Origin of the sequence: Paenibacillus pasadenensis (genome assembly GCF_002864175.1) — a bacterium.
Taxonomy (GTDB): Bacteria; Bacillota; Bacilli; order Paenibacillales; family Paenibacillaceae; genus Paenibacillus_O; species Paenibacillus_O pasadenensis.
The window spans coordinates 1629047-1744044 of sequence record NZ_NFEZ01000004.1 but is presented as its reverse complement, the minus strand read 5'-3'; the positions used below and the strand labels follow the sequence as shown (position 1 = coordinate 1744044).

The following is a 114998-nucleotide window of genomic DNA, read 5'->3' as shown; positions in this document are numbered from 1 at the left end:
CAGGTCGGCGATGTCGTCGGACACCGTCACCATGACGATCTTGACGGACGGCAGCGACGCCTTGATGCGGGACGTCGCCTCCAGCCCCCCGACGCCCGGCATGCGGATGTCCATCAGGATGAGGTCCGGCTGCAGCTCTTCGGCGCGCGCGACCGCCTCCTCCCCTCCCGACGCCTCTCCGGCGATCTCGAAGAAAGGGTCCTCCGAGACGATCATCCTCATTCCTTCGCGCCCATGCGGATGGTCGTCGACCAGCAACACCCGCACCGGGTCGTTCCGTTCGGCAGCATTCATCGTCCTTCCTCCTCGATGTTCATGGCTTCAGCTTCGCGCCAGACGGCTGGCGCATGATCTCAATCGACGTGCCTGTCCCCAGGTCGGGGCGGGGGCTCTGGAACCCGAAGCTCCAGCCCGCGCCCTCCGCTCGGTCGCGCATCATGCGGACGCCGTAATGGCCCTTGGCCGACTCGGCTCCCGGCGAAGCGCCGAGCCCGTCGTCGGCGACGACGCAGCGAAAGCCGTCCGCTCCGACCTGCCGGCAGGCGACGCTCACGAGCGAGGCGGAGGCATGCTTGCGCACATTCATGAGCGCCTCGCGCACGATCGCGAGCAGCTCGACCTTTTCGCGGCTCGTCAGCAACAGGTCGGGCAGCTGCCAGTCGATCTCCGTGCTCGTCCCCGACTCCTCCAGCTCGGCCGCGGCATCCTGCAGCGGCTGCAGCCAAGGCATGCCGCTTTCCGCCGCCGTATCCGCCGAGCGCAGGCTGGCGATCGCCTCCCGCACGTCCTCGTACACATGGCGCACCGTGCCGCGGATCTGCTCGCTCGCCTGCTTGACCTCCTCGGGCGACTCCGCCCGGTCGAGCCGATCGAGCTTGACCGACAGCAGGAACAGCGACTGCGAGATGCCGTCGTGCAGCTCGCGCGCCATCTGGTCCCGCTCCTGCACCGCCGCCTTCACCGCCTGCTCGCGCCGCAGCTGCTCCTGCACGTTCTCGAGCATGTCGAACAGCTTGGAGAGCAGCGTCACCGTGACGAGAAAGACGAGGATCGGACTGATGACGTTGCCCGTGTCCATCGACACGTACGGCAGCAGGAACGTATGGCGGGCATATTCCCATGCCGCCGTCAGGACGGTCGGCGTCCAGAGGATGAGCCTTTTGATCGTGCTTGCTTTCATCGTCCGCCTCCCTCTTCTCGGCCGGCCTGCCGGCTCCGCCCGCAGCGCCTGTCGCCGCTCGTCAATAATTGCGGAAGCTCAAGCGCTCGACCCGCTCGTCGTCGTTCGGGTCCATGACGCGGACCTCGGCCGTCCAGCGGCCCGCGAACGGAAGATACGTGCCCTTGGCCCGGTAGGCCGTCTTGGTGTAGCCTTCGAACGTGCTGATCTCGTCGTCCTCGAACTTCTCCAGCGGAATCTCGATCGCGCCGAGCTCCGGCTTGTCCTCGGACATCAGGCGCAGCTGGACCGACTTCGGATCGCCCAGGCTCTTGTGCATCCAGATGCGGACCGTGAACTCGTTGTCTCCCGGCACGTTCGGGGCGATCCGGATCGACACATGCATCTCGCTGCCCATCTTGTGCCAGCCGACCGGCTCGTTGGCCGGAAGCGGGCTGATGTAGGTGAAGACGCCGACGATGACGAGGATGAGCGCCATCAGCGCGCCGTCGGCCTTGAGCAGCGCGCCGCCCGGGAAGCCGGACCGCTTCATGCGGACGCGGATCAGGAACCCGGCTCCGGCCACGAGCACGACCAGCCCGGTCTTGACAAGCAGCAGGATGCCCCAAGGCGTCAGCAGCAAATACTCGGGCTTGGTCATGTACAGGAGCGTCAAGCCGATGCCCGACAGCGTCAGCGCCACGATGCTGATCCAGGCCATGCGCGAGAAGCTGGCGGCGAAGCGTCCGGCTTCCTTGCGCTCCGCCTGCCAGAGGACGAGCAGCAGCATGAGGCCGCCCGCCCACAGCGCCGCGAAGGCGAGATGGACGTAATCGAGCGAGAGCGCCGCCCAGCGCGGCGCGGCTGCGGCCGCATGGCCGCTCCACGCCTCCGTCGCGAGCAGCGGAAGCGCCCAGACGAAGCGCAGCGCGCTTCGGCCCGCCGGAAGCGCGAGGCCGGCAAAGGCGAGCAGCAGCAGCGCCAGGTAGCTCTGTCCGACGGCCGTAGCCGTGAACAGCCGGCTCCATTCGGACGCCGGCTGGCCGATCATGAGCTGCTGCGTCTCGACGAAGACGTAGAGCAGCGCGGCGAGCACGAGCGCCTGCTGCGGCAGCCGCTCGAGCCGTCCGCGCAGCGGCTCGGGGATGCGGGACCAGCCTTGCCGGTACAGCAGCGGCCAGAGCGCCGCTCCGGCGGCCAGCATGAGCGCGGCGTAGTACAGGAAGCGCACGGCGTACAGGATCAGGCTGGCCGTCGTCAGCCCGCCTTCTTCGTGGCCGGCGTGGCCGAGCTGGGCATGGACGTCGAACGTCGAGGCGTCCCGCGCGGCGGGCGGGTCTCCGACGACGAAGACGTAGGAGCCGCCGACCGGATGGCCGTCCTCGGAAATGATGCGGTAGCAACCGTCAACGCCCTCGCGAGCGTGGGACAGCGGCAAGGTTCAGTGTCAACCGTGGGCCTGCTATTCGCCCGCTCGGCGGTGACGGTGGAGCTGCGTCCATAGACGCCCTCCCGGTACGCTGACTGCTCCTGCGATCGTCCGAACAAGCGACTAGACCCGGGCGCGGCTTCCAGCCTACGCTCGCCATGGCTCGGTGTCCAGCACCGTAGCCGTGTCCCTGCCTGCTGCGCTGGCACCCCTGACCCAAGGCGAGCAGCCTCAGCACAGCACGATAAGCGCGTTGAGGCTACCGCAGCGTCAGGCGCGCGGCCGAGGAGGGCCTGATGGCCTAGTGTCGAATGAGCCTGGCCCCGGTCCGGCGCGGCTGCGCGGGTGGCTCCACCAGGGGCGGAGCCGAGGCGCCGATGGTATGCTCAGGGGCTAGAAGCCGAGGCGGCTGGTAGTAGGCTCATGAGGTGCGAAGCCGGAGGAGGGCCTTTACGGCTAGCTCGGGTAGGAAGCCGAGGCGCGTATGTACGGCCGCCAGGGGCTAGAGCCGAGGCGCTATGGCCTACGCCGGGGGGCGCTCAGCTCAAGAGGGACGATGCCGGGGGGCCGAGGCCCTCTCAGGGTAGGTAGAGGGGGGCGCGCAGCTACGGTAGCCTATATTACCTCGAGGGGGCTAGCCGAGGCTAGTAGGCCGAGGTGGGTAGCGGCTACGAGGCGCCATAGAGAGTAGAGGCCCAGTAGGAGCCTACTTGAGGCCGGGCCGGCTAGCGCTCAGGGCCTACGGCCGGCTTGGGGGCTGTACGAAAGGCTATAGGTGGCCGAGCAGAGGGCCCAGAGCCAGAGCTTGAGCCCTCACGCGAGAGCGGGCGCCGTAGAGGGTGGCCGATGGAGCGCCTCTGGCCGAGGCCGCTTTGCGGCGAGCTCGGTCTCGTGCGAGGTTTGAGACTGCTTCCGCGCCGTTGCCGCTCGTATGGCGTCCGGTGGGAATTCGTTGCGTGAGTTGGCGTTCATGCGCTCGGGGGCACTTCCTTTCGTTCCTTCCTCTCGCCCTCTAGTTTACTTGATGGGCTCCATCTCGACCAATCCGGTTTGTGAACATTTGGGGAAGGCCCGGCAATTCCGGGCGTTCTGCCATCCTCGCACCCGAGTTACTCGGTTTTTCCGCGCAACTCCCTCCGTTTCTCCTCCTGCACGCCCGAGTTACTCGGTTTTTCCGCGCAACTCCCTCCGTGTCTTCCCCTGCACGCCCGAGTTACTCGGTTTTTCCGCGCAACTCCCTCCGTGTCTTCCCCTGCACGCCCGAGTTACTCGGTTTTTCCGCGCAACTCCCTCCGTTTCTCCTCCTGCATGCTCGAGTTACTCGGTTTTTCCGCGCAACTCCCTACGCTTCGCCTTCTGCATGCCCGAGTTACTCGGTCTTTCCGCGCAACTCCCTCCGTTTCTCCTCCTGCACGCCCGAGTTACTCGGTTTTTCCGCGTAATTGCCTACGAACGCGCACCTCAAAGCCCTGCAACCCGAGTTTTTCGAGTTACAGGCTCGGATACGCTCTGCCCTGGTGACTGCAACCCGATTTTTTCGGGTTACAGGCTCGGATACACTCTGCCAGACGGCTGCAACCCGATTTTTTCGGGTTACAGCCTCGGATGCGCTCTGCCTGGCGCCTGCAACCCGATTTTTTCGGGTTAGAGGCTCGGATGCACTCTGCCCAGGAGCTGCAGCCCGACTTTTTCCGGTTACGGTCTCGGATGCGCGCCGCCGGGCAGCTGCAATCCGAGTTTTTCGAGCGATCCCGTGACGGACGATCGAGCGATGAGCGTCGATGTGATGGAGCGGACGCCTCTCAAAAGCGCCGCCCCCCTCTCCCTTTATCTGGATAAAGATGCTGTGGAGAGCGAACGCTATCCGCAAGGAGGTGAACGCAGATGAGCAAGTCCCAGCCCTTCGAGCCGTACCGATACGCCGAGCTTCCCCTCGTGGCAGTGGAAAGGATCCGGGAGCTGGAGCAATCGCTGTCGGACGGAGAAGGCCGCCCGGTGACGCTGATCGCTTTCGAACCCGAGCCGGAGAGCCAGGCTCCGAACGCCCGATAACCAAGCTAGAATGCAGTATTCCGATAGTTGGGAAAACCAAAAACCAAACCGCCTCGTCACCAGCGGTTTGGTTTCTATCCTTATTCATAGCCGTCAGCCGCTCAAGCTCCGCTTTTGTCTCAGGGTGTACGATGCTGGTGGTGGAGCCAAGCCCGCTTCCATCTCAACTCGAGGCTGCAAACGAGACTGCAACGTTACGGCCACACTCCGTTGTGCAAATCGGCGCAGCCGCGGTCGTCGGGCCAGACATAGACCCAGCCCTGACGGGCCGGATCGTCGAGATCCCGCGTCCAGATCCGCTCGTAGTCATTCGCCTCTTCCGGGCCGAAAAATTCCTCCAGCCGATCGCAGGCGGCCAAGCCGTCGCGCTCCAGCAGCAGCCACCAGCCCCGAACGGCCCGGTTCAAAGCGGAAAGCTCGCGGACAAGCGCGGGATAATGGCCGTCCGCCGCGTCGACGAGGCGCCCCCGCACCCGTCCCGGCCGCTGCGCAAGGACGAACGGAGCGACGACGCCGAAGTTGCTGCGTCCGGGCTGTAGCGTACCGTAGACAAACATCCAGATGCCAGAGGATGGGGACATCAACGAATGTGCTTGATCAGCCTGAGGCAGCGGAGCGGATGGAGCGGATGGGCCGCGAGCGGCTTGCGGATCGTTGCTCACAGGGCATGCGGGGCGATGTGCCTTCGAGCCGCCGGCCTCGGGGCATGCCCCGAGAGTGGCTTCCGAGCCGCCGGCCTCGGAGCAAGCGTCGAGAGGTGCTTTCGAGCCGCTGACCTCGGAGCATGTGCCGAGAGTGGCTTCCAAGCCGCTGGCCTCAGGGCATGCGTTGAAAAGGGCTTTCAAGCCGCCGGCTTCGGAGCATGCGCCGAGAGGTGCTTCCGAGCCGCTCGCCTCGGAGCATGCACCAAGAGGAGGTTCCAAGCCGCCGGCCTCGGAGCATGCGCCAAGAGGAGCTTCCGAGCCGCCGGCTTCGGGGCTTGCTCCGAGAAGGGCTTTCGAGCCCCTGGCCTCGGAGCTGGAGCGGCTGCGGCGAGCCTCCAGCACGCCGCTCATGGCTGCCAAGGCGCGCGCACGGCGACGCCGGCCGCCTCCAGGCCGGCGCGGATAAGCGCGGCCAGCTCGGCCGCGCCCGGTCCGTCGCCGTGCAGGCACAGCGTCCGAGCCGCCACCGGCGCGAAGCCTCCGCCCAAGGCGGGCGCCTCGCCGCGCAGCGCGATCGTCAGCGCCTGCTCCAGCGCTTGGGACGGCTCGCCGTGCACGGCGCCGGGCCGGTCCCTGCCGGCGAGCGAGCCGTCCGGCAAGTAGGCGCGGTCGGCGAAGCCTTCCGCCGCGAACGGCAGTCCGGCCGAGACGGCCGCGCGCTCCAGCAGTCCGCCGGGAGGGCCGAACAGCGCCAGCCCGCCCAGCTCGGCGGCAGCCCGGGCGACCGCATCCGCATGGGCCTGGCTGGCTCCGCAGCGATGATACATCGCGCCATGCGGCTTGATGTGGCGCAGCTCGCCGCCGGCGGCGCGCACGAACGCCTGCAGCGCGCCCGTCTGATAAAGGACGGCCTCGTACACCTCCTCGGCGTCCAGCGCCATCGCGCGGCGGCCGAAGCCTTGCCGGTCCGGGTAGCCCGGATGGGCGCCGACCGCCACGCCGGCTAGCAGGCAGCGCTCGACCGACGTCCGCATCGTGCGGGCGTCGCCGGCATGCCAGCCGCAGGCGATGCTGGCGCTCGTGATGGAGCCGAGCAGCGCGGCGTCATCTCCGAAGGCGTAGCTTCCATACCCTTCGCCGAAATCGGCGTTCAGGTCGATCGTCGGCTTTTGCATGCGGGATGGCCTCCTTTTCCCCTACATCGGGGGGATGATGCGGATCTCGTCGCCGAACGCGATGCGGCCGGGACGCTCCACCGAGCAGACGATGCCGCGCCGGCCGCGCGCGGCCTTCACGAACGCCTGCGGCAGCCGCTCCTTGGGAGCGACATGCCGCTCGACCTCCTTGCCGGCGTCGGTGCAGGGATGGTTCTCGCCTTCGCAGACGAGCCCGGCGCCGCTTGGGAAAAGCAGCCGCGAGCCTGCGGGCAGCTGCGTCAGCCCGGGATAGCCGGAGAGCAGCAGGTTGCCGCCGATCCACTCGGGATCGAGCGCCTCGATGCCCATCCGCTCCCGCGTCTCCTCCAGCTCCTCGCGCGAGAGGATGCTGATCTGCCGACGGTTGAGGATCTCGGTGCCGCGAGGATACATCGGCTGGCGGCTGTCCGCGCGGGACGTCACGCCGAAGTGGCGGTCGCCGCGGATTCCGCCGAACTCCAGCTCTGCCTCCGCAAGCTCGCGGGAGACGAAGCTGCCCGGCGCATCGGCCGTATACAGGCCGGCCACGAAGGCCGGCGACCCTTTCCTCTTGCCGGACTTGGCGCTGCTCGCAGCCTGCGGGTCGACGCCCGGCTGATCGTTGGTCATGTCGCTTTCCTCCTGTTCAAATGAAAAAATCAGCTGTCAGCGGCCGGCGCGCGGCGCTGCTCCTGCAAGAAGCGTTCGGTCCGAAGGCGCAGCGCGGCTTCGAGCCGGTCGAGCTCCCGCTGCTGCCGCAGCAGGAGGCGCTGCGCCTCCTCCAGCTCCACGCGGAGGAAGCGCGTCCCGTCGCCGGGCCGCAGCTGGCCGAGCCGCGGCAGGTCGGCGGCGATGACATGCAGGATGACGGGATAACCGCCCGTCGTCTGGCAGCCTGCCGCCAGCGCGACGGGATGGCCGCCGGGCGGGAGCTGCACCGCGCCCGGCAGCACGCCGTGCGAGCGCAGCTCCGCGCGGCTCGAGGCTGACCGATCGACTGGGCGTCCGAGCGTGACCCAGACTAGATGAGTCGCTGGCGGGAGAGGCGGCGAGCCCCCCGCCACAGCCGCTCCCGGGCAGCCTGCGTTAAGCTGCCGTTGGAGCTCCCGGCACCGCGCGCAGCACGGCGGTGCCGGAGCCGTCGGCTCCGCCGCGCGCCACGAGGCGCGGCGCGGAGCCACGGCGCGGCGGCGGGCAGCCTCCCGCCGCCGCCGGCCTGGGCGGCGGCGCTAGAGGCCGCCCAGCAGCGCCGCGCCGCGCGCCGAAGGCNCGCCGCGGCGGAGCGCCTCGCCGGCGGCAAGCCGGCGCGATGCCGGCGCGTTCATCGCCGCCGGCCGCGCCACAGGCCGCCGCCCCCGGCGCGGCGAGGCCGCCTGCGGCGGCCAAGTAGGCGCGGCAGCCGGAGCGCGCCGCGCCGAGCGAAAGCGTGCCGCCCGCCGGCAGCCAGACGGCTCGGCCCGCAGGAGCGCCAACGTTGTAAGTCGAAGCGGCATGTCGGCGCCGCAAATCGCCGCGAGCACGCCGTCCGGCGCGTCGACGCGCATGCGGACGCCGCCGAGCGCCAGCTCCAGCGCCGGCGCGCCGCGCGAATTGCCGCACAGCAGATTGGCTGTCTGCAGCGAGACCGCATCCATCGCGCCGCCGGCCGGCATGCCCTGGGCTCGCAGGCCGGGACGGCCCAGATGCTGCAGCTCGGCGCCGAAGCCGGGGCGGATGATCGTGAACGCCGCTTCCTTCGTCCTCATCCTCATCCCTTCCTTTCCGCGCTCATGACCTTCATTGTAGCTCATGCCGGCTCCAGCTTGCCATCCCGCGCCTCGACCTCATCGACTGGCCCCGCGACCAGCTGCTTGGCCGGCAGCCCGTTCCGCTGAAGCGCTTCGGCTGGCCTGTCCGCATGAAGCCACGACAGACTTCCATTCCCTCCGCTCGCGGCTCCGCCTGCCGCTCAGCCGCCCCGCTCCTCGTCCATCAGCCGCCTCATCTTCTGCCCAGCCGCCCGCTCCTCGTCCATCAGCCGCCTCATCTTCCGCTCAGCCGCCCTGCTCCTCGTCCATCAGTCGCCTCATCTTCCGCTCAGCCGCCCGCTCCTCGTCCATCAGCCGCCTCATCTTCCGCTCAGCCGCCCCGCTCCTCGTCCATCAGCCGTCTCATCTTGCGCTCCGTCGCCGTGCCTTGAGCGGGCGTGTAGATGCTGACGCGCAGATCCGGCTGTCCCTGGGCCTGCAGGCTCGTCAGCTGGAACTGCATCTTGCCCGCGCGGGCGTGGCGGAACTCCAGGATCACCTCCGGCGCGGCGCTGACGCGGCTCTCCTCCCAGAGCGGGGCGAAGCGGGCGTCGCGCCGCTCCATCGCCTCGATGAAGCGGGAATACCAGTCGTCGTCGGCATACCGGCCGTAGTAATAGCGGAACAGCGCCAGATAGCCCCGTACGAACTGCTCCCAGTTGACGGCGAGCCGCTGCAGCTCCGGCCGGGTGAACAGCAGCGTGATCATGTTGCGCTCCTCCGTGGGCACCGAGCCGAAGTCGAGAAAAACGCGGGCCGCCGCCTCGTTCCAGCCGGCGATCCGGCAGCGGCGATCCGAGACGATCGCGGGACAGCCGGCCAGCTCGTCCAAAATCCGCCCCAGCGGAGCGGGCAGCGCCGCCGGCTCGTCGGACGCGCTCCTCTCCGGCTCGCCGCCCTCTGCGGCGTCGCCCGCCAGCGCGGCCATGTACCGCTTTTCGTCCGCATTCAGCCGCAGCGCCTTCGCCACCGCGTCGAGCACCGAGGACGAGACGCGGATGTCCCGTCCTTGCTCGAGCCAGGTGTACCAGGTCGGGCTCACACCGGCCAGCTGCGCGACCTCCTCCCTCCGCAGCCCCGGCGTCCGCCGCCTCCCCCCTGCGGGAAAGCCGTGCTCCTCCGGCAGCAGCGCCATCCGGCGCGAGCGCAGAAATTCCGATAGAGCCTTCAGCCTCTCCTGTCGGTTCATGCCCTTCCTCCTCGATCCCATTACTTCTTATCCTAGTATAAACAACAACTTGTACCAGCATAAGAGCTGTGCGAAACTGCGCTTATCCGCAAGCTGCGAAGGAGATGGAGCATGATGGAGCTTTACACGAACGCCGCCCCGTCCAGCAAGGAGCATCGCGTCGTCATTACCGGCATGGGAGCCGTCAGTCCGTTCGGCGCCGGCGCCGAGACGTTATGGACCGCCCAGGCAGAAGGCCGCTCGGGCATCCGCCGCCTGCAAGAAGGCGGATGGCCGGAGGAGTGGCTGGAGCAGGCCGACGAGCGGGCGATTGCCGGCCTCGTGCCCGATTGGGACGGAGAAGCCCGGTTCGGCCGCAAAGAAGCCCGCAAGATGGACCGCTTCGTGCAGTTCGCGCTCGCGGCGGCCGAGGAAGCGCTCGGCCAGGCCGGACTCGGCGAGGGCCGGCTCGTGCCGGATCGGACGGCCGTTTATGTCGGCTCCGGCATCGGCGGGCTCGGCACGCTCATGGAGCAGGCGCGCGTGCTGGGCGCCCGCGGCCATAGCCGCGTCAGCCCGACGCTCGTGCCGATGATGATCGCCAACATGGCCGCCGCGGAAATCAGCATCCGCTACAGCCTGACCGGGCCGACGCTCTCGCCGGTGACCGCCTGCTCGATCGGCAACACGGCGATCGGGGAAGCGATGCGCCTGCTGCGCGCCGGCATCGCCGATGTCTCCGTCGCCGGCGGATCCGAAGCCGCCGTCGTCCCGATCGCCCTCGCCGGCTTCGGCAACGCGACCGCGCTCGCTTCGTCGGGCGGCGATCCGGCGGCGGCCAGCCGTCCTTTCAGCCGCAGCCGCTCCGGCTTCGTCATGGCCGAGGGCGCCGGCATCATCGTGCTCGAGACGCTCGCCCACGCGCTTGCGCGCGGCGCCGAGCCGCTGGCCGAGGTGCTCGGCTACGGCGCGACCTCCGACGCGTACCACCGGGTCGCGACCGAGCCGACCGGCCGCGGCGCGGCGGCCGCCATGCGGCTGGCGCTCGCCGACGCCGGCCTGGAGGCCGAGCGCGTGGACCTCGTCTGCGCCCATGCGACCGGCACGCCGGCCGGCGACCTGTCGGAGAGCCGGGCGATCCGCAGCGCGCTCGGCGAGCGAGGCGGGAGCGTGCCGGTATTCGCCGGCAAGTCGATGACCGGCCATATGCTCGGCGCATCAGGCGGCGCGCAGGCGATCACGCTCGTCCGCATGCTGCGCGAGGGGCTGATCGCGCCGACGCTCAACCAGGAGGAGCCCGACCCGGACTGCGCCTTGACCGTCCCGGCCGCCCCGCGGCGCGAGAGGCTAGCGGTCGGGCTGTCCAACTCGTTCGGCTTCGGCGGCCATAATGCCGTCATCGCGCTCGGCCGCTTTGAAGAAGGCTGAAGGAGGCTGCTAAGCGGCGGAAGCCGCTCATGCCGACGACAGTCATCCGCTGCTCGCTTTCCGTTGCCGCCTTCCCGCGGCCATCGGCCGCCGCCACGGGACGCCATCGCCGAGCGGCATGAAAAAAAGCGGCGCCGGGCGCCTCTCGGGCCCGATGCCGCTTTCCGAAGCGAGGCTGATTGAGCCTCGCTTTTTCGTTATTCCATATGGTCCTCGATCGCCTTCAGCAGGCGCTCCGATCCGTCCTCGACCCGCTCCGATTCATGAGAGAGCGAAGCCTCCATGACAGCTCCGTAAGCCCAGTTGCCCTGCGGCATGTCCGGGAACAGCGGCTGCACGCCGGCAAGCGGACCGCGCCGCAGCATGCCGTTGATGAGAGCGACCGCCTCGTCGCGCCGGATCGGCTGGTTCGGACGGAAGCTTCCGTCCGGGTAGCCGTTCAAATACTTGCCGACGCGCAGCGCCTCGATCTCCTTTTCGGCCCAGTGGCCGGCCGTGTCGAGGAAGCGGCTGCCTGCAGGCTCTCCCGGCTCGAGGCCGAGGAAGCGCGACAGGACGACGACGAGCTCCGCGCGGGTCACAGGCGCGTCCGGCCGGAAGCGGCCGTCCGTTCCTCCCTTGAAGTAGCCTTTGGCGGCAGACTCGCGGATGTAGCCTTCCGCCCAGTGGCCGCTGCGGATGTCGCGGAAGGAGCCCGCCTTCGCATCATCGGCCGGACCGTCGGACAAGCGCGCCGTGACAGCGGCAACCTCCGCCCGCGTCAGCGTCTGTCCGGGCTTGAACTCCCCGTCCGGATAGCCGCGGATGTAGCGCGAATGGAACAGCGGCTCGAAGCGGTCCGAATACAGCTTGAATTTGGCGACCGACTTCGCGGACGCATCTCCCGAGAAGAAGGCCGCGGTGATGTCGGCGTCCTTTTCCTTCGCATCCAGGCGCGGCCAGCGCACGGTCAGCTGCAGCTGGCCCGTCTGTCCGGCAGCGAGATCCTTGACGCTCCAGACCGCCTTCGCGCCCTCGATGGCCGCGCCGTCGGCGCGGACGAAGCTTGCGCCGTCAGGCAGGACGACCTCGACGGTTCCGCTTGCCATGCGGTCGGAACCGCTGTTTTTGTAGGTGACCGTCAGCAGCGACTCGCTCTCCTCGCGCACGACCATCTGCTCCGAGGCGATCTCCACCGCCAGTCCGGTCCGTGCCGGAGGCTGCGGAGCCGGCGCAGACAGCGGGCGCAGCTGGAGGTCATGCTTGACGATGTCCCATTCGACTGATATGACCGGACTGCGGTACGTCTCGTAGCCGGCCTTGGAGACGACGAGATAATAGTCCGTCTCCGGGTAGACCATGTACGCGTAGAACCCGTTCTTGTCGGTCATCTGCAACGGACTGGCGTTGTCGTTCGGCTCGAAGCCGACCAGCGCGGGCAGGACGACGCCCGACCCGGCAGCCTTGCCGGCGGCCTTGTTGCGGCCGGTGTCGGCGTAATGCAGCATGACCGTCGCGCCTTCGATGACGGCTCCGCTCGAGGCGTCGCTTACCGTTCCGTACGGATCGACCAGCTGCGTGAGCAGGTTGAGCTCTCCGTCCGCTTTGACATGAGCCTGGCCTACGCTCAGCACCGCCTGCACGCCGGGCTCGAACTCATACCGGATCTCGAAGGCGTACGAGCCGACCGGCAGGCCCTCTGTCGAGAAGACGCCTTGGGCGCTCAGCGGATGAGCCTTCGGCGTCCCGCTGCCGTCCGTGACGTATTTTCCTTGGCCGTCCTTGAAATAAACGCTGGAACGGCCGGCCGTCTCCGCATCCAGCTTCGCCGTGCCGCCGTCCGGCTGCTTGAGCAGAACGATGCCGCTGACCGTCTTTTCGGATTCGAAGGATTGCTCCCCCGTTCCGTCGGCATGGCCGACAACGGCTTTTTGCGTATAGGTGACCGGAGTCGGCACGCCGCCGATCTCGATGAGCTGCGTAACCGCCAGCTCGTAGACCGCGTCTCCCTTAGGTACCGCCAGCGAATAGCGTCCACGCTCGTCCGTCATCGTCGAGGCTTCAAAATCGACGCCAGGCTCGATGACGCCGTCGCCGTTCAGATCCAGCGCGGCCCGGACGATCGCTCCTGCGACCGGCGCATTGGAGCTGCCGGAGGTAAGGACGCCTTGAATGCGGGCAGGCAGGAACGTCAGCTCGATCCCTTTTTCTCCGGCCAGCCCTCGTACGAGATCCAGCACCTTGGCCGTAACCGGGATCCGCTGCTCCGCCGTGCCGCTCATCGCCGCCGAACGATAGACGACGCTGGCCTTGCCGTCCGCTCCGGTCACGGCAGTCGCGCCGTCCGGGAACGAACCGGCTCCGGCCGCGAACGAGACGGATACGCCGCTCACCGGACCGCCGCTCTCGTCCGTCACGGCTGCGGTCAGCACGGAAGTCGAGCTGCCGTCGCCGACGATCCGGTCGGGATCCGCGGTCAAGGCGATGCGGGTCGTCAGCACGGTGATCCAGTTGTCCGATCGGCGCGAGGCTTCTTCGTTCGAAATCAGCTGTCCAAGCGGACCGTAAGCGGTGAATGCCGCCTCATGCTCGCCTGCCGCGGCTTGCGGCAGCAGAAAGCCTTCCTTCTCCCACCGCTTGACCCCTTCCGCCTGGCTCGTCGACGGATTGATCCAGACCAGCTCGGTCTCCGCTCCTGCGAGCGATGCCGTTACTTTTTCCGTAGCCAGCGACGATACCGCAGACAGCCGGACCGGGTAGCCCGGCAGCGCCGTCATGCGGCTCGGATCGCCTTGCGGCTTGTCTCCCGCCCAGCCGTCGAGCGCCTTGTGGATGATGATCGTCGCCGTCGCAGGCTCGCTGACCTGTCCGCTCTCATCCTCGGCGACGTAACGGAAGCTGTCCGTGCCGCCGACGAAGCTTTCGTCCGGCGTGTAGATCCAGCCGCCTCGGTCCGAATCCACGTCCGGAACGAGCGTTCCGCGGGAAGGGCCAGAATCCGGAACAAGCCGGTAGACGAGGCCGGTCACCGTCTCCTGGTCGGTCCCGGACGGAATCAGGCGGAGCTCCTGGACCCCTTCATTGGCCAAGGCGAAAATCCATTCCGCCCTTGGAATGCCGTCGTAGGCGATCCGCAGCAGCGAAGGCTGCTCCGCCAGCTGCTTGCCGTCGAACGGACGCCACGGGATGTCGACCGCCGCGCCGTTGGCGAGGCCTGGCGCCGGCACGAAGCGAAGCGATTCCAGCGCCAGCGCAGGCACCAGCGTGCGGCGGCCGGGCTCGGCGTATACGGTTTCCGTCGTGGACGGGTCCGCATAGCTGAGCGTGCCTTTCGCCGCGAAGCCGGCAGGCAGGTCGAACGCCGCGCTATGGAAGGCGTCGCCGTCCTCGTCGCCGTACAGCGCCGCGAAGCTGCTCCCTCCGCCCGGAGCCGCGAAGCCGATCGGCGCTCCCATCGGCCCTGTCCGGCTCAGATCGGCGCCGACAGGCGGCGTGTTGATCCGGATGTGGACGGTTTTGTCCGCTGCGGCGTACAGCTCGCCGTCGCTTCCGTTCCAGCGGAATTCGGCCGTGCCCGTCGCGCCGGCCTCCGGCTGGAACACGAGGCGGTCCAGATCGGCTGCGGCGATCGGCATGCCTGCGACGATCGGCACAAGCGGCGCATCGGCACGCTTGAGGTACAGCTTGCCCTTGGCCGGATCCGGCAGCTGTGTCACCATGATGGCGGCCAGCGGCTGCTGCTCCGGATCCACATAAGCGGATGCCTGCGCGAAGTCGGTCCGGCTGAAGGAAAGCGTCTCGCCCTTCAGCGCCGGCTTGCTCAGCGACTCCACGATCGGAGCGCGGTTGACGCCGAAGCTCGCTTGGCCCGGCTTGGAGGCATATTTGCCCTCGGCAAAGCCGGTCCAGCCGAATTCGGCTTCCCCGTCGGTGGTGGAGGCCGGACGGAATCCGAGCTTGGAGACGTTCGCGATCGCGATCTCCTTGCCGATATCGGCGGCGCTCAGCGGAACGCCGTCGTACATCAGCTCGCCGTCCTGCGGATCGGGGAGCGACGCGATGCGGATCTTTTCCAGATTGGCTCCGTTGGCCAAGGCGTCAGCGCCCTCGACGCCGTTCGTCTTGAAGAAGCTGGAACGGAAGTCCTCCGCCGCGAAGACGGACGACGGCTTGCGGAAGTCCTCCGCCAGCATCCGGATTTCGGAGGTCGGGATATCGAGCAGATGCTGCACCTTGCCCGGATTCGGGTTCGATCCGTTGCCTCCGCGATCCTCGAACAGGATCAAGTTGATCCGATAGTCCTCGCCGAGACGGATGTCCGGGTTCTCGAGATCAAGGCTCCAGCGGCCCGGCTCGCCCGGATCCACGCTGGCGACCCGCTTGCTGTCGAGAGCGAGGTTGACCTCGCGCACCGTCCCGTCCGCATCCGTGACCTCTTGGATGACGTTGGCTTCGAGCGAGAACGGGCCCTGGTATCCGGCCTTGCCCAGAAAAGCCGAATCAATCGAGATTTTCCCGTTCTTGACCGTGATGCCGGCGCTCGAAAATTCCGCCTTGTCCCGGATGCCGCCGTCCACGACGAGCTGCGCCCAGTCGATCTCGGTCACCCAGCCGGCGTTCAGCCTGCTCGACTTGAAGTAGTGGTGGATGGATGCGCCGACATACTGGTCGCCCAGCTTGATCCTGTCCGGATCGACCGACAGCACCGTCGTATTCCACTTCTCGTTGGCTCCGGACAGAGCTCCGACATAAGCGGATTGCTTGAACTCTTTCTTGTAGGAGGCCGTCGCGCTGCTCCAGCCGCCGGTCGTCTTCCACGGCGTGTAGGGATTGCCAAGCACGATATCCTCCGGCTTGTCCGACAAGTAGATCCGATCCCATTCGCCTGTCGAAGTGCTGTCCGTCCCGTCATACTCGTCGACATCGTACGCCCGTATGAGCAGCCTGGCGCTCTCGGCCGGAAGCTTGTCGACGTTCTCGATCTTGAGCTCGATCGGGTACAGCGCGTGACCGTTGGAGATGCGGTTGGTCGCGTAGTCGAGATCGCCGTCCGGCGCGCTGCCGGCGGCGCCTCCTCCCCAGTTGTCCGTATCGGTGAAATAGGTTCCGCCGACCGAAGCTTGCGCTCGGACGCCTTGAGGCGCCGGAAAACCGGACCCGAGCAGCACGGCTGCTGCGGTCAGGGCCGCTATTCGCGGCCTTGTTTTGCTATGAATGAAAATAAGGTACTCCCCTTTTTTCTTTCTGACGCCGTTTTTTTATCGGCATCTAGATCGAAAATATGAAGAAATACCTATAATTTCTTAGACTTTTGTCCTAATTCGGTCCTAATTCCGTCCAAATGTCATCTCTCCACCGGAACGAACCGCACCCGGTCTCCGGGGGCGAGCAGCGCGGGGCGCTCGCGGCCGGGATCGAACAACAGGACGTCGGTCCGTCCGATCAGCTGCCAGCCGCCCGGCGACTCCGACGGATAGAGGCCGGTCTGCGCGCCGCCGATGCCGACCGAGCCGGCCGGAACGCGCGGCCGCGGCGCATCGAGCCGGGGCTGCGCCAGCTCCGGCGGCAGTCCGTCGAGATAGGGAAAGCCCGGCAGGAAGCCGAGCATGACGACCCGGTAAAGCGGCTTGGAATGCGCCGCGATGAACGCGCTCGGCGTCATGCCGCTGCGCCGCGCCGCCTGCTCCAGATCGGGCCCGTGCTCGCCGCCGTAGCGCACCGGGATCTCGATTGCGGCCCGCTCCGCCGCCTCGGGGAGCGGAGGCAGCGCGGCCAGCCGATCCTCGATCAGGCGCTGCGCCAGCCGCCACGGGACAGCGCCCTTCCGGCCGCGCTGCAGCCGCACCGGATCGTAGACGGCCAGCACGCTCTCATAGGCTGGCACCGCATCCTCCAGCCACTCCCAGCCTGCCGCCTCCAGCCAGGCCGCGGCATGGGCCAGCAGCCGCTGCAGCGGCTCGCCCTCCGGCGGCGCCGAGCCGTCCTCCGGCGGGAGCAGCAGCAGCGCCCGGTCTCCGGCCGGCTCGCAGCGCAGCGGCGGCTTGCGCAGCCCGGCAGCCGCGCCGCTCATGACCGCTTCGGACGGCCTCTCCCGCTCGCCTCCCGCCGGCTTCCGCTCCCGCTCGTCCCGCTCGCTGCCCGCCGCCATCCGCTCCCGCTCGTCGCGCCCGCTGCCCGTCGCCATCGGCTACCCCTCCGCTCGTTCTCCTGCGTTGTCGGCATGCGGCGGCAGCCTCCCGCCGCCTCGCCTGCCGGCCCGTCGATCACGTTCCTTCATTATCTTCGCCGCGCCGCGAAGCTGTCAACGAAGCCCGGCGGAGGACGCCTCGCCCCCGCGCGGCGTTCTCCGCCGGCGGCGCGCTCCGGCTCCGGATGGTATACTGCTTTCTATAGAGAAACTTTTTGCGCGAGGCAGTCGTTGATTGCACAGGAGGCTCACATCTACATGCTTACCGCCTGCAAGCTGGGAAAACAATACAAGACGGGCTGGGCGCTGTGCCCGCTTACGCTGGAGCTCGGCCCCGGCCTCCACGGCCTGCTCGGCCCGAACGGAGCCGGCAAGTCGACGCTACTGCGGCTGCTGGCCGGCATGCTGGCGCCGACGACCGGCGACGCGCTGCTGCGCGGCAGCTCGGTCCGCGACTTCCGCCGCAGCGGCAGCCGCATCGGCTACCTGCCGCAGAACATCCGCGTGCTACCGCAGTTCTCCGCCCGCCAGTGGCTGCTCCATGCCGCCTCGCTGCAAGGCGGCGGCTCGCTCGCGGAGCGCCGGCGCAAGGTCGACGAGGTGCTCGAGCAGGTCAATCTGCTCGGCGAGGCCGATCTGCCGGCCCGCCACTATTCGTACGGCATGACCAAAAGGCTCGGCGTCGCCCAGGCGCTGCTGTCGGCCGGCGATCTGCTGATCGTCGACGAGCCGACCGCCGGCCTCGATCCCGAAGAGCGCATCCGCCTGCGGCGGGTGCTCGCCGAGGCCGCGGCGACGCGGGTCGTGCTGCTGTCGACGCATGTGCTCGGCGACATCGGCGCGAGCTGCCGCGAGGTGATCGTGCTCGGCGAAGGACGGCTGCTGTACCACGGCAGCACCCAAGGGCTCGCCGGCTTCGCCGAGGACCGCACCTGGGCGTGGGAGACGTCGGAGAACGAATGGCGGCGCATGCCGCTGGGCGGGCTGCTGAGCGCACGGCGCACGGAGGAGGGCATCCTCTGCCGCGCGCTGAGCGACCGCCCGCCGTCACCGTTCGCGGAGCGCGTGGAGCCGACGCTGGAGGAAGGCTATCTGAGCCTCATGAACCGCCAGCCCTCCGGAGGTCCGGCATGATTCCGAACGTGCTTCGCCAGGCGGCGATGGAGCTGCGCTCCCTGCTGCTGCTGCGCTGGACGCTGCTGCTGCCGGCCGCGGCCTCCATCTGGATGCTGCTGCACACGTGGCGGCTGCGGCCGGAGTCGTCGCAGGACATCAATCTGTATGCGTCCGACACGCATCAGATGCTGCTCATGCTGACGACCGCCATCCCGCTGCTGCTCGGCGTGCTGCTCATGCGGCGCGACCTGCTCCATCCGTCCGCCGAGTGGCTGTTCCGGCTGCCGCTGCCCGCCGGCGGCTGGATGGCGGCCAAATGGCTCGCCGGCCTGGCCTACATGACGCTGTACACGGTCGCGGTCGGAGCGGCGTACGCCGCCTCGGCGCTGCGGCACGGCCTGCCCGCCGCCTCGATGTGGCGGCAGCTCGCCCTTTACGGACTGCTGTACGAGCATGCCTTCGCCGTCTCGCTGGCGCTTGGACTGTTCCTGGGCGTGCTGCTGCCGCTCCGCTTCTCGCTGCCGGCGGCGTTCTGCGCCTGGGTGTTCGGCTCGCTGTTCCTGCAGGCCTACATCCGGCCGGTCTACGAATGGAGCTGGCTCAAGGCGTTCTACCTGCAGCCGCTGTTCGAGAACAGCCTGCTCGGCAACGAGGTCTGGTCCTGGCCGCTCGCCCGCGGCGAGCTGCTGCGCATCATGGGCTTCGGCGCCGCGTTCTCGCTGTTCCTGCTCGTGGCCGGCGCGGCGCTGCTCGGCCGCAGCAAGCCGCCGCTGAACCGGCGCCGGCCGTGGCTGCTCGCGCTCGTCGCGATGCTCGCCGCTGCAGGAGCATTCGCGCCGTTCGCCTCGCTGGAGGCGGCCCGCGACGTCCATCGCGCGCAGCTCGAGCAGGCGGCGGCCAGCCCGGACGAACGGCTCGATCCCGCCGCCTACCGCTTCCGGCTGGAACGGATGGACCTGCGGCTCGAGCTGGCCGGCGACGGCAGTCTCGTCGCCGAGGCGACGCTCGAGCTGCCGACCGAAAAGGGCCGGCTGCTGCCGGCCGAGCGGGGGCGGACGCTGCGCTACAAGGAGCCCGGCATCGTGTCGCTGCTGCTCTATCCGTCGCTGCAGGTGCGGTCGGTCCAGCTGAACGGCGTGCCGATCGCCTGGGAGCGCAAAGGCGACAGCATCCGCTTTCCCGAGCTCATGCTCGATCGCGGCCGGCCTGTCCAGACGGTGGAGATCCGCTACGGCGGTCGGCTCGACGAATGGCTGAGCGGGCCGGGCGGCAGCGAGAGCTATCTCGCTTTCCTCCGCTCCGATGCGCTCTACCTGCCCGCCTCGCTCGGCTGGTACCCGCTGCCCGGCGGCGACACGCTGCTGGCGCTCGACGAAGACGGCAGGCTGCTCGACCGCCCGTCGTCCGCGCTGACGCCCGGCGCCGCCTACGAGGTGGAAGCGTCCGGCTTCCGCGCTCCGCTGTTCGGCACGCTGCCGGAGGAGCCGTCGGCGGACGGAGCCGTCCGCTTCCGCGGCGTCTCCGGCGCGGGACTCACGCTCGTCGGAGGCCGCTTCGAGACGGTCCGGCGGGAGGGCGAGGCGATTCGGATCGTGACGACGCCGGGCAACCGAGACGAGGCGGAAGCGTTCCTCGAGCGCTTCGAGCGGCGACGCGAAGGATTAGAGGAGCTGGCCGGAGCTCCGCTCGGCGCGGTCCGGCAGCTGTTCTTTTTCCCGATGCATCTGATCGGCGCGCCGGTCGAGGCTCCGAGCGTGAACCGCTCCTGGCATGCGGAGAACGACACGCTGTTCATCCCGCAGACGGAGCATCGCAATCTCGACGGCTACGCCGAGGACGCGCTGAGCGACCTGCTGCTGTTCGGCGACGTCGGTCGGGGAGAAGCGATGGCCCGGGAGAACGCGCTGGAGGATCCTTCCGGCAGCGAATCCGTTGCCTTGGCGATCCGCTCCGCTTATGCTTATCTGTACAACAAGCAGCGCGGCCCGGACGAGCCGTACCGCATCGAGGCGGAGGAGCTGCCGGCATGGAGGTCGATGCGCGCCTTGATCCAGGCCGCCTACGACCGAGGCCATGCCGCGCTGGCCCGCGAGGTGCTGGAGCAGTTCCGCAGCCGCGGGCTCGCGCTGCCGGAGCCGCCTCGCAGCGGAGCCGGCGAGCGCATGGCCGCCGCCGCGCCGCCGTACGTGACGGTGGACGAATTCATGAAGGAATGGCGCGCGCGCATGCCGGACGACCGCTGGCCGCCGATGACGGACGATGAAGGAGGATGACCGCGTGACGGTGACGGATGAAGAATTGGTCCAAGGAATGATGGACGGAGACCAGGCGAGCTTCGAGGCGCTGGTCCACCGCTACCATGCTCCGCTCTCGGGCTTCCTGCAGCGCCAGCTGAAGGATCCGGGGCGGGCGGAGGATATCGTGCAGGAGACGTTCCTCAAGCTGATCCGCCAGCTCAAGGACCGGCGCAGCCCCGACAACGTGCAGGCGTGGCTGTACCGGGTGGCGATGAACCAGTGCCGCGACTATTGGAAAAGCTCCGGCTACCAGACCGACCGCAACCGCTTCGGCGAGCCGCCGGAGCGCAAGGACGAGCGGCCCTCCGTCGTGGAGATGGCCGAGCGCTCGGAGACGCGCCGCGAGATCCGGCAGACGCTCGAGGAGCTGCCGCAGGTGCAGCGCGAGGTCGTGCTGCTCCGCTTTTATCAGGATCTCAAGCTGCAGGACATCGCCGACGCGCTCCAGCTCCCGCTGGGCTCGGTGAAGACGCATCTGTACAAGGCTCTGCGCCGGCTCAAGACGAAGCTCGGCAAGGAGCAGAAAGCCCCGATGCGGGCGGAAGGAGGGGAACCGGATGGAATTGCCGAACGATAAGGAACTGAAGCAGCTGGAAGAGGAGCTTCGCGGTCCCCTGTCCTCGCTGCACGCGCGGCCGGTGACGGCCTCGGATACGGCGCGCCTGCTGGCGTCGCTGCAGCCCGCCTTCGACGGGCTGCGTCCGGAGCTCTCCGGCCGAGGCGTGCCGGACTGGATGGGCGGCAGCGTGCCGGACGCCCGCCGGCCGACGCTGCTCAAGCTGCTGCGCACGCAGCTCGGCGCGTATTCGCGGGCGTACTGGCTCGCCAGCCTCGGGGTATTCCTCATGCTGATGTACATCCTGCCGTACGGCTCCGGCGAAGAAGGCTCGTCGATGCTGAGCGAGGTGGGCGCCAAGCTGTCGTTGTTCCTGCCGATGATGTTCCTCTCCGGCCTGCTGTACAGCTTCCGCAGCTGGAACCGCGAGATGCGCACGATCGAGAGCATCACGCCGTATCCGCCCGCGCTGCTGCTGATGGCCCGCGTCATGATCGTCGGCGGCCTGAACGTGCTGTTCGGCGTGGCGGCCTCGCTCTATCTGGCGACGCGCATGGAGCAGTTCCCGGTGCTGCCGTTTATCCTTCAGTGGATGTCGCTCATCCTGCTCATCGCCGGCGGCGCCGCCTACGTCATGCTGCGGGCCGGGGTCAAGAGCTCGTTCGTAATCGGCTCGCTGTTCTGGATGGCGTGGAACGTCATGGAATACGTGCTGCGCATGCCCGAAAGCGGCAGCTCCGCGCCGGAAACGATCCGCACCGCCATCTACTGGCTCTGCCTTGGAGCCGGCGCGCTCATGATCTCGATGGCGTACCGCCGCAGCCTCGTCATCAAGCGGGTCGTCTAAAGGAGGCCCGCCGATGATCGAGCTGAGCGGCGTGCGCTGGGAGCGCCGGGCCGGCGTATTCACGCTGGACGTCCCCCGGCTGCTGCTGCGCGAAGGCATCACCGTCATGGCCGGCGCCAACGGCTCCGGCAAGTCCTCCTTGCTGCAGCTGCTGGCGACCGCCGAGTTTCCCGACCAGGGCGGCATCCGCTACGGCCTCATGAGCGGCGACCGCGATCTGGCGGCGATCCGCTCGTCGATCGGCTATGTGCCGACCGGGCTGGAGCTGTACGAGGACATGCGGATGGAGCGGCTGCTGCGCTATCTGTCCGAGCTCAAAGGCGAGGCCGGCCGCGCGGAGACCGACCGGGTCATCGGGCTGTTCCAGCTGGAGCCTTACCGGCGGCGCGCGATCAAGACGCTGCCGCAGGGCATCCGCCAGCGGATCGCGCTCGCGCAGTCCGTCATCGGCTCGCCGGACTACCTGTTCCTGGACGAGCCGCTCAACGCGCTCGACTCGGTCGAGCGGCTGCGGCTGATCCGCTTTCTCGCCTCGTACGCCCGCGGCCGCGCCGTCGTCGTCTCCACGCATGAGCTCAACGAGTGGGAAGCCTGGGCGTCCCGCATCCTGTGGCTGGCGGACGGCAAGCCGCAGTTCCACGGCACGCCGCAGGAGTGGACGTCCGCCCTGCCCGGCTCGGTCTGGGGAGGATCGGTCTCGCCGGAGCGCTACCGCGAGCTGCCGCCTGGCGACCTGCTGCAGGTTCGGCCAGAGCTGGACCTCTGGAGCGTGCGCCTGCTCGCAGCGGACTGTCCCGGGCCGGAGTTCGCCGTCCAGGAGCCGACGCTCGAGGACGCGTACTTCCTGCGCTCGCGGGCGCGGCTTCGAGAGGAGCAGACCCGCATCAACACAACTCTACAGAACGATCATAACGACATGTAAGATCAGTTAATGGTAGAAAAAGGGCTGCTCTTGGTGAATTATGTTAAATATTCACTAAGAGCATCCCTTTATGCTACTTACGAAGTATTAAATTGCGATTGTTCGACTTAAAATATTCGTTTCGAATTTTCAAAGAACTATTTCGGCATAAATAATTTTTCTCCAAATCTAGTTCTTAGCTCGTTTTGAATACTTAATGCTTCCTCCTCACTTGATCCCGTAACAACAAAATAATTGCTACTCTCATCCTCATCATTAATCCAAACATTTATTTTATGAAATTTTTTGTCAAACCAAATGACATTCGAAGACACTATGCTAAACGGTTTTTTTGGACTTAAATACATTAATGAAGCCATTCGTACTCCATCTTTTTCTTTAGTTATTATTAATTCGGTTTGATTAGTCTTTGATTCATTATAAGAGTCAATAAGAATATTCCCTTTAAATGTTGACTTACCAAATAGAGAATATTTCAAATCTCCTTTGATGTGAATTTTTGTTTTACTAAAAAAAGATGAGTTTTCCGAATCCATAACTATTGCATCTCGTTTAACATCTATATTTTCCGAGAATTTAAAGAAAACAAAAAAAAGAACAATTACAACGGTAACGAAAAGGGATTTCTTATATTTCAAATTAATCATCCTTTTTTAAAAAAAATTTCGTTTAAATGAGATAATATAAAATTTTAAAAATATTCTTTTTATAAATAGTAAAATTGGATCTCGCTTGAAAGCATTGTAATGGGTATTCGACAAGAAAAGCCTTGATTAATTGGATAACGTACGTTATCACTATTCCAAGTATCAAAACTCCTTTACGAATGCAATTTTTAATTTAATCGTTTAAACAGAGTCCGAGAGTTCAATCCCAATGCTGTTAAGCGGTTTTGAGATAAATGAAGCATGGTGTCGTAAACAATGTCGTGCTTCACAAGTCTTATTAAATTCGTATAAAGGTTTCAAAATTTCATTGCCAGAGTCAACTTCTCTTCTCAAGAACTTTTTATTAATTATTCGGTAAAGCAGAAGAAACTCTGATTTAATTTATCCGCAACTTTTCCAGAAAAAATTCAATAGATAAAAACCCACTTAAAGGAAGTAGATTTGAGAGAATGTTCCTTATTCTAAGTGTAGCATAATTAACAACTGATTTTAAGCTTCACTTTTCTACAACGAAAAATTAGTCTTTATAATGCGTTAAAAGGCCCTCTCTTTAGAGGACCTTTAAGAACTAAGTAATCGAACCTGGGACACTTGGATTAGTTCCGTGAATTGTAGTGGCTAGCTTATTTTGAATGGTTCTCATTTCAAGGGAAAATAAATAAGCATTTTTTGGTGCATAAGGGCTTAAATAAGCAGCTATAGCAGCGGAACCATTTCTATGATTATCAGGCCTTAAATCATATGTTCTTGAACCCATACCGATTTGAGCACTTTCCACAGCACCGGTCGATTTCTTATAATTGAATGAGAGCGTATTCCATGATAGTGTCCCTGCCATTGAAGATGAAACAAAGCTCATTATTTGCTGGTTATCTGATTGTCCAACTTTTTTCACATACATAAAATCGACATTCTCATACCAAAGATAAGAGTAGTTTACCGAAATATTTTCAATAACTGTAGTTTTCGAAAAATTAGAATCAGTAACGAAATCTTTCACATAATCATAAACGGTTAATCCGATATTTATCGGTAGACTAATTGTTTTAGCAGCATCTTTAGCTACTGTTGCAGCTAAATTCGTCGCTCCAGCTTGAAAGGAATTATCTGACTGAATTATTTTTCCATTGGCTCCTTTAAGACTAGAGTTTTGACTGTTAGCTTCTGCTGTAAGATGCTGTACTTCATAAGTTATCCCATCTTTAACCCAATTTTCGCGATAACTAGTCCAAGCAATATTCGATTGAGATGGTATGACCACATACGGACTTATTCTGTCATAATTAGACAAATTATTAATTTTCATTTTCACTTCTTGATTGCTTAAGAATTCCACACCTAATTTCTGCATCTCATTTCCAAGACGGTTCCATTCCATTAAAAACCCTGGTTTCTCTTCAGCTAAAACTATCGCTCTCTCTGCCATTAAATCACTAATCATTTTGTTTCTAGCAGGTATTTCTTGCGAATATAAATTAACAGAATTCACTTGCTCCCTTGGTTCTAATGAAACTATGTCTTCGCTTGTCGCCGCATTACTAATACCACTAAAACTTGTAGTGATAGAAACTAGACTAGCTACTATTAAGAGCTTACCCTTCACCTTCATGGTATATCTCCTTTTATTTGGGATATTATTAATATTAACATTTTAAACCAAAAAAAACAGGGACAAAAGAACCAATCCAATAATAGGTAATAATAGCTGTTGATATATCCTTAAAATAAATTAACAAGACTTTGGTACCAAAGAATACTGGAATATGCATAATCGGCAGCTTGATTCTTCGAAAGCTCTTGGCTTGAGGTGCCTTGCATCAGTCTAGAAAGACTTAGTTACCTTTAGTGACTGTCGATTTAATGTGGACAGGTCCATTTCACATTAAAAAGTTGACTTCAGGAAAACGAAAAAAAGGCTGTCCCGTACGATCCGGCTTCATGACCGGCATCGAGGGGAACAGCCTTTTTGCTTTTGCTACTTGGAGCCGGCTTGGTCAATCAAGCCGGCGGCGATGAGCAGCCGCTGCACGAGCGCAGCCGTCTCGGCGCGGGTGATCGGCCGCTTCGGCTCCAGCCCCTTGCCCGAGCCTTGGACCAGTCCATGGCGCAAAGCGGCCGCGAACGCATCCTGCGCCCATAGGCTGACCTGGCCGCCATCCCGGTGCGCAGCCAGGGAATCGGCGCCTGCACCGCTGGCGTCCATGCCTGCGATCGCCATCGCTCGGGCCAGCATCGTCAGAGCCTCCTCGCGGGTCACGCTGCGGCTCGGGTTGAACGAGCCGTGCCCGTCGCCCTGGACGAGGCCGTACGCCTGCGCCGCCGCGATCGAGCCCGCATGCCAGACCGCTGCGTCGACATCGGCGAACGGCGAAGCGGCGGAGCTCGGAGCGAGGCCAAGCGCACGCACGAGGATCGAGGCGATCTCGGCGCGGGTGACGGCCGCATCCGGACGGTAATGCTCGGCGTCAACGCCGCTGACGACCATCCGCGAGGCCAGGTCGTTCACGGCCGGCTCCGCCCAATGCCCTGCGACATCGGCGAAGGCGGCGGGATGGTAGACGAGCGCGTAGGCGCTGTTCGTCAAGCTGTTGACAATCGCGTATTGCGCCCCGTCCCGCATCTCGATGAAGGTCGGCACATGCCGGACCGTACCGTCCTTGCCGATGACGACAGCGGTCGTGATCTTGGCCGGATCCGCGCCTTGCGGCAGCGGCAGCTCGCGCTTCACATAAGAGCTGAAGCGGTCGATCGCGACGCTTTTGCCGTCAAAGGCAGCCGCCGCCTCGAACGTCACCGGCGCCGCGGCGACGTGGAAGCCTTGACGAAGGCCGGCTTGCCGCGCCAGCTCGGCTGTCGCCGCATCGCTTTGGACGACGTCGATCCGCAGCAGGATCTCCGACAGGCGGTCCGCAGCGCCAAGCCGCGCCGCCAGGCTCGCGATGTCGATCTGTCCCGCCGGCAGCGCGTAGGTGCCGCTCGGCGCCTGCACCTGCAGCTGCGCCTTGCGGGCGGCCATCGCCTGGACGACATCGCCGGTCAGGCGGACGGATACGCCGTCGACCGGCTCGTTCGCGGCGGGGATCGCCATTACGGCCCCGTCAGCCGCAGCCGCCAGCTGCTCCAGCAGCTGCGCGCGGTTGACGGACGCGACGAGAATCGTCTGGCCGTTCGTCTGCTCCGTCGCCGCCTGCACGAGCTGCCCCTTCGGCTGGCCGTTCACCGTCATGCTCAGGCCGGGAGAGGCCGTCGGCGTCGCTGTCGGTGTCGGCGTCGCTGTCGGTGTCGGCGTCGGCGTTTCGACCGGAGTCGGGGTCGGAGTCGATGATTCCACCGGCGTTGGCGTCGGCGTCGGCTCCTCCGTCGGCTGTTCCGGCTGCGGCGTTTCCGTTGCTTGCGCTCTCTGCACGCTCACCGTATAGATGAGCATGCTGCCGTCCTGCGCGCTCACCCGGATCTCGATGACGTTGTCGCCTGCCGCCAGAGGCAGCGCGGGCGAGGCTCCCCCTCCGCTCAAGGCATGAGGTCCGCCCGTCAGCTTGCCCGTTCCATCATACACGCTGACGGCTACGGTGCCGTACACCGCATCCGCCACGCTCGGCGTGACCGTCAAGCTGGAGATCTCGCTGGCCACGCTGGCCGAGTACCGGGTCGTGCCGCTCGAGAAGGCCGGGCTCAAGTCTCCTGCCGACAGCGACAGGCTTTGCAGATCGGCATTGCTCGACTTCGGCGTCTCGATGACATACGAGAACGTCACGACGTCGCTGTCGAGCAGATTCGGCCCTGCCGCGAACGCCTTCACCGTCACGGTCTCGCCGGGAGCGCCGCTGACGGCGACTGCCGTGCCGGCGGCGCTGGCCGTCGTCGGCTCCGTGCCGTCGGTCGTATAGTAGATGGACGCGCCCGGCGTCGTCGTCGAAAGAGCGATGCCGCTGCCGTCCGCCACGACGGAGCCGCTGGCCGGATCGGCTGTCGGCGCGGCCGCCTTCCGGCTCACCGTGACGTTGATCGTGCGGGCAGCCGAGCCTCCCGCTCCGTCGCTGACCGTGACCGTGAACGGGTCCGTGCCGAAATAGCCTGCAGCCGGCTCGTATTCGATCGCATCGGCCGGCGTCAGCCCGGAGCCTCCGCTGGCAGCGACGCCTTGGCCGAGGCTGACGGCTCCATGAGTCGGCGCTGTCGTCAGCGTCCAGCTCAGCGTCTGCCCGCTGTCGCTGTCCGTGACCTTCAGCAAGGATCTGACATCCGTCGGCGAAGAGTCCTGCGCGACCGCAAGCGCCGTCTGGCTGCCCTCGAATACCGGAACGGTGTTCTGGCCGAGCGTCTTCACGAACTGCCCCTGCGCGTCGAACATCAGGATCGACCTATGGTTGTCGCTGACATAGATGGTGCCGTTTCGGTCTGTCGCCACATGGTAAGGGGAGGTCAGACTCGGGGCTGTCAACGTCATGTGATAACTGCCGTCGCTGTTATACACCTGCACCCGCTTGTTGCCGCCGTCGGCGATATAAAGGCGATCGTCGCGGTCGACATGCGCGCCCCAAGGCTGATTGAAATGCATGTTGTCCGTGCCCGGTTTGTCCTTCTCACCGATCGTCTTCTGATACGTGTACTTGTCCTGACTTTTATTGTATGTGTATACCACTATCGTGTTTCTCAATACTTGGGAGATGTATAACGTTCCCTTGGAATCCGCCGCGATTCCTAGCGGCCTGTAGTCTACATCGGGATAGCCGAAGAGCTGCTTATAGCCGCTTCCGTCCGTATTAAAGCGGTAGATCATGTTGTTGTGGTCCGTCACGAAGACATGTCCTAGGCCGTCCAGCGCGACAGACTCCGACACTGCGCTGGCTGGAAGAGCAAGGCTGCGGAGATAGCTTCCTTGGCTGCTGTACACCTGGATGCGCTTGTTGGAAGTATCCGTTACATAGATTTCTCCCGTCGCAGCATCGACTGCTACCGTCGTCGGCGTATCCAGATGGGCGTTGTCCGCCCCTCTGATCCCCGTTTCGCCCAGCGTCATCGACAAGCTCTCGTTTTCGTTGAAGACCTGAATTCGATGATTGCCTATATCCGCGACATAGATGCGTCCGCTGCTGTCCGTCGCGATGCCGCGAGGACTTTTCAGGTCCCAGCCCGTGCGGACGGCACCGAATGCCGTCGGCACGGCGGTGAAGAGCATCGCGATGACGAGGAGAAGCGATCCCCATTTTTTCATTCGTATTCCCACCTTGTCCTTGAGTGATTGCGTTCCGCCTCGTCCAGTGTAGCAGGGCGATTCTCAACACTTTCACAACAATCTCGCCAAAAAACGACAAAAACGGCTGTCGAATGATGCTTCGACAGCCGTTTCCTGCTGCAGCCGGCCTTTGCTCGTCCCGGCCGGCCAGCCTTACTCCCGTCCCATCCGTTCCTTGAGCGCCAGCGCCTGGCGCGCGCCGCTCCAATGTCCCATCTGCTCCTGCGACTCGGCCAGCAGGTCGTAATACGGGCCATGCTCCGGCTCCAGCTCGATCAGCTTGCCGAGCAGCGCCAGCCGCTGCGCGGAGCCGGCTTGGACCAGGCCGGCTCTCAGCGCCGCCGTGAACGAGGAGCGCAGCTCGATCCGGTACGCGTCCGCCCACGGGTAATGCTCCGTCTCCAGGTAGTCGCCCCGGTAGAGCCCCGCCGCGTCCTGTCCGGCCTCCCCTTCCAAGCCGGTCTTCGACCGCTCCAGCAGCTCCTCCAGATCGCTGCGGATGCCGCCCGCGTCCAGCCAATACCGCTCGTCTCCATAATGGACGATCTCCCCGCAGCCCTCCGCCTTCAGCAGGCTCCGCAAATAATAGAGCGACGTATGCAGCAGCTTCTGCGCCCGCTCCGCGGAATCGTCCGGCCACAGATGCTCCAGGATGGCATATTTGTAGACCGGTCGGCCGCGATGATGCCAGAGGTAGGCGAACAGCTCCTTGGTCTTGCGGGTGCGCCAGGTGAGCAGGCGGCCGCCTCCGCCGTACAGCTCCATGCTGCCCAGCACCTTCAGCGACAGCGTCGGCGAATCCGGCGGCGGGACGAGGTCGAGCGGACTGGCTTGCCCGGTCCCGGTCCTCCCTGTCGTCGCGCCGCTCGGCTCCTGACCGGCGCCGCTGCGATCGCGCAGCCGGTCCCGCAGGCTCTCGTAGCGCGACAGCGCCTGAAGCAGCTTGTCTTTGGCGACGGGCTTGAGCAGATAGCCGATCGCCTCCGTGCCGAACGCATCCACCGCATAATGGTGGTAGGCCGTCACATAGATCACCTCGGCGTCCGGGCAGACGGCGCGCAGCGCCGCGGCGGCTTCAAGCCCGTTCATGCCGGGCATCTCGATATCCAGGAAGAGAAGCTCGGGCTGCAGCGCGCCGCACTGCGAGATCGCGTCCGCCACGCGCTGGAACTTGCCGACGACATCCACTCCGCCCGCCTCGTTCAGCTTGATTTCCAGGACATCGAGCGCTATTTCTTCATCGTCGATCAAAATCGCCCTCATGCGCGCTCCTCCTTCGTCACGATCATCGTCATTCGAGTCCCCGCCCCCGGGCGGCTGGCGATGTCCAGCTTGCGCCCATACCTCATCTGCAGCCGGCGGTTGACATTGCCGATGCCGATGCCGCCGGCCTGCCCGGCCTCCAGCCTGGCCAGCATCGCCTCGTCCATGCCGACTCCGTCATCCTCGACCCGGATCTCGACCCCAACCGGGATGCTGCGGATCGAGACCGTCACCGTGCCGCCCTCGGGCTTGGGCCCGATGCCGTGGCGGACGGCATTCTCCACGATCGGCTGCAAGGTCAGCGGCGGCAGGAGCGCGCGCGCTCCTTCGTCGACGACGCATTCCACCTGCAGCCGCGGGCCGAAGCGCAGCTGCTCGATCGCCAGATAAGCCCGCGCCAGCTCCAGCTCCCGCTCCAGCGGGACCGCTTCGGCCAGGACAAACGTAAACTTGGCGCGCAAATAGGTCGTCAGATGCTCGATCGTCTCGCGCAGCTTGTCCACGTCCTTGTAGCTCAGCCCGATCAGGGCATTCAACGTGTTGTACAGGAAATGAGGGGTGATCTGGGCCTGCAGGAAGTCCATCTCCCGGCGCACCGCCTGCTCCGAGGAGCTTTTCATCGCCAGCAGCGACTGGACGCGGGCCTTCAGCTCCGCCAGCTCGAACGGCTTGTGCAGAATGTCGTTGGCGCCGGCGGCAAAGGCGGCCACAATGTCTGCGGTCTGGCCGGACGCGGTGAGCATGAGCACAGGAAGCTCGGACAGCCCGTGCAGCGACCGGATCTCCCGGCAGACGTCCAGTCCGGACACGCCGGGCATCATCAGGTCGAGCAGCACGAGATCCGGCTGCCGGCGCCGCAGCGCCTCAAGCGCTTCCGCTCCGCTGCTGACCGCCGTGAAGCGATGTCCGAGCGAGGCGACCGCGTCCAGCGCCACTTTCAGATTGGACGGCTCGTCGTCGACGATCAGAATGTGCAGGGCTGCTGTGGAGCCGCCGCCCTCGCCCAAGCGCATCGGATGCAGCGCCGAAGCGCCGTGCCGCGCTTCGCTCCCTTCCGCCCGCATAGCGGAGGAGGGCGCTGCGGCAGCCGCGGCGGGCCGCTCCCCGGCATCGGCCACCGGCAGCGTGAACGTGAACCTGGATCCTCGTCCGACCTCGGACTCCAGCGACATGGCGCCGCCCTGCAGCTCCACCAGCTGCCGGGCGATGCTCAACCCCAGTCCGATGCCCTCGCGCGAGCCCGCCCCCGATTCGCGGCCATGGACGAACGGCTGGAACAGCTCCTCCCGCAGCTCCGGGGGAATTCCACGGCCCGTGTCGCTGACCGTCACCGCCAGCATGTCTCCCTGCCGTGCGGCCGAGAGCGACACCGTGCCGCGCTCCGTGTATTTCAGCCCGTTTTCGAGCAGATTGTGCAAAATCTGGCGCAGCCGATTCTCGTCCGCCAGGACGAGAGGCAGCTCCGCCGGCAGCTCGTTGCGCAGCCGAATGCCCGGATTGACCGATGCGATCGCCAGCGTCTCCCAGACGAATTCGGCGGAGACCCGCATGTCGACCGGCCTCAGCTGCACCCGCAGCTCCCCGTAGCGGATCCGATTCAGATCGAGGATGTCGCCCACCAGGCCGGCGAGCCTCCTCCCGAGCCGATTCAGCAGCAGGATGTTGTCGCGATGCTCCGCTTGGAGCGGAGTCTCGGCCTGGTCCAGCAGCGACTGGGACAGGTTCACGATGCCGTGCAGAGGCGTCCTCAGCTCATGCGACGTCTTGGCAAGGAACTCATCCTTTTGCCGATCCTGGATCAGCAGCCTCCGAGAGAGCCGCTCGCTCTGCACAAAGGCGGAGCGCAGCCGGTCCGACATCAGGAACGATTGGGACAGCACGACGAGCAGCAGCGTGACGACCATGTAGTAGGGACTGTCCAGCGCCAGCTGATAGCGCGTCTGCGCGAACACCCAGCTGATGATGAGGAAAAAGGTCCCGAGCAGGATGGAATAGACCCTTGCGCCGAGATGGCGCTTGCGAAAGATCGACGTGAAGATGAAGACGAACGAGAGCGTCTGCATGAGGATGCCGGGCCACAGGAGCGGAACGAGCCCCTCGTTGGGAATGAAGATGAGCACGGCCAGAAAGCCGTAGCTCGCTCCCAGGAACGCCTTGAGCCCCCTGCCGGGCTTGTCGTCCAAATACAGCCGGACGTAATGGATGAAGAACAGGATCGACAGCGACGGCACGATGAAGAGCAGCTTCTGCAGCGCCGGGAACGAGATCGACGGAAGCAGCGACGCGAGCACGATCTCGTTGTCGATGCTGAAGAACAGGCCGAGCGAGAGGCAGAACAGGCTGAAGTAGAGCAGGTAAGGCTCGCGCCTCCATTGCCTGAACATGCCGGCGAAATAAAGGCCGAAGACGAGCAGGGCCGTGACGAGAATCATGTCGCCCATGCGCGAGACGTCTCGCCTGGCCGCCACCTCCTCCGCCCGCCCGAACTCCGGCGGCTGCACGAGTCCGCCCGGCAAATACCGGTAGCTGGCCACCTGGATGACGATGTCGATCGTGCGGCTCTCCGCCTTGACCGTCCCCAGGACGGGCAGATTGCTCGGCACGAAGCGGCTCGGGTCCGCAGCGGGCGTTCCGCTGCCTCCAAGCTCGTCCCCCGCCGCGTAAATGCGGCTGGACAGGCGGATCTTTTTTGCTCTCACGCTGTAATATCCCGGCTCGCTCACCTCGATTCGGAGCCGGTACGTTCCCGCGCCGAAGCCGTCCGCCGAGTTCCAGTTGCCGGGCACGTTCAGCAGGCTTCGTTCGCTTTGCAGCTCCTTTTCGCTCTGAGCGAAATCGGCCGGCGTTAGAAGCCTGTCTTCATAAAATTCCCATTCTCCCTGCAGCGGGATGACGCCTTGCTCCGTAAAATCCCAATCGCGGGCGTCGAGGACGCCTGCTCGCGCTTGCGGATAGTTTTCGACGGGATGGAGCCAGTAGTAGACGACGATGGTAGCGGCGGCCGCGAAAATCAGGACCAAGCCGACGAGCAGGAGCAGTTGGTTCTTCATGTCGATTCCTTCCTGATGGCTGATCGGACGGCGTGAATCGTTCCCTCACGAGGAGGATAGCCGCTAGTTCATTATCGGAATAATCGATGGAAATGCTGAACAGCCCGGCTCCGGCGGATGCCGGAAGCGGGCTGTTGCTGTTGCTGTTGCGGGAAGGGAGGATCGGGCGGATGCAGGCGGGCTCAGCCCTCCGCGTGCCGGCTGATCAGATCGACGAGCAGATCGTTCAGCGGCATGATCTGCGGCTCGACGCCCTCCGGCTGCTTATGGCCGTTGCCGATGCCGCTGTCGTCGGTCAGGAACACGTAGCTGCCGCCGGTCGAGACGGCGAGCGTGCGCAGAAGCAGCTCCGTCTCCAGGTCGGTGCCGCTCGCGGCGACCGGCACGATGCGGATGCCCTGCTTCGCCGCCTCGGCGGCCGCATGCTGGATGCTTTCGCGCTCCCGAAGTCCTTGGTGGGGCGGAGCGTCGAGCACGAGCAGCATCAGCCTCGCCCTCGCGCTGCGGCTCCAGTCATGCTCCAGCACGGCATCGGTCAGCGCCTCGGCGACCGCCTCCGGGTAGTCCTGTCCGCCGTCGGCCTCCTGCCGGGCGATATGCGCCTGCGCCTTGACGGCGTCCTCGAGGAACGGGAACGACCGCACGACATACTCGTCGTTGTGGTCGCGGTAGAAGTTCGGGCTGATCCGGACGGTCAGGTTCTGCCCGATGTTTTTCTTGACGCGGGAGACGACGTTCGTCAGCTCGGTCGATAGATAGCTCAGCTCGTCGGCCATCGACCCGGTCGTATCGATCATGAGCAGCAGGTCGAGCACGGCGTCCGGCTGCGCCGCTTCCCGGTCGGTCTCAAGCTTCATGACCCGCCCCGCCCAATCCTTCGCTTCCGCTTCTCGTACGAGAAGTCCGTTCCCCCCGTCGATTTGGACCGAGCAGTCCTGAGGCGCGGCGGCCTGATCTTTTGAGCCTCCCTGCTGCTCGCTCGAAGCAGCCGGCTCGTTTTGCAGCTCCACGTCCTGCCGGCTTCGCGACTCGAGCAGTCCCGCGAACAGCGTCGCCTGTCCCTTGCCGTCGGTGCGAGCCGTCCATTCCCGCTTGCCGCCGCATTGCAGGATGACCTCGACGTCCCGTGCCGGCTTGCCTTTGGCCGTCGCCTGCACCGTCAGGCGGCGATAGGGGGCGAAGCCCCAGGCAGCCGGATAAGGACTGTCCTGAATCAGCTCCGTCCAGCGGCTCCACGCGCCGAGATCGTCCCATTCTCCTGCCGTCAGCATGCCGGCTTGCGGTTCGGGCATTTGCCGCGGCTCTGCCTTTGGAGGCATGGCGTCCGAATGCTGGAGCTCAGCGCTTTCTGCGGCGGATGCTGCGGCGGATGCGTCAGCCGCAGAGGGCTCCTCGCTCCCTTGCGCCGCGGCAGCGCCGGACGAAGCCTCTTCCGCCGCGCTCTTCTGCGGCGCGCCGGCGACGGACTCCCGGCTGGCCGCGTCTACGGCGGCGGCTCCGCCTGCAGAAGCTTCCCCGCTCCCCGGGACCGCCCCTTCATCCGCCGCGCCGCAGCCGGTCAGCAGCGCCGCGATCAGCAGGCTGGCCGTGGCCAGCTTCAGCCGCGGACCGATCTTGGTCCATCGGAGTCCTCGGCCGCTCTCTGGCGCAGGCTGCCGGTTCGTTTCCGTGCCCGACGGCTCGTCGTTTCTCTTTTTCATGCTCATCGCCCCCGGTTGCTTTCCTGTGGGATCAAGACCCAATTCTGGATCTTGCTGTGATGGACGGACGCCCGCTCCGAAAGGTTGCATCGCGGCAGTGCCGCAGGTACAATCAGGAGCAGACGGGAGAGAAATCGACATGGAAACGTATCCGCTGCTGCTGTTGACGCTGACTCATGGCGGCTGGACGAAAGAGCTGGAGATGGAATCGGCCGAGCTGGCGCTCGTCACGGACGCCGGCTCGAGGCTGTGGTATATCGACGTGAACGGAGTGGCCGACAGCGAGCTGCTGGACTATTTCTATACGGCATCGGACATCGGCGTCGAGGTGTCCGCGCTGACGAAGGACGGCCGCAGGCTGGAAGGAACGGCTTACTTCCATGCGAACAAGCTCCATCGGGCCGCCGCGCTGCGCGGCGACGGCGAGCTGATCGGCGTTTAGGCCGGAGGCCGGCGCGGCTCCGGGCCGACCGCGATTCCAAGCAAGAGGCAGCCGGCACGTCGCTCGCGGCGCGCCGGCTGCCTCTTGCATGTTGAAAAAGCAGGGGCGGTTCCGAAGGTCAATGAAAACGACCTTTGGAACCGCCCCTTTTCAAAAATGCGGCCGCTCCCGGGCAGGCAAGGCCTGACATGCATCAGCTCTCCTTGTCTCCCCCGTCGAGCACGCGCAGGTTGTTCCGTCTCCGGCTCGGAGAGCGGACCTCCGCCTCGAGCTCCCGCACTTTGTCCTCCAGCTCGCGGATGCGCCGGGTCAGACGGTAGACCGGCTGGGCCATGAGCGCGACGGCGATCAGCAGCCACACGACCGGCAGCATTCCTTCGCTCATGACCGGTCTTCGCCGACTTCAGCCAGCGCCTCCAGCAGCAGCTCCAGCTCCAGCTCCTGAACCCGCTCCAGCAGCGGCGTATCCGCTCCGGCATGGCCGGTCAGCGCGGAGGCGGCCGCCAGGTCCGTCAGCAGCGCCGGGTCCACGCCCGGCTCGCGGCGCAGCCGGCGGGCGAGAGCCGGCTCCGCATCCGGCGTGCCGTCGAGCAGCTGCTCGGTCCGGCGGCGCCAGGTCTCGGCGCGGGGATGCGGGCCGGCGAGCCGGAACCAATACTTCGCGTTGGAAAAGTCCCCTTCCATCCGGTGCATCATCCCGTGCAGATAGCTGCCGTCGGGACCGTCCAGCTCCTGCGACAGCTCATGCGAGCGGTTCAAGCTGCCGTTGCGCAAATGCAGGCCCGATACGAGCGCCAGCAGCCGCAGCCTCGACTCCTCCTCCCCGATCCGGCGCTCACGCAGCTCCAGCAGCCGCGCCGCCTCCCGGTCGAGACGCCGCTCGCGCTCCTCGACGATCGGATTCCCGTCCGGAGCCAGCGGCAGCCTGCGCTCCTGCAGCGCGGCAGCCAGCTCTGCGGCCAGCCTGACCTGAATTTCCTGAAGTTCCCTTTCCATCCGGACTCCACTCCCTCCTGATTATCCGTCGCCCAGCGGCTCCAGTCCGCCGGCGGCAAGCGCACAGCGGAACCGATGCAGCGAGCCTTCTTCATCCTCGACCGCTACCATGACGCCGCCGTCCGCAGCGACGATGTGATGGATCTCGCCGCCGGGCACGAGCTCCGCCGCCTGTGCCGTAAGCTGCGGCAGCAGGGCGTTCTCGAGCGCGATCCGCTCGCGATGCCAGCGAGGCGGATCGGCGCGCGGCGGGTAACCGCCGGACGGCGCGCCGAGCGCGGCGGCCAAAGCCGCCGGCTCATCCGGCAGGCGTTGCCCTCTGCAGGCGCCGTCCACGAACCGCAGGCAGAGCTCGACGACGCGCCTGACCTCGGCCGCCTCGAGCGTTCCGTTCGCGTAGCGGATCTCGACGGTGCCGATCTCGCTCCACGGCCTCAGATTGATGCCGCAGCGATGGGACTGCGGCCGTCCGCTGCGCCTCAGCGCCGCCAGATCGCCGCTGGCGCGGAAAGCCTCCGCCATCTCCGCCGTGATCGGCGGCGCATAAAAGCGGCGATGCGGGCTCGTGCCGAGCAGAGAGCTAAGCGCTTCCTGCGAGCTCAGCGCCGCCTCCAGCAGCGCGGGGAGCGCGGCTTCGCCGAACGGCTCCAGCCCTACATGCACATGCAGGCCGCAGCTCCAATTGGCTTGCGCCCCTTGCCGCCTCAGCCGCTCCAGCATCGCCTCCGCTTGATCGAGCTGCTCCCAGCGGAGGGGCGGCGACTGCAGCTCGCTGCCCGACGCCTCTCCGTCTCCGTCGATCTGCTTCTCGTCCAGCGCCATCGTCCAGCCCGGCAGCAGCTCCAGCCGCTCCGGCTCGCCGCCGACGAACTCGATCTCCAGCCCGAAGCGCAGCTCCCGCCAGCGCTCCTCCATTCCGTCAGCAACGTTCCACTCGTTCCGTTCTCTCATTCTCGCCATCCTCCCTTTTACGTTTCCTCCGTTCCGACCGGACAGGAAAGCGCAGGGAGGAGCGCGGGCACGCTCGGCTCCGCGAGCGACGGCATCGACGTTTGCGCGAATTCCGGCATTGCAGCCGGATCTGACGCCTGTGCGGACGCCGACATTGCAGCCGGCTCTATCGCCTGTGCGGACGCCGACATTGCAGCTAGCTCTGACGACTGTACGGGCGCCGACATTGCAGCCGGATCTGGCGCGTACGCGGACGTCGGCCCCAGTTTTTGCTCCGGTCTTCTTACGGGATTAACGGGGCACCTTGTCTCTCGTCATCGTCCTTCCTCCCTCGCCGTTCGTTTGGGAATAGTTTACCATAACCTCCAGACCGCACCTAGCACCTTATCCAGCAGGATTATTTGTCATGAACGGCCGCTGCGAAAAGAGCCTGAAAGCAGCTCCCACTTGCTGGAGCTTACCCAGGCTGCAACGACTTGGGCCCGTATCGAAATCGCTCGCGCGATCCAAAGGACGTCGGCCTCTCTCGTCTCGGGCTAGCGGAGGCCGAACCCATCGGAGTTACGCGGAAAAACCGAGTAACTCGAGCGAGCGGAGGCCGAAACGGTTGGAGTTGCTCGGAAAAACCGCGTAACTCGGGCTAGCGGGGGCCGAATCGGGCGGAGTTGCTCGGAAAAACCGAGTAACTCGGGCTAGCGGAGGCTGCACCAGTCGGAGTTACGCGGAAGAACCGAGTAACTCGAGCAAGTGAGTGCCGCACCCGTCGGAGTTGCTCGGAAAAACCGAGTAACTTGGGTTAGCGGGGGCTGCACCAGTCGGAGTTACGTGGAAGAACCGAGTAACTCGAGCAAGTGAGTGCCGCACCCGTCGGAGTTGCTCGGAAAAACCGAGTAACTTGGGTTAGCGGAGGCTGCACCAGTCGGAGTTACGCGGAAGAACCGAGTAACTCGAGCAAGTGAGTGCCGAACCCGTCGGAGTTAAGCGGAAAAACCGAGTAACCCGGGCTAGCGGGGGTCGAAACGGTCGGAGTTGTGAGGCTAATCAAGTAACTCCGGTAGGCAGGCGTGTCGGTTAGAGTCGAAAAGACGGGCTGGCGAGACGCTGTAACCCGATTTTTTCGGGTTACAGCCTGAAAGACAGGCTGGTGAACCGCTGTAACCCGATTTTTTCGGGTTACAGCCTGAAAGACGGGCTGGCGAGACGCTGTAACCCGATTTTTTCGGGTTGCAGCTTGAAAGACGGGCCGGTTAACCGCTGTAACCCGATTTTTTCGGGTTACAGCCTGAAAGACAGGCTGGTGAACCGCTGTAACCCGATTTTTTCGGGTTACAGCTTGAAGACGGGCTGGCGAGACGCTGTAACTCGCAAAAAGGCAAGGCGAGGAGCGGGCAGCTGCCCGTTCCTCGCCTTGCGATCATTTGCCTCACCTTGCGTTGCAAAGACTTGCACAACCTTGCATTGTCTTGCCCAACCTAGCCTTGTCTTGCCCAACCTAGCCTTGACCTGCCCAACCTTGCATGGCCGCGCCCAGTCTACTAGCCTTGCTTTGCGCTTCCCCGCGCTTGCACAACCCGGCTTTGCCGCGCCCAGCTTTGCCGCGCTGCCTTGCGCCGGGCATCTGGCCCCACGCCCGCGCGGCCTACCGCTTCGCGACGTATTTGCGGATGTCGAACGAGACCGCCGCCACGATGATGAGCCCTTTGATGATGAGCTGCCAGTACGGGCTGACGCCGATGAACGTGAGGCCGTAGTTGATGACGCCGAAGATGAGCACGCCGGCCATGATGCCCGGCACGGTGCCGATGCCGCCGGCCGTCGACACGCCGCCGACGACGCAGGCCGCGATCGCGTCCAGCTCGTACATGTTGCCGTAGTTGTTCGTCGCGCCGCCGGTGCGCGCCGCCTCGAGCACGCCGCCGAGGCCGTACAGGGCGCCGGCGATCGCGTAGATGAAGATCAGGTTGCGGGCGACGTTGATGCCCGACACATGCGCCGCCTGCACGTTGCCGCCGATCGCGTACATGTTTTTGCCGAGGCGCGTCTTGTTGAAGACGACCCAGCAGATCAGGCCGACGCCGACGGCGATGAGCACAATGTACGGAAGCGTGTAGCCTCCGCCGAAGTGGATCGAGCCGGTGCCGATCTTGGTGAAGTCCGGTCGCAGGCCGGCGATCGGCTGCGACTGGTTCGGATCGGAGTCGAAGTAGATCGAGTTGATGCCGTACACGGCGACCATCGTGCCGAGCGTGGCGATGAACGGCGGCACCTTGAGCTTGGCGATGATGAAGCCGTTGACGCAGCCGACGAGCAGGCCGGCGACGATGCCGACGACGATCGGGATGCCGACCCACAGCTGGGGCAGGTTCGGGAAAAACTTCGCCGCATAGGTGTCCACCTGCAGCATCGAGGCGGAGACGACCGCCGTCAGGCCGACGACGCGGCCCGCGGACAGGTCGGTGCCGCCGGTGATGAGCACGAAGCCCGCCCCGAGCGCGATGATCGCGCGGGTGGAGTTCTGCTGCAGGATGTCGCGCAGCGTCGAGTACGCCAGGAACGTCGGGTCCATGATCGCGATCGCGACGACGAGCAGGATGAGGACGAGGAAGATCGCCCGGTTGGTGACGAGATGCTTCAGATAGCCCAGGACCGCCTGGCCGGCCGGCTTTTTCGCCGGCGTGTTCATTTGAGTGCTCATGAATGCTGTTCCCTCCTGGCTAAGCCATCCGCTGCTGCGCGGCCAGCCGCATGATTTCCTGCTCCGTCGCCTTGCGTCCGTCGAGGATGCCGGTCATCCGTCCCTCGCTCATGACCATGATGCGGTCGGACATGCCGAGCAGCTCCGGCATCTCCGAGCTGATCATGACGATGCTGCGGCCTTGGCGCGCCAGCTCGGCGATAATCGTGTAGATCTCGAACTTGGCGCCGACGTCGATGCCGCGCGTCGGCTCGTCGAGCAGCAGGATTTCCGGATCGGTGAGCAGCCAGCGGGCGAGCAGCACCTTCTGCTGGTTGCCGCCCGACAGGTTGCGGATCTGCGTGTCCACGCCCGGCGTTTTCGTGCGGAACTTGGCGACGTTGTCGGCCGCCTCCCGCCGTCCCTTGCGCTCGTCGATCAGGCCGAGCCGGCTGCGGTAGCGGCCCAGGTTGGCGATGATCGTATTTTCGTACACGGACAGCACCGGAAAGATGCCCGTCGTCCGCCGCTCCTCGGTCAGCAGCGCGATGCCGTGCTTCTTGGCGTCGGCCGGCGACTTGATGCTGACCTTGCGCCCGTCGATCTCGATCGTGCCGGACTTCAGCTGGCGCAGGCCGAACAGCGCCTCGATCAGCTCGGTCCGCTGCGCGCCGACGAGTCCGCCGACGCCGAGAATCTCGCCGCGCTTCAGCTCGAAGCTGACGTTTTGGAACGACATCGGATTCGTCGACGTGAGGCCGTCGGCCTTCAGGATGACCGAGGAAGGCGTGTTGCTGCGCTCGGGGAAGCGCTCGCTCAGATCGCGGCCGACCATGCGGCTGATGATCAGGTCGGTCGTCAGCTCGGACGCCTCCCAGGTGCCGATGTACTTGCCGTCGCGCATGATCGTCACGTCGTCGGAGATGCGCAGGATCTCCTCCATCTTGTGCGAGATGTAAATGATCGAGACGCCGCGCCTGCGCAGCTTCTCGATGATCTCGAACAGCTGCTCGACCTCGTTGCCGGTCAGCGACGACGTCGGCTCGTCCATGACGATCACCTTGGATTGGAACGACACCGCCTTGGCGATTTCCAGCGACTGGATCTTGGAGACGGACAGGCTGCCGACCTGCGCCTGCGGGTCGATGTCGAGGCCGAGATCGAGCAGCAGCGCCTGCGTGTCGCGGCGCATGCGGCGCTCGTCGACGAGCCGCAGCGGCCAGATGCCCCTGAGCGGGAAGCGCCCGAGCCAGATGTTCTCCATGACGCTGCGATGCGGCACCGGATGCAGCTCCTGGTGGATCATCGACACGCCATGCGACAGCGCGGCCCTGGAATTCGGGATGTCGACGCGCTCGCCGTCGAGACGGATCTCGCCTTCATCCGGCTTGTAGATGCCGAACAGGCATTTCATGAGCGTCGATTTGCCGGCGCCGTTCTCGCCCATGAGGGCATGGACCGTGCCGGGGCGCACGTTCAGGCTGACCCCGCTCAGCGCCTGCACGCCGGGAAAAGCTTTGGAGATGCCGCGCATCTCCAATCGATAAGGGGAGCTCATCGCTCGCGCCTCCTTTGCTGGGAAAAAGTCGGACGGCCTACGGGACGGCCGCGGAGCGGCCCTGCCGTGCCGGCGAGCGCCGGCGGGATGCAAAAGGGAGCCCGCCGCGTCCCGGGCTGCGGGCTCCCTGGCCGAGTCCCGCTTATTGCTGGGCGTCGGCGATGTTGTCCTTCAAAATCTTCTTGTAGGCGATCCAGACGTACTTGCCGTCGGTGATGTCGTAGCCGGTGTTCTCCTTCGTCGGCGTCTCGCCTTTGGCCAGCGCCGTCGCCAGGGCGACCGTCGCGCCGCCTTGGTTCTTGGCGTCGTTGAGCACGGTGCCGAGCAGCGTGCCGTCCTGCAGCGCCTGGATCGCCGGAGCGGTCGCATCGACGCCGACGACCGGCATGAACTTGTCGCCGGAGAAGTAGCCCGCCGCCTTCAGCGCCTCGATCGCGCCGAGCGCCATGTCGTCATTGTTGGCCAGCACCGCTTCGATGCTCTCGCCGCGCGCCGCGAGCCAAGCCTGCATTTTGTCCTGGCCCTTGACGCGGTCCCACATCGCCGTATCCTGCTCCAGCTTCTCGACCTTGATGCCGGCGTCCTCGATCGCCTGGATGGAGTACTTCGTGCGCAGCTCGGCGTCCTGGTGGCCCGGCTCGCCCTGCAGCATGACGTACTGGAGCACGCCGTCCTTGTTTTTGTCCGCTTCCGGATGGGCTTTCCAGTAGTCGGCGATGATCTGGCCGGACAGCGTGCCGGACTCCTCCGCCTTCGCGCCGACGTAGTACACCTTATCCCACTTGTTCATGTCCTCGGCGACCGGCTCGCGGTTCAGGAACACGACCGGAATGTCGGCCGCCTGGGCCTTGTCGATGATGACGCCGGCCGCCGTGCGGTCGACCGCGTTGATCGCCAGCGCCTTGTATTTCTTGGAGATGAACAGGTCGACCTTCTCGTTCTGCGTCGGCTGGGCGTTCTGGCTGTCGACGATGTCGAGCTGCGCCTTGCCCTCGGCCGCCGCCGTCATCGCGTTGCGCACGCCGGTCATGAACGTGTCGTCGAACTTGTAGATCGCCACGCCGATCTTCGGCTGGTCGCCGCCGCTGCCGGAGTCTCCGCCCGCGTTGCCGCCGCCGTTGTTGCCGCCGCAGCCGGCCGCCGTCACCATGACCGCCGCGAGCGCCGCCGCGAGTGCCGCTTGTTTTTTCATAAGGAATGACCTCCTGAAGGATGTAGGATGGGGGTTCGGCAGCGATCGCCTTCTCGGCGCCGCCGTCCGTTCTCATGCTCTTATTATGAAAGGGCTTGCGCTTTTTTCGAATCGAAAATCTTCCTGCTTTCTATCGAAATCTTCATCAGCTTTTTACAGACAGACGAAAAATAGGCCCGTACGGGCCTATTTGACGAAAGGAAACAGCAGCTTCTGATTGTCCATCCAGAACATGCTGTCCGGGCTGACCGCCTTGGTCGCGAGCGCGACTCTCGCCTCCGGCTTCTCTCCGCGCAGCAGCCGGTCGGCCTGCCGCATGCCGAGATAGCCGGCGTTGAAGCCGCTCTGCACGACGAGCCGGTCGATGACGCCGTCCTGCAGCAGCTCCAGCTGCTCCGTCTCGCTTCCGAAGCCGACGATCTTCACCTCGGAGGAAGCGCCGCGTCGAAGCGACTCCCGCGCCGAGCTGAGCACGCCCTGCTCCTGCAGCGCGACGATGCCGTCCGCCTCGTCCATGAGCTGGCGCGCCGCCTCGCTGCAGCCGTCGGAGGAGGAGCCGCAGGAGTAGCCCTTGGCGACCGTGATCGCCGGATGGCGGGCGAGCTCTTCCAGCACGCCGGCATGCCGCTCCTCGTAGCCGGGTGCGGAGGAGTCGGCGCCGAGCACGGCCACGCGCCCGTAGCCGCCGAGCAGCTCCGCCATCGCCGCGCCGGCCTGGCGGCCGGCCTCGCGGTTGTCGATCGTCACCGCGCTTGCCACTCCGCTGACCGGATAGGCGTCGCTCAGCGTGATGACTTCCGCACCGGCCGCATGCGCGAGCTTCACGACCTCGGCCAGCTGCTGCTCGCTGTCGGGATCGAGCAGCAGCGCTTCGGCGCCTTCCTTCAGCGCGCGGCCGGCCGCCTCCGCCTGGCCGGCCCCGGGGCGTCCCGCCGCCTTCTCGACGTAGTCGAGCCGGTATCCGTATTCCTTGGCCGCCGCCTCCGCGCCGAGCCGGATCGCGCCGGCTAGCGCGCCGTCCGACTGCGGCGCGATCAGCGCGGCCAGACGGGGCGGCGGCGGCGCGGCAGGCGCGGCGGAGCCGGAGCAGCCGGCGGCGGCGAGCAGCGGCAGGAGCAGCAGGGCGGCCGGGAGCCGCGCGGACAGCCATGCGGAGTCCGGCGAGCCGGCCGACAGCCCGCGCAGGCGGCGGATGCGCGCGAAGGAGCGCCGTCCGAGTCGCTCAAGGCTGCTTTTCATCGTCGATCTCCTCCTCTGCGGCTTCCGCCGGAATGCGCACCGTCACCGTCATGCCCTCCTCGAGCTCGCTGCGGAACTCGAGGCCGTACGCCGCTCCGTAATTCAGCCGGATCCGGTCGTGGATGTTGCGCAGCGCGACGCCGGAGCCCTTGCCCGTCCGCGACGGCCGGCGCTCCGGCGCCTCCGCGCTCCCGCGTTCCCCGCTGAGCAGCAGCGCGGCCGCCTCCGGCGCCATGCCGGCGCCGTTGTCCTCGACGAGCAGCGTCAGCACGCCGTCTTCCACGAACGCCTGCACCTCGATCCGCCCTTCATCCGCCGAATATTCGAGCCCGTGCTCGATCGCGTTCTCCAGCAGCGGCTGCAGCACGAGCTTCAGCGTCCGGCAGCGCTCCGCCTCCTCCGTCGCCCGGATGGCGAACGTGAACTTGCGGCCGAAGCGCAGCTGCTGGATCGTGAGGTAATGATGCGCGTGCTCCAGCTCGTCCTTGACCGAAATGAGCGTGCGTCCTTGGCTGAGGCTGATGCGGAACAGCTTGGACAGCGAGGTGATCATCGTGACGACCTCCTCGCCGCGGCTCATCGCCGCCATGCGCACGACCGAGTTGAGCGTGTTGTACAGAAAGTGCGGATTGATCTGGGCTTGCAGCGCCTCCAGCTCATGCCGCCGCTTGGACTCCTGCTCCAGCACGATCTGCCCCATGAGCTGGCGGATCTTGTGCACCATCAGATTGAAGCGGCGCGACAGCCGCTCGACCTCGAGCGGTCCCTCGACCGGCAGCTCGACGTCGAACTGGCCTCTTTCCACGGAGCGCATCATCTTCTCCACCCGCTTGAGCGGCCGGATGATCGAGCGGGCGAGCAGCATGCCGAAGAGCAGCACGAGCACGAGACTGGCGGCGACGACGCGCACGAGGTAGCGGTTCACTTCCTCCCGCGTCGTGAGCAGCTCGTCGAGGTAGCTCACGCCGACGATCTTCCACCCGATGTTGGCGACCGACTTGACGGTGACGAGCCTGCGCTCTCCGTCCAGCTCCTCGACATAGTCGCCGGAGGAGACGAGCGCGCCTTCGACGTTCTCCCGCTTGAGCCCCATGTAGATGAGCTGCTGCTGCGGATGGTAGACGATGTTGCCCGCGCCCTCGTCGATGATGTAGGCGTAGCCCTGCCGGCCGAGGCTGATGCGGCTGCACAGCTCGTCGATCTGCTTGAAGTTGATGTCGACGAGCAGGATGACCTCCTGCGCCTGTCCGTCCTGCTGCACGGTGACGCGCTTGCTCATGCTGACGACCCACGGATAGCCGCCTTTGTACAGGTTCTGGATATGCGGCAGCGAGAAGCCGAGATGGTCCGGCACGCGCAGCGCCGCCTGGAACCAGCCCTGGCCCGTCACGTTCGCGCTCGGGCGCAGCTCCGCGGCCGGGCGGTTTTTGAGCAGCGTGCCGTCCTCGGCGAACAGCGCGATCGAGACGATGTCGTCGCGGCTGCCCATGAGCGTGTCGAGCTGCGTGTCGACCTCGCTGCCGTCCCATCGGCCTTTGTCCAGCAGGTTCTGCTCGATCGCCCGATAAAAGCTCGACAAGCCGCGCACGTAGTCCTCGAGGTTGTAGCTGACCTGATCGACGATCTGGCTGGAGGAGGTGAAGGCGCTGCGCTCCGCCGATGCGGAGAACTTGTCGTGCAGCAGGAAGGCGACCGTGCCGATCGCGATGACGATCATGACGGAGAACGACCAGGTGACGATCGACTGGATGCTGCTGACGCGCGAATGGCGCACCCGCTCCTTGAAGCGGGCCGCCTCCTTGAGCGTCGGCCGCTTCACGGCAGCGGCCCCGCTTCCGCTTCCTTGGCCCGGCTGCGGTATTCCTTGGGCGTCGTGCCGGTATGCTTCTTGAAGCAGAAGCTGAAGTAGTTCGGCTCGGAGAAGCCGATCCGCTCGGCGATCTCGAACGCCTTGAGCTCGGTCGAGCGCAGCAGCTCCTGCGCGAGCTCCATGCGCAGCTGCAGCACGTACTGGAGGAACGTGAGCTTCACCTCGCGCTTGAACAGCCCGCAAAAATAGCCGGCGCTGATATGCAGATGCGAGCAGACCCTCGCGATCGACAGCTCGGGATCATGCAGATGCGCGCGGGTGAAGCGGATCGCCTCCTCCACCAGATCCTTGTACGCATGCTGGCGCGTGCCGGCGATGCGCTGCATGACGGCCGCGCCGAGCTCCCCCAGCCAGCGCCTCGCCTCGCCGAGTCCGGCGAGCCGGGACAGCTCGGCATACGGCTGCGCTCCGGCTCCGAGCAGCTCCTCGAGCTCGACGCCGGCGGACTGGGCCGTGCGGCAGATCGCCGTCAGCACTTCCATGAGGTACATCTGGATGCCGCTGTACGTATGGCTTTCCCGAATCTCGCCGAGAATGTCCGCCAGCAGCGCCTCCAGCTCCTCGGCCGTGCCGACCTTGAGGCAGCGCGCGAGCGCCTGCTCGCGCAGCTCGTCGAAGCGCAGCGGCTCCGACGGCCGGCGCTCGACGTCCTGCAGGAAGACGAGCCGGTCCATGCCGGGCACGAGCCGATAGTCGAGCGCGAGCAGCGCTTCCTCGTACGCTTCCTGCAGCTCGGACAGGCTGCGCTTGGGCAGGCCGGTGCCGATCGTCACGGGCAGCCGCAGGTAGAATTCGACGCTGCGCGCGAGCTGCTCCAGCGTCTGCTGGCAGCTCTCCTTCCAGCCGGCCTCCGCGATGCCGAAGTCCATGAGCACGATGCTGTCCTGATGGAGGAAAGCGATGCCGCGCCGCGCCGCCGACCAGATCTCCTCGGCGACGTTGAGCACGGCGAACAGCTTCAGCTCCTCGTCCGGCGACTGCCGGAGCGAGCCCTCCGTGCCCGCGTCCTCCTCCAGCTCTCCGATGCGGACGACGGATACCGAGCAGCCCTCCCCGTCCAGGCTCAGGCCATACTGCTCGGCCTTGCGCCGAATGGCCGCCTCCGGGTAGCGGCGATACAGCAGCGAGCTGAGGAACTGCCCGCGCAGCTGCGGCAGGCTCCGGTAATAGTGCTCCCGCAGCTCGCGCGCGTCCTCGCGCTCCGCGCGCTCGCGGTCCATCCTTTCCTTAAGTCCGCGCAGCAGCTCCGTCAGGCTCGCCGCCGTGAACGGCTTGAGCAGGTACTCGTCGACGCTCAGCGAGACGGCCTGGCGGGCATAGTCGAACTCGTCGTAGCCGGTCAGGATGACCGTCTTGGCCAGCGGCAAGGCCGCCTGCAGCCGGCGGACGAGCTCGAGCCCGTCCACGAACGGCATGCGGATGTCCGTCAGCACGACGTCCGGCAGCAGCCGCTCGGCCAGCTCCAGCGCCTCCAGGCCGTTCTCGGCCGTCGCCGCGACCTCGAAGCCGCACTCCTCCCAGCGGATCTCCGCCCGCAATCCTTCTCGGACATCGGCCTCGTCATCGGCCAGCAACACTCGGTACATGCGATCCTCTCCTGCCCTCTTGTCTCTCGGAACTAAAACAATAGCAGGTCGCGTCTCTGTTGTAAACGCATACTTATTGGGCGTGCAGACGCGAAAAAGCCGCCCCTGACGACCGTGGCGGTCGTCAGGGGCGGCTTCGCAGGCTCCGGGCGGAGCGGACGGCGGCTTATTTGCCGTGCAGCACTTCGGGGGTCGTCAGCTGATCGTAGAAATCGACGATCCGGTCCTGCTTGTCCGAGCCGCGCTGCGCCATCGCCGAGCGGGGATGCTCGTCGAGCAGGCCGGTCACCATGTACTCCATGATGTATCCCCACTCTTCCTTTTGGCGAAGCGGCAGCATATGCTTCTCGATCATCTCCAGCACCGGGCGGACGCTGTACTTCGTGCCCGGCAGATGGGCGACGAGCAGCTCCGTGTTGCAGTTGCCGGCGGCGCGGCCCATGCCGTATACGCTCGCGTCGAGGAACTCGACGCCCTTGTCGACGGCGAGCAGCGTGTTGGCGAACGCGAGCTGCTGGTTGTTGTGCGTATGCACGCCCAGCTTCTTGTTCGGCAGATGCTGCTTGAACTTGTCGATCAGGTAGCCGAAGTCGCTCGGCTTGAGGCTGCCGTAGGAATCGACGACGTACACGACGTCGACGACGCTCTCGCGGATCGCGTCGAACGCCTCGATCAGCTGGTTCTCCATGACGTTGGACAGCGCCATGATGTTGAGCGTCGTCTCGTAGCCGCGCTCATGGAACAGCTCCACGAGCTCGAGCGCCTTGTCCACGTCCTGGATGTAGCAGGCGACGCGGATCAGGTCGAGCATGCTCTCCGAGCGGGGCAGCACGTCGCTCTCGTCGACGCGGCCGATGTCCACGAGGGCGGACAGCTTCGTCCGGCCCTTGTTCGGGAGCACCTTGCGCAGGAAGTCGTCGTTCAGGAAGCGCCAAGGGCCTGCGGCATCCGCGCCCTTGAGCAGCTTCGGCGAGTTTTTGTAGCCGATCTCCATATACTCGACGCCGGCCTCGTCCAGGCTGCGGTATAGATCTTGCACGAATTCGATGCTGAAGTCCCAGTTGTTCACGAGGCCTCCATCACGGACGGTGCAGTCGACAATTTTGCTTGGGGTCGTTTTGGCGGACATGATCGCAGAACTCCTAACATGGTAAGGTAACGTTCATCCTATGATACGGGAAATCGGTAAAGAACGCAAAAGATTTGTCGTGCCGGCTCCGTCTCAGCGAAGCTCCATGCCGCCGTCCCGCAGCACGAGCTCCGCGAGCGTGCGCGTCATGACACCGGTCGCGCCCTTGCTCTCCCAGCCGCGCGGCCGGCCGATCCACGACGTGCCGGCGATGTCGATATGCACCCAAGGCTTGTCCTCCGCGAACGCGCCGATGAACAGGCCGGCGATGCTCGCCGCGCCTTCCCGGCCCGCGCCGTTTTTCAGATCGGCGGCGGCGCTGTCGAGCTTGCGGCGGAATTCGGCATAGGCCGGCAGCGGCCAGACGCGCTCGCCGCTGCGGATCGCCGCTTCCTCCAGCTCGCGGCTCAGCGTCTCGTCGTTGCCGAGGATGCCGGAGGCCGTGTCGCCGAGCACCGACACGACCGCGCCGGTCAGCGTCGCCACGTCGACGAGCTTCGTCGCCCCGCGCCGGATCGCGGTCGTCATCCCGTCCGCGAGCACGAGCCTGCCCTCGGCGTCCGTGTTGACGATCTCCACGGTCATGCCGTTCATCATCGTCAGCACGTCGCCCGGCTTGAACGCCCGGTCGGAGATCATGTTCTCGGCCGAAGGGATGACCGCGACGACGTTGGCCTTCGGCTTGAGCTTGCCGATGATCCGCATCGCGCCGAGCACCGCCGCCGCGCCGCCCATGTCGCCGATCATATCCTCCATCCCGGGAGCGCGCTTGAGCGAGTAGCCCCCGGTATCGAACGTGATGCCCTTGCCGATCAGGCCCCATTTCTCGACGCTGTCCGGATCGCCCTCGTAATGCAGCACGATCATGCGCGGCGGATGGACGCTGCCTTTGCCGACGCCGAGCAGGCCGCCCATGCCGAGCTCTCCCGCCGTCCACTCGTCGATGATCTCGACGTCGAGCTCCGCCTCGTCCGCGAGCCGCTCCGCTTCCTCGGCCAAAGCCTCCGGCGTCAGCTCGCTTCCCGGCAGATGCACGAGATCGCGCGCCCAGGCGACCGCCTCGCCGGCGAGCTGGCCGCGCGCGAACCCTTCGTTCCAGGCCGCCGCCCGGCCTTCGTCCGCGCCGCCGCACAGCTGCAGCTCGATCTGCAGCTCCCGCGCCGCCGGCGGCTCGCCGGAGCGCGACTTGGCGCGCTCGTAGCCGCCGAGCGTCAGCCCTTCGGCCAATGCCGCGGCCGCCTGCGCCGTGCCGAGGCTGTCGCCTACGCCGTCATGCAGCTGCAGCGGCACGAGCAGCACGGCGCGCTCCGCTTTTTGCGCCTTGAGCTCCCGCGCCGCGGCCGCGCCGAGGCGGCGCAGCCCGTCGCCCGTCGCGAACGACTCGCCGAGGCCGACGAACACGGCCGCCTCCGCCTCATGCAGGCCGAGCAGCGGCATCGTCAGCGTCTGCTCCGCCGCCGCCTTGAAGGCGCCGAGCCGATAGCTGCGGCGCAGCGCCTCCCGCACGGCGGGAACCGCGAGCGGGTCGCCGGCTCCAAGGCCGCCTCCGGCCGCGTCCTCCTGCAGCTCGGCCGGAGCCACCGGCCGCACGATCAGCGCGCCGGCCGCTTCCGCCGCCTCCGAAACCTTATGAGAAAAAGTGATGGTCCTGTTCATTCGTTTCCGCTTCCTTTCGCTTTCCCTCGATCCATGCGGGTCCAAAACGCAAAAAAAACCGGGGAGATCTCCCCCGATTTTAAGTCTTTTGCTCGGCAATTGGCAAATAGATCATGAACGACGTGCCTTCCCCCGCGGTGCTCGTGACGCGGATCGTGCCGGAGTGGTTGCGGACGATCCGGTAGCTGACCGACAGCCCGAGGCCTGTCCCCGACTCCTTTGTCGTAAAAAAAGGATCGAACAGACGGTTCAGCGTCGCCCGGTCCATGCCCTTGCCGTTGTCGCGGATCGTAATTTCGGCGAAATCCGACTTGCGGTCCAGGATGACGTCGATCCGCCCTTCCCGCTCGCCCTCCAGCTCCGCGATGGCGTCCATCGCGTTTTTGAACAGGTTCAGCACGACCTGCTTGATCTGCTTGACGTCGATCGAGACATGCAGCTCGGAATCCTGCGCCTCCAGCGAGATGAAGCAATTATGCATGAGCGCCTCGCTTTCGCTGAGCAGGCTGACTTCCTTGAGCAGCGACGCGAGCCGGATCGTCTGCTTCATCGGAGCGGTCGGCTTGGAGGAGTTGAGGAATTCGTAGATGATGTCGTTGGCGCGGTCGATCTCCGCCACCATGATCTTGGCGTACTCCTCCTTGCCGAGATCGACCAGCGTCGGCCGCAGCAGCTGGATGAAGCCGCGGATCGAGGTGAGCGGATTGCGGATCTCATGCGCGATCGCGGCGGCGATCTTGCCGAGCATCGCCAGCTTGTCGTTCTGGTAGGCGGTCTGCTCGATCTGCTTGTATTCGGATACATCTTTCATGCTGATGAGATAGTCTCCGTCCAGCTGGTCGCCGTAGGTCGCCGTGATGAGCAGATGGCGGCCGCTGCTGTCCTGGAACTCGAAATACTTGTTTCGGCGCACGATGATCTCGCGATAGAGACGCACCAGCAGCCGCCTCGTCGGACGGGTCAGCTGGGCGTGGCGGAGGATTTCCAATATGCTGCAGCCGACGAGAGTCTTGCGGGGAACGTCGAGAAAGCGGGCCATCTGCAAGTTCATGAACGTGACGATGCCTTCCGTATCGAACAGAGCGATGCCGCTGTCCATATGCTGCAGCACGTTCTCGTACTTGCTCTTGACCCGCTCGAAGGAGCGGTAGGAGCGGCTGAGCAGCTCCCTCATCTCGATGTACCGCTCGTCCGCCGGACGCTCGGGCTGGTACCGGAACCGGTAGGCGACCATCAGCTCGATCAGGAACAGGAACGAGCGGCCGTACAAGTCGAGCGCTTCCTCCGAGTCGACGTTGAGGACGATGTTGCGCATGCTCTCCTCGTGGATCGCGATGATCTCCTCCGGCCCGATGTTATGGAACATTTTCCCTAGCTCTGTTGCCTGATACAGCGATGCCTCGCTCCCGCTTCGAATATATTCGGCAAGCGCCGGGAAATAGCGCTTTCGAATTGCCTGCATTAGCCTTGCTCCTCTCCGGTTGCAAACAGCTGGAGCTGTATCGGTGTCGAACTCATGTAGAAGGACGGAGGCAGCCATTTGCGGAACGTGATGCAGGTGCCGATGCGTCTCGTGATGGCGATGTCCCATTCCTCCGACCAAAGCGAATTCCATTCCTCTTCCAGCTCAAGGGAAAAGCTGCAGCTGCCGATGAGCGACCATTCCAATCCGGCTTCTCCCGTTTCCTTGCGCACTTTGCCGATCAGCATCTGGCTGCGCCGATGCATCTCTACGAAACCGCTCGATAGCTCGGATATGGCATAAGCGATGCGCGTCTGGTCGATGATGCCGAAGCCAAGCTCCCGCGCCAGCTCCCGGCCTCGTTGACGAGCTCGGATCGCATCCCTCACATTGCTGATGTTGAACAGTTCCATCTCCATGTACGAGCTCCGCCCTCCCTGTTCCTTGCTGTCAGGATCGCAGTCAAGCCGTCGATTCGTACATCAATCATAGGATTGGCTGTCAACAAGTGTCAATCGGAAATAATGTCGAAAATTGCCAGCTCCAGCCCGCTCCGAAACTCGGATCGGCCCCTGCCAGAAGACGCGCGAAAGCGGGCCTCTCCGGCCCGCTTTCGACATGCGTCGGCTCGTCAGCGATCGGAATGCCCGTCCCGGCCATCCCGCTGCTCCCGCTGCTCCTTCCGCTTGGCTTCGGCCTTTTTCCGTTCGGCCTCCGCGCTGCTTTTCGCTTTTTCGTGCTCCCGCTTCCGCCGATCCGCCGCTTCCCGGATCCGCTGCTCCGCCTTGCTTCGAATCTCCGCCGCCTTGGCGGCGGCTTCCTTGGCGCGGCTGTCGCGGGCTTGCTCGAGGCGGCGCTCCGCCTCGCGCTGCTTGCGCTCCAGCGCCCGGCGAGCCTGCTCCGCCTCCCGCTTCCATTGCTCCAGCCCGCGCCTGAACTCGCGCTGCTCCCGTTCGCGGCTTTCGGCCGCCTTTACGTTCCCGGCAGGCTGGGCCGATGCCGGATGGCGGCTCGGTCCATGCGGCGGATGCGCGGACGGACGGCCGACCGGGTCGCGCTGCCGCTCGGCCGGGGGCGTCGTCGTGCGCGCCGGCGCCGAGGCAGCCGCCGGACGGGCGGGCGGCGACGGCGTTGCGGCCCGCTCCGCGGCCGGACTCGCCGGCTGGACGGCGGACGCCTTCGCCCGAGCCGACTTTTCCGCCTCCAGCAGCCGATCCAGCTTCTCCTCATCCAGCTCCGCGCTATCCGGCACGAGCGCGTCCAGGCCGCCCTGCCAAACGGCCGTTGCCGGCAGCGGCTGCGTGCGCAGACGTTCGAGCGACACGTCGTAGCCTTTTTCCATGGCCAGGAGATAGACGGTCATCTGGCCGACGGACAGGCCGAGCTCCTCCGCTTCCAGAAGCACCTGCGGCGTCGAGCGCAGCTCGGTCACCTGCAGGCCGTCCTCGCCGGCCTGCTCCGCCGCCGACTCCAGCGCGTGCCGCGCCTGCGCGCCGAGCTCCGTCAGCTCTTCTCCGTTCCCTTTCAGCCGGACTCCCGCGAGCAGCACCTTGGCGGTCTCCTGCTTCAAGTAATCCGATTCGGCCAGCCGTTCCGCCAGCTCCTCCATGACGAGCGAGGCAGGCTGCCCGCTGTAGTCGAGCTCTTGGACGAGCGGCACGGCATCGGCATTGACCGCGCGCAGCTGCCGCACCATGAGGTCGGCGTCGACGCCGACCTCGAAGCTCGGATTGATGTCGAGGCTGATGTAGGCGACGACCGGATGGGCCGCCGCCCGGCCTGCGTACAGGACGGGGATCGCCAGCAGCAGCGCCAAAGCTCCCGCCGCCGCCGGCAGCACCCAGCGCGGCCGGACCGCACGGACGGCGGGCGGGAGCTCGACCTCTTGGCCGACCGCTTCCCCTCCGCGGCTTCTGATCTTGCGGAAGCTGCCGTCGGGCGTAAGCACGATGACGCTGCCCTTCTTGACCTCCAGCACGATGCCGTTCCCGTTCACCGATTTCTCCCCCCCGCCGCCTGCTCCTGATTCCGTTCCAAAGGCTGCCGGCCTTGGCGCAGCAGCAAGTAGTCTTCCAAATAAGGATAATGGCCGCGCAGCAAGACCGCGATCGCGATCAAATACTTGCGGTTGCGCTCGATCGTCTTGCGCGAGACGGAAGACTGCTCCATCAGCTCCTTGACCGGCAGCCGCCGCTTGTCGACGAGCATGCCCCACAGGCAGTCCTGATCCGCCAGGCGAAGCGCGATGCCCTGCAGCAGCCTGCGGGAGTCCTGATGCTTCGGCGAGCACTCCGCAAGCTCCGCGAAGCGGATGCCGTAGCCCTTCAGCTCCGCGGCGAAGTCCTCGATCTCCAGCCGCCGCTCCTCCGCGTCGCGATCGAGATGGAAGCGCGAGACGGCCTGCTGGATCCATGCCGCCTGCAGGCTGTCCTCCAGCTCGCCCTCCTGGTCGAAGCTGCCGGAGGGCACGGTCTGGCGGTGGCGCTTCTCGCGCCGGATATAGTCGATCAGCCGGCGGCGGATGACCGTTTCGGCGAAGCCGGTGAACGATCGTCCCGACGCGGGGGAAAAATGCTCGATCGCTTCATTGAACGCGATCATCGCGATGCTGAACTCGTCGTCGCGTACCGGATCGATATACCGCTTGCAGAACCGGCTGGTCGATTTGAGGATGAACGGACGGTAATCCTGGATGAGCTTCTCCCGCAGCGCTTCGTCGCCTGCCTGGATCCGCCCCAGCGCCGCGCGGAGCTTGTCCGGTTCGGAGACAGCGGATTGCTGCTTGACGCTGAAGCGTCCGAACCATCTTTTGAACACCATCAGCAGCAACAGAGCACCTCGTTTCCTATACGGTTCGCAGCGTCCCGCCCGATTGCGGGAGTCGCTTCAAATAAAAAAGCCTCCTGCTACAGGAGGCGCCGTTCGTCTCTAGCAAAGACCTTCCGAGGTCCGCTTGGCTTTCAGCTTGTTGCGGCGGGAATTGAGGATGCCGAGCCTTTTCTTGAGCTCCGCTTCCCAGTCCGCGTCTCCGATATGCTTGGCGAAGCCGAGCAGGTCGAGCGCCATGTCGATCTGGCTCAGGACCACTTCCATCGGATCCTCGTTGTCATGGTTCACGCAGTTCTCGAACAGCGACTTGCCGCGCTGGTCGACATAGTCGTGGAAATCCACCTCGGAAACTCCGTCTCCATGCGCATATTCGGCTAATAGTTCGTATTCGCTTTCTATCATATAATGAATATCCACGCGATGGCAAACCGGACAGAACAGAATGGGGACGTTATGAATGTGGGTCCGATAGTGTCTGAGCGTTCCTTTCGTGCCGATCATGCTCGCTCCGCAGCAAAAGCTCATCCTGGTTCCCTCCTTGTACTCGCCGTCCGCCAATCGGAATGGCTTGGATCGTTATCTGCATTCTATTCGGCAATGCCTAGCGGAATTCCTGCCAAACCGCCGACGGTTACGGAAGCGGAGCCGGAGGCAGGTCCTCGGGCTTGATTTCGGGCTCCTGCGGCAGTTGCGGCAGCTCCGGTCCCGGATCGGGCATGATTTCCGGCTGCGGATCGGCTGGCGGCAGCTCGGCGGGCTTCGGCTGCTCGATTTCAGGGGCGGGCGGAGGCGTTATTTCCGGCTCCGGCGGCTGCGGCAGACGGGGAGCATCAGGGTCGCGAGGCGGCTCAGCCGCTTGCGGTCGTTCCGTTTCATGGGTCATTTCAAGGGGCCTCCTTCATAGGTCGATGCCTGCTGGATTTGCTTATCCTTACCCTTGGAAAGCCGCTTGGACGCAGAAGGAGCCGCGATTCGTGCGCCTGATCAGAATTTGGGGCGAGCGGCCGGAAACGCGGAACCGACATCGAAGACTTTCTAGAATGAAAAAAGCCAAGGCGGAATGCCCTGGCTACCCTGGAAGGGATGAATTCAGTTGGAGCGGATCGGTTTGTCGCCCGGCTTCCAGTTCATCGGACAAAGCCCGCCGGACTGCAGCGCTTGGAGCACGCGCAGCGTCTCCTCGACGCTGCGGCCGACGTCGTTGTGGTGGACGACCTGATGCTTCAGCTCGCCCTCCGGATCGACGATGAACAGGCCGCGCAGCGCGATGCCTTCTTCTTCGATCAAGACGCCGTAGTCGCGAGCAACCTGCTTCGTCATGTCGGATGCCAGCGGAAAGCTCAGCTTGCCGAGTCCGTTCTCGCTCTTCGGCGTGTTGATCCAGGCCTTGTGGCTGTGGACGCTGTCGATGCTGACGCCGAGGATGTCCGCGTCCAGCTTGCGGAACCGGTCGGCCGCATCGCTGAGCGCCGTAATTTCCGTCGGGCACACGACCGTAAAGTCGAGCGGATAGAAAAAGAAGACGAGCCATCTGCCGCGGTAGTCGGAAAGCGACGCCCTGCCGAACTCCTTGCCCTCGCCGTCGACGGTCTCCATCGTAAAATCCGGCGCCGGACGGCCGACCAAACGTTCTGCCATGATTCCGAAACCCTCCTTCACGCTAAATGCGCATCGGAATTAGGTTGTCCAAAAAACGGCAGTCCATTCGAAAGGAGGGGGCTTCCCGCGAGCCGGAAAGCTTAGCGGATCGCGCTCGCGATCAGGTCGCCCATCGCTTCGGTGCCGATCGCCTTGGACTTGTCGACCGCGATGTCGCCCGTGCGGTGGCCGGCGTCGAGCACTTCCTTGACCGCGTCCTCGATCGCTTGCGCCGCGTCATGATAGCCGAACGTGAGGCGGAACATGAGCGCGACCGACAAAATCGTCGCGATCGGATTGGAGATGCCCTGGCCCGCGATGTCGGGAGCCGATCCGTGCACCGGCTCGTACAGGCCGAAGCTGCCTTCGCCGAGCGACGCCGAGCTCAGCATGCCGATCGAGCCGGTCAGCATCGCCGCCTCATCGCTCAGGATGTCGCCGAACATGTTCTCCGTGACGATGACGTCGAAGCTCGACGGACGGCGCAGCAGCTGCATCGCGCAGTTGTCGACGAGCACATGCTCCAGCTCGACCTCCGGATACTCCGGAGCGATCCGGTTCACGACCTCGCGCCACAGGCGGGACGTCTCCAGCACGTTCGCCTTGTCGACGGACGCCAGCCGCTTGCTGCGGGTCATCGCGATGTCGAACGCCTGGCGCACGATGCGCTCGATCTCCTGCACGTTGTAGACGCAGGTGTCGACCGCTTCCTGCCCGTGCTCGCCCTCGCGGCGGAACTTCTCGCCGAAGTAGATGCCGCCCGTCAGCTCGCGCACGACGATCAGGTCGGTGCCCTCGAGCACCTCGGGCTTCAGCGTGGAGGCATCCTTCAGGCAGTCGAACACCGTCGCCGGACGGATGTTGGAGAACAGGCCGAGCGCCTTGCGGATGCCGAGCAGTCCCGTCTCAGGACGCAGCTCCTTCGAGTTGTTGTCCCACTTCGGTCCGCCGACCGCGCCGAGCAGCACCGCATCGGCCTTTTGGCAGATGTCCAGCGTCTCCTGCGGCAGCGGGGTTCCCTTCTCGTCGATGGCGATGCCCCCGAACAGGCCGTGCTCGAATTCGAAGCGGTACTCGTACCGCTCCTCGATTTTCTTGATGACCTTGATGGCCTCGCCGACGACTTCCGGTCCGATGCCGTCGCCTGCGATGACCGCGATCTTTTTCACTTCTGCCATAGTTGAACACTCCTGTCTCGTCTCGATAACGAATGAGAATAACTATCATCAGTTGTACCATACTCCCGCTCGATTGTTCCAAGATAGGATAGCTATGGTGTTGATAGGGCGCGCCTATAGAGCAGCCTTCGCGAGATGAAAAAGCCCGCCTGCTGCGGAAACAGGCGGACCGGATGGAGCTGTAAAGAGAAGCTCGCGTCGCGTCAGATCAGGCTCATCTTGTCGCGGCGGCCCGGAGCCTTGCGCTTCTCGATGAGCCGGTTGAGCGCGTCGACATACGCGCGCGCGCTCGCCTCGAGGATGTCCGTGCTCACGCCGCGGCCCTGCGCGGATACGCCGTCCTGCAGCAGCACGACATGCACCTCGCCGAGCGCGTCCTTGCCGTCCGTGACGGACTTGATGGAGTAGTCGTCCAGCTCGACCGTCTCGCCCGTGACGAGGTCGATCGCGTTGAACAGGGCGTCGACAGAGCCGTTGCCCTCCGCCGTGCCCGACTGCACGCCGCGCTCCTCGACCCGGATCGAGACGGATCCCTTCGGCGTAGAGCGGTTGCCGTAATGGACCTCGACGGTTTCGAGCGCGTACACCTCCGGCGTGTCGACGAGCTTCTCCTCCAGCATCGCGAGCAGATCCTCGTCCGTAACGTTCTTCTTGCGGTCGGCCAGATCCTTGAACTTGGCGAACGCGGCGTTCAGCGCCTCGTCCTCGAGCTCATAGCCGAGATCGAGCAGCTTCTCGCGGAACGCGTGGCGGCCGGAGTGCTTGCCCATGACGAGCTTCGACTCCTTGATGCCGATCGTCTCGGGAGAGATGATCTCGTACGTCGTCTTCTCCTTGAGCATGCCGTCCTGATGGATGCCGGACTCATGGGCGAAGGCGTTCGCGCCGACGATCGCCTTGTTGCCCGGCACGACCATGCCGGTCAGCTTGCTGACGAGTCGGCTCGTACGGGCGATCTCGGTCAGCTTGAGGCCGGTCTTGGCGCCGTACAGAGCCGCGCGCGTCTCCAGCGCCAGCGCCACTTCCTCGATCGCCGTGTTGCCGGCGCGCTCGCCGATGCCGTTGATCGTGCCCTCGATCTGGTCGGCGCCGTTCTGGATCGCCGCCAGCGCGTTCGCCGTCGCCATGCCGAGGTCGTCATGGCAGTGGGCGCTGAGCTGGATCGTCTCGATGCCCGGCACCTGCTCTTTGAGCGTCTTGAAAATGTTGCCGAACTCGGCCGGCGTCATGTATCCGACCGTATCGGGGATGTTGACGACGGTCGCTCCCGCCCGGATCGCCATCTCCGTCACCTCGCACAGGAAGTCCAGCTCCGTGCGGCCTGCGTCCTCCGGCGAGAACTCGATCTTGGCGAACTTCTGCTTCGCGTAGCGGATCGCCTTGTCGGCCGTCGCGAGCACCTGCTCCTTCTCCATCTTGAGCTTATGCTTGCGATGGATCGGCGACGTCGCCAGGAAGATGTGGATGCACGGATCGGCCGCATCCTTGAGCGCTTCCCAGGCGGCGTCGATGTCGCGCTCGACGGCGCGCGCGAGGCCGATGACGGTCGCGGACTTGACCGCTGCGGCCACCGCCTGCACCGCCGCCAGATCGCCCGGCGAGGCGGCCGGGAAGCCGGCCTCGATGCGGTCGACGCCGAGCTTCTCGAGCTGGAGGGCGATCTCCACCTTTTCCCGGGTATTCAGGTTGACCCCGGGCGATTGCTCGCCGTCGCGGAGCGTTGTATCGAAAATATAGATCTTGCGCAAGCCGGCACCTCCGTTCGGTAGGATTGTTTAGCTTATGAAGCGGCAAACGCGCCTCATTCCAGGTGGAAGAAGCGCGCTGCCGTGCTGCTTGACTCGTCTTACTTCTTGATCCAGTGCATCAGCTCGCGCAGCTGCGCGCCCGTCTTCTCGATCGGATGCTCGGCTTCGTTGCGGCGGGTCGCCGTCAGCATGGCGCGGCCGGACTTGTTCTCGAGGATGAAGTCGCGGGCGAACTTGCCTTGCTGGATGTCGGAGAGCACTTCCTTCATCGCTTTTTTCGTCTCGTCGGTCACGATGCGCGGGCCAGTGACATAATCGCCGTACTCGGCCGTGTTGGAGATGGAGTCGCGCATCGACGCCAGTCCGCCTTCGTACATCAGGTCGACGATCAGCTTCAGCTCATGGAGACATTCGAAGTACGCCATCTCCGGCGCGTAGCCCGCTTCCACCAGCGTTTCGAAGCCGGCTTTGACGAGCGCGGACGTGCCGCCGCAAAGGACAGCCTGCTCGCCGAACAGGTCGGTCTCGGTCTCTTCGCGGAACGAAGTCTCGAATACTCCGGCACGGGTGCAGCCGATGCCCTTCGCGTAAGCGAGGCCGATCGCCTGGGCATTGCCCGTCGCGTCCTGCTCGACCGCGATCAGGCCGGGAACGCCGAAGCCTTCGACATACGTGCGGCGCACCATGTGGCCCGGCGATTTCGGAGCGACGAGCAGCACGTCCGTGTCCTTGCTCGGCACGATTTGGCCGAAGTGCACGTTGAAGCCGTGGGAGAACATGAGAGCGGCGCCTTTTTTGAGGTTCGGGGCGATCTCATCGTTGTACACCTGGGCTTGCGTCTCGTCCGGCATGAGGATCTGGACAACGTCCGCCTTGCGGGTCGCGTCGGCGACGGTCAGCACCTCGAAGCCGTCGTTGCGGGCTTTGTCGGCGGACTTGCCTTCGCGCAGGCCGATGACGACCTTCACGCCGCTGTCGCGCAGGTTTTGCGCTTGAGCATGGCCTTGGCTGCCGTAACCGATGACTGCTACCGTCTTGCCTTGGAGAACGCTGAGATCCGCGTCGTTTTCATAGAACAATTTAACTGCCATGATGAGATGATGCCTCCTTTGGATTGGAACCCCTTTGAGCGGGTGTTTAAAGAGACAGCGCGTTAAAGCTCGAGCGGGGAGCGGCTCGTCTGCCTTCCTTAAACTCCCGCTCAAAGCGGGTTTTTGAGGTGTTATAGGTAAAAACAATAGCCTTATAGATTCGTTGTCGAACTTATCCGAAAATTCGCGCTACAGTCCGGCGGCGCATCGTCTGGCTCCTGGCGCGGAGCGAATCAGGAGCGGACGGTGCCGCGGTTCATGGCCGTCACGCCGGTGCGGGAAAGCTCCCGGATGCCGTATGGACGCAGCAGCTCGATCATCGCGTCGATCTTGTCGGTCCCTCCGACCGCCTGCACGATCAGCGAGCTCGGTCCGATGTCGACGACCGCGGCGCGGAACGTCTCGACGACGCCGAGAATTTCCGGACGGGCTGCCGGCTCGGCGTTGACCTTGATCAGCGCCAGCTCGCGGGCGACCATCGGGCTGCCGCTCACGTCGACGACCTTGATGACGTCGATCAGCTTGTACAGCTGCTTGGACACTTGCTCCAGCACCTTCTCGTCGCCTTCCGTGACGATGACCATGCGGGAGAGGCCCGCTTCCTCGCTGGCGCCGACCGTGATGCTCTCGATGTTGAAGCCTCTCCGTCCGAACAGGCCAGCCACGCGCTGCAGCACGCCCGGCTGGTTGTTCACGAGGACGGCGATCGTATATCTCTGGTTCATTGTTCATCCCCCATCAGCATGACGTCGATCGTGTTGCCCTGGGTGACCATCGGGTAGACGTTCTCGCCTTTGCGGACGACGAATTCCACGACTGCCGGACCCGGATGGGCAAGCGCTTCTTTCCAGGCCGCCTCCGCCTCCTGCTTGTTCGTCGCGCGGAAGCCTTTGACGCCGTACGCCTCGGCCAGCTTGACGAAGTCGGGGCTGCCGGCCAGGTCGATGTGGCTGTAGCGGTTGTCGTAGATGATCTCCTGCCACTGGCGCACCATGCCGAGCACCTGGTTGTTGATGATCGCGACCTTGACCGGAATGTTGTTGATCGCGCAGATCGCCAGCTCCTGGGCGCACATCTGCATGCCGCCGTCGCCGTTGATGCTGACGACGAGCCGGTCCGGGTGCGCCATCTGCGCGCCGATCGCGGACGGGAAGCCGAAGCCCATCGTGCCGAGGCCGCCGGAGGTGATCCAGGAGCGCGGCTGGTTGAAGCGGTAGTACTGCGCCGCCCACATCTGATGCTGGCCGACGTCCGTCGTGACGATCGCGTTGCCCTCGGTCGTATCGTGGATCATGCCGATGACCCACTGCGGCTTGAGCTCGGTGTCGGAATCGACGTACCGCAGCGGCTGGTCCTGCTTCCATTGCCGGATCTGGGCGCGCCAGGCGTCCGCCTTGTCGGCAAAGCCGACCTCCTGGTTAAGCAGGCCGAGCGTCGTCTTGACGTCGCCGACGATCGGGATGTCCGTCGGCACGTTTTTGCCGATCTCGGCCGGATCGATGTCGATGTGCACGATCTTGGCCTTGGACGCGAAGCCGTCCAGCTTCATCGTCACGCGGTCGTCGAAGCGGGCGCCGATGTTGATGAGCAGGTCGCTCTCCTGGATCGCCTTGTTGGAGGCGTACGCTCCGTGCATGCCCGGCATGCCGACCCATAGCTCGTTGCCGCTCGGGAAGCCGCCGAGGCCGAGCAGCGTCGTCGTGACCGGAATGCCCGTCTTGACCGCGAATTCCAGCAGCTCCTCATGGCCGCCCGAGTAGACGACGCCGCCGCCGGCGAGGATGAGCGGACGCTCCGCTTCGGCGATCGCCCGGACGAGCTTGTCGAGCTGCGGCTTGCGCGGCGTGACGGTCGGATTGTAGCCGCGGATGCTCACGTCCGTCACCGGCTTGAACAGCGCCTTGGCCGCCGAGACATCCTTCGGGATGTCGATCAGGACCGGGCCTTTGCGGCCGCTGTTCGCGATGTGGAACGCCTCGTGGATGACGCGCGGCAGGTCCTCGACGTCCCGCACGAGATAACTGTGCTTCGTGATCGGCATCGTGATGCCGGTGATGTCCGCTTCCTGGAACGCGTCCGTGCCGATGAAGCTCGTCGCGACGTTGCCCGTAATGACGACGAGCGGCACGCTGTCCATGAACGCGGTCGCGATGCCGGTGACGAGGTTCGTCGCTCCCGGCCCGGAGGTCGCGATGCAGACGCCGACCTTGCCGGAAGCTCTCGCATAGCCGTCCGCCGCATGGATCGCGCCTTGCTCGTGGCGGGTCAGCACGTGGTTGAAGTCCTTGAAGCCGTGCATGGCGTCGTAGATGAACAGCACCGCGCCGCCCGGGTAGCCGAATACACATTCCACGCCCTCGAGCACCAGGCTGCGGAGCAGCATTTCAGAGCCGCTCACCACTTCCGGCTTCCTCATTCTATCCATGATCTCTTCCTTGGAGCGCACTGCTTCGCCTTGCATCACCATCATGTGATCCTCCCTTCGTGACGGCGGCGGTGTCGACGGTCCGCCTTCGCCCCTATCGTATTGGCTGAATCAAAAAAACCTTTCGCCCTCTATGCCGAAGCATAGGGACGAAAGGTTGATCTTCCGTGGTACCACCCAGGTTTACGCCGCATCTCGCGATGCGGAGTCTCAAGAAGTAAGACGCGAGATGCATGCCTCATCGGTCCTACTTCGGCAGGTTAACGCATGCCAGGCGATTCTCCCTAATGAAAGCGCAAGGGCGCTTCGTTCAGGAAAACAGCTCCGAGGTGAGCTCGTTGGAAAGGGATGCTGGCGGCGGTTGCAGCGAATCCGTCGCTCTCTGGACAGTAGAGCCCTTAACACTTCGTCCTCTTCATTGCTGTTCGGGTATTAGCTTAGACCTTATTATAGGTTTGAGCTTATCATCCGTCAATACTTAGATTACGCGGCTGCAGGAAAAGTTATGTACGAGGCCGGAAAACGAATCGCTTCGCAACCGGCCCCGCTTCGGCATAGACTGTGGAGACGGCCGCGGCGGATGCCCGCTCCGCCTCATGCGGAAGCGCTCCGCCGGCCCGTCGGAAGGAGTCTCCCGCATGCGCCAAATCCGCTATCGCGGGCATCGCCCGGACGATCTGCCGACGCTGATCCGCCTCATCCGCACCGAGCTGATGCCGATGTCCCATACGGTCAGTCCCGACGATCCCGCCGTGCTTGCCGAATTGCCGGACCGCTTCGACAGCGGCCGCACGATCGTCGCCGCTCCCGAAGGCGGCCCCCCGCTCGGCTTCGTCCATTTCGGCCAGATTCACTCGCTGCTCCACATCGACATGCTCGTGGTCGATCCGGCCAGCCGCAAGCACGGCATCGGCCTGGAGCTCATGCGCCGCGCCGAGCGCGAAGGAACGCTGGGCGGGTCGCTCATGGCCGTGCTGTTCGTCGACGACGTCAACGAAAAGGCGCGCCGGTTCTACGCTCGCGAGGGCTACGAGCCGGTGCGCCATTTTCCCGATCTGAAGGTGACGCAGTGGACGAAGCCGCTGCGATCCGAAGGTCAGTAGAACCCTTTCGGTCCGACTGGAGGGCAGCAGCCCGGACCGTAAGGGCCGTAAGGACCTCCAGGGCCGCCCGGTCCCGGTCCATAAGGGCCGTAAGGGCCGGGTCCCGGTCCGTAGGGGCCGCCGAAGCCCCCGCCATAAGCGCCGAAAGGAGCGAGGCCGATCGCAAGGACGGAGAACAGCGCCAGCGGCAAGATGAAGGCGCGGGTGCCCGCCTTGCCGGCTTGCTCCTGAACGCGCACATAGAGCTTGTCGCCGTTCAGCTTTTCCAGCTTGCCCGTTACGACCGAGCCGTCCTTCATCTTGACCTCGACCGTCTGGCCGATGAGTGCCTGCACTTGCTGCTTGGAGACGTTAGACAACATGATTCCTCCTTTCCGTTCCTTCCAGCTTATTCTCCCGGCGGCCGTCCCGGCTGTACGGATGTCCGCATGAACGCAAAAAAAGGCTGCTCCCTGTCATCTGCATGACGGGAACAGCCTTTTGATGCTAGGCGTTCAGCTTTTGCTTGGCCACGTCAGCCAGGCTGTTGAACGAGCCGATGTCGTTCACGGCCAGGTCGGCAAGAACCTTGCGGTTCACTTCGACGCCGGCTTGCTTCAGGCCGAACATGAATTTGCTGTAGGACAGGCCGTTCAGACGCGCAGCGGCGTTGATGCGGACGATCCACAGCTTGCGGAAGTCGCGCTTCCGTTGGCGACGGTCGCGGTACGCGTACAGCAGGGATTTGTTGACCTGCTCCTTTGCGGTTTTAAACAGGCGATGCTTGGAACCGAAGTAACCCTTTGCGAGCTTAAGAATCCGTTTGCGGCGACGGGCGCGAACGAATCCGCCTTTTACTCTTGCCATGATAATACCCTCCTGTAGGTTCTAATCAAATAAATCTCAGGGAAATGCTATTTCAGTTGCGCGAGGCCTTGAGCCAGACGGCTTACGTCGCCGGCAGCCATGTTCGGCTGGGTAGCCAGAACGCGCTTCGTGCGGCCCGATTTATGGGAGAGCAGGTGGTTGCGGTACGCCTTGTAGCGCTTTACCTTGCCCGTTCCCGTGATCTTGAAGCGGTCTTTCAGACTGCTGTGGGTTTTCATCTTAGGCATGTCGTTATCCTCCTTGAATAAATGAAAATCAATTGTTGTTCTTCGGTGCCAAAATCATGATCATGCTGCGTCCTTCCAGTTTCGGCACACGCTCGACGTTGCAGATGTCGGCCACTTCGGTCTGGAGACGCTCCAGAATGCGCTGGCCGACCGCCGCATGCGCGATCTCGCGTCCGCGGTAGCGGACGGAGGCTTTGACCTTGTCGCCTTCGCCAAGGAACTTGATGACGTTGCGGAGCTTGGTCTGATAATCATGCTCGTCGATGTTGGAGCGGAACCACACTTCCTTCAGATCGACGATCTTCTGGTTTTTGCGGGCTTCCTTCTCCTTCTTCTGCTGCTCGTAGCGGAACTTGCCGTAGTCCATGATGCGGCATACCGGCGGCTTCGCTTGAGGAGCGATGTTGACCAGATCCATGTTGGCATCGATGGCCATCTGCAGCGCCTCGCGGATCGGCTTGATGCCAAGCTGCTCGCTCTCGGGTCCGACCAGGCGTACTTCCCTCGCCCGGATGTCGTCGTTGATTTGGTGATCTCGGCTAATAATCGTCCACCTCCGAATGGGATTGGTGTTGCGCGCGTGAATGCTCTATAAAAAGCAAAAGCGGGTCCTGGAGCAGGACCCGCGTGAGACGCCGTAGTAGATCCGTCCTCTCTCCGCAAGGAGGGAAGGCGGCCATATTGCGTATCGCATACCAGCCGACGGCGTCGGTCAGGTGAGAAGCGGGCGCTCCTGCTTGTGCGAATATGTCGTTGTAAATTGCATGAAATCAAGAACACTTGAACTAATGTACCATGACGACGAGCTGCCTGTCAACCGCCCTACGAAGCCTGCTTGCTCTGCACTTCCTCCAGGCGGATGACGCGCGTATGCTGCGTATGGCTCCATTGCTTGTTGTTCTGCGTGAAGAACGCATAGAACGTGATCGGCAGCCAGCTGAGCTGGAAGACGATCATCGACAGCAGATGGGCGTACATCTTGCCGGACTTGATCCCTTCAAGCGCCATGACGAGCGGGAACATAAGCGCGGCGGACGCGAGCGCGACGGCCGGCACCCAGAATGGAAGATACGCATAGATCGACGAGAACACATTGTCTGCCGGCAGCACGTAATCGATCCAGATGACGACGGTGCCGACGAAGCCGAGCAGCGTGCTGTAGACCGAGAACGAGTACAGCGCCGCATCGAACTTGACGAAATTGCGCTCCTTGATGCTGGCCCAGAGCAGCGGGAAGAAATACTGGCGGGCGACGGTGAAGTGGCCCTGCATCCAGCGCAGGCGCTGGCGCGCCGAGGCGCGGAAGGAGACCGGCTTCTCGTCGTACACCTTGGCCTCGTAGTTGAGCACCGGATGCACGCCGCGCTGCACGCAGCGCATGGAGAACTCCAGGTCCTCGACGAGGCTCGTCGCGCCCCAGCCCATTTCCTTCAGCAGGCCGCTTTCGAAGCACATGCCGGTGCCTCCGAGGAAGTTCGCCATGCCGAGGTTGCGGCGCGACAGCTGCCAGAGGCGGTTGCAGTACCAGTAGGTAATGCCGTAGGATGCCGTGACCCAGGAGTCGTCCGGATTTTTCGTATCGAGGTAGCCCTGGATGACTTGATGGCCATTGCACAGGTCATTGTTCATGTGGATGAGGAAATCGGTGTTCACCAGATTGTCCGCGTCGAACATGACGACGGCGTCGTACTGCTTGGGCATCGCCCACAGCTCCTTCAGCATCCATTCGATGGCGTAGCCCTTGCCTTTGAGCTGGTTGTTGAACCGCTCGCAAGCGTGCGCGCCCATGCTGCGGGAGATGTCGGCCGTGCCGTCCGTGCAGTTGTCGCAGATGACGAACACGTCGTACAGCTCTTTCGGATAATCCAGGCGGTTCAGGTTCTCGATCAGCGCGCCGACGACCTTCTCTTCGTTGTGGGCCGCGACAAGAATGGCGAACGATTTCTGCGGCTTGTGCCGGATCGTCTTTTTCTTGCGGACGATGCCGAACAACGCCAAGCCGAACTGATAGATTCCGACGAATGCCAGGAAAATTTGCAATGCGATCATGATGGAACTCGCGATCATTTGTGTTGCCCCCTTGAGACCCCGATTTTAATATTCTCTCTGTACATGCTGCGGGCTCTTTTCTCTCTGTGTTGGTTTTTTTAATGTCAGCTTTTCTGGAAACGGCCCTTTTGATTTTCCACGGAACCCGTAGCTTTGTCAAAAGGCGAATCCCCTTCGTTTCGGCTCAAAGCAAGGGGAAAAACGCTTGCAACGAGCATTAAAGACTAGGATGCCCTCATTTGCTTGCGCTAACCGCTTCTTCCATTCATTTGCTGGCGTTTTGATGCTTTCGTCCTTACCGACGAGCGACCGCCTCGAAAAGTTCTCCAAGGTCCGACAAAAGGCGGTGACAATCCGGTGAACGACGGGTTTCGCTTCAAGGACGCATCCGCCAGCGGATGCGTCCTTCCTCCCATCATTACCACGCCCGCGAAACCTAAAACGGCTTTCGCTTCATTCAGCCCTAACAAATCTGCTTTAGAATGAAGCTGCGACATATTCAGATCGCACGCGGAAGGTTATGATAGGGGTACAGAATACCAAACCGACGGGAGGAGTGGCGATGTTCATCGGCTGGCTCCGCATGAAGGAGCGAAGGCTGCTGCTTTGGCTGAACCGCGGCCCTGCGGGAGCGAGGCTCGGCGCCGTCGTGAGGCGCTGGCTGTCGACCGTGACGCATATGGGCGGAGCGACGTTCACGCTGAGCGCCTCCCTGCTGCTCTTGCTGCTCGGCGAAGGAGCTTGGGAGCTCGCCGGCTGGCAGAGCCTCGCGGCGGTCGTCGTCAGCCATATTCCGGTCGCCGTCGTCAAGCGCACGCTCAAGCGGCTGCGGCCCTACCAGGCGATCGAAGGCGTCCGCACGGGCAAAAGCCCGCTGGCGGACTCCTCCTTTCCCTCCGGCCATACGACAGCGGTTTTCGCCTGGATCGTCCCGTTGTCGTACGCTGCCGCTTCCGAGCTGCCCGCCTGGCTGCCGCTCATCGTCGCTGCCGCCGCGCTGATCGCCGGTTCGGTCGGATGGTCCCGGATGTACCTGGGACTTCATTACCCGTCCGACGTCGGCGCCGGAGCGCTGCTCGGCACGTTGACCGCGCTGCTGGCCATCTCGTTCATCGGCAGCTAGGCCGCTCGCGGCGGACAGGCTGCCGCTGCCGGAGGCAGGCGCAAAAGCGAACCGCCCGCCGTCCCCTTGCAAGGGAACGGCGGGCGGTTCGCTTTCGTTATCAGGTCCGCTGCGGCGGCAGGCTCACGCCTGGGAGCCGTGAAGCTTGGCCTTTTCCAGGTCCTCGCGCTCCTTGGCCGCCTCGCGGCTGCGGCGGGCGTTCTTCTCGTCGCGGTATGCGGCGAGCGCGGAAGCTCCGACGACGACCTCGCAGCGGTGGATCGGCAGCCCTTGCTGGATGAATTTGCTTTCGTACTCGGTGAGCACCAGATCGTCCCGCACCTCGTCGCGATGCAGGTCGAGCGAGATGGCGCGCATCTGCATCTCCGTCTCGGCGTAGCTGTTGAGCGAGAACTCGAACAGCAGCCGCGAATCCGTCTTCTGATGGATCTCGCCGTATTCATTGAGAATTACCGCGTACTGCTCCAAAAAGCGCGGATGCGACAGCCGCCGGCGCGCATGCTTGGACTTCGGCCACGGATCGCTGAAGTTCAGGTAGATCCGCTCCAGCTCGCCGGGGGCGAACATATCCGAGATGTTCTCGATGTTGGCGCGCAGCAGCGCCAGATTCGGCGGGTAGCCCTCCAGGCCGAGCTCCTCCCTCGCCAGCAGCGCCTTTTCGCTCGCGCGGCGGATCAGCTCGTCGTACATGTCCACGCCGATGTAGTTCACGTCCGGGTTGCGCACGCTGTGCTGGCTGATGAACTTGCCCTTGCCCATGCCCAGCTCCACATGGATCGGCTTGTCGTTGCCGAAAAATTCCTTCCACTTGCCTTTATGCTTCTCGGCATCGAGCACGACGAGGCGCGGCAGCGCCTCCAGCTCCTCGCGGATGCCTTTTCTTCCTCTCAAGCGCATGATTCGATTATTCCTCCAATAGCCTCGGCCGTCGGCCTAAGCAGACTCTACCGTCCTATTGTGCCTAAGACAGCTCCGCTTGTAAAGAAAAAGCGGCTCCGGGAGGCTGTGCCTGCCGCGGAAACCGCTCGGTTCGAAAGAGTGGATGCTAGTTCAGCATCTGATAGGGGATCGGCTGCTCCAGCTCGTACGTCTCGGACAGCACATGGTTCAGCTTGCGGCGGGCCTCGATTTCAAGGCGGTGATTGCCGTGGAACCGAATTCCGGCGAGGGCCATCAGTTCCTTGACCGTGAGCTCGATCGTGACCTTGCTGTCGCCTTGCGGAATTTTCACCGTGTTCATGTTCATCACCTCATGGATTTTTTTACAGCATTCCCAGGAGATCGGGCGCTTATGAAAATCAGGGTCGCGGCAGCGTTCAAGTGATGAAAAACCCTTGATTTAATTGATTTCTTTCCTCTTCAATTTAACACATCATGTAAGGTTTATCAAGCCCAAAATAAGCGCTTTCATTATTTATTTTTTCCAGCTTGTCCACCTCGGGCCGCAGACCTGCATGCCCGGAGACCTTTGGCGCGGAAGCGAAATTCGGGTATGATGGTAGCAACCCGACGCGGCGGGCGGCTGCGGCCGTCCGACCGCCGAATCCGAGCGTTTTTGAAAGGAGCCGACATGCAAGCTGCAACGCCATCCGCCTCTTCCCCGCTCCTGTGGGGAGACAAGCGGTTCCATACCTGGAATTACGAGATGAGAGAGCAGTTCGGCGGCAAGGTATTCAAGGTGATGCTGGACGCCGGCTTCACCTGCCCGAACCGCGACGGTGCCGTCGCGACGGGCGGCTGCACGTTCTGCAGCGCGCGCGGCTCGGGAGACTTCGCCGGCAGCCGCCGGGACGACCTCATCCAGCAGTTCGATACAATTCGCGACCGCCAGCATCTCAAATGGCCCGACGCCCGCTACATCGGGTATTTCCAGGCCTACACCAATACGTACGCGCCGGTCGAGGAGCTGCGCCTCTATTATGAAGCGATCCTGGCGCAGCCGGGCGTCGTCGGCCTCTCGATCGCGACGCGGCCGGACTGCCTGCCCGACGATGTCGTCGACTATCTCGCCGAGCTGAACGAGCGCACCTACCTCTGGATCGAAATGGGGCTGCAGACGATCCACGAGTCGACCTCGGACCTCATCAACCGCGCCCACGACACCGCCTGCTACCTCGACGCGGTGCGGCGCCTGCGCGAGCGCGGCATCCGCGTCTGCGCCCATATCATCTACGGCCTGCCGCAGGAGACGCATGAGATGATGCTGGACACCGGCCGCGCCGTCGCGGCGATGGACGTGCAGGGCATCAAGATCCATCTGCTCCATCTCATGCGCAAGACGCCGATGGTCAAGCAGTACGAGGACGGACTGCTGCGCTTCCTGGAAATGGACGAGTACGTCCAGCTCGTCGTCGACACGCTGGAGCTGCTGCCGCCGGAGATGATCGTGCACCGACTCACCGGCGACGCGCCGCGCGAGCTGCTGATCGGACCGACCTGGAGCCTGCGCAAATGGGAAGTGCTGAACGCGTTCGACGACGAGCTCTCCCGCCGCGGCACCTGGCAGGGACGGCTCTGGCAGCCTGCCGCTCCCGGCCTGCTGCCGGAGCCGGAGCACGCGCCGGCGCTGACCAAGCCGGGCCGCAAGCTGTCCGCCGCCAAGTACGCCGCCCTGATGAGGGCGGCAGCGCAGGACGCGCCGGGCTGCGAGCCGGGGGAGCGGAGCTGATGGGCCTGCTCTCTGTCATCGGCATGGCGCATGGCTGGGTGCGCCAGCGCGTCCAGCCCGGCGACGCGGTCATCGACGCCACGCTTGGCGGCGGCGTCGACGCGCGCTTCCTCGCGGAGCTCGTCGGACCGCGCGGCTCGCTGATCGGCTTCGACGTGCAGGAGGAGGCGCTGCGGCGCACGCGCGAGCGGCTCGAGCCGCTGCAGGCAGCCGGCCGTCTGCCTGCGGCCACCTCCCTGCTGCTGCAGTCGCACGGCGAGCTGGAGACGGCCGTGCCGCCGGAGCTCCGCGGCCGGATCGCGGCCGTGCTGTTCAATCTCGGCTACTTGCCGGGCTCCGAGGATACGAGCCTCATCACGACGCCGCAGACGACGCTGCCGGCGCTGGAGGCCGCGCTCCGCGTCCTTCGCCCCGGCGGCATCCTCGCCTGCGTCCTCTATCCCGGCCACCCCGGCGGCGCCGAGGAAGCGGACGAGGTGATGCGCTGGGCGGCCGGCCTGCCGGCGGAATCGGCGCAGGCGGCCGTCTATCGGCTCGTGCAGAAGCCGTCCGCGCCCTACGCGCTCGGCATCGAGAAAAAAGCTTCGCCGACCGGCTCGTCCGAGCCGAGTTCATTCCATTAAAAGGAGGAAATATCAAATGGCTATCCGCAAGCTGGAGCATGTCGGCGTCATGACGGCGCATCTGGAGGCTTCGATCGACTTTTACAAGCAGGTGCTCGGCATGGAGCATACGTACACGCTGCCGCACACGAACGGCGTAATCCGCCTCGCCTTCCTGCGCTTCCCCGGCTCCGAGGAGACGGAGCTGGAGCTGATCGAGGGCTATGACTCCGATCTGCCGGCCGAGGGCAAGACGCATCATATCGCCTTCACCGTCGACAACGTCGAGGAAGAGTTCGAGCGCATCAAGCGGCTCGGCGTTCCGCTGCGCGACACCGAGCTGACGACGCTGCCGAACGGCGCGCGCTACTTCTTCTTCTACGGACCGGACGGCGAGCTGCTCGAGCTGTTCCAGCCGGGACAGGCTCCTACCGCCTGACGGCCTCCCGTCCTGTCGGCAATCATCCTTTACATATCTTTCGAATAGGAGTGGAAATAGAGATGACACTCGCACCATACCCGCTTAAATTCAAGCCTGAAATGAAGGAACGCGTCTGGGGCGGCCGCGCCCTGGAGCAGTTCGGCCTGGAGCTGCCCGACGGCCACATCGGCGAAGGCTGGATGATCGGCGATCATCCGAACGGCACGACCACCGTGCTCGGCGGACCGCTGGACGGCCTCGGCCTCGACGAGATCCGCGAGCGCTACGGGCGCGAATGGTTCGGCAGCAAAGGCTTTTCCGAGAAGAACGGCCGCTTCCCGCTGCTCATCAAGCTGCTCGATTGCAACGACGACCTGTCGGTGCAGGTGCATCCGACCGACGCCTACGAAGGACTGCCGGCCGGCGAGCTCGGCAAGACGGAGATGTGGTACATTCTCGACGCCAAGCCGGGCGCCAAAATCATCTACGGCCTCAAGGACGGGGTCGACCGCGCCGCCCTGCGGCAGGCGATCGACGAGGACCGCGTCATGGAGACGATGCAGGAGGTCGAGGTGAAGGCGGGCGACGCGTTCTACATCCCGGCCGGCACCGTGCATGCGCTGTGCGCCGGCGTCGTCGTCGCGGAGATCCAGCAGAACTCGGATACGACGTACCGCGTCTACGACTACAAGCGCCCGGGCCTGGACGGCCAGCTGCGCGAGCTTCATGTCGAGGACTCGCTCAACGTCATCGCCTACGAAGGCGCCGGAGCGACGCGCATGACGACGGACGGCGCGCAGCCGGGCAGCTGGCTGACGATCGCCGAGTCCCCCTACTTCCTCGTCGACAAAGGCGTCGTGCGCGGTCCGTGGGAGCTGACCGTATCGCCGGACAGCTTCGTCATCCTCGTCATCGCGGAAGGCTCCGGCTCCATCGCCTGGGGCGACGGGCAGTCGCAGGAGGTCAAGGCCGGCGAATGCTTCCTGCTGCCGGCGACGCTCGGCTCCTGCACGCTGGACGGCGAGCTGACCGTGCTGCGCAGCCTCGTGCCATAAGCTTTTGCGAATGCATGCCAAAAAGCGTGCCGGATGGAAATCCGGCACGCTTTTTTTATATATCCAGCTCGCTCGAATGCCGAGCAGGCGCTACAGAGCCGCAGCCGTCCCGCGAGGGAGCCGCAGGCTGAACGCGCGCCCTCCCCGCTTGCCCTCCGTCCCGTACAGGACGACGAGCAGCGTCTCCGCTTCGCGGCTGAGCGAGCCGTCGTGCAGATAGCGCTCCAGATCGAACGGCAGCCGCTCCACGACCGCGTGCTTCTGCAGCTCCTTTTCGCCGAGGCCGAGCCGCGCGAACTCCGCTCCCGCCTCCTCCGGCGCATCCGCGAGCCGCTTCATCCACCCCGCCAGCTCGGACTTGTCCATGCCGAACTCCCACCACACCTTGCGCGGCTTGTGGTTATGGCCCAGGAAATAATCCAGCTTCATTAGGCCGAGCACGACGTCCAGCTCCATGCCGCGCGGCGCCTCGTCCGAGAGCAGGAAAGCCCGCAGCCGCGCGAACAGGTCCTCCAGCTGATGGCCGATTCGCTCCCAGCCCTGGCGCTCCCAGAAGTCGCCGAACCGCTGGAAGAAGTCGAACGCGGAACCGAAGACGCGGTCGATCAGATGGAGCAGCGTATGATCCATGCGATGCGCGTTCCAGTATTTTTCCAGCACGTCCTCGACCCGCTTGATGCGAATCAGATCCGAGAACGGCATGAGGCTGTTGCCGAGAATCTCGTAGGGCGCCTGATCGGCGTACACATAGCCGTACTTGTCCGCGTCGCGCCGCAGCCCCGTTCCGCGCAGCATCTTGAGGAAGCCGAGCTGCAGCTCCTCCGGCCGCAGCGCGAACACGTCGTTGAACGTCTTGCGGAACGTGTCATAGTCCTCATGAGGCAGGCCGGCGATGAGGTCGAGATGCTGGTCGATCTTGCCGGAGTCCTTAACCTTGGTCACCGTGCGCACGAGCTTGTTCCAGTTTTGACGGCGCTCGACCGCCAGGTTGGTGACGTCGTTGGTCGACTGCACGCCGATCTCGAAGCGGAAGATGCCCGGCGGAGCGTGCTCCGCCAAATAATCGAGCACCTCCGGCCGCATGATGTCGGCCGTGATCTCGAACTGGAACACGCAGCCGCCGTGGTTCTCGATCAGGAACTTGAACATCTCCAGCGCGTAGTCGCGCTTGATGTTGAACGTGCGGTCGACGAACTTGATCGTCTTCGCTCCTGCCTCGATCAGATAAAGCAGGTCCGCCTTGGTCCGCTCGATGTCGAAGTACCGCACCCCGACCTCGATGCTCGACAGGCAGAACGAGCAGCTGAACGGACAGCCCCGGCTCGTCTCGAAGTAGACGACGCGGTTCGCGAGCGACTCCCGATCCTCGGGGAAGCGATGAGGGCTAGGCAGCTCCGCCAGGTTCAGCTTCGGCCGCGGCGGGTTGACGACCGTCTCCTGCGCGCCGTTCTTCACGCGCCGGTAAGCCGCACCGAAGACGAGATGGTACTTGCCCTCGCCCTCGATCTCCTGCAGCAGATGATGGAGCGTCTCCTCGCCTTCGCCGTGGATGATGAAATCGACCTCGGGCAGCTTGTCCAGCCACTCGCCCGTGTCGTAGCTGACCTCGGGACCGCCCATGACGATGCGCACGTCCGGCATGATCTTGCGCAGGACGCGGATCACCTTGATCGTCTCCTCGATGTTCCAGATGTAGACGGAAAAGCCGATGACCTGCGGCTGCTTGGCGTACAGGTCCGAGACGATGTTCATGACGGGATCCTTGATCGTATATTCCGCGATCTCGATCGGGAAGTCCTTCTCGCAGTAAGCCTTCAAGCAGCGCAAGGCGAGCGAGGTATGGATATATTTCGCGTTCAGCGTGGCTAGAACGACGTTCATGACGGCAACCTCCTTCAAATCAACGTTCATGATACCGCAATCCTCGCCGAAAAGAAACAGCCGCCCGGGAAGTCCCGGGCGGCTGAAAGAAAAATAAGTGCTCCAAGTCAAGAAGTCAAGGGTGAAGGCGGATCAGCAGCTCGTCCTGGAACTGCACGTCGAGAATCGAATACCGCACCTGCCATTTGCCGTCCGGCAGCGCGGAGACGGCGCCGGCCTCATAGTCGCGAGGCTCGAAGCCGACTTTTTTGGAATAGAACAGGTTCAGCCGGATCTTGTCCTTGGGCAGCATCCGATGCAGCTCATGCGCCGTATTGGCCGCCCAGATCTGCAGGTTCTTCTGCATCTTGGACCCGTAGTAGTCATAAAAATCGGTGTCGATGTCCGCCGACAGCTGCAGCCAGCCGTCCGCGTCCCGCTTTGCGGTCCAGCCCTTGAGCTTCAGCTCGCCGTCGCTCGCCGACACGCTGTCGAACTGCTTGGCCAGCAGGCTCGCGATCTCGTCCTCGGACGCGCCGACGAGCGTCTCCGGCAGCGTCGGCTTCAGGAAGCCGACCTTGGCCGGATCGATGGCGGCGGTTCGGATCAGCTCCACCGCATCCTCGGACGCCACGGCGAAGTTGAGGTCGGCCGCCGTATCCTCGTAGCCGGACGTCGTCAGGCCGATCAGCTCGCCGTACTGGTTGAACAGGCCGCCGCCGGAGCTGCCGTGGTCGATCGGGGCGCTGATCTGGTAATAGATGCTGCCGCCATCGTAGCCGAAGTTGCTGACGACGCCGACGGACACCGTGTTCTGGACGCCGAGCGGACTACCGATGGCGACGACCGGATCGCCCTTCTGCATGTCGTCGAAGCTGCCGAAGGTTACGGGATCGAGATCGAGCTCATCCTTGGTCAGCACGATCGCCAGATCGACCTTCTCGTCGTAGGCGGCGACGCCGACGATCGGCAGCGAGCGGCCGTCGTTGGTCTTGACGAAGCCGGACTTGGCATCCTGCATCACATGCAGGTTCGTCAGCACGTAGCGGTCGCCGACGACGACGCCGCTGCCCTGCCCGTAGTCGGTCTGGATGAGAACGACGCTGTCGTCGTTCTTCGCGACGATCTGGGCGGTCGTCAGGCGGCGCGCCTCGCGGGCCTTCTCTTCCCGCTGAAGCCGCTCCTCGAACTGCGCCTCCTCGGATTGGATGCGCACGACGCGCGCCGCGGCATCCCAGCGGACGGCGGCGCCGAACGCCTCCGAGACGAAGCGGATCGGCACGTACGTCACGCCGGAGCGCACCGTCGCCGGCGCGTCGAGCTTGACGCTCTTGCCGTTGACCGCCGCGTGGGAGGCGCCGATCTGGAGCGTCAGCGTCAGATAGCCGCCGCTGCTCGCGATGACGGTGCGGGTCGTCGGCTCCCAGGTGACCGTGGCGCCGAGCGCCTTGAACAGATCCTTCATCGGCACGAGGATCGTGCCCTTGCTCTGGATCGGCTGAGCCTGCAGGCTCAGCTTCTTGCCGTCGAGCGTGACGGAGATCGCGGCGGCCTTGGCTGCCGGCGCCTGGACGGCGGCAGGCTGGGCCGCCGCCGGGGAGGCTCCGGACGCGAGCAGGGCGACAGCCAGCACGGGCGCGGCCAGCGCGGACAGGCAGCGGACGGGACGAATCTTAAAGCTGGTCAATGGTCGGGATCCCTCTTTTCAAGTACAAGCCGAACGTACCGGTTTATACGAAACTTCCCGTATTCTACCATCCGTTTAGAAGAGTTGTCCACGGGAACAAGCCCGCGTTTGGAATCCTCGCGGCGCGCATGCTATAGTGAAGCGAGTCCAACGCGAAGAGGAGAATCCTGCCATGACCCAAACATCCAATCTGTCGCCGTATGTCGGGCTGCTCGGCATGGAGCGGCATATCGAAGGCGGCTGGTTCAAGGAAATGTGGAAAGCTTCCTACCAGATCCCGCATGAAGTGCTTGGCGCCCCTTATTCCGGCGCGCGCGCCGCTGCCAGCTCCGTCTATTTCCTGCTGCATCCCGGAGAGGAGTCGGCATGGCACAAGGTGCTGTCCGACGAGCTGTGGCTGTTCCACGCCGGCGGCCCGCTGGAGCTGACGCTCGGCGGCCACGGAGACAAGCCGGAGGAGCAGCAGAAGCTCATCCTCGGCCTCGACATCGCAGCCGGCCAGTCGCCGCAGGCGCTCGTGCCCGCCGGCGCTTGGCAGACGGCCCGTCCGCTCGGCGACGAGCCCGTATTCGTCACCTGCATCGTCGCCCCGGCGTTCCACTATGACGACTTCACGCTCGTCGTCGAGGCGGACAGCTAGCGCTTGCGCCGCAGACGGAGCGGATTTTCCGCCCCGACAACAAGGGACGACCCCGATTCTCCTATCGGGGCCGTCCCTTTTGGCATGCCGTCCCGCGCTCGCCTGCGCGCCCGGCCTAAAGCCGCGTCAGCTCCTTCGGATACGAGGTCAGCACCTGCGCCTCGCCGTCGTCGCCGATATAGATATCGTCCTCGATCCGCACCCCGCCCAGCTCGGGAATGTAGACGCCGGGCTCGACCGTGAACAGCATGCCGTGCTGGATCGGGTCCGAGTTCTCTCCGTGCACGGACGGCTGCTCGTGGATCTCCAGCCCCATCCCGTGGCCGGTGCGGTGGGTGAAATAATAGCCGAATCCTTCCTTCTCGATCGCGGCCCTCGCGGCCCGGTCGACTTCCTGGAGCGGCCTGCCGGCGCGCGCGGCGGCGATGCCGGCGAGGTTGGCTTGAAGCACGGCGTCGTAGATCCGAAGCTGCGACGCCGAGCCTTCGCCGAGGATGAAGGTCCTCGTAATGTCCGAGCAGTAGCCGTCCTTGAACACGCCCATGTCGATCAGGAGAAAGTCGTTCTCCTGCAGCTGGTAGCTGCTCGAGCGGCCATGCGGCAGCGCGCTGCGCACGCCCCCGAGCACGCTCGTCTCGAACGCCGGCCTGTCGCCGCCGAGCCCCCGCATGCGGTACTCGATCTCCGCGTTCAGCTCGAGCTCCGACACGCCGCGGCGCACCTTGGACACCGCCTCCTGCAGCACCTGCTCGGCGAGCGCGACAGCCGTCTTGACGCGCTCGATTTCGTCCGCGGACTTGAACAGCCTCAGGCTCATGATGAGCGGACCGGCGTCCACGAAGTCCGCCTGCGGGTAGACGGCGGCCATGCGGACGAAGCTCGCATGCGTCAGATGAGAGCTCTCGACGCCGATCCGCCGGGCAGCGGAAGCTCCGCAAAGGCGTTGCAGAAGCTCATACGGGCGATCCGTGTCGCCGACGGCCGCAAGCCGCTCCACGCTCGCCGCTCCGCGGGCGCTCTCCTCGTCGAGAGCGGGTACGAACAGCGTATAGCCGTCCATTCCCGGCTCCGCCACGAGCGCCATGAACCGCTCGTGCGGATCGCTGTAGAAGCCGGTCAAATAATAGATCGTCGCCGGCGAGGTGAAGATCGCCTTGTCGAAGCCGGCCGCCTTGACCGCTTCCTTCACGCGCAAATACCTCATTTTAAAGGGAGATTGGCTCATCGTCTCTCGGTTGCCTCCTGTCAGCCGCCCAGCGGCTGGGGTTGTCGCATTATTGTACCATATCGCCCCTGGGCGTGGAGTAGCCGCAGTCCGCTCAGGGCAAGGTAAACCAAGAGGTGATGGCGATGAACGATACGGCAAGGAATGGATTGCTGTTTTTGGGAGGCTTTCTGAATGTCGGGGTGATCGCGACGATCGTCGTCGTCGTGCTGCTCATCCTGTGGAGCCGCAAGCGCGGCGACCGCAAAGGGGAAAGCTACTTGAGCGACGACCATATGCGCAAGGTCGAGCCCGCGCCGGCGAAGGACGAGAGCCGGGACAGAGGCTGAGCGCGCAAAAGCTAGGGACAGTCCGGGCCGCAGACGCGGCCTTTTTTCATGCGGTCCGCCCCGCAGTTGACCGGAGCAAGGCTGGAGGAGTAACGTTAGAGGCAAGTCAACGAAAGCGAGGAACCGCCATGTCCATACCGATCCGAACGCCAGAAGAAATCGAGCAGATGCGCCGGGCCGGCCGTATCGTCGCCGAGTGCCATCGCCGCATCGGCGCCATGATCCGCCCCGGCGTGACGACGATGGAGATCGAGCGGATGGTCGACGCCTACATCCGCAGCCAGGACGCGATCCCCTATACCATCGGCTACAACGGCTATAAATACGCGACCTGCGCCTCCGTCAACGACGTCATCGCGCACGGCTTCCCGAGCGACGCGCCGCTCGCGGACGGCGACCTGGCGACGATCGACATCGTCGCCCAGGCGGACGGCTGGATCGCCGACTCCGCCTGGACGTACGCGGTCGGCACGCTGCCCGAGAGCTCGCGCAAGCTGATGCAGGTGACCAAGGAATGCCTCGACATCGGCGTCTCCCTCGCCCAGCCGGGCAACCGCATCGGCGACGTCATGCACGCGCTGCAGAAGCATGCCGAGCAGAACGGATTCTCGGTCGTGCGCGACCTGCTCGGCCACGGCGTCGGGCGGCAGCTGCACGAGGAGCCGAACTTCTCCCACGTCGGCAAGCCGGGCAAGGGCTTCCGCCTCAAGGAAGGCATGGTGCTGACGATCGAGCCGATGATCAACGAGGGCAAGCTCGAGATGTTCATCGAGACCGACGGCTGGACCTGCAGGACGATGGACGGCAAGCGCTCCGCGCAGTTCGAGCATACGATCGCGATCGTGGAGGGCGGGCCGATCGTCCTGACCGAGCAATGATCCGTCCGGCATCCCGCTCCACCCGAGCAAGCCGTCAACCGGCGTGTCCAGCGTGCAACGGAATGCAATCAGCTAAGGAAATATGCCCGATCAGGGAGCCGCGCGTCGCGCGGCTCTTTTTGTGCTGCCGCCGCAAGCGCCTGGCTCTCCCCTGACGTAGAGCTCAGAAATTCTTCAGAAAGCTCTCCGTTCGTTTCTAAGAACTCTTCGGTAAGATGAGTCTCGTCGAGCCCGGAAGAGGCCGATTGAAGCATTCGGGAGGGATGACGGATGATCAGCGCCGACCTGCCGGCGCCAGCGGCCGATCCTATGGCGAATTCGCCTTGTGGTCCTATGCCAGCGCCGCCGTCTGGACGGGTCTGATGTTTTCGATTGGCTACGCGGCAGGAGATACCTTCTGAGCCTGTCCGCCCGCATCCATGCGGAAACGGCAGCGATCGCGATCCTCGTCCTAGCGCTGATTTTCGTGCTCCGGAAGCTGCGTCGGACCGCTGCGGCGCGGCGCGGATGGCGGATGGACAGGCCGGAAAATGAGAACGATACGCGAAAGGGGAAGTTGCCTATGAGCGAACTAAGCGGATATCAGCAGACGCTGCATTTCATGCAGCAATTCTTTGAATCGCCGAAACAAGTCGGGAGTCTCGTGCCGAGCTCCCGCTTCCTGGCCCGCAAGATGGCGGAAGCCGTGCCGTGGGAAGAAATCGCGGCCATCGCGGAACTCGGAGCGGGAACAGGCGCGATTACGCGAGAAATTTCGCAGCGGTCCAAGCCTTCCGCGCAGGTGCTGCTGTTCGAGAAGGAGAAGGGGATGCGGGAGCGTCTGGCACGGCGGTTCCCGGATTATCGCGTATTCGAGGATGCCGGCCGCCTCGATTTCGCGATGGCGCAGGCCGGCATCGCATCGTTGGACGCCATCCTGAGCGGCCTGCCTTTCTTCAACTTTCCCCGGCAGATGCGCAAGGCTCTCCTGGACCAATGCTTCCAGGCGCTGAGGCCGGGCGGCTGGCTGATCGCGTTCCAGTACTCGCTTCAAATGCGCAAGCCGCTCGGCAGCCTGTTCGCCATGGATCGGATCGAATTCGAGCTCCGCAACTTTCCGCCCGCATTCGTCTATGTCTGCCGGAAGGAAGAGAATCTCCCGGATTCGGATAAGAGAGCGGGGGAAAGCGAATGAGCAACCGAATCCTGGTCGTCGATGACGATTCGGAAATCCGCGACGTCATCCACGTCTATCTGCGCAACGAAGGCTTCGAGGTGCTCGAGGCCGCTGACGGACGACAAGCGCTGGAGCTGCTGAAAACCAATGAAGTGGGGGTCATCATCCTCGACGTCATGATGCCGGTCCTGAACGGCATCCAGACCTGCATCCGGATCCGGGAGACTTCCATGACGCCGATCATCATGCTTTCCGCCAAGGAAGAGGACATTGATAAGATCAACGGGCTTTCGACCGGGGCGGACGATTACGTCACGAAGCCGTTCAGCCCGCTGGAGCTGCTGGCGCGGGTCAAGGCGCAGCTGCGCCGGCAGACGTTCCTGGCCAAGGATGCGTCCAGCTCTTCCGTGCTGACCGCGCAGGAGCTGTCCGTCGACAAGGACCGGCATGCCGTCACGCTGTCAGGCAGGGACATCGCCGTCACTCCGCTGGAATTCGCCATCCTGGAGCTGCTTCTCTCGCATCCCGGGCAAGTGTTCAGCGCGAACCGGATCTACGAACGGGTCTGGAACGAGCCGTCCGGACATTCCGAAAATACGGTCATGGTTCACATCCGCAACCTGCGCGAGAAGCTGGAGGATGATCCGCGCAAGCCGCGCTACATCAAGACGGTATGGGGAGTAGGATACAAAGTTGAAAAATAGCTTCTGGTCCCGCTTTCTCGGTCGCCGGACGTTCCGCATGAACCTGCTCTGGACGGTCGGGCTAAGCCTCGTCATCGCGCTCGCGGTCGGCATCGCCGTATCTTTCAAAGTCAATAGCCTGTCGAACGGATACAAGTACAACTATATTACGATGATCGTTCTGGTCTCCTCCTTCATGATCAGCTTCCACCTCATGACGAAACGGATCATCCGGGACTTCACCGCCATTTCCCAGGGCATCGAGCGGATGGCAGAGGGCGGCTTGAGCGTGCGCATCTCGATGGACCGGGAGGATGAGCTGGGACGCGTCGCATCCGGCATCAATGCCATGGCGCAGCGGCTGGAAGCGCAGATCAGCAAGGAACGGCAGCTGGAACAGTCCAAGATGGAGCTGATTACAGGCATCTCGCATGATCTGCGCACGCCGCTGACCAGCATCATCGGCTATGTGGACCTGCTGCGGAGCCGATCGTACCGGGACGCCGACGAGCAGCAGCGGTTCATCGACAATACCTACAGCAAAGCCGTTTACTTGAAGTCGCTTATCGACGATCTGTTCGAGTATACGCGTCTTTCAGGAGGAGCCGTGCCTCTGCGCCTGCAGAAGGTCAGCATCAGGGACCTCTTGGAACAGATGGCGTTCGAATTCGAGCCTATCGCCAAAGAGAACCGCGTGGAGCTTGCCTCCTCGCTTGGCCAGGCTGAAGCGTCCGCCACCATCGATATCGAGAAATTCGTCCGAGCGGTCGAGAATCTGCTCATGAACGCGCTGAAGTTCTCGCTCAAGCCCGGTACGATCAGGATTCGGTTGAAGGAAGAAGACGGCTTCATCTCGGTGATCGTGGAGAATCGGGGCGAGCCGATCACGGAGGAGCAGGAAAAGCATCTGTTCGACCGCTTCTACAAAGCCGACGACTCCCGCAGCACCCCGCGCATCCAAGCCGGAGCGGGCCTCGGCCTCTCCATCGCCCGGAGCATCGCGCAGCAGCACGGCGGGGACATCGCACTGAAGCATCAACGGGGCTTCTTTGCCTTCGAGCTCCGATTGCCGAGGGGAAAAGACCCCCGTTTCAAGACGCTCTGAACCTGAGCCTGCCGCTACGGACAAGTCGGCTAGATGCATCCGTGCAAAACCGCTTGGCCATGAAAAAAACACGTCCCGAGGGACGTGTTTTTTCATGGCTTCCGAGGCGCCTCAGCTGCCGCTCGCGGCCTTGAGCGCCGCCTTCATCTGCGGATCTTCCTGCTGCAGCTTGTCGCGCAGCTTGGCCATTATCGCGTGGGACGTCTTGTCGCCGACGACGCCTGTCGCCTCCAGGCCGTTGTCCCGCTGGAAGCCGCGCACGGCCTCCGTCGTCTGCTCTCCGAACACGCCCGGCACCGGCGCCGCCGGATAGCCGAGCGCCTCCAGCATCGTCTGCAGCGTCTTGACGTAGTCTCCGTAGTCGCCCTGCTTGCTTTCCTGACCCGTCGGGAGCATGGGCAGCGTCGCGTAGGCCGGCAGCTCCACCTTGACGTCCGGCTCGACGCCTTTTTTGTGGATCGACTGGCCGCCAGGCGTCTTCCACTGCGCCTCGGTCAGCTTGAGCACGGACTTGTCGTTGAACTGGCCGAAGCTCTGCACGATCCCCTTGCCGAAAGTCGTCATGCCGACGACCGTTGCTCCGGCCGATTCCTTCAGCGCCGCGGCGAGCACCTCGCCGGCGCTGGCGGTCTGGCCGTTGACGAGCACCGCGATCGGCAGCTCGAGCTTCGTCTTCTGCTTGGAGTAGTACTTCTGCACCTTCTTGTCGTCCTTGTAATCGACCTCGAGGATGAGCTTGTCCTTCGGAACGAGCCGGTTCGCGATCTCGATCGTCGGCGTCAGCAGTCCGCCCGGATTGGAGCGGAGGTCGAGCACGAGCCGGCTCATGCCCTTGTCCTGCAGCGCCTTGAGCGACGTCTCGAACTCCTTGGCCGTCGACTCCGCGAAGCGCGAGATCGTAATCCGGCCGACGCCGTCCTCCAGCAGCTCATGCGTCACCGTCGTCACCGGGATCGGCGCCCGCGTCAGCTCTACGGTCAGCTGCGGCCCGTCGGATCTGGCGAGCGTCACCTTGACCTTCGTGCCCTCCTCGCCTCGGAGCAGCGCGACCAGCTTGTCCATGCTGATGCCCTTGACCGGAGTCCCGTCGACCTGGACGATCTCGTCCCCGGTCAGCAGGCCGCCCTTCTCGGCCGGCGTATCCTTGATGACGGTATCGACCAGATAACGCCCCTCCTCCTGCCGCACCTGCACGCCGATGCCGACGAACTCCGGCTGGTAGCTCTGGACGAAGTCCTGGCCCTCGCTGCCCGGCAAGTAGACCGAATACGGATCGTCGAGCGAAGCGAGCATGCCCTTGGTCGCTCCGTTCAGCAGCGCCTCCGGCTCGGCTCCGAACAGGAAGTCCTTGTTGATTTCCTTATAGGAGGCGTTGAAATTGGCGAAAACCTTCTCCTTCAGCACCGGGTATTGGACAAGCATCGATATCCTGCCCGCTCCGAAGCCGACGATCAGCGCCGCCGCCGCTCCCAGTACGCACCATGTCGCCAGCCGCTGCCTAGCGGCCGTTCCGCGCTCTCTCATGACTGATCTCTCCGCTTCCGCCCGAAGGCCTCAGTTTCTGTATCCCTTCACTTTATCTCATTTGGCAGGCGCGTTCAATTTTGCCGGCTCGGCGCGGCTTGTCGCCCTGCGCCGGCGTCCGGTACAATGAGAGGGATCAAGCTCGCGGCCCGGCCGAATAGAGACAGGAGAGAAACCGATGTACAAGCTGATTGCAATCGATGTGGACGACACGCTGCTGAACGACGATCTGGAGGTGACGCCCGCGACGCGCGACGCCCTGGCCGCCGCTCTGGAGCGCGGCGTGACGGTGACGCTCGCGACGGGAAGGATGTTCGCCTCCGCCCGCCAGGTCGCCGAGGGACTGGCGCTCAACGTGCCGATCATCACGTACCAGGGCTCGCTCGTAAAGACGCTGCTGGACGGCCAGGTGCTCTATGAGCGCTATGTGCCGGCCGATGCGGCGGCCGAGCTGGACCGCTTCTGCACGGAAAGGGGACTGCATCTGCAACTGTACGTGGACGACCGGCTGTACGTGCGCGAGGACAACGACAAGGTCAAGGCCTACGCGCGCCAGTCCAATATTCCTTATGTCGTCGAGCCGGACTTCGGCTCGCTGCTGAGCCGGCCGCTGCTCAAGATGCTCGTCATCGACGAGCCGGCGCTGCTCGATCGCATCGCCGCGGAGCTGCAGCCGCTGCTCGGCAGCCGCATGCACATCACCAAGTCCAAGCCGCATTACCTGGAGTTCATGCACAAGGAAGGCACCAAGGGCCATGCGCTGCGCTTCATGGCCGAGCATGTCGGCTGCTCGCTGGACGAGACGATCGCCATGGGCGACGCCTGGAACGACCGCGAGATGCTGATGGAGGCCGGCCTCGGCGTCGCCATGGCCAACGCGCAGCCCGCGCTCAAGGAGCTGGCCGATTACGTCACGCTGTCCAACAACGAGGACGGGGTCGCCCATGTCGTGGAGAAGTTCATCTTGAGCTGATAGGCTTCGGCAAATGAAAAATCCAGGCCAGCCGGAATCGTTCCGGCTGGCCTGGATTTTTTGCGGGTTCAGCGGGTTCGAGCCTCGCCGAGGGCCGGGCTCTGCAGCCAGCCCCGGGGCCTTGGCGATCAGATGCCGGCCAGCACCTGATACCAGATGCCGCGCTTGGAGTACAGCTCTTTTTTGACCTGCGGCCAGCCTCCGAGGTAATGGATGTCGAACAAGCCGGGCGGAGTCGTATAGCTCGCTGCCGCCTCCGCTGCGGCCTGCGGCTCGACGGGACGGAAGCCCTGGGTGCCCAGATACCGCTGCGTCTCCTCGCTGCGCAAGAATTCCAGGAACGCCTCCGCCACCTCGCGCGTTCCGCGCTTGTCGACGTTGCGGTCGACGACGGCCGCCGGATTCTCGATCAGGATCGTATCGTCCGGGATGACGATGTCGTAGTCGACGCCCTTGGCGATCCGGGCGAGCAGCTCGTTCTCGTAGGTGACGATCGCGTCGCCCACGCCATACTCGAACGCGGCCATCGACGCGCGCCCGCTTTTGTCGAGCGACTCGATGTTCGCATGCACGCGCTCCAGATAGCCCTTCGCGTAGGCCGGATCCTTTTGGCCCGTCACGCGCTCCGATTGCTTGAGCCCCGCCCCATAGATGGCGTTGATGTCCCACTGGGCGCCGCCGCTCGTCTGCGGATTCGGATAGAGCACCTTGACGCCGGGCTTCATCAGATCCTCCCAGCCGCGGATGCCGAGCGGGTTGCCGGCGCGCGTGCCGATGACGGCGATCGACGTCGTGATGTTGCCCCGGTAAGGCCCCTCCCGCCAGTCATGCTCGATCAGCCCTGCGTCGCGAATGCGCTGCAGGTCGCCCTCCATCGCCAGCACGGCGACGTCGGCCTCGAAGCCGCCGATGATCGCGCGCGCCTGCGTGCCCGACGCCTCGTACGACTCCTGAAAGACGACCGTCTGTCCGGTCTGCTCCTTCCATTGCTCCTTGAACCTCGGCAGCAGCTCGGCGAACACGTCCTTGACGACCGAGTAGGCGCCGATGACGAGCGTCACATCTCCTTGCGCAGCCGCCGGATCGGCCTTCGGGGAGGCCGATCCGGAGCATCCGCTCAGCAGTCCCAGCAGAAGCAGCAGGCTGCCGGCTATCCCGCCCGCCCTGCGAAGGGAAGGGGTTCGGGTCCGATTCGTTGGCATCGCATTCTCCCTTAGATGATGACAGGCATCGGATCGACTTTGAGCTTGTTCTCCATGATCCAGCTGTCGGATTCGTTGAACAGATAGGCGCGGTGGATGAGGATGTCGACCGGATCGCCCGGCTTCAGCACATCCTTCTCCAGCGAGCGGTAGGTGATGAGGCGGATGTCGCCGATCTCGAGCTCGACCATCCACTCGCTGCCGCGGAAATGGATATGACGCACGACGCCGCGCATCGTCGCCGAGGCGAGCGTGATCTCGCCCGGCTTGCCGATCTCGATGTACTCCGGACGGATGAGGCCCCTCGTGCCGGTCCAGGCGGCCGCTTCCTCGAAGCCGTGCAGCGCGGCGACGTTGTCGACCGTCGTCGACTCGCCGATGAATTCGGCGACGAACTGCGTCTCCGGATTTTTGTAGATCTCCCAAGGCGTGCCCTTCTGCTCCAGGCGGCCCTTGCTGATGATCATGATCTCGTCGGCGACCTCGATCGCCTCGTCCTGGTCATGCGTGACGAAGATCGACGTGATGCCGACGCGCTCGATCATCTCCTTGAGCCATGTGCGCAGCTCGGAGCGGATCTTGGCGTCGATCGCCGCGAACGGCTCGTCGAGCAGCAGCAGCTGCGGCTCCGGCGCGAGCGCGCGGGCGAACGCCACCCGCTGGCGCTGGCCGCCGGACAGCTGGGCCGGATAGCGATGCTCGAAGCCTTTGAGCCCGGTCAGCTCGATCAGGCTCTGCACGCGCTCGCGGATCGCATCCTTGGGCAGCTTCTTGACCTTGAGGCCAAAGGCGACGTTCTCGAACACGGTCATATGCTTGAACAGCGCATAGTTCTGGAAGACGAAGCCGATGCCCCGCTCCTGCGGCGGCAGGTCGTTGACGCGCTTGCCGTGGAAAAGGATGTCGCCGGCGGTCGGAGCCTCCAATCCCGCGAGCATGCGCAGGATCGACGTCTTGCCGCCGCCGCTCGGTCCGAGCAGGCCGATCAGATGGCCTTTCTTGATGCCGAAGCTTACGTCCTGGACCGCCTTGAAATCGCCGAACGACTTGCTCAGCCCATTGACCTCGATATGCATGTCAATGCACTTCCTTTCGCTTTTTCGCCCATTCCATCATCAGCAGCAGCCCGACGGAAAATGCCGCCAGCACGAGCGCCACGCCGTTCGCGGCCAGTACGTTGAAGTTCTCTACATCCTGATAGACGAGCGTCGTCGCCGTCTGCGTCAGGTTCATGATGTTGCCGGAGACGACGAGCACGGCTCCGAACTCGCCGAGCGTGCGGGCGACCGTCAGCACGACGCCGTAGATGACGCCCCAGCGGATCGACGGCCAGGTGACTTTCCAGAACGTGTACCACGAGTACGCGCCGAGCATCGTCGCGGCCTCCTCCTGCTGGCTCCCGATCTCCTGCAGCACCGGCATCACCTCGCGCACCATGAGCGGGAACGTGACGAACAGCGTCGCGATGACCATGCCCGGCAGGGCGTAGACGATCTTGATGCCCGCCCCTTCGAGCAGCGCTCCGAGCGCCGTGTCCGGTCCGACGAGCAGCACGATCATGAGGCCGCCGATGACCGGCGAGACGGCGTAGGGCAGGTCGACGATGCTGTTGAGCAGCCCCTTGATCCGCGGATGCAGCCACGCGGCGCGCACGAGGTAGATGGCCAGCATGACGCCGAAGACGGTGTTGATGAGCGTGACGAACACGACGATGATGCCGGTCATCATGAGCGCATGGAGCGCCTCCGGGCGCAGCAGCGCGTCCAACAGGCCCGAGACGCCGTCCTCGAGGGAGCCCGTCGCGATCTTGACGAGCGGCACGACGATCAGCAGCGCGAAGACCGCGTAGGTCAGTCCGATCCACAGCCTTCTCATGTGCGCTTCCTCCTTCCCTGCACGAGGTTGATGCCCCACAGGATGAGGAAGCTGAGCGTCAGCAGCAGCACCGATACCGCCGCGGCCGCCTGGGTGTCGTCGCTCTCGATCTGGCCGAAGATGTACACCGAGGCGACGAGCGTGCGGCCGGGAATGTTGCCGGCGACGAGCACGACCGCGCCGAACTCCGCGAGCGCCCGCGAGAACGCCAGCATGCCGCCGCTGACGATGCCGGGCAGCATTGTCGGCAGGATGACCCGGAAGAAGGTGCGCGGCCGGGAAGCGCCCATCGTGTAGGCCGCCTCCTCCTCGGAGGCGTCCATCTCCTCCAGCAGCGGCTGCACGCCGCGGATGACGAACGGGAACGTGACGAACACCATCGCGATGACGATGGCCGGCTCGTGGAAGACGATCTCGAAGCCGAGCTTCTCCGCGGCGAGCCCCGCCCAGCTGTTCGGACCGAGCAGCAGCAGGATCATGAGGCCGCCGACGGCGGTCGGCAGGGCGAACGGCAGGTCGACCAGGCTGCCCAGCAGCCTGCGCCCGGGAAAGCGGTAGCGGATGAGCACCCAGCCGATCATCGTGCCGAGCGCGACGTTGATGAGCGCCGCAAGCACGGCCAGCCGGACCGTCAGCAGCACCGCCTTCCAGGCGATCGGATCCGCCACGCTGTCGGCGAAGGCGCCCCAGCCGAGCGAGAACGACTGGACGTAGATGCCGAAGATCGGAAGAATGACAAGAAGAAAGAAGTAGAGCAGGATCGCCGATCGAAAGCCGAAGCTCCACCAGCTGCTGCGAAGCCTGATGTTCACGTTGCCGGACAACCTCCTAAGCTCGTGCCCACGAAGGTACGATTCTTTGCGCTAATCGGATTTCAATATTCCCATTAAGTTACTTGGTATTAACGCTACTGTACCAGAGTCCCCGCGATTCCGTCAATGCGAAAAAGGTCGGTTTACTCGGAATAAGGCCGCTCCCCGGCCCGACGCAAAAAAGCCGCTCCCTCGCCTGCGGGCAGACGGGGAACAGCTTATGGGAGGACGGCGCAACGAGCGCCGCCCGATGCATGAATTCAAGCGCGGGACGGCCGGTCAGTCCTCGAGCGCGACATAGATCGTCTCGCCGGCGGAAATTGCGGCCTGTCCCTGGGTCAGGTCGGTCATCCAGTCGATGAAGCGGTCCGACTCGGCGGCTGGCGGCAGGCAGCGGACGACGACGCGGTCGGTAAAGTCGACGCCGCCGACAAGCACGCCGCGGGCATGCAGCTCGTTCTCGATCTTGCCGTACCAGGTATAGTCGACCTCGACGGCAATCTCGCGATGCAGCACGTTCGTGATCGCGCCGGCCGCCTCGATGGCGGCGACAGCGCCGTCCGTGTAGGCGCGGATCAAGCCGCCGGCGCCGAGCATGATGCCGCCGAAATAGCGGGTGACGACGATCGCGACGTTTTTGAGGCCCTGATGCTTGATGACCTCAAGGATCGGCTTGCCGGCGGTGCCGCTCGGCTCGCCGTCGTCGGACGCTTTTTGATGCTCGTCCCGCTCGCCGACGACATAGGCCGAGCAGTTGTGCGTCGCGTTCCAGTGGAGCTTCTTGATCTCCTCGATGAAGGCGATCGCCTCGGCCTCGCTCTCCACCGGACGTCCGTAGCCGATGAAGCGGGACTTCTTGATGACGATCTCCTTGGAGCCGGGCTCCCGGAGCGTGCGGTAGCGGTCCAGCATCGAGCCGTCCGCCTACAGGCGGGCTTCCAGCTCGGCCTTCTCCTTCTCGTAGCCGGGCTTGCCGAGCAGGGCGAACATGTTCTTCTTGTACGCCTCGACGCCCGGCTGGTCGAACGGATTCACGCCGAGCAGGTAGCCGCTGATGCCGCATGCCTTCTCGAAGAAGTAGACGAGATAGCCGAACGTATACGGCGTCAGGTCGGCGATGTTCACGACGAGGTTCGGCACCTGGCCGTCCGTATGCGCGAGCAGCGTGCCCTCGAACGCCTTTTTGTTGACGAAGTCCATCGTCTTGCCGGCGAGGAAGTTCAGGCCGTCCAGATCGTCCGGATCGCTGCCGATCGTAATCTGCTCCAGCGGCTCACCGACCTGGATGACCGTCTCGAACAGGTTGCGGTTGCCTTCCTGGATGAATTGGCCCATCGAGTGCAGGTCGGTGGAGAAGTCGACGGCCGCCGGGAAGATGCCCTTGTGGTCCTTGCCCTCGCTTTCGCCGTACAGCTGCTTCCACCACTCCGAGACGAAGTGCAGGGACGGCTCGTAGTTGACGAGGATCTCCGTCGCCTTGCCCTTGCGGTACAGCGCGTTGCGCGCCGCGGCGTACTGGTACGCCTCGTTCTCCGCCACGTTCGGGTTGGCATATTCCTTGGAAGCGTCGGCCGCGCCCTGCATCATGGCGTCGATGTCGATGCCGGCCGCGGCGATCGGCAGCAGGCCGACCGCCGTCAGCACGGAGTAGCGTCCGCCGACGTCGTCCGGAATGACGAACGACTCGTAGCCTTCCTCCGTCGCGAGCTTCTTGAGCGCGCCGCGGGCCTTGTCCGTCGTCGCGTAGATGCGGCCGCGCGCCTCTTCCTTGCCGTATTTCTTCTCCAGCTGCTCGCGGAATACGCGGAACGCCAGCGCCGGCTCCGTCGTCGTGCCGGACTTGGAGATGACGTTGATCGACCAGTTCTTGCCCTCGAGCGCCTGCAGCAGATGCGTCACATACGTCGAGCTGATGTTGTTGCCGGCGAAGAACACCTGCGGTCCTTTGCGCTCGCCGCTGGGCAGCACGTTGTAGAACGAATGCGACAGCATCTCGATCGCGGCGCGCGCGCCGAGGTAGGAGCCGCCGATGCCGATCACGACAAGCGCTTCGGAGTCGGAGCGGATCTTGTCCGCCGCCTTTTTGATGCGGGCGAACTCTTCCTTGTCGTATGCGGTCGGCAGGTCGATCCAGCCGAGGTAGTCGGAACCGGCTCCGGTTCCGTTATGAAGCTGCTCGTGGGCCAGGCGGATCGGGCCCTCCAGGTTGTCGATCTCGTTTTGGCCCAGGAATCCGAGCGCCTTGCTGTAGTCGAAGCGGATCGTTTTGCTCATGACGAAAAATGCCTCCTTCAAGTTCGGGTGAGAGCACCCGTCCATACTCGCGTCCGGCCGCCGGGGCCGGTCCCGTTCGCCTTGCGGCATGTCCTAAGGATACTGGATGCGGCTGGCGAAAACAAGCAACCCCAGACCCCTTTCATGGAAGCTTCACGAACGCTATGGTAGACTGAAAGAGATGCTTCAGCGCTCGATGAACTTTCGAAGAAAGCAGGTGTTTCGCATGACTTTATCCATCGCTTTTATCGGCCTCGGCACGATGGGCTCGCCGATGGCCGCCAACCTCGTCCGCAAAGGCTTTTCCGTCGCCGTCTGGAACCGTACGCCGGGCAAGGCCGAGGACCTCAAGGAGCTTGGGGCCGCGGAAGCCGGATCGCCGGCCGAGGCGGTCCGCGCGGCCGACGTCGTCATCACGATGCTCAGCAACGACGATGTCGTGCGGGAGCTGTACCGCGGCGAGGGCGGCATCCTGTCCGCCGTGCGTCCCGGAACGGCTTTGATCGACCACAGCACGATTTCCCCCGCGCTGGCGCGCGAGCTCGCGACCGCGGCGGCGGAGACGGGCTGCGGCTTCCTCGACTGCCCGGTGACGGGCAGCAAGCCGGCCGCCGTATCCGGCACCCTCGTCTTCATGGCCGGCGGCGAAGCGGAGCTGCTGGAGCGCGTCCGCCCCGTGCTGGACGCGATGGGCACCAAAATCGTGCATCTCGGCCCGTCCGGCAGCGGCTCCGTCGCCAAGCTCGGCCATAATGCCATCGTCGCGATCAACAACCTGGCTCTGGCCGAGGGCTTGTCGATCGCGGTCAGCGGCGGCCTCGAGCCGGCCAAGTTCCTCGAAGTCGTGCGCGCCGGCGGCGCCGGCAGCAAGGCGGCCGAGCTCAAGTCGTCCAAGCTGCTGGAGGGCGACTACAGCGTGCAGTTCTCGCTGGCGCTCATGCTCAAGGACCTGCGGCTCGCCTCCTCCTTGTCGGACGGCCTGAACGTGCCGACGCCGATGCTCGAAGCCGCCAAGAGCCTGTTCCAGGCCGGCAGCGCGGCCGGCTACGACCAGGAGGACCTGATCGCGGTCGCCAAGCTGTACGAGCAGTGGATCGGCCAGCCTCTCGGCGAACGGCCGGAGAACGGCTGATTGCCATGACGAAGGGCTGAACGCTCCGTCCGGACATCCGGATCAGACGCTCAGCCCTTTTTCTTTTCACCGATAGGAGGCCAGCGGCCCTTCGAAATAAACGATATGCGCGATGCGGACATGCAGCGAGCGGTCGGCCAGATGTGAGGGGAGGCGCGTCCCATGCATGCCGAGGCAAGTCACGGCTTTTCGGGCAGCAGCCTGATCTCCTTGCCGTCGGCTTCATAGCGGTAAGTCGTCCCCGTGCTCGGATCGGTGATCGCTCCCGTCCGTTCATCCAGCTCCAGCCGGAAGGTAGAGGACCTGTCCAGGGCATCCTGCACGCTGGCCGCCTTGGTTCCGTCCACATTGCGTTTGTAGATCATGATGCGGTTGGATGGTTCCGTCACGATCAGCTCCGGCTCCCCGTCGCCATCGATATCCGTCTCCTGCTCGAGCTTTTTCCCGACAGGGAAAAAGACGCGAATCTGTTCCTGCGAACGGTCGACCCAGAGCGAGCAGGGCTTTTTTTCCTCGCCCCATCCGCATTTGCCTTCCAGCTTGAATGCAGAGTCTCCATAAAAGGAGGTCGGTACGATGTCGAGCTCGTTGGAAGCATGCTTGCCGACCTCGAAAACCCTCTCCTCCGGCTCTCCGCCCGCCCCCATCAGCTGAAAGCCGTTCCCGCGGCTCGTATAGTCATTGACCGTCTGCTCGAACGCGATCGTCCTCGCTCCCTCCTGCCACTCGGAAGCCTCCGTGATCTTCACGGCTGACAGCGGGATGGGCTGGACGCTATGCGGCATGAAGACATTCAGGACAGCGCCCGCTTCCGTCTCTTCCAATCCGCCCTGAAAATGAAGGGGCTTGCCCGCAGAGGAGGCGGAACCCTCGGAAGCGGCTGCCTGCGGCTGCGCCTTCCCGTCTGCTTGCCAACGCTTCTCCAGCTGAAGCATGAGATCCGGCTGAACCGACAGCAGCACCAGCAAGGCTGTCATCGCTGCCAGCGCAGCTGCTCCCGCGACCGCAAAGAGGCTTGGCTGACGCCGCGCTGATGGCCGATCGGCTGCTTGCCGGAGCACCTGCTTCTTCATCTCCGCCGTGAACCGCCCCGAGGCGCCGCCGTCGGCAGCTTCCCCATACCAATCGGGAATGTCACTGTTCATCGTTCCTTCGCCTCCATTCGCTCTCTACCCTGCGCCTGGCACGGCTCAGGCGGGACTTGACCGTGCCGACGGACAATTCCAGCGTCTCTCCGATTTCCTTCAAGCTTAGACCGTGGTCCAGCTCCAGCAGCAGCGCTTCCTTGAGCTTGAACGGCAGCTTCAGCACGATCTGTCTCAGCTCTCCTGCCGCAGCCGCATCGAGATAGGAGGATTCTGCCGAACAGGCGCTTCCTCCGCCGTCAACCCGGGCGAACAAGATGATGCGTCTAAAATAGGCGGAGCGCAACTCGCTCAGCGCCGTATTCCGCGCGATCGCGAACAGCCAGGTGCGCATGGACGACTGGCCTCGATACCCTTGCAGGCTACGGTACGCCTTGAGGAACGTTTCCTGGGTGACATCGCCAGCCAGCGCATGGCTCCTCGTCAAGGCAAGCGCGTACCCGAATACGGCGTCGCCATGCTCGTCCATCAGCTTGGCCAGTTTTTCTCGATTCTCTGCTTCATTCCGCTCCGACTCGCTCAAGCCCGATTCGGATGGAGGTTCGTTGCCAGGCTTGGCGCGAAGCCGGCTGTCATTGCCTTTTCGCCATGCGTAAGGACTTGCCGTGCCCTCTTTGCCGATTCTCCTCACCTCCTCGTCGCTTAGACTCGGCCCGATATCCAAAGGTTCCCTCGTAATCCAAAATAATTAAGCGAACGCCAAAAAGGCAAGCCGTCCGTAGACGGCCTGCCTTCGTTTTCAGAAGAGATCAGGGAAATGAGGGCGTTTCTACTCTTGGATATAGCTGCAGCAGTAATCCGTCACGCGGCTCACGACGAGCTTGAACTTCGCATTTGCCGGCACGGTGAACTCGCCTTCGCCTTCGATCGCGATCCATTCCTCGCTGTCCGGCAGCTGGACCTTCAGGCCGCCGGCCAGAATCTCCATGATCTCCTTGCTGTCGGTACCGAACTCGTATTCGCCGGGCAGCATGATGCCGAGCGTTTTTTTCGTTCCGTCCGGGAACAGGACGGTGCGGCTCGTCACCTTGCCGTCGAAGTAGATGTTCGCCTTTTTGACGGCGGTGACGTTTTCGAATTGGGACATGAATTCGTGCTCCTTCGGGTGGTAGTGGTTCGACTCTTTACCGCTTTAGCATACCACAACAATGGATCAAGAAAAAGCCGGAAAAGGCGGGGAGCCTTCTCCAGCATGTTGCAGCGGAACGCCGCTGATCTCCATGAATATCCGGGGGATCGTGCCGACGGAAAGGTCTGCCGCTTACAGCAGCTCTTTGACCTTGGCGACGACGTTCTCCACCGTGAAGCCGTATTCCTTGATGACGCGGTCGCCAGGGGCGGAAGCGCCGAACGTGTCGATGCCGAGCACCGCGCCGCCGTCTCCCGTGTAGCGATGCCAGCCGAACGGATGCGCCATCTCGATCGCGAGACGGGCTTTGACGTCCGGCAGCAGGACGGAATCGCGGTACGCTTTGTCCTGGCTGTCGAACAGATCCCAGCTCGGCATGCTGATGACGCGGACCTGGATGCCTTCGGCCGCGAGCGCCTTTTGGGCGGCGACGGCCAGCTGCACCTCGGAGCCGGTCGCCAGCAGCTGCGCCTGCGGCTTGCCGCCCTGCGCGTCGGAGATGACGTAGGCGCCGCGCTTGATGCCCTCGCGAGCGTTCTCGGCCGTGCCTTCGAGGATCGGCAGGTTCTGGCGCGTCAGCACGAGCGCGACCGGATTCTTCTTGTTCTCGAGCGAGTACGCCCACGCGGCGGACGTCTCGTTGCCATCGGCCGGACGGATGACCGTCAGGTTCGGAATGACGCGGATGCTCGCCAGCTGCTCGACCGGCTCATGCGTCGGGCCGTCCTCGCCGACCGCGATGCTGTCATGCGTCAGCACGTAGGTGACCGGCAGGCCCATGAGCGCCGCCAGCCGTACCGCCGGACGCAGGTAGTCGGTGAAGACGAAGAACGTGCCTCCGAAAATCTTCATGCCGCCATGCAGCGCGATGCCGTTCATCGCGGCGGCCATGCCGAACTCGCGGATGCCGAAGTAGATGTTGCGGCCTGCATAGTTGCCCGGCTTATACACGTCGATGCCTTTGAGATGGGTCATCGTGGAGCTTTCCAGGTCGGCGGAGCCGCCGGCCAGGGCAGGAACGTTCTTGGCGAGGCCGTTCAGCGCGTTGCCGGAAGCGACGCGAGTCGAGACCGCCTTGTCGGACGGCGAGTAGGACGGCAGATCCGCGTCCCAGCCTTCCGGCAGGTCGCCGCTGACGGAGCGCTTGAACTGCGCGGCCAGCTCCGGATACGCCTGCTCGTACTTGGCAAACTTCTCGTCCCATGCGGCATTGGCCTGCTCGCCTTTTTGCTTCACTTCCGCGAAGTGCGCGCGGACTTCGTCCGGCACATAAAACGGCTCTTCGGAAGCCCACTCGTAGAACTTCTTGGTCAGCACCGTCTCTTCGGCGCCGAGCGGGGAGCCGTGCGTGCCGCCATGGCCGCCCTTGCCGCCCTTGTTCGGGCTGCCGAAGCCGATCATCGTCTTCACTTCGATCAGCGTCGGCTTGGACTTCTCGGCCTGGGCCGCGGCGATGGCCGCCGCCAGCGCGTTCAAGTCGTTGCCGTCCTCGACGCGCAGCACCTGCCAGCCGTAGCCGTCGAAGCGCTTTGCCACATTTTCGGAGAAGCTCAGGCTGAGCTCGCCGTCGAGCGAGATGTCATTGGAATCGTACAGCATGATGAGCTTGCCGAGCTGCAGATGGCCGGCGAGCGAGGCGGCTTCATTGGAGATGCCCTCGGAAAGGTCGCCGTCGCCGCAGATCGCGTACGTGTAGTGGTCGACCAGCTCGAGGCCGTCCTGGTTGTAGACGGCGCCGAGATGAGCTTCCGCCATCGCCATGCCGACGGCCATGCCGACGCCTTGGCCGAGCGGTCCCGTCGTTGCGTCTACGCCTGCCGTATGGCCGAATTCCGGGTGGCCCGGCGTTCTGGAGCCCCACTGGCGGAAGCTCTTGAGGTCGTCGATGGAAAGATCGTACCCGGACAGATGGAGCAGGCTGTAGAGCAGCATCGAGCCGTGTCCTGCGGACAGCACGAAGCGGTCGCGGTTGATCCAGGTCGGGTTGGAAGGGTTATGAGTCATCGTCTTGGCGAACAGCTGGTAGCCCATCGGCGCGGCGCCCATCGGCATGCCCGGGTGGCCGGAGTTGGCTTTTTCGACCGCGTCGATGGAAAGCGTGCGGATCGTCGTAACGGAAAGCTGGTCAATCGTAGCTTGGCTGATGGCCATGAAAGAATCTCCTCCTAGTTTCGGCGGTTCAAGCGTGTCGCTTCATGTGAAATATTGTACCACTGCCGCATGAGCAAATGCCATCATCCGGCCCGAGCGGCCGGATGAAGGTTTCATGAATGATGGCGCCGCTAGGGCTAGCCGTGGAAGACGACCGTCTTGTTCTGATGGACGAGGATGCGGTCCTCGGCATGCCATTTGACCGCGCGCGCCAGGACGACGCGCTCGATCGTGCGGCCGATCCGCTTGAGGCTCGGCACGTCGTCGCGATGGCTGACGCGCTGCACGTCCTGCTCGATGATCGGGCCTCCGTCCAGCTCCTCGGTCACATAATGCGCGGTCGCGCCGATGATCTTGACGCCGCGGTTGTAGGCTTGGGCGTACGGCTTGCCGCCGACGAACGCCGGCAGGAACGAGTGGTGGATGTTGATGATGCGGTTCGGAAACTGCTCGATCACCTTCGGCGACACGATCTGCATGTAGCGAGCCAGCACGATCAGGTCGGCGCTGCGGCCGATCGTCTCCAGCTGCTTGCGCTCCGCCTCCGCCTTGGTGTCGGGCGTAACCGGGATATGGTGGTACGGGATGCCGAACGATTCGACAAGCCCGCGCATGTCGTCGTGATTGCTGATGACCATCGCGATCTCGACGTCGAGATCGCCGGCCTGCCATTGCCAGAGCAGCTCCAGCAGGCAGTGGTCCTCCTTGGAGACGAAGATCGCGAGGCGTTTCTTGCGGCTCGCGCGGAACGTATGCCACTTCATCTCGAAGCGGTCCGCCACGCGGCCGAAGTCCTCCTGCAGCACCGGCAGCTGGGCGTCCATGTCGGCCAGGTCGAACTCGAAGCGGATGAAGAACATGCCGCCTTCGGGATTCATCGTATACTGATCGGATTGGACGATGTTGGCTCCGTGCTCGTAGAGGAACTGGGACACAGCGGCGACGATGCCCGGCCGGTCCGGACAGGAGATAAGCATGCGGGCGCGACCGGATGAGGGCGCGTCTCCGGGCTGGAGGGATTGATAGGAATGAGGCATAGGGGTCGTTTCTTCCTTCCATGTTCAAAATAAGGGCTTGCAGATGCCGCCGCTGCGGCGGCCATGAAGCGCAAGCGAACTGCATAACGCCTCCGCGCTAAAGCGGGCGGCCGAAAGAGAGGCAGGTCCAGCCCGTCCGCATGGGACGGCTCCGGGCCTGCCGAGCAAGGTCTTCGGACTGGATGACGAGCTTGCAAGCTGCTGCCTTTGTTTGCGATCAGGCGTTGACGAGCGCCTGCTTGCCGGCGAACCAGTACGTGATCAGCTGGTTGAGCTCTTCCTCGGCCGTATCGCGGAAGTCCTCTCCCGCTTCGCGCACGAGGTCGTACAGCCGCTCCATCGGCTCGCGGGGATCGGCCTTGCGCGCCTTGGCGTCGCTTTTGATCGTATCCCATACCGACAGCACGTACGTGCGGCGGTCGATGTCCTGCTTGCCGAGGAAATGATGCAGCCGCTCCAGCTGGTCGAAGAAGCGCTCGCCGAACCGCTCCAGGCCGTCTCCGCGCAGCAGCGCGATCTCCGCCTCATACATCGGGCGCTGCTTCTTTGGATCCTTGCCGATCCACGGCGTCTCGAGGATGAACGGACGCCCGGCCAGCGCCTCGTGCCGCACGATCCGCTCGATCGCGTCGTAGCCGAGCCAGCCGGAGCCGATCGGCGTATGGCGGTCCTTGTGGGAGCCGATCGGATTTTTCGTATCGTTCACATGGACGACGGCCGCCTTGTCAAGGCCGACGATGCGGTCGAACTGCTGCAGCACGCCGTCCAGGTCTCCCGCCAGGTCGTACCCCGCGTCATGCATGTGGCAGGTGTCCAGGCAGACGGTCAGGCGATCGTTGTTCGACACCTTGTCCATGATCGCGGCGAGCTCCTCGAACGTGCGGCCGATCTCCGTGCCCTTGCCGGCCATCGTCTCCAGCGCGATGTTGACGTCGGTCTCCTCGACGCCGGACAGCACCTCGTTCAGTCCTTCCGCGATGCGGTTGATGCCGAATTCCGCGTCCTTGTCGGTGTACGCGCCTGGATGGAGCACGATGTTGCGGACGCCGATCGCATGCGTGCGGCGGATTTCCTCCTGCAGGAAGCGCACGGCGAGCTCGAACGTGTCTTCCTTATAAGAGCCGAGATTGATGATGTAAGGAGCGTGGACGACGATCTCGCCGATCCCGGCGCCTTCCATCAGCTGCTTGCCTTCTTCGATATATAAGGATTCGATCGGCTTGCGCCGCGTGTTCTGAGGCGCGCCGGTGTAGATCATGAACGAGCTGGAGCCGTAGGAGATGGCCTCCTGAGCGGCGGTGACGAGCCCCTTGTCGCTGAAGGAGACGTGGGAACCGATTTTGAGCATGCTTCGTGGCCCCTTTCGGATGTGGTGAAAACAATTAGTCTTATTCTACAAGGTGCGTCGAAATAAATCTAGGAATCGGCTATAATTTGGAGTGAGGTGACACCGTTCATGCCCCACATTCCAGACTGGTTCATGTATTTCATCGTTTTTTGGGCTTTCGTCATGGTCGGCTCGATGGCCGTCGGAGGCTTCTTCATGTTCCGCAAGTTCCTCAAGGTGCTGCCTAAACGCGACGGCAAGTCCAAGCTCGACTGGCAAAACTATTGGGTCGAGCGCAGCCGGGACATGTGGACGGACGACTCCAAGGAGCTGCTCGACGAGCTGGTCTCGCCCGTTCCCGGTCCGTTCCGCGACATCGCCCGCCACTCCATCGCGGCGCGGATCGGACAAGTCGCCGTCGAGAGCGGCGCCAGCGAGGTGACGCGGAACCATTGCATCGAAGGCTACATCCGCGCGACGCCCAAGCGGGACTACCGCAGCCTCGTCACGTTCCTGGACAAGCGGGGCATCGACTACTCCGCCTACACCCATCTCCTGAACCGCTGAGCGTCCGTCGCCGGCAGATTGGCCGGCAGCTGGTCCGGGTAAGGAAAAGCACAGGAAAAGACGACCTTGGAGGTGCTTGCCATGAACCTGATGACAGCCCGCCGCTCCGGCGGCAAAAGAAAAGCCAGCCTCGCGCCCGCGAGCCTGGCCTTGATGTCGATGCTGATGATCGCCGCAGGATGCGGCGTGAAGGAAATGCCCGCGGACAACGCCGCCAACGCGACGACAGGAAGCGGCATCGTGGACAGCTCGTCCGACGTGTCTCCCGACTCCGTCGGCGAGCCGGTCGCCGAGGCGACGCCAACGCCCGGCAACTCCGAAAAAGCCGCTGCCAGCGGCGATCCCGTGACGCAATCCCAGGAGCAGCAGGCGTCCGGCACGTTCAACGGCCTCGCGGACGGCCATTCCGTCGAGATCAAGACCGCTACCGATACCGTCGTATTCCAGGCCGGCTCCGAGCTTGTCCAGCAGATGCAGGCGTTCGACCAAGGAACGACCGTCGACTACACCTACATCGTGAAGGAAGTCGACGGAGGCACGGACGGCAAGATCAAGCAGCCGTGGCTCGTCTCCATTAAGGAAGCTTCCTGAGGCGAGCCGCCGTCGGCTAAGACGCAACAGATCGAAGAACGGAGGAGTCAAGGATGAAGATCGTCATCGCCGGAGGAACCGGCTTCATCGGCCGAGCGCTCGACGAGCGCCTGTCCCGTGCCGGCCACTCCGGCTGGATCGTCTCCCGCAGCTCCGCGAAAGCTCCCGGCACCGCTCCGAACGGCGCCGGGAGCTTTCGCGTTGTCGAATGGGATCGGCTGGAAGAAGATCCGAGCGAGCTTGCCGGCGTCGAAGCCATCGTCAATCTGGCGGGGGAGCCGATCAGCCAGCGCTGGACGAATAGCGCCAAGAAGCGGATCCGGGAATCGCGGATCGAGACGGCGGCCAAGCTGGGCGCGCTGCTGGAACGGGCCAAGGCGGATCCGCAGGTGCTCGTGCAGGCGTCCGGAGTGAATGCGTACGGGTTTTCGGATTCGGCTTCGTTCACGGAGGACAGCCCGACGACCGACAGCGACTTCCTCTCCTCCGTCGTGCGGGACTGGGAGCAAGCAGCAAAGCGCATCCCGGCCCGGCGGCGAGCGCTGCTGCGCTTCGGCATCGTGCTCGGCAACGGAGGCGGAGCGCTGCCGAGCATGCTTCTCCCGTTCCGCGCGATGGCAGGAGGACCGGTCGGAAGCGGCCGGCAATGGATGTCATGGATCCATCTGCAGGACCTGACTCGCCTCATCGTCCACGCTTTGGAAAATGACAGCCTCTCGGGTCCGATCAACGCGGTGTCGCCTGAGCCGGCTCGCAACGAGCAGTTCGGCCGCGCGGCAGCCCGGGCGCTTGGCCGCCCCTACTGGCTGGTCGCCCCTTCGCTTCCGCTCAAGCTCGCGCTCGGAGAAATGTCCGAGCTGCTGCTTAAAGGCCAGCGGGTCCTCCCCGACAAGGCGCTGCAAAGCGGCTTCCGCTTCGACTTCCCTGAAATCCAGCCAGCGCTGGACGACCTGCTCCGCTAGCCGCGAGGAGAGTCCAGCCGCACCTCATATCGGGATCCGTCCCGCCCGGCAAGCTGGAGGACGTCGCCGTCCTCCAGCTTGTAGCTTTTATAAGGGATCATCGCTCGGCCATTAAGCGTCGTGCCGTTTCTCGAGCCGAGATCCTTGGCCTCGCAGGAGCCCGCCCGGCACTCCAGCTCGACATGGCGGCGAGAAACGCCGCTCGTCTCGTCCGTCCACTCTGCGGAATCCGAAGCGCGGCCGATCGTATGGCGTCCCGGCATCAGGGCGAAGCTGTCCTTCGCTCCGCCGCGAGTCCGATGGACGATGCCCGCCGAAACGGCGGCTCCGTCTTGCCGCTCCCGCTCATCTGCCCCGCCGAGCCAAACGGTCGGCTCGGACGCGGGAGGCCGGGACGGCGTCGGCCGAATCTCCTCCGAAGCTCGGTCCGAGACCGATCGAGGCGGATCCTGAAGCGCATCCTGAAGCGGGTTCGGATGGACGCTCCATCTCCACGGCTCCGCCTCGTCCGGCCCTGATCCGCCCGGCTCTGCCATCTCGAGCGCCCAGCGCTTGTCCCGCTTGAGCGCCAGCGGGCCGGAGTCCGGCTCGAATGCGGCCGGATGGCTTTGCTCCCAGGACGGTTCCTGCGGTCCGCCCTTCTTGCCCTTCCAGATCCAGACGATCGCGGCTGCTGCGAGTGCGAGCGTGCCGAGGCTGATCATCAGGTTGGAGCTCGTCGGCTCCTCCCAATACAGCATCTTCCAGGGAAGCGCCGCCGCCGCCAGCACGGCGAGGATGACGATGCCCCGGTTCAGCGGTTTTGCCTCTTGGCCGGACGGCTCCGGTGGATGGAGCGATACGGGCTCCAGCTGCAAAGGCAGCAGCGCGTCCGAGGTATGAAGGCCGGGCTTGCGTCCGCCCGGGGATGCTCCCGGCTTCTCCGCCGGACGGATCCGCTCGTCCTGCTGGGTCAACCGCGCCGGAGCGGCGAGGAAGGGCGCAGAACTAACGGTCGATGTCGATGGAGCGGCAGATGTCGATGGAGCGGCAACGGAAGTCGCTGGCGCGGCAGATGTCGATGGAGCGGCAACGGAAGTCGCTGGCGCCGAGAATGCCAGCGCCCTGAAAGCAGGCGGCTCCGCAAGCGGCTGCTGAAGCGCCGCTCCCTTCAGACCGGCCGCGCTTCCCGCCGCATGCGGCGCAGGCGCCGCCACGCCGCCGTTCCCGGGTCCGATCATTTCTCCTGCCCCTTTGCCGCCGGCGCACAGTTCCAGCAGCGTCGCCTTCAAGCTGGCCATCGAGACTTGCTCGTCGCCGAGCGCCTTCAGCAATGCCGGCAATCCGGCATCGACCTCCCGGATCGCGCCTCCGCAAACGGCGGCCAAGGCAAGCAGCCGGCTGCGCAGCGGGAGCTCCGAAGGCCGATGCTCCGAACGCATCGGCATATAGACGAGGCCGCTATCCATCCATGTCTCGCCGACAAACAGATAGGACTCATCCAACAGAAGATTGTCCGGTTCGAGCAGGCAGGCGCGGCACTGCTCGATCGCCGAGACGACGCCATAGAGCAGCGAGTACAGCTCCTCCGGCCGCTCCATTCCGTCCGCGAGCCGCTGCTTCAGCATCTTGCGGCCCGTCAGCCGATATCTCAGCCTGACCTCCCCGTTCATCTCCTCCCAGCCGATCGGAAGCAGTCCCGGCACTTGAACCTCCTCCAGCATCGCCAGCTCGATCTCCTCCAGGTCGCCGCGCCCGATTCCGCCTGGTCGGGACAGCACGAGCTCATGCTCCCGATTCCATTCAAAGTCCGCTATGATCTGACGCATCGCGCGTCCTCCTTTTGCTTTGTTCCGAATCCAATTGCTTTTGAGCCGCAGGCGATCAAGCTTCTACTCGCCCAGCAGCAGCATCGCCAGCGCTCCCGGCACGACGGCCAGCATGAACGGGAACCGGGACGGCGCGCGGCTCGCCGGCTCGTTGTCCGGAGGGGCCTCATGACGCGCGCGCATGAAGCGGCGCGCGCGGACGGCCAGCAAGTATCCGGCTCCGCCGATTCCGCCGGCGAGCATCGAGTACAGCAGCAGCTCAAGCACGGCGGCCGCTCCCGTCCAGGCTCCGATCGCCGCGAACAGCTTGACGTCTCCGGCTCCGATGCCCCGCAGCAAATAGAGCAGCGCGAGCGGGATGAAGCCGGCGGCCGCCCCGAGCGCCGATTGGCCGAGTCCGGCTCCCCCTTCCGCCGCTGCGTGCGCCAGCAGCCCGGCGACGAAAAAGCCTCCGGTCAACGCGTTTGGAATGCGCATCGTACGGATATCGCTCCAAAAAGCGAGCGCGAGCAGCAGACCGGTCGCAGCTCCAGTCCAAACCGGCATCGCTCTGCCTCCTTTCGCAAATGAAATCAACCCGATCCGGCTAAGGCTTCTTCTCGACATGGAAAGGCATCGTCGCGCTTCCTCCATCGGAGCTGGTGACGATCACCTCCCAAATGCCCGGCGTCGTATTGCCTGATACGAGCCAGGTCCAATCGACTCTGCCGAGCGAGTCGGCCGTCTTCGTGCCGACATGACGGGAGACGCTGCTTCCGCTTTTGTATCGGACCTCGAGCGTCACCTGCGCTCCGGGGGACGCGACAGCGGTCAGCGTTGCTTTCCTGCCCGGACGGGCCGGAACCGGCGTCAAGCCCGTAATCCGAACGGTTCCTTCCCCGGACTCGACATCGCCTCCGCCCATCGCGGCCACCGCATCTGGAATCCAGGCCCGTTCTTTCGCCCATCGCCGCAGCACGAGCCTTTCGTTCGTGAACGGCACCCGGATCGGAAACTCGTACTCGGCCTCCAGCAGCAGGAAGCCCTGCTCCCGAGTGTCGAGATCGGGCAAGCGGACCGCGGCCAGCCGGACATGTCCAGCGTCCAGCCCGGCCTTCTCCGCCTCCCGGAGAAGCAGCGGCTCCAGCGCCGTTCTTGCCGCCGCATCCGCAGCCTGCTGCATCACGGGCTTCCATTCGCCGCGCAATACGGATTCGGCGAGCGGTCCGGCCGGCTCCGGCAAGCGGCCGGCCACCGACGCCGCCGCCTCTCGCCAGCCGGGCAAAGCCGCATCGACGCCGCTCGGACTGGCCGCGCTTAACGCCGCCGACGCTTCCTGCTGCAGCAGCAGCGCCGGTCGCATATGGGAGGCGATCAGCCGGGCCGAGCTGTCCGCAGCCCGCTGCAGCGCCGTTTCTGCGGCAGACAGCTGCAGGAATACGGAGAGGAACACGAGCAGGAGCAGGAAAGCCGGAACGACGAGCGCCGCCTCCAGCACGATCGAGCCTTCGCGTCCGCGAAGCAGACGCTTGGCCGAGCCATCAATAAGACCAGCCGGCAATCGATGTCGCTTCATATTTCCCTCCTGTCACCTGACCGTCAATCGCTCCGGCTCGTCCGGCAAGGCGGACCAAGCCGGGCAAGAACCAGAGCGGGATCGAGCCGGTCAGCGCGACCGACATTCCCGTCGGAACCCGCTCCAGCCTCGCCCCCGTCCGATGCTCGATGACCGCCGCCATGCGGCTGAGCGGCTTGTCCCCCGTACCGTGCGTCAGCATGAACAATCGCAGGTAATCCAAATAGCCGAGCCGTACCGGCGCGTACTTGGACAGCTCCGCCTCTCCCGTCGCGCCGAGCTCGCGCAGATCGCCCAGCGCATGCTGCAAGCCGTAGACGCCGGCCATGGCGAGCACGAGCAGCGGATGGCCGGCCGCCCGGCTGGCGATCAGCCCCTCCATCGTGCGGATCGCCAGCCTCAGCGCGAACAGCTCGCCGTATGCGGCTCCGAGATTGGCCGCCGGATTGGCGAAGCCGTAAAGAATATATTCCAGTTCCTGATGATCCAGCGAAGTCAGCTCCGACGACGCTTCTTGCGAGCTCCCGCCGACGAGCAGCGTCTGCAGCCGTCTCGGATCCATCGAGGCGAAGCGCCTGGCGCCGTATTCCGCCATCAGCAGACGCTCGCCTCCGGCGGCCAGCAGCGATTCCAGTCCTCCCAGCACCACGCCGCCCGTCTCCTGGGCACTGGCGATCGCCTCGTCCGCCGCATCGGCTTCATCGGAGGCTGCCGACCTCCCGCTTGCCGCTTCAGCCCCGGCGGCGGCCGATCCCTCCGTTGACGGCCGCTCCGATTTTTCCTGGCCGCCTGCAGCTCCCTCGCCCTGACCGCCGTCGTCCTGCTGCCGAAGCGACTCGTTGAACGCCCGATTCGCTTCGGCCAAGCGCTCCACCTGGGCGAATTCCTCCAGCTCGGCTTCCGCGGCCTTCATCCGTTCGAATCCGTCCAGCATCTCCTTAGCCTGCTTCCAAAGGCTGCCCGCCTTTTTCTTCTCGGCTTCCCGGAGCTTCTTGCTGCCGTCCGAAGCCTCCAGCTTCGCCTTCAGCCGCTGCAGCTCTTCGCCTGGGGAAACGTAGGCTTGCCAGTAAAGCTCCAGCTTGTCGGCGAGCAGGGCGGCATCGCCCCGAAGCAGCGGCACATCCGCCAGCGACCGCCGCTGCACGGCCTGCTCCAGCCTTCTGCCTGCGACCGACGCTTCGGCCGCGAACACGCGCAGCCGCTCTCCTTGCCTTCTCAGCGCCGCCTCGGTCTCTGCAAACCAGCTTCTGCCGAGCAGCAGTCCGGACAGATCCGCAGCAGCTCCCGCCTGGGGTTCCGATCCGGCCGGAGGCGAGGCAGCGGCCGGCGAGGCGGCCGCCAGCCGTTCCAGCTCCTGCTCCGCCTGCAAGGCAAGCTCGAGCTGCTGCAGCGCCTCTCCTATCAAGCGATCATGCTGATCCGCTGAGGCGGCGAGCCCGAGCAGGCGGCCCGCCGTCTCGGCTGCAGCCGCTTCGTAGTTCTGGATGGAAGCCGTGTTCAGCATCGGCGGGGTCGGCAGCGGAGCGGCCGGCATGCCTTCCTTGGCCGGAGGAACTGCCAGCAGCGCCGCTTGGTAGGCCGCTTGGGCGGCTTCATCGGCGGCCAGCCAAGCGAGGTACGAGCCGTAGCCGTCCGCCGACTCCTTGAACGTGGCTGCCTGGCCGCGTCCAGGCAGCGGGACGAGTCCGTCGCTGCCCGTTTCCCGGACCACCTTTGCGGCAGCCTCCCCTAGGCTCAGCATTTCGGCCAAGGCGCTTTGCCGCTTGTCGAAAACCTTTTCCGACTGCTGAAGCGTGCCGATCTCCTGCGCGGCCTGCTTCATCGAGCCGCCCACCGGCCGCAGCTTGTCGATCAGCTCCAGCGTCAGGTCGATCGGACCTTTGATCTTCATCTCCTGCTCGATCTGGCGTCGAAGCACAGGCCACTCGCCAAGCATGAGAGCCGGCTGCGCCGACGGCTCGCCGAGCTCAAGCTGGAGAAGATCGATTCGACGACTCATGCCGTCTTTCTCGCTCGGCAGCAGATCGGAGAGCCCGCCTCGAGCGTCCGAGACGTCCAGCGCCTCGGCCGCGAGCTGCGCGGCATCGGTCCCTCCGCGGCCGAACAGCCCGTAGCGTTCGTACAAAGGCTCGTCATAAGCGGCCAGCACCGAGCGGACCGACGAGCCGGCAAGGCTGTCGAGCTTGTATTGGAAAGCGGCGATGCGGGAGTAGTCGATGAGGAGCGCCATCAGCAGCAGGACAGCCGACACCGTCATGCAGGTCCAGATCGTGACCGCTCCGTGCGCCGAGCGGAAGCCTGCTCGGCCAGCCTCCTGGACCGGCCGCTTCTGTCGCCAAGAGCAGCCGCAATGCGTGTCAGCCAGGTGCCTGCACCCGCTTATACCGCCTCCCCATCGTCGCCTGCCGGCTTCGCCGCCCGGCCGCTTGAACGCCGAAGCCAGCCGTCTATGGACGGCCCGAAGCATAGTCGGTCAGCGCCTTTCCCGCCGAAGAAGGCTGCACGTCGCGGGAGGAGCGGAATTTGGCCGTATAATAACGAGCCAAATCGACGCTGCGGATGAACTCGACCGGATCGGTGACGACGGCCGATGCCCGAACAGCGGGAACGAGTCCTTCCGCTGCCGCGACCGGCAAGCGCAGGCGGCTTTCCGTGCGCCGATCCAGTCCATCCCTGCGATAGGCCATCTCGCCGACGAGCCGCGGGGACAGCCTGGCCGCCGCCTTGCCGAGCTTGGCCGCGGCCAGCGAGCCGTCAGACGAAGGGCTTTGCGATGCCGGCAAGGCGATCGTTTCGACAGCCTCGTCCTCGCCTGCGCCAAGCCCGAGCAGCCCCTGCAGCAAGCTGTCCTGCGACAGCCGCCAGTACAAGCCGTCGTCTTGTCCGGCCGGAGGCAGGCCGGACTGCTCCCGCTTGCTGTTGTCCCAATGCAGGGAAGCCGCGTCCGCAGCGCGGGCCGCTCCGCTTTGCAGCACGCTGCCCCGGAAGACGAACAGCGCGGCGAGCATCCAAGCCAGCGTCGCGGCCAGCAGCAGCGGGAACACCGAGACCGCCTCCAGCGCGAAACTGCCCTCCGTTCCGCCTGCGAGCCGCTTCAGCAGCCGCGCGCTTCCGTCATTCGAAAATCTTGTTCGCCTGATCATCGGCTTTGCCCATGAGGTTGTTGATGAGATCGATGATCCATTCCTTGAAGATGAGGGCGATGATGATGACGACAGCGATAATGAGGATGATTTCCAGCGTGCCCAGTCCTTCTTCCGAACGTGCGAAGCGCTTCAGCGCGTCATGCAGACGGCCCTTCGGCTGCAGCCATGCGTTTCGTTTCATTGTCGATTCCTCCAGTAAAATAGATTTAGAATCGGCTACCCGCCCATGAAGAGGATAGCCGGCGCTCCGACCAGCATCATCAGGATGAAAAAGATGCCGACGAGCGGAAATACGAGTCTCGAGGAAGCCTCCTCGCCCCTGGCGCGCGCCGCGCTGCGGCGCTTGTCCCAGAGGGGGATGGAGATTTCCTTCAGCGCGAGGGAGAGCTGGTCGCCTCCCCGGCGGTGATTCAGCAGCAGCACGGTCGCGAATACCGAGGCCTCCTGCACCGAGCAGCGTCGGCTGAACGACTCGAGCGCCGCGCTGAACGGATGGCCGCTAGCCAGCAGCTGGACCGTCCTCGCCAGCTCCAGATGCAGCGGATCGTCCGCTCTGCCCCGAGGCGGCCGCTCGGCGCAGCGGGCGAGCGCCCTCTGCACCGTCTCGCCTGCGCCTACGAGCAGGGTGAGCTTGCCCAGCAGATCGGGCAGCCCGAGCAGCAGCTCCTGCTTCCGCCGCTTCGCCTTGGCCTTGATGTCGCGAATCTTGCCCGCCGGCAGCGCCAGGCCGGCGAAGACGCCGAGCCAGGCGATGAGCGGCTCGCCCGCCGCCGCGGCGACGAGCCAGCCTCCCGTCGCCGCGGCATAGCCGCCTGCAACGGCCGATGCGGCTAGACGCCTCGTATCCACCGCCGTCCAGCTCTCTCCTCGGAGCGGCACGAGCAGCGCATGCAGCGCCGCAATCCGATCCTCGGCCGCCTGCGGCATGCCGTGGCGCGCGGCGAGCCGCAGCAAGGCTTCCCCGCCAAACAAGCGGCCGATCCGCTCTCGGTCCCTCGTCCTCATTGCGGACCAGGCCGTATTCCATGCCTTGCGCCAGCCGAGCGTCGCCGCCGCCATCGCGATCCAGGCAAGCGCCATCGTCGCAAAACCCCATCCATATCCCATCCGCTCCACCTCCTCACAGCCGAATGTCCATAATTTTCAGCATCAGCCAGCCGCAAGCGGCGAACAGCAGCAGCGCGGCCGTGATGAGGACATACCCCGCTGCGCTGGCATAGAGCGGCGCCATGTAATCCGGAGCGGCCAGATGAAGAAAGCCGAGAAAAGCGAACGGCACGCCCAACATAATGCGCGACTCGAATTTCTTTTGGGCGATCAGCACCTGAATCTCCTGATTGACCTCGATCCGCTCTCCGATCAGCTGGGAGGTGCGGCGCACGATCTCGACCAGGTCGCCTCCAGTGCGCTTGCAGGTCGTGAATACGTCTGTGAACTGCATGATCTCGTCGACGCCGGAACGGGCGGCAAAATCAAGCAGTCCCGACTCCAGCGTCTCTCCGTTCGCGCAGCGGCGGCGGATGCGCTCCAGCTCCAGCAGCAGATCCGTGCTGGACCCCGTGTAGATGAGCCTGAGGTCGCCGATCGATGCGAACAGCGCATTTTCGACCGAACGGCCCGCCGCCAGCGAGGAGGAGAGGGAGAACAGCATTTCCTTGAAGTGGATCCGAAGCCTCTCCTGCCGCTTGACGCGGACATGCTCCCGATAGAGCGATGGCGCCTTGATGCCGGCGAGTGAGAATAGCAGGGCGATCAAAACATTCAGATAAAACAGATATGCCGCCGCAAAAACAAGCGCGGCTCCGGCCGCGAAGGCGAGCAGGAACTCGCGGCGGCTCAGCTCGTATCGGCTGTAGTCGGCGCCTGCTCCGGCGGATGCCGGCTGCGGCCGATCCCGGCCTGCCGGCCAGCCGATCCGCTCCAGCCAGAGCTGCGCGCGCTCAATCGCCATCGTCCCGTTCCTCCTTGGCGGAGGAGCTGCTGGCACCGAAGGGTTCGCCGCCGGCGCGCTCCCACTTGTCGCTCCGCCGCAGCTCCGCCGTCGTGCGCCGAAGCATCGACGCGCCGTCCGGCCCCGCCTCGTAGCGGTAAAGCGGCTCCAGCCGAATCTCCCCGCCCTCGATGCCGGCCAGCTGGGAAATCTCCAGCACCTTGCGCGAATGGTCGCGCATCCTCGACAGATGCACGATGACGTCCACCGCCGACAAAATCTGCTGGCGGATGGCCGCTACCGGAAGCTCCGCCGCCGCAAGCACCATCGTCTCGAGCCGGCTGAGCATGTCCTTGGCGCTGTTCGCGTGGCCGGAGCTCATGCTCCCGTCATGGCCGGTATTCATCGCCGCCAGCATGTCCGCCGCCTCCTCGCCCCGCACCTCGCCGACGATGATCCGATTGGGACGCATCCGCAGCGAAGCCCGGATGAGCTGACGCATCGGCAGCGCGCCCTTGCCCTCGGTGTTGGCGTTGCGCGTCTCGAGGCGCACGAGATTCGGCACCTGCAGCTGCAGCTCGGCGGAATCCTCGATCGTGACGACTCGTTCCTCGTCCGGGATAGAGCGGGACAGCGCGTTGAGGAAGGTCGTCTTGCCGCTGCCGGTGCCCCCGCTGATGAAGATGTTGAACCCCGCGCGCACGAGCGTGCGCAGAAATCCGGCCGCGTCTTCCGTGAGGCAGCCGCAGGCGACGAGTCCGTCCATCAGCAGCGGCCGCTTCGGAAATTTGCGGATCGTCACGACCGGTCCCGACAACGACGCCGGCGGAAGGACGATGTGCACCCGCGACCCGTCGGCGAGCCGCGCGTCTACGATCGGCGACGATTCGTTGACGACGCGGTTGACCTGAGCCACGATCGCCTGGATCAGGTCCTCCAGCCTCTCCCGGCTCTCGAACTGTTCGCGGAGCGGCTCGACGCGGCCCGCTCGCTCCGCGAACAGCTGACGATGCCCGTTGATCATGATTTCCGTGATTGAATCGTCCTTGAGCAGCGGCTCCAGCACATCCAAGCCGCGGAACGAATGGAAAAGCTGCCGCACGAGCCGCAGCCGCTCGCTGGAAACGAGGCGGACGCTGCCCTCCCAGCGGTCGACGGTCCGCTCCACCGTCCGCATCAGCTCGTCGTCGCCGATCTCCCCGCCGGCATCGATCGCGGCCCGGATCTGCTCGCGCAGGCTCGCAGCTATATGGCCTGCCGGCCTCGCCGCCGGTCCGCTCATGGCCGCACGCTCCTCTGAGCCGCGCAGCCGAGACGCTCCAGCAGCTCCCCTGCCGCCCGAATGTAAGCCGGCGAGGCCGACTCCGCGAAGCCGATGCCCGGATCGTAAGGAAGCTCCGCCGCATAGGGCGGCAGCGGATCGTCGTCGTCCCTGACCTCTTCCTCCTCCGTCAGCGCCCGCGGCCTGACCCGGCTCCGGACGCGAAGCATCCTGCTGCGCGCGGCGGCGGCCGCAGCAGGATGCCGCGCGGCGGCGGCCTCGAACGCCAGCCGGGACTTGCGCCTGGCGGCGGGCGAAGGCTCAGAGAGCCAAACGACTGCGTCGCTCCGCTCCAGCACCGCTGCCGCCGCTTCGTCCAGCAAGCTGTCCATATCGGCGACGATGAGCTCGTACATGCCGCTGCCCGCCACCGCCTCCAGCAGGCGCGCGGCATCATCGCCGGTCATCGACTGCCGCTCCTCGGGACTCGGCGCCTCGCCGACGTAGTCCGTTCCCATTCGCCGGCTGTATCGGCGCACGCCCGCCAGCTGGGCGGGAAAGTCCGGCTTGTCCGCCTTGAGCGCGTACAGCAGCGCCTCGATCCCCTCCTCCGCGGGCTCTCCCGGCTCGCGCAGCTGCAGCCCGGAGGCGTCGAAGCGCTCCAGATTGAGATACAGCGCGCGATGCCCGCGCTCTCCGGCCAACCGCGCCAGCCAGAGCGAGCAGGTCGTCTTGCCCGCCCCTCCGGCAGGATCGCAGACGGCGATTACGGATGCCCGCCCGCCTCCTCCGCCCTGCAGCCGGACTGCGCCTCTGCCCGCATGCAGCGCCTCGATGGCGGCCAGCAGCTCCGGCACCGGCTGGTACTGGAGCAGCTCGGGCAATCCGCCGCCTTCGCCGCGGCGCCGGACGAATGCCGCGGCCGGAATGCCGGCGGGAAGCTCGCCCGCCTGCTCCAGCAGCGACGGCTGGGCCAGCACCAGATGGACGGCATAGCCTCCTTTCAAATAATGGCGCAGCGAATCGCCGGTCGTGCAAGCCGTCATTCGCCACCGGCTCCCGAACGGCGATTCCCTCACGCCGGCCGCCAGCCTCCGCATGTATTCCGATTCTGCCGCCGCGACGACAAGCTCAAGCCTGGCCATCAGGCCGATCCCTCCCTGGACGCGAAAAAGCACCGCAAACAAGCAGATGTTCTGCTCATTTGCGGTGCTTCCGCAAGGTCATTCGATTGAATTGAGTCGACTATAGCATGGCCCGGAAGAGGCGGTCAAGCCTCATTTCTGGAATAAATGCCCTTTTTCCGAAAGGAACGTTAGGGAGATATCGACTTCCAGAATCTGCTCAAGCGGCCGGATCAGCCCTTGGCCAAGGACGCCTGCATTTTGTTCCAATCGGCCGTGAAGCGCTCGATGCCGATGTCGGTGAGCGGGTGCTTCCAAAGCGTCGGCAGGAGCGAGCCCGGAATCGTGGCGATATGAGCGCCGGCGAGAGCCGCCTCCTTGACATGCTCCAGGCTGCGGATGCTGGCGACGATGATCTCCGTCTGGAAGCCGTAGATCTTGATGATGGCGGACAGATCGCGCACGAGATCCATGCCGGTCATGCCGATGTCGTCCAGCCGGCCGACGAACGGACTGATGAACGTCGCGCCCGCTTTTGCGGCCATCAGGCCCTGGGCGACGGAGAAGACAAGCGTCACGTTCGTCTTGATGCCCTTCTGCGCGAGCGCGTGGGTGACGTACAGGCCGTCTTCGGTGAGCGGCACCTTGATGACGACGTTGGGCGCCCATTCGGCGATCTCGAGCGCTTCCTTGAGCATTTCGTCGCTGGTCGATCCGGTCACCTCGGCGCTTACTGGACCCGGCACGATCCGGCAGATTTCCTGCACGACTTCCTTGAAGACGCGGCCTTCCTTGGCGACGAGCGTCGGATTCGTCGTCACGCCGTCCACCAGGCCCAGCTTGGCGACGCGCTTGATTTCCTCTACATTGGCGGTATCCAGAAAGAATTTCATCAGCTCGCTCCTCCTCGATCATTTCCTAGGAAATAGATTCACTTGAAGCCCTTCCTGTCGACAGAATACGCTCCATGCCGACCGGTTTCAACCCTCTTTATGGAATCTTCATGTACCTCGGCCAAGCTTCATCCAACCTTCAGACGGCCGTCATCGCGAACTGTCGCCGAGGCTTATTCGGTCAGCTCGAGGAATTGCCGGATGTCGTCGCCCGTAAGCGCCACGGCGCTGCGCCAGAAATCCTCCTGCTGCAGGTTCGCGCCCAGATGCTTGAGCGCAAGCTCCTCCACCGACATGCTGCCCGTGTCGCGCAGCAGGCTGACGTACTGCTCGGCGAAGCCGGGACCGGCCTCCTTGGCGCGGGCGTACAGGCCGGCGCTGAACAGGTAGCCGAACGTATACGGGAAATTGTAGAACGGCGTGCCCGTGAAGAAGAAATGCAGCTTCGCCGCCCAGAAATGCGGATGCGCCTCGCCGATCGCGTCGCCGTAAGCCTTGCGCTGCGCCGCCTCCATCAGCTCGTTCAGGCGCTTGACCGACACCTCGCCGCTGCGGCGCTCCTCGTAGAAGCTCAGCTCGAACAGCAGGCGGGCGTGGATGTTCATGAAGAAGGCGACCGCATTCTGGATCTTCAGCTCCAGCAGCGCGATCTTCTCTTCCTTGGACTCGGCCAGCTCGAGCTGCGACTGGGCGACGATGATCTCCGCGAAGGTCGAGGCCGTCTCGGCGACGTTCATCGCGTATTGCTTGGAGAATGGAGGAAGATCTTCCATGACGTAGGAATGGTAGGAGTGGCCGAGCTCATGCGCCAGCGTGCTGACGTTGTCCACCGTGCCGGAATACGTCATGAAGATGCGCGTCTGCCCTTTGACCGGGAACGAGGCGCAGAAGCCGCCGGGACGCTTGCCGGGACGATCCTCGGCCTCGACCCATCCTTCCTTGAGCGCCATCGCGGCGAACTCGGCGAGCTTCGGATCGAAGCGGGCGAACTGCTCCTCGATCTGCCGGCAGGCGTCGTCGTAGGAAATCTTCGTCGTGCTCGAGCCGAGCGGAGCGGTGACGTCATGCCAGTCCAGCCGCTCGACGCCGAGCAGCTTCGCCTTGCGCTCGAAGTAGCGAAGCAGGTCCTTCTTGCCTTCTTCGATCGCCGCCCACATCGCGTCCAGCGTCGCTTGCGTCATGCGGTTCATCTTGAGCGGCTCCTTGAGCACGTCGCCCCAGCCGCGCTTGTCGTACAGCTTCAGGCGGAAGCCGGCGATATGGTTGATCGTGTCGGCGCACAGCTGCGCGTGCTCGGACCATTCGCGCTCCCATTCGGCGAACGCTTCGACCCGGACGCCGCGGTCGGCGTCGGTCAGGCGGTTGAACATCTGGCCGGCGGACAGGACCTCCTCGTTGCCGTCCTTGTCCTTCGCCTTGAATTTCGCGCGGGATACGATGGTGTTGTACAGGTTGCCCCAGGCATGATAGCCGTCCACCGCCAGATCGGCCGCAAACGCTTCCAGCTCGGGACGAAGCTTCTCGCGGGCGTTCTGACGGCGCTCGCTCAGATAAAAGCGGACCGGAGAGGACTGGACCCAGCTCTCCCAGATCGAGTCCGGCGTGCGGCTCATCAGATCGTCGAACCGGGTAAGGGCGATCGTATAGTCGGCCTCCAGCGACTGGATGCGCCCGTTGAGCGAGGCCGCTTCCTTGTCATGGACGTTGGCCGCGAGCAGGCAGCCGACGAAGCTGTCCGTCTGGCCGAGCCGAGCGGCGATCGATTGAGCGGATTCGGTCCAGCGGTCCAGCTGCTCTCCGCTTGCCCCCGGCACGCCCTCCGAGCCCGACGCAGCCGTCAGCTCCGCGTTCAGCCGGGCGATGTCGTCCGAGATTCCTTGCAGCTCCTGCTTCAGCTCGGGCGACGCGGACCCGCCAGGGTAAAAGACCTCCAGGTTCCAATTCAGCGGATAGACGGATGTTGGCATCGTTTCAAATCCTCTCCTTCCGGCCTCGCCGCAAGCCCGTTCTCTCGAAGGGCGGCGGCGCCGCGCGTTGCGCGGACTTGTCCAGCCGTGTATGCTACCATTATAGCTCGCGCCGCTCGCCATCCGCCACCGGAACGACAGCGGCGCTACTTCGGCAAGGAGGAACCGACATGTCCAGACCGCTGCCCATATCCGCCGACACGGCCGTCAAGCTCGCCAAGCAGCTTGGCGTGCCGCTGGAGCATCTCATGCATATGCCCCGCCATATCCTTCTCCAAAAAATGGCTGAGCTGGCCCGCGCCGAAGGCGCCGACAGCCAGGAGAAACCCGCTGCCGCCGCAGGTCCCGAGACGGCCGGCGCCCCGTCCGAACCGGAAAAGGACGAGGACCGATGATTCCGTTCGAACGCTCTTGGCCTTACGATGTCCAGATGAAGGATGTCCTGGCCGGCTGTCCGTTCTGCGGCCGCGACAACGTGCTGCTGCCGCTGCGCCCGTCCGACCTCAAGACGATCGCGGACGGCGCGAAGAAGCTGCTCGTCTTTCCGTGCTGCCATAACCGGGTCACGGTGCTCGACGCCGACAAGGACTATCTGCTGATGGACGTCC

General features: G+C 64.4%; 102 protein-coding genes and 1 pseudogene (2 of these 103 running past the window's edge). 27 read left to right on the top strand and 76 right to left on the bottom strand.

Annotated elements, in window-relative coordinates; genetic code table 11:
* The 3 genes from B8V81_RS17175 to B8V81_RS17165 all read right to left on the bottom strand — a co-directional run.
* Positions 1–294, bottom strand: the beginning of a protein-coding gene (locus tag B8V81_RS17175) for a response regulator (protein WP_101808829.1). Its footprint begins 435 nt before the window's first position; the window shows 294 of its 729 coding nt (coding positions 1–294); its start codon is at positions 292–294; its stop codon lies beyond the left edge, outside the window.
* Positions 295–313: 19 nt separating this feature from the next.
* Positions 314–1180, bottom strand: coding sequence for a sensor histidine kinase (locus tag B8V81_RS17170; RefSeq protein WP_101808828.1), 867 nt, complete (start codon positions 1178–1180; stop codon positions 314–316).
* A 61-nt stretch (positions 1181–1241) separates the two neighbouring features.
* Entirely contained in the window at positions 1242–2597 is a 1356-nt protein-coding gene (locus B8V81_RS17165; protein WP_101808827.1) for a copper resistance D family protein, read from the bottom strand.
* A 1875-nt stretch (positions 2598–4472) separates the two neighbouring features.
* Between B8V81_RS17165 and B8V81_RS25340 the strand changes: the two genes are divergently transcribed.
* Positions 4473–4640 carry a hypothetical protein gene (locus B8V81_RS25340; protein ID WP_153783173.1) on the top strand — a complete coding sequence of 56 codons (168 nt, stop codon included), beginning with the start codon at positions 4473–4475 and terminating at the stop codon, positions 4638–4640.
* A 194-nt stretch (positions 4641–4834) separates the two neighbouring features.
* On the opposite strand, the gene B8V81_RS17160 is transcribed toward B8V81_RS25340, so the two are convergent.
* The 7 genes and pseudogenes from B8V81_RS17160 to B8V81_RS17135 all read right to left on the bottom strand — a co-directional run bounded on the left by B8V81_RS17160 (position 4835) and on the right by B8V81_RS17135 (position 9435).
* Positions 4835–5221, bottom strand: a complete 387-nt coding sequence (locus B8V81_RS17160; protein ID WP_028599902.1) for a gamma-glutamylcyclotransferase family protein — start codon at positions 5219–5221, stop codon at positions 4835–4837.
* Positions 5222–5691: 470 nt separating this feature from the next.
* A complete protein-coding gene (locus tag B8V81_RS17155) occupies positions 5692–6459 on the bottom strand; it encodes a LamB/YcsF family protein (RefSeq protein WP_028599903.1) in 768 nt (255 codons plus the stop codon).
* Between the two features lie 21 nt (positions 6460–6480).
* Positions 6481–7089, bottom strand: a complete 609-nt coding sequence (locus B8V81_RS17150) for an MOSC domain-containing protein (protein ID WP_084137440.1) — start codon at positions 7087–7089, stop codon at positions 6481–6483.
* A 29-nt stretch (positions 7090–7118) separates the two neighbouring features.
* Positions 7119–7523: a 5-oxoprolinase subunit C family protein gene (locus tag B8V81_RS17145; RefSeq protein WP_219623325.1), complete on the bottom strand. Its 405-nt coding sequence runs from the start codon at positions 7521–7523 to the stop codon at positions 7119–7121.
* 22 nt (positions 7524–7545) lie between these two features.
* Positions 7546–8058, bottom strand: a complete 513-nt coding sequence (locus B8V81_RS26295) for a hypothetical protein (protein WP_425320498.1) — start codon at positions 8056–8058, stop codon at positions 7546–7548.
* Positions 7944–8204 (bottom strand): annotated as a pseudogene (locus B8V81_RS26290) (hypothetical protein); the annotation flags it as partial. The gene B8V81_RS26295 and the pseudogene B8V81_RS26290, both read right to left, overlap by 115 nt.
* A gap of 373 nt (positions 8205–8577) precedes the next feature.
* Positions 8578–9435: a helix-turn-helix transcriptional regulator gene (locus B8V81_RS17135; RefSeq protein WP_028599905.1), complete on the bottom strand. Its 858-nt coding sequence runs from the start codon at positions 9433–9435 to the stop codon at positions 8578–8580.
* Positions 9436–9546: 111 nt separating this feature from the next.
* Between B8V81_RS17135 and B8V81_RS17130 the strand changes: the two genes are divergently transcribed.
* A complete protein-coding gene (locus B8V81_RS17130) occupies positions 9547–10842 on the top strand; it encodes a beta-ketoacyl-[acyl-carrier-protein] synthase family protein (RefSeq protein WP_228551358.1) in 1296 nt (431 codons plus the stop codon).
* Between the two features lie 197 nt (positions 10843–11039).
* Here B8V81_RS17130 and B8V81_RS17125 read toward each other — a convergent pair whose 3' ends face one another.
* Both B8V81_RS17125 and pxpB read right to left on the bottom strand, forming a co-directional pair.
* Positions 11040–15989, bottom strand: coding sequence for an S-layer homology domain-containing protein (locus B8V81_RS17125; RefSeq protein ID WP_101808823.1), 4950 nt, complete (start codon positions 15987–15989; stop codon positions 11040–11042).
* 176 nt (positions 15990–16165) lie between these two features.
* Entirely contained in the window at positions 16166–17005 is an 840-nt protein-coding gene (gene pxpB / locus B8V81_RS17120) for a 5-oxoprolinase subunit PxpB (protein ID WP_244912785.1), read from the bottom strand.
* A 261-nt stretch (positions 17006–17266) separates the two neighbouring features.
* On the opposite strand from pxpB, the gene B8V81_RS25335 reads away from it, so the two are divergent.
* Genes B8V81_RS25335 through B8V81_RS17095 form a run of 5 tightly spaced genes read left to right on the top strand, consistent with a single transcriptional unit; the run spans position 17267 to position 22746 of the window.
* A complete protein-coding gene (locus tag B8V81_RS25335; RefSeq protein WP_180968476.1) occupies positions 17267–18142 on the top strand; it encodes an ATP-binding cassette domain-containing protein in 876 nt (291 codons plus the stop codon).
* Positions 18139–20397: a M1 aminopeptidase family protein gene (locus B8V81_RS17110; protein ID WP_101808821.1), complete on the top strand. Its 2259-nt coding sequence runs from the start codon at positions 18139–18141 to the stop codon at positions 20395–20397. Before B8V81_RS25335 ends, B8V81_RS17110 begins: the two co-directional genes overlap by 4 nt.
* Before the next feature lie 4 nt (positions 20398–20401).
* Entirely contained in the window at positions 20402–20998 is a 597-nt protein-coding gene (locus B8V81_RS17105) for an RNA polymerase sigma factor (RefSeq protein WP_228551354.1), read from the top strand.
* Positions 20979–21824 (top strand): hypothetical protein, encoded by an 846-nt coding sequence (locus B8V81_RS17100; protein ID WP_101808820.1) that lies wholly within the window; start codon positions 20979–20981, stop codon positions 21822–21824. Before B8V81_RS17105 ends, B8V81_RS17100 begins: the two co-directional genes overlap by 20 nt.
* Before the next feature lie 13 nt (positions 21825–21837).
* Positions 21838–22746 (top strand): ATP-binding cassette domain-containing protein, encoded by a 909-nt coding sequence (locus B8V81_RS17095; protein WP_052333455.1) that lies wholly within the window; start codon positions 21838–21840, stop codon positions 22744–22746.
* A 137-nt stretch (positions 22747–22883) separates the two neighbouring features.
* Here the strand turns inward: B8V81_RS17095 and B8V81_RS24950 are convergent, their stop codons facing one another.
* The 6 genes from B8V81_RS24950 to B8V81_RS17075 all read right to left on the bottom strand — a co-directional run bounded on the left by B8V81_RS24950 (position 22884) and on the right by B8V81_RS17075 (position 34663).
* Positions 22884–23384, bottom strand: a complete 501-nt coding sequence (locus B8V81_RS24950) for a hypothetical protein (RefSeq protein ID WP_127464568.1) — start codon at positions 23382–23384, stop codon at positions 22884–22886.
* Between the two features lie 598 nt (positions 23385–23982).
* Positions 23983–25023, bottom strand: coding sequence for a hypothetical protein (locus B8V81_RS24945; RefSeq protein WP_127464569.1), 1041 nt, complete (start codon positions 25021–25023; stop codon positions 23983–23985).
* A gap of 366 nt (positions 25024–25389) precedes the next feature.
* Complete coding sequence (locus tag B8V81_RS17090) at positions 25390–28629, bottom strand: S-layer homology domain-containing protein (protein ID WP_028599910.1); 3240 nt, start codon at positions 28627–28629, stop codon at positions 25390–25392.
* Between the two features lie 174 nt (positions 28630–28803).
* Positions 28804–29913: a response regulator gene (locus B8V81_RS17085; protein ID WP_028599911.1), complete on the bottom strand. Its 1110-nt coding sequence runs from the start codon at positions 29911–29913 to the stop codon at positions 28804–28806.
* Entirely contained in the window at positions 29910–32963 is a 3054-nt protein-coding gene (locus B8V81_RS17080; protein ID WP_101808819.1) for a hybrid sensor histidine kinase/response regulator, read from the bottom strand. Before B8V81_RS17080 ends, B8V81_RS17085 begins: the two co-directional genes overlap by 4 nt.
* Positions 32964–33145: 182 nt before the next feature.
* Positions 33146–34663, bottom strand: a complete 1518-nt coding sequence (locus B8V81_RS17075) for a vWA domain-containing protein (protein WP_164820182.1) — start codon at positions 34661–34663, stop codon at positions 33146–33148.
* A gap of 139 nt (positions 34664–34802) precedes the next feature.
* Here B8V81_RS17075 and B8V81_RS17070 point away from each other — a divergent pair, with 139 nt between their 5' ends.
* Positions 34803–35105 (top strand): hypothetical protein, encoded by a 303-nt coding sequence (locus B8V81_RS17070; protein WP_028599914.1) that lies wholly within the window; start codon positions 34803–34805, stop codon positions 35103–35105.
* A gap of 193 nt (positions 35106–35298) precedes the next feature.
* On the opposite strand, the gene B8V81_RS17065 is transcribed toward B8V81_RS17070, so the two are convergent.
* The 23 genes from B8V81_RS17065 to ilvB all read right to left on the bottom strand — a co-directional run bounded on the left by B8V81_RS17065 (position 35299) and on the right by ilvB (position 62369).
* Positions 35299–35490 (bottom strand): hypothetical protein, encoded by a 192-nt coding sequence (locus B8V81_RS17065; RefSeq protein WP_028599915.1) that lies wholly within the window; start codon positions 35488–35490, stop codon positions 35299–35301.
* Entirely contained in the window at positions 35487–36101 is a 615-nt protein-coding gene (locus tag B8V81_RS17060; protein WP_101808818.1) for a hypothetical protein, read from the bottom strand. The genes B8V81_RS17065 and B8V81_RS17060 overlap by 4 nt, the downstream gene beginning before the upstream one ends.
* 21 nt (positions 36102–36122) lie before the next feature.
* Positions 36123–37052 (bottom strand): amidoligase family protein, encoded by a 930-nt coding sequence (locus B8V81_RS17055; protein WP_164820183.1) that lies wholly within the window; start codon positions 37050–37052, stop codon positions 36123–36125.
* A gap of 1639 nt (positions 37053–38691) precedes the next feature.
* A complete protein-coding gene (gene mglC / locus B8V81_RS17050; RefSeq protein ID WP_052333458.1) occupies positions 38692–39735 on the bottom strand; it encodes a galactose/methyl galactoside ABC transporter permease MglC in 1044 nt (347 codons plus the stop codon).
* Between the two features lie 31 nt (positions 39736–39766).
* On the bottom strand, positions 39767–41284 hold the full coding sequence (locus tag B8V81_RS17045; protein WP_028599918.1) for a sugar ABC transporter ATP-binding protein: 1518 nt from the start codon (positions 41282–41284) through the stop codon (positions 39767–39769).
* Between the two features lie 142 nt (positions 41285–41426).
* Entirely contained in the window at positions 41427–42476 is a 1050-nt protein-coding gene (locus B8V81_RS17040) for a galactose ABC transporter substrate-binding protein (protein ID WP_028599919.1), read from the bottom strand.
* A gap of 186 nt (positions 42477–42662) precedes the next feature.
* Positions 42663–43715, bottom strand: a complete 1053-nt coding sequence (locus tag B8V81_RS17035; RefSeq protein ID WP_101808817.1) for a substrate-binding domain-containing protein — start codon at positions 43713–43715, stop codon at positions 42663–42665.
* Positions 43699–45534 (bottom strand): cache domain-containing sensor histidine kinase, encoded by a 1836-nt coding sequence (locus B8V81_RS17030; RefSeq protein WP_052333460.1) that lies wholly within the window; start codon positions 45532–45534, stop codon positions 43699–43701. Before B8V81_RS17030 ends, B8V81_RS17035 begins: the two co-directional genes overlap by 17 nt.
* Entirely contained in the window at positions 45531–47171 is a 1641-nt protein-coding gene (locus tag B8V81_RS17025; protein WP_028599921.1) for a response regulator, read from the bottom strand. The genes B8V81_RS17030 and B8V81_RS17025 overlap by 4 nt, the downstream gene beginning before the upstream one ends.
* Before the next feature lie 166 nt (positions 47172–47337).
* Positions 47338–48300, bottom strand: coding sequence for an aldolase catalytic domain-containing protein (locus B8V81_RS17020; RefSeq protein ID WP_028599922.1), 963 nt, complete (start codon positions 48298–48300; stop codon positions 47338–47340).
* Positions 48301–48393: 93 nt separating this feature from the next.
* On the bottom strand, positions 48394–49956 hold the full coding sequence (locus B8V81_RS17015; RefSeq protein ID WP_028599923.1) for a leucyl aminopeptidase: 1563 nt from the start codon (positions 49954–49956) through the stop codon (positions 48394–48396).
* 79 nt (positions 49957–50035) lie between these two features.
* Positions 50036–51418 (bottom strand): ATP-binding protein, encoded by a 1383-nt coding sequence (locus tag B8V81_RS17010; RefSeq protein WP_028599924.1) that lies wholly within the window; start codon positions 51416–51418, stop codon positions 50036–50038.
* The gene (locus B8V81_RS17005) at positions 51418–51837 is read right to left on the bottom strand and encodes an ATP-binding protein (RefSeq protein ID WP_052333461.1); all 420 of its coding nucleotides are present in this window, start codon (positions 51835–51837) and stop codon (positions 51418–51420) included. Before B8V81_RS17005 ends, B8V81_RS17010 begins: the two co-directional genes overlap by 1 nt.
* 212 nt (positions 51838–52049) lie before the next feature.
* Entirely contained in the window at positions 52050–53414 is a 1365-nt protein-coding gene (locus B8V81_RS17000) for an anti-sigma-I factor RsgI family protein (RefSeq protein ID WP_101808816.1), read from the bottom strand.
* Complete coding sequence (gene sigI, locus B8V81_RS16995; protein WP_228551828.1) at positions 53411–54238, bottom strand: RNA polymerase sigma factor SigI; 828 nt, start codon at positions 54236–54238, stop codon at positions 53411–53413. The genes B8V81_RS17000 and sigI overlap by 4 nt, the downstream gene beginning before the upstream one ends.
* A gap of 108 nt (positions 54239–54346) precedes the next feature.
* Positions 54347–54772 (bottom strand): hypothetical protein, encoded by a 426-nt coding sequence (locus B8V81_RS16990; RefSeq protein ID WP_028599927.1) that lies wholly within the window; start codon positions 54770–54772, stop codon positions 54347–54349.
* 106 nt (positions 54773–54878) lie between these two features.
* A complete protein-coding gene (locus B8V81_RS16985) occupies positions 54879–55130 on the bottom strand; it encodes a hypothetical protein (protein WP_028599928.1) in 252 nt (83 codons plus the stop codon).
* Positions 55131–55336: 206 nt separating this feature from the next.
* On the bottom strand, positions 55337–55885 hold the full coding sequence (locus B8V81_RS16980; RefSeq protein ID WP_028599929.1) for a peroxiredoxin: 549 nt from the start codon (positions 55883–55885) through the stop codon (positions 55337–55339).
* A gap of 101 nt (positions 55886–55986) precedes the next feature.
* Entirely contained in the window at positions 55987–57063 is a 1077-nt protein-coding gene (gene leuB / locus B8V81_RS16975; RefSeq protein ID WP_028599930.1) for a 3-isopropylmalate dehydrogenase, read from the bottom strand.
* A gap of 203 nt (positions 57064–57266) precedes the next feature.
* The gene (locus tag B8V81_RS16970) at positions 57267–58811 is read right to left on the bottom strand and encodes a 2-isopropylmalate synthase (protein ID WP_028599931.1); all 1545 of its coding nucleotides are present in this window, start codon (positions 58809–58811) and stop codon (positions 57267–57269) included.
* Between the two features lie 98 nt (positions 58812–58909).
* Positions 58910–59902, bottom strand: a complete 993-nt coding sequence (gene ilvC, locus B8V81_RS16965) for a ketol-acid reductoisomerase (RefSeq protein WP_028599932.1) — start codon at positions 59900–59902, stop codon at positions 58910–58912.
* Positions 59903–60135: 233 nt separating this feature from the next.
* The gene (gene ilvN, locus B8V81_RS16960; protein ID WP_028599933.1) at positions 60136–60627 is read right to left on the bottom strand and encodes an acetolactate synthase small subunit; all 492 of its coding nucleotides are present in this window, start codon (positions 60625–60627) and stop codon (positions 60136–60138) included.
* Entirely contained in the window at positions 60624–62369 is a 1746-nt protein-coding gene (gene ilvB / locus B8V81_RS16955; protein WP_028599934.1) for a biosynthetic-type acetolactate synthase large subunit, read from the bottom strand. Before ilvB ends, ilvN begins: the two co-directional genes overlap by 4 nt.
* 596 nt (positions 62370–62965) lie before the next feature.
* Here ilvB and B8V81_RS16950 point away from each other — a divergent pair.
* Positions 62966–63430, top strand: coding sequence for a GNAT family N-acetyltransferase (locus B8V81_RS16950; RefSeq protein ID WP_052333462.1), 465 nt, complete (start codon positions 62966–62968; stop codon positions 63428–63430).
* Here B8V81_RS16950 and B8V81_RS16945 read toward each other — a convergent pair.
* From B8V81_RS16945 to B8V81_RS16925, 5 genes are all read right to left on the bottom strand, one after another.
* Positions 63424–63792: an LSm family protein gene (locus tag B8V81_RS16945; RefSeq protein ID WP_028599935.1), complete on the bottom strand. Its 369-nt coding sequence runs from the start codon at positions 63790–63792 to the stop codon at positions 63424–63426. The genes B8V81_RS16950 and B8V81_RS16945 overlap by 7 nt on opposite strands.
* 124 nt (positions 63793–63916) lie before the next feature.
* Positions 63917–64276, bottom strand: a complete 360-nt coding sequence (rplT, locus tag B8V81_RS16940; RefSeq protein WP_028599936.1) for a 50S ribosomal protein L20 — start codon at positions 64274–64276, stop codon at positions 63917–63919.
* Positions 64277–64323: 47 nt separating this feature from the next.
* On the bottom strand, positions 64324–64524 hold the full coding sequence (gene rpmI / locus B8V81_RS16935) for a 50S ribosomal protein L35 (protein ID WP_028599937.1): 201 nt from the start codon (positions 64522–64524) through the stop codon (positions 64324–64326).
* 28 nt (positions 64525–64552) lie between these two features.
* Complete coding sequence (gene infC, locus B8V81_RS16930) at positions 64553–65050, bottom strand: translation initiation factor IF-3 (protein WP_043111625.1); 498 nt, start codon at positions 65048–65050, stop codon at positions 64553–64555.
* Between the two features lie 296 nt (positions 65051–65346).
* Positions 65347–66588, bottom strand: a complete 1242-nt coding sequence (locus tag B8V81_RS16925) for a glycosyltransferase family 2 protein (RefSeq protein WP_028599939.1) — start codon at positions 66586–66588, stop codon at positions 65347–65349.
* A 547-nt stretch (positions 66589–67135) separates the two neighbouring features.
* Between B8V81_RS16925 and B8V81_RS16920 the strand changes: the two genes are divergently transcribed.
* On the top strand, positions 67136–67696 hold the full coding sequence (locus B8V81_RS16920) for a phosphatase PAP2 family protein (protein ID WP_052333463.1): 561 nt from the start codon (positions 67136–67138) through the stop codon (positions 67694–67696).
* A 123-nt stretch (positions 67697–67819) separates the two neighbouring features.
* On the opposite strand, the gene trmB is transcribed toward B8V81_RS16920, so the two are convergent.
* Both trmB and B8V81_RS16910 read right to left on the bottom strand, forming a co-directional pair.
* Positions 67820–68593 (bottom strand): tRNA (guanosine(46)-N7)-methyltransferase TrmB, encoded by a 774-nt coding sequence (gene trmB, locus B8V81_RS16915; protein WP_028599941.1) that lies wholly within the window; start codon positions 68591–68593, stop codon positions 67820–67822.
* A gap of 148 nt (positions 68594–68741) precedes the next feature.
* Complete coding sequence (locus tag B8V81_RS16910; protein ID WP_028599942.1) at positions 68742–68936, bottom strand: hypothetical protein; 195 nt, start codon at positions 68934–68936, stop codon at positions 68742–68744.
* 330 nt (positions 68937–69266) lie between these two features.
* Between B8V81_RS16910 and mnmL the strand changes: the two genes are divergently transcribed.
* The 4 genes from mnmL to B8V81_RS16890 all read left to right on the top strand — a co-directional run bounded on the left by mnmL (position 69267) and on the right by B8V81_RS16890 (position 72442).
* On the top strand, positions 69267–70364 hold the full coding sequence (gene mnmL, locus B8V81_RS16905) for a tRNA modification radical SAM protein MnmL/YtqA (protein ID WP_101808814.1): 1098 nt from the start codon (positions 69267–69269) through the stop codon (positions 70362–70364).
* Positions 70364–70987: a tRNA 5-(aminomethyl)-2-thiouridylate-methyltransferase MnmM gene (gene mnmM, locus B8V81_RS16900; RefSeq protein ID WP_101808813.1), complete on the top strand. Its 624-nt coding sequence runs from the start codon at positions 70364–70366 to the stop codon at positions 70985–70987. The genes mnmL and mnmM overlap by 1 nt, the downstream gene beginning before the upstream one ends.
* Before the next feature lie 16 nt (positions 70988–71003).
* Positions 71004–71405 (top strand): VOC family protein, encoded by a 402-nt coding sequence (locus B8V81_RS16895; RefSeq protein WP_101808812.1) that lies wholly within the window; start codon positions 71004–71006, stop codon positions 71403–71405.
* Positions 71406–71467: 62 nt separating this feature from the next.
* Positions 71468–72442 carry a type I phosphomannose isomerase catalytic subunit gene (locus B8V81_RS16890; protein WP_028599945.1) on the top strand — a complete coding sequence of 325 codons (975 nt, stop codon included), beginning with the start codon at positions 71468–71470 and terminating at the stop codon, positions 72440–72442.
* 90 nt (positions 72443–72532) lie between these two features.
* On the opposite strand, the gene B8V81_RS16885 is transcribed toward B8V81_RS16890, so the two are convergent.
* On the bottom strand, positions 72533–74323 hold the full coding sequence (locus B8V81_RS16885) for a B12-binding domain-containing radical SAM protein (protein ID WP_028599946.1): 1791 nt from the start codon (positions 74321–74323) through the stop codon (positions 72533–72535).
* Positions 74324–74438: 115 nt separating this feature from the next.
* Entirely contained in the window at positions 74439–75989 is a 1551-nt protein-coding gene (locus B8V81_RS16880; RefSeq protein WP_052333464.1) for a stalk domain-containing protein, read from the bottom strand.
* A gap of 172 nt (positions 75990–76161) precedes the next feature.
* Between B8V81_RS16880 and B8V81_RS16875 the strand changes: the two genes are divergently transcribed.
* A complete protein-coding gene (locus tag B8V81_RS16875; protein ID WP_028599947.1) occupies positions 76162–76629 on the top strand; it encodes a cupin domain-containing protein in 468 nt (155 codons plus the stop codon).
* A 115-nt stretch (positions 76630–76744) separates the two neighbouring features.
* On the opposite strand, the gene B8V81_RS16870 is transcribed toward B8V81_RS16875, so the two are convergent.
* A complete protein-coding gene (locus tag B8V81_RS16870; RefSeq protein WP_028599948.1) occupies positions 76745–77854 on the bottom strand; it encodes a M24 family metallopeptidase in 1110 nt (369 codons plus the stop codon).
* A gap of 125 nt (positions 77855–77979) precedes the next feature.
* Here B8V81_RS16870 and B8V81_RS24940 point away from each other — a divergent pair, with 125 nt between their 5' ends.
* The 5 genes from B8V81_RS24940 (at position 77980) to B8V81_RS16850 (ending at position 82005) form a co-directional block, all read left to right on the top strand.
* Positions 77980–78183, top strand: a complete 204-nt coding sequence (locus tag B8V81_RS24940) for a hypothetical protein (protein WP_146000521.1) — start codon at positions 77980–77982, stop codon at positions 78181–78183.
* 128 nt (positions 78184–78311) lie between these two features.
* A complete protein-coding gene (map, locus tag B8V81_RS16865) occupies positions 78312–79061 on the top strand; it encodes a type I methionyl aminopeptidase (RefSeq protein WP_101808811.1) in 750 nt (249 codons plus the stop codon).
* A 562-nt stretch (positions 79062–79623) separates the two neighbouring features.
* Positions 79624–80235: a class I SAM-dependent methyltransferase gene (locus B8V81_RS16860; protein WP_101808810.1), complete on the top strand. Its 612-nt coding sequence runs from the start codon at positions 79624–79626 to the stop codon at positions 80233–80235.
* Complete coding sequence (locus tag B8V81_RS16855; RefSeq protein WP_101808809.1) at positions 80232–80921, top strand: response regulator transcription factor; 690 nt, start codon at positions 80232–80234, stop codon at positions 80919–80921. Before B8V81_RS16860 ends, B8V81_RS16855 begins: the two co-directional genes overlap by 4 nt.
* On the top strand, positions 80911–82005 hold the full coding sequence (locus B8V81_RS16850; protein WP_244912784.1) for a HAMP domain-containing sensor histidine kinase: 1095 nt from the start codon (positions 80911–80913) through the stop codon (positions 82003–82005). The genes B8V81_RS16855 and B8V81_RS16850 overlap by 11 nt, the downstream gene beginning before the upstream one ends.
* A gap of 111 nt (positions 82006–82116) precedes the next feature.
* Here the strand turns inward: B8V81_RS16850 and B8V81_RS16845 are convergent, their stop codons facing one another.
* Positions 82117–83529 (bottom strand): S41 family peptidase, encoded by a 1413-nt coding sequence (locus tag B8V81_RS16845; protein WP_101808808.1) that lies wholly within the window; start codon positions 83527–83529, stop codon positions 82117–82119.
* A gap of 178 nt (positions 83530–83707) precedes the next feature.
* On the opposite strand from B8V81_RS16845, the gene B8V81_RS16840 reads away from it, so the two are divergent.
* Entirely contained in the window at positions 83708–84502 is a 795-nt protein-coding gene (locus B8V81_RS16840; protein WP_101808807.1) for a Cof-type HAD-IIB family hydrolase, read from the top strand.
* A 128-nt stretch (positions 84503–84630) separates the two neighbouring features.
* Here B8V81_RS16840 and B8V81_RS16835 read toward each other — a convergent pair whose 3' ends face one another.
* From B8V81_RS16835 to B8V81_RS16810, 6 genes are all read right to left on the bottom strand, one after another.
* A complete protein-coding gene (locus B8V81_RS16835; RefSeq protein WP_101808806.1) occupies positions 84631–85704 on the bottom strand; it encodes a sulfate ABC transporter substrate-binding protein in 1074 nt (357 codons plus the stop codon).
* Between the two features lie 11 nt (positions 85705–85715).
* Positions 85716–86780: a sulfate/molybdate ABC transporter ATP-binding protein gene (locus B8V81_RS16830; RefSeq protein WP_101808805.1), complete on the bottom strand. Its 1065-nt coding sequence runs from the start codon at positions 86778–86780 to the stop codon at positions 85716–85718.
* A 1-nt stretch (position 86781) separates the two neighbouring features.
* On the bottom strand, positions 86782–87579 hold the full coding sequence (locus B8V81_RS16825; RefSeq protein ID WP_101808804.1) for a sulfate ABC transporter permease subunit: 798 nt from the start codon (positions 87577–87579) through the stop codon (positions 86782–86784).
* Positions 87576–88391 (bottom strand): sulfate ABC transporter permease subunit CysT, encoded by an 816-nt coding sequence (gene cysT / locus B8V81_RS16820; RefSeq protein ID WP_101809446.1) that lies wholly within the window; start codon positions 88389–88391, stop codon positions 87576–87578. The genes B8V81_RS16825 and cysT overlap by 4 nt, the downstream gene beginning before the upstream one ends.
* Before the next feature lie 279 nt (positions 88392–88670).
* The gene (locus tag B8V81_RS16815) at positions 88671–89303 is read right to left on the bottom strand and encodes a YigZ family protein (RefSeq protein ID WP_101808803.1); all 633 of its coding nucleotides are present in this window, start codon (positions 89301–89303) and stop codon (positions 88671–88673) included.
* A gap of 12 nt (positions 89304–89315) precedes the next feature.
* On the bottom strand, positions 89316–90665 hold the full coding sequence (locus B8V81_RS16810) for a glucose-6-phosphate isomerase (RefSeq protein ID WP_101808802.1): 1350 nt from the start codon (positions 90663–90665) through the stop codon (positions 89316–89318).
* 196 nt (positions 90666–90861) lie between these two features.
* Here B8V81_RS16810 and B8V81_RS16805 point away from each other — a divergent pair, with 196 nt between their 5' ends.
* A complete protein-coding gene (locus tag B8V81_RS16805) occupies positions 90862–91797 on the top strand; it encodes an NAD(P)-dependent oxidoreductase (RefSeq protein ID WP_146000520.1) in 936 nt (311 codons plus the stop codon).
* 179 nt (positions 91798–91976) lie between these two features.
* On the opposite strand, the gene B8V81_RS16800 is transcribed toward B8V81_RS16805, so the two are convergent.
* The 6 genes from B8V81_RS16800 to B8V81_RS16775 all read right to left on the bottom strand — a co-directional run bounded on the left by B8V81_RS16800 (position 91977) and on the right by B8V81_RS16775 (position 98607).
* Positions 91977–92942 (bottom strand): hypothetical protein, encoded by a 966-nt coding sequence (locus tag B8V81_RS16800; protein WP_101808800.1) that lies wholly within the window; start codon positions 92940–92942, stop codon positions 91977–91979.
* On the bottom strand, positions 92932–93573 hold the full coding sequence (locus B8V81_RS16795) for an RNA polymerase sigma factor (RefSeq protein ID WP_280522988.1): 642 nt from the start codon (positions 93571–93573) through the stop codon (positions 92932–92934). Before B8V81_RS16795 ends, B8V81_RS16800 begins: the two co-directional genes overlap by 11 nt.
* Positions 93574–93711: 138 nt before the next feature.
* Entirely contained in the window at positions 93712–94029 is a 318-nt protein-coding gene (gene ppnP, locus B8V81_RS16790) for a pyrimidine/purine nucleoside phosphorylase (protein WP_101808798.1), read from the bottom strand.
* Between the two features lie 174 nt (positions 94030–94203).
* Positions 94204–96222 (bottom strand): transketolase, encoded by a 2019-nt coding sequence (tkt, locus tag B8V81_RS16785; RefSeq protein ID WP_028599962.1) that lies wholly within the window; start codon positions 96220–96222, stop codon positions 94204–94206.
* 137 nt (positions 96223–96359) lie between these two features.
* Positions 96360–97259: a formyltetrahydrofolate deformylase gene (gene purU / locus B8V81_RS16780; RefSeq protein ID WP_101808797.1), complete on the bottom strand. Its 900-nt coding sequence runs from the start codon at positions 97257–97259 to the stop codon at positions 96360–96362.
* Between the two features lie 217 nt (positions 97260–97476).
* A complete protein-coding gene (locus B8V81_RS16775; RefSeq protein WP_028599964.1) occupies positions 97477–98607 on the bottom strand; it encodes a deoxyribonuclease IV in 1131 nt (376 codons plus the stop codon).
* A gap of 108 nt (positions 98608–98715) precedes the next feature.
* On the opposite strand from B8V81_RS16775, the gene B8V81_RS16770 reads away from it, so the two are divergent.
* From B8V81_RS16770 to B8V81_RS16760, 3 genes are all read left to right on the top strand, one after another.
* Positions 98716–99153 carry a DUF2621 domain-containing protein gene (locus B8V81_RS16770; protein WP_028599965.1) on the top strand — a complete coding sequence of 146 codons (438 nt, stop codon included), beginning with the start codon at positions 98716–98718 and terminating at the stop codon, positions 99151–99153.
* A gap of 81 nt (positions 99154–99234) precedes the next feature.
* Complete coding sequence (locus B8V81_RS16765) at positions 99235–99744, top strand: hypothetical protein (protein WP_146000519.1); 510 nt, start codon at positions 99235–99237, stop codon at positions 99742–99744.
* Between the two features lie 53 nt (positions 99745–99797).
* Positions 99798–100706, top strand: a complete 909-nt coding sequence (locus B8V81_RS16760; RefSeq protein ID WP_101808795.1) for a TIGR01777 family oxidoreductase — start codon at positions 99798–99800, stop codon at positions 100704–100706.
* Here B8V81_RS16760 and B8V81_RS16755 read toward each other — a convergent pair.
* From B8V81_RS16755 to B8V81_RS16700, 12 genes are all read right to left on the bottom strand, one after another.
* Positions 100703–102514 (bottom strand): DUF6382 and FHA domain-containing protein, encoded by a 1812-nt coding sequence (locus B8V81_RS16755; protein ID WP_101808794.1) that lies wholly within the window; start codon positions 102512–102514, stop codon positions 100703–100705. The two genes, B8V81_RS16760 and B8V81_RS16755, sit on opposite strands and share 4 nt — an antisense overlap.
* Before the next feature lie 63 nt (positions 102515–102577).
* Positions 102578–103060 carry an A24 family peptidase gene (locus B8V81_RS16750; RefSeq protein ID WP_180968474.1) on the bottom strand — a complete coding sequence of 161 codons (483 nt, stop codon included), beginning with the start codon at positions 103058–103060 and terminating at the stop codon, positions 102578–102580.
* Between the two features lie 40 nt (positions 103061–103100).
* Positions 103101–104069 (bottom strand): hypothetical protein, encoded by a 969-nt coding sequence (locus B8V81_RS16745; protein WP_146000518.1) that lies wholly within the window; start codon positions 104067–104069, stop codon positions 103101–103103.
* On the bottom strand, positions 104035–106326 hold the full coding sequence (locus B8V81_RS16740; RefSeq protein WP_101808791.1) for a hypothetical protein: 2292 nt from the start codon (positions 106324–106326) through the stop codon (positions 104035–104037). Before B8V81_RS16740 ends, B8V81_RS16745 begins: the two co-directional genes overlap by 35 nt.
* A gap of 190 nt (positions 106327–106516) precedes the next feature.
* On the bottom strand, positions 106517–107212 hold the full coding sequence (locus B8V81_RS16735) for a hypothetical protein (protein WP_146000517.1): 696 nt from the start codon (positions 107210–107212) through the stop codon (positions 106517–106519).
* Positions 107184–107396, bottom strand: a complete 213-nt coding sequence (locus B8V81_RS16730; RefSeq protein ID WP_101808789.1) for a Flp1 family type IVb pilin — start codon at positions 107394–107396, stop codon at positions 107184–107186. Before B8V81_RS16730 ends, B8V81_RS16735 begins: the two co-directional genes overlap by 29 nt.
* Before the next feature lie 35 nt (positions 107397–107431).
* Positions 107432–108322, bottom strand: a complete 891-nt coding sequence (locus tag B8V81_RS16725) for a type II secretion system F family protein (RefSeq protein WP_052333468.1) — start codon at positions 108320–108322, stop codon at positions 107432–107434.
* Between the two features lie 13 nt (positions 108323–108335).
* A complete protein-coding gene (locus B8V81_RS16720) occupies positions 108336–109166 on the bottom strand; it encodes a type II secretion system F family protein (protein WP_101808788.1) in 831 nt (276 codons plus the stop codon).
* Positions 109156–110427: a TadA family conjugal transfer-associated ATPase gene (locus B8V81_RS16715; protein WP_101808787.1), complete on the bottom strand. Its 1272-nt coding sequence runs from the start codon at positions 110425–110427 to the stop codon at positions 109156–109158. The genes B8V81_RS16720 and B8V81_RS16715 overlap by 11 nt, the downstream gene beginning before the upstream one ends.
* Positions 110424–111551 (bottom strand): P-loop NTPase family protein, encoded by a 1128-nt coding sequence (locus tag B8V81_RS16710; RefSeq protein ID WP_101808786.1) that lies wholly within the window; start codon positions 111549–111551, stop codon positions 110424–110426. Before B8V81_RS16710 ends, B8V81_RS16715 begins: the two co-directional genes overlap by 4 nt.
* A gap of 212 nt (positions 111552–111763) precedes the next feature.
* Positions 111764–112423 carry a fructose-6-phosphate aldolase gene (gene fsa / locus B8V81_RS16705; protein ID WP_028599973.1) on the bottom strand — a complete coding sequence of 220 codons (660 nt, stop codon included), beginning with the start codon at positions 112421–112423 and terminating at the stop codon, positions 111764–111766.
* A 173-nt stretch (positions 112424–112596) separates the two neighbouring features.
* On the bottom strand, positions 112597–114390 hold the full coding sequence (locus B8V81_RS16700; protein ID WP_101808785.1) for a M3 family oligoendopeptidase: 1794 nt from the start codon (positions 114388–114390) through the stop codon (positions 112597–112599).
* A 170-nt stretch (positions 114391–114560) separates the two neighbouring features.
* Here B8V81_RS16700 and B8V81_RS16695 point away from each other — a divergent pair, with 170 nt between their 5' ends.
* Together B8V81_RS16695 and B8V81_RS16690 are read left to right on the top strand one after the other, a co-directional pair.
* Positions 114561–114785, top strand: a complete 225-nt coding sequence (locus B8V81_RS16695; protein ID WP_028599975.1) for a YycC family protein — start codon at positions 114561–114563, stop codon at positions 114783–114785.
* Positions 114782–114998, top strand: the 5' portion of a protein-coding gene (locus tag B8V81_RS16690; protein ID WP_101808784.1) for a hypothetical protein. It continues 17 nt past the right edge of the window; the window shows 217 of its 234 coding nt (coding positions 1–217); it begins with the start codon at positions 114782–114784; its stop codon lies off the right edge, out of view. The genes B8V81_RS16695 and B8V81_RS16690 overlap by 4 nt, the downstream gene beginning before the upstream one ends.

Coding starts and splice junctions, on each gene's coding strand:
- B8V81_RS17170 (WP_101808828.1), bottom strand. CDS start 1,180: ATGAAAGCAAGCACGATCAAAAGGCTCATCCTCTGGACGCCGACCGTC.
- B8V81_RS25340 (WP_153783173.1), top strand. CDS start 4,473: ATGAGCAAGTCCCAGCCCTTCGAGCCGTACCGATACGCCGAGCTTCCC.
- B8V81_RS17160 (WP_028599902.1), bottom strand. CDS start 5,221: ATGTCCCCATCCTCTGGCATCTGGATGTTTGTCTACGGTACGCTACAG.
- B8V81_RS17155 (WP_028599903.1), bottom strand. CDS start 6,459: ATGCAAAAGCCGACGATCGACCTGAACGCCGATTTCGGCGAAGGGTAT.
- B8V81_RS17150 (WP_084137440.1), bottom strand. CDS start 7,089: ATGACCAACGATCAGCCGGGCGTCGACCCGCAGGCTGCGAGCAGCGCC.
- B8V81_RS17135 (WP_028599905.1), bottom strand. CDS start 9,435: ATGAACCGACAGGAGAGGCTGAAGGCTCTATCGGAATTTCTGCGCTCG.
- B8V81_RS17130 (WP_228551358.1), top strand. CDS start 9,547: ATGATGGAGCTTTACACGAACGCCGCCCCGTCCAGCAAGGAGCATCGC.
- pxpB (WP_244912785.1), bottom strand. CDS start 17,005: ATGGCGACGGGCAGCGGGCGCGACGAGCGGGAGCGGATGGCGGCGGGC.
- B8V81_RS25335 (WP_180968476.1), top strand. CDS start 17,267: ATGCTTACCGCCTGCAAGCTGGGAAAACAATACAAGACGGGCTGGGCG.
- B8V81_RS17110 (WP_101808821.1), top strand. CDS start 18,139: ATGATTCCGAACGTGCTTCGCCAGGCGGCGATGGAGCTGCGCTCCCTG.
- B8V81_RS17100 (WP_101808820.1), top strand. CDS start 20,979: ATGGAATTGCCGAACGATAAGGAACTGAAGCAGCTGGAAGAGGAGCTT.
- B8V81_RS17095 (WP_052333455.1), top strand. CDS start 21,838: ATGATCGAGCTGAGCGGCGTGCGCTGGGAGCGCCGGGCCGGCGTATTC.
- B8V81_RS24945 (WP_127464569.1), bottom strand. CDS start 25,023: ATGAAGGTGAAGGGTAAGCTCTTAATAGTAGCTAGTCTAGTTTCTATC.
- B8V81_RS17090 (WP_028599910.1), bottom strand. CDS start 28,629: ATGAAAAAATGGGGATCGCTTCTCCTCGTCATCGCGATGCTCTTCACC.
- B8V81_RS17085 (WP_028599911.1), bottom strand. CDS start 29,913: ATGAGGGCGATTTTGATCGACGATGAAGAAATAGCGCTCGATGTCCTG.
- B8V81_RS17080 (WP_101808819.1), bottom strand. CDS start 32,963: ATGAAGAACCAACTGCTCCTGCTCGTCGGCTTGGTCCTGATTTTCGCG.
- B8V81_RS17075 (WP_164820182.1), bottom strand. CDS start 34,663: ATGAAAAAGAGAAACGACGAGCCGTCGGGCACGGAAACGAACCGGCAG.
- B8V81_RS17070 (WP_028599914.1), top strand. CDS start 34,803: ATGGAAACGTATCCGCTGCTGCTGTTGACGCTGACTCATGGCGGCTGG.
- B8V81_RS17065 (WP_028599915.1), bottom strand. CDS start 35,490: ATGAGCGAAGGAATGCTGCCGGTCGTGTGGCTGCTGATCGCCGTCGCG.
- B8V81_RS17060 (WP_101808818.1), bottom strand. CDS start 36,101: ATGGAAAGGGAACTTCAGGAAATTCAGGTCAGGCTGGCCGCAGAGCTG.
- B8V81_RS17055 (WP_164820183.1), bottom strand. CDS start 37,052: ATGAGAGAACGGAACGAGTGGAACGTTGCTGACGGAATGGAGGAGCGC.
- mglC (WP_052333458.1), bottom strand. CDS start 39,735: ATGAACACGCCGGCGAAAAAGCCGGCCGGCCAGGCGGTCCTGGGCTAT.
- B8V81_RS17045 (WP_028599918.1), bottom strand. CDS start 41,284: ATGAGCTCCCCTTATCGATTGGAGATGCGCGGCATCTCCAAAGCTTTT.
- B8V81_RS17040 (WP_028599919.1), bottom strand. CDS start 42,476: ATGAAAAAACAAGCGGCACTCGCGGCGGCGCTCGCGGCGGTCATGGTG.
- B8V81_RS17035 (WP_101808817.1), bottom strand. CDS start 43,715: ATGAAAAGCAGCCTTGAGCGACTCGGACGGCGCTCCTTCGCGCGCATC.
- B8V81_RS17025 (WP_028599921.1), bottom strand. CDS start 47,171: ATGTACCGAGTGTTGCTGGCCGATGACGAGGCCGATGTCCGAGAAGGA.
- B8V81_RS17020 (WP_028599922.1), bottom strand. CDS start 48,300: ATGTCCGCCAAAACGACCCCAAGCAAAATTGTCGACTGCACCGTCCGT.
- B8V81_RS17015 (WP_028599923.1), bottom strand. CDS start 49,956: ATGAACAGGACCATCACTTTTTCTCATAAGGTTTCGGAGGCGGCGGAA.
- B8V81_RS17010 (WP_028599924.1), bottom strand. CDS start 51,418: ATGCAGGCAATTCGAAAGCGCTATTTCCCGGCGCTTGCCGAATATATT.
- B8V81_RS17005 (WP_052333461.1), bottom strand. CDS start 51,837: ATGGAGATGGAACTGTTCAACATCAGCAATGTGAGGGATGCGATCCGA.
- sigI (WP_228551828.1), bottom strand. CDS start 54,238: ATGGTGTTCAAAAGATGGTTCGGACGCTTCAGCGTCAAGCAGCAATCC.
- B8V81_RS16990 (WP_028599927.1), bottom strand. CDS start 54,772: ATGAGCTTTTGCTGCGGAGCGAGCATGATCGGCACGAAAGGAACGCTC.
- B8V81_RS16985 (WP_028599928.1), bottom strand. CDS start 55,130: ATGACCCATGAAACGGAACGACCGCAAGCGGCTGAGCCGCCTCGCGAC.
- B8V81_RS16980 (WP_028599929.1), bottom strand. CDS start 55,885: ATGGCAGAACGTTTGGTCGGCCGTCCGGCGCCGGATTTTACGATGGAG.
- leuB (WP_028599930.1), bottom strand. CDS start 57,063: ATGGCAGAAGTGAAAAAGATCGCGGTCATCGCAGGCGACGGCATCGGA.
- ilvC (WP_028599932.1), bottom strand. CDS start 59,902: ATGGCAGTTAAATTGTTCTATGAAAACGACGCGGATCTCAGCGTTCTC.
- ilvN (WP_028599933.1), bottom strand. CDS start 60,627: ATGAACCAGAGATATACGATCGCCGTCCTCGTGAACAACCAGCCGGGC.
- ilvB (WP_028599934.1), bottom strand. CDS start 62,369: ATGGTGATGCAAGGCGAAGCAGTGCGCTCCAAGGAAGAGATCATGGAT.
- B8V81_RS16950 (WP_052333462.1), top strand. CDS start 62,966: ATGCGCCAAATCCGCTATCGCGGGCATCGCCCGGACGATCTGCCGACG.
- B8V81_RS16945 (WP_028599935.1), bottom strand. CDS start 63,792: ATGTTGTCTAACGTCTCCAAGCAGCAAGTGCAGGCACTCATCGGCCAG.
- rplT (WP_028599936.1), bottom strand. CDS start 64,276: ATGGCAAGAGTAAAAGGCGGATTCGTTCGCGCCCGTCGCCGCAAACGG.
- rpmI (WP_028599937.1), bottom strand. CDS start 64,524: ATGCCTAAGATGAAAACCCACAGCAGTCTGAAAGACCGCTTCAAGATC.
- B8V81_RS16920 (WP_052333463.1), top strand. CDS start 67,136: ATGTTCATCGGCTGGCTCCGCATGAAGGAGCGAAGGCTGCTGCTTTGG.
- trmB (WP_028599941.1), bottom strand. CDS start 68,593: ATGCGCTTGAGAGGAAGAAAAGGCATCCGCGAGGAGCTGGAGGCGCTG.
- B8V81_RS16910 (WP_028599942.1), bottom strand. CDS start 68,936: ATGAACACGGTGAAAATTCCGCAAGGCGACAGCAAGGTCACGATCGAG.
- mnmL (WP_101808814.1), top strand. CDS start 69,267: ATGCAAGCTGCAACGCCATCCGCCTCTTCCCCGCTCCTGTGGGGAGAC.
- mnmM (WP_101808813.1), top strand. CDS start 70,364: ATGGGCCTGCTCTCTGTCATCGGCATGGCGCATGGCTGGGTGCGCCAG.
- B8V81_RS16895 (WP_101808812.1), top strand. CDS start 71,004: ATGGCTATCCGCAAGCTGGAGCATGTCGGCGTCATGACGGCGCATCTG.
- B8V81_RS16890 (WP_028599945.1), top strand. CDS start 71,468: ATGACACTCGCACCATACCCGCTTAAATTCAAGCCTGAAATGAAGGAA.
- B8V81_RS16885 (WP_028599946.1), bottom strand. CDS start 74,323: ATGAACGTCGTTCTAGCCACGCTGAACGCGAAATATATCCATACCTCG.
- B8V81_RS16875 (WP_028599947.1), top strand. CDS start 76,162: ATGACCCAAACATCCAATCTGTCGCCGTATGTCGGGCTGCTCGGCATG.
- B8V81_RS16870 (WP_028599948.1), bottom strand. CDS start 77,854: ATGAGCCAATCTCCCTTTAAAATGAGGTATTTGCGCGTGAAGGAAGCG.
- B8V81_RS24940 (WP_146000521.1), top strand. CDS start 77,980: ATGAACGATACGGCAAGGAATGGATTGCTGTTTTTGGGAGGCTTTCTG.
- map (WP_101808811.1), top strand. CDS start 78,312: ATGTCCATACCGATCCGAACGCCAGAAGAAATCGAGCAGATGCGCCGG.
- B8V81_RS16860 (WP_101808810.1), top strand. CDS start 79,624: ATGAGCGAACTAAGCGGATATCAGCAGACGCTGCATTTCATGCAGCAA.
- B8V81_RS16855 (WP_101808809.1), top strand. CDS start 80,232: ATGAGCAACCGAATCCTGGTCGTCGATGACGATTCGGAAATCCGCGAC.
- B8V81_RS16845 (WP_101808808.1), bottom strand. CDS start 83,529: ATGAGAGAGCGCGGAACGGCCGCTAGGCAGCGGCTGGCGACATGGTGC.
- B8V81_RS16840 (WP_101808807.1), top strand. CDS start 83,708: ATGTACAAGCTGATTGCAATCGATGTGGACGACACGCTGCTGAACGAC.
- B8V81_RS16835 (WP_101808806.1), bottom strand. CDS start 85,704: ATGCCAACGAATCGGACCCGAACCCCTTCCCTTCGCAGGGCGGGCGGG.
- B8V81_RS16830 (WP_101808805.1), bottom strand. CDS start 86,780: ATGCATATCGAGGTCAATGGGCTGAGCAAGTCGTTCGGCGATTTCAAG.
- B8V81_RS16825 (WP_101808804.1), bottom strand. CDS start 87,579: ATGAGAAGGCTGTGGATCGGACTGACCTACGCGGTCTTCGCGCTGCTG.
- B8V81_RS16815 (WP_101808803.1), bottom strand. CDS start 89,303: ATGCTGGACCGCTACCGCACGCTCCGGGAGCCCGGCTCCAAGGAGATC.
- B8V81_RS16810 (WP_101808802.1), bottom strand. CDS start 90,665: ATGAGCAAAACGATCCGCTTCGACTACAGCAAGGCGCTCGGATTCCTG.
- B8V81_RS16805 (WP_146000520.1), top strand. CDS start 90,862: ATGAACTTTCGAAGAAAGCAGGTGTTTCGCATGACTTTATCCATCGCT.
- B8V81_RS16800 (WP_101808800.1), bottom strand. CDS start 92,942: ATGAACAGTGACATTCCCGATTGGTATGGGGAAGCTGCCGACGGCGGC.
- ppnP (WP_101808798.1), bottom strand. CDS start 94,029: ATGTCCCAATTCGAAAACGTCACCGCCGTCAAAAAGGCGAACATCTAC.
- tkt (WP_028599962.1), bottom strand. CDS start 96,222: ATGGCCATCAGCCAAGCTACGATTGACCAGCTTTCCGTTACGACGATC.
- purU (WP_101808797.1), bottom strand. CDS start 97,259: ATGCCTCATTCCTATCAATCCCTCCAGCCCGGAGACGCGCCCTCATCC.
- B8V81_RS16775 (WP_028599964.1), bottom strand. CDS start 98,607: ATGCTCAAAATCGGTTCCCACGTCTCCTTCAGCGACAAGGGGCTCGTC.
- B8V81_RS16770 (WP_028599965.1), top strand. CDS start 98,716: ATGCCCCACATTCCAGACTGGTTCATGTATTTCATCGTTTTTTGGGCT.
- B8V81_RS16765 (WP_146000519.1), top strand. CDS start 99,235: ATGAACCTGATGACAGCCCGCCGCTCCGGCGGCAAAAGAAAAGCCAGC.
- B8V81_RS16760 (WP_101808795.1), top strand. CDS start 99,798: ATGAAGATCGTCATCGCCGGAGGAACCGGCTTCATCGGCCGAGCGCTC.
- B8V81_RS16755 (WP_101808794.1), bottom strand. CDS start 102,514: ATGCGTCAGATCATAGCGGACTTTGAATGGAATCGGGAGCATGAGCTC.
- B8V81_RS16750 (WP_180968474.1), bottom strand. CDS start 103,060: ATGCCGGTTTGGACTGGAGCTGCGACCGGTCTGCTGCTCGCGCTCGCT.
- B8V81_RS16745 (WP_146000518.1), bottom strand. CDS start 104,069: ATGAAGCGACATCGATTGCCGGCTGGTCTTATTGATGGCTCGGCCAAG.
- B8V81_RS16740 (WP_101808791.1), bottom strand. CDS start 106,326: ATGACGGTGTCGGCTGTCCTGCTGCTGATGGCGCTCCTCATCGACTAC.
- B8V81_RS16735 (WP_146000517.1), bottom strand. CDS start 107,212: ATGATCAGGCGAACAAGATTTTCGAATGACGGAAGCGCGCGGCTGCTG.
- B8V81_RS16730 (WP_101808789.1), bottom strand. CDS start 107,396: ATGAAACGAAACGCATGGCTGCAGCCGAAGGGCCGTCTGCATGACGCG.
- B8V81_RS16725 (WP_052333468.1), bottom strand. CDS start 108,322: ATGGGATATGGATGGGGTTTTGCGACGATGGCGCTTGCCTGGATCGCG.
- B8V81_RS16720 (WP_101808788.1), bottom strand. CDS start 109,166: ATGGCGATTGAGCGCGCGCAGCTCTGGCTGGAGCGGATCGGCTGGCCG.
- B8V81_RS16715 (WP_101808787.1), bottom strand. CDS start 110,427: ATGAGCGGACCGGCGGCGAGGCCGGCAGGCCATATAGCTGCGAGCCTG.
- B8V81_RS16710 (WP_101808786.1), bottom strand. CDS start 111,551: ATGGCCAGGCTTGAGCTTGTCGTCGCGGCGGCAGAATCGGAATACATG.
- fsa (WP_028599973.1), bottom strand. CDS start 112,423: ATGAAATTCTTTCTGGATACCGCCAATGTAGAGGAAATCAAGCGCGTC.
- B8V81_RS16700 (WP_101808785.1), bottom strand. CDS start 114,390: ATGCCAACATCCGTCTATCCGCTGAATTGGAACCTGGAGGTCTTTTAC.
- B8V81_RS16695 (WP_028599975.1), top strand. CDS start 114,561: ATGTCCAGACCGCTGCCCATATCCGCCGACACGGCCGTCAAGCTCGCC.